This is a genomic window from Brachybacterium vulturis, from assembly GCF_043641765.1.
In the GTDB taxonomy this organism is placed as follows: Bacteria; Actinomycetota; Actinomycetes; order Actinomycetales; family Dermabacteraceae; genus Brachybacterium; species Brachybacterium vulturis_A.
Genome location: NZ_JBHZRO010000007.1, coordinates 113,922 through 194,808 on the forward strand (window position 1 = coordinate 113,922; position 80,887 = coordinate 194,808).

Sequence of the window (80,887 nt, forward strand, 5' to 3'; positions counted from 1 at the left end):
CGCAGTGGTGGGAGATCGGCATCTTCGCCGCCACCCAGGAGGGCCTGGACCTGCCGGACCTGATGATGCACTACGGTTCGGTGCCCTTCGACATGCACACCCGACGCCAGGGCTACCCCACCTCACCGGAGTCCTTCGCGCTCACCCCGAACGTCACCCACGCCCGCTCGCGCGGCACGGTGCGGCTGCGCACGATCGACTATCGCGACAAGCCGAAGGTCGACCCGCGCTACTTCACCGACGAGGAGGGTCATGACATGGCCGTGGCCGTCGCCGGTATCCGCAGGGCCCGCGAGATCGTCTCCCAGCCCGGCATGGACGCCTACCGCGGCCGGGAGCTGTTCCCGGGCGAGGCCGTGCAGTCCGATGAGGAGATCGCCGACTACGTCGCCGCCACCCACAACACCGTCTACCACCCCGCCGGCACCTGCCGGATGGGCGCGATCGACGATGACATGTCGCCGCTGGACCCGCAGCTGCGGGTCAAGGGCGTCACGGGCCTGCGCGTGGTCGACGGTTCGGTGATGCCGCAGCTGGTCGCGGTGAACCCCAACCTCACCACCATGCTGATCGGCGAGCGGGCCGCGGACCTGATCCGCGGCGAGCACAGTTGACCGCCGCCTTACGCGCGGGCCCTGCGGCGTGTTCGCCGCAGGGACCGCTGTGATCTGATGCGAGCGCGACGTCAGAGATGAAGGACGAAGATCTCGTCACGGACGATCCGGCTCCCGGGATGCCGTGGCGAGGCGGCGGAGGGGATTCGAGCACGCGTCAGTGAGTACCGGTCAGGATGAGCTCCACCGCCGCGTGCGGCGCGTCCCATTGCGGGAAGTGTCCGCACCGGGGGAACCAGTGCAGCGTCGCATCGGGGAACGCCGCAACAGCCCGATGGGCCTGCCGCGGAACGGTGACGAGGTCTCGACGTCCCCAACCGATGGTGACGCGACCGGGGACCGTCCCGGGCGGAGCTCCCTGCTGCGTGGGCCCCTTCGTGAGCGCGTCCATCGTCGCATCCGTCGCAGCAGCATCGGCCAACCCGAGCAGGTCGGGCAGCACAGTCTGCTGCGTCAGCGACCACGGGTGGGCCGAGAACTGCGCGAGCAGCGCGGTTCGACTGACGCGATTGCCCAACAGCGCCGGCAGGACACCTCGCACAGCACGGACCAGGACGATCGAGGGCCGAAGCGTATAGCTGAAGACGGCCAGCTCGCGCTCGCTCCAGAAACCACCAGGGTCCAGCGCCACGGTGTCACCACCGACGCCGCGTCTGGCGAGCTCGAGCACGATCCGCCCACCCAACGACTGCCCGGCAGTGGCAACGCCGTCCAGGCCCTGCTCGCCGATGAATTGTGCGACCGAGTCGGCGAGCGCGGCGATCGACACCTCGCCAGGCAGCGGCGCCGACTGGCCGAATCCGGGTAGGTCGACCGCGATCACCTCCCGGTGCGCGGCCAATGCGTCGATGATCGGGTCCCAGGAGCGCAGACCCGCCCCGAGGCCGTGCACCAGCAGTAGCGGGCTTCCGCCGCCTCTCCGGACATGGTGAAGGTTCATCACACCACTGTACGGCGGGGTTCGGCGCCGAACCGTCCCAGCGACCGATCCTCTACCGGACGTGCGGTCCTCGTGCAGGGGACGTCGGGCATCCGTGCGGTGGAGCTCGAAAACTGAAAACCGAGGCCATGGTGATCGGTGCCGGCGGGCCGATGGTGGAGGTGCGGGGCCGTCCTGCGTCTACCGGAGGCTCAGCGGGTCGTGTCGATGAAAAGCTTGCCGCGGGCCGATCCCTCCCGGCGTATCTCGAAGGCGGTCGGAGGCGGTGCCGATCACGGTCGCGCCCCGCTCACGCGCGAGCTGCGCGGCGAGGTAGCCGACGCCGCCGGAGGCGGCATGGATGAGCAGGGTGTCCGCGCCGGTCAGCGCCGGCGTCTCGAGGCTGCGCAGCGCCCTCAGGCCGGTCAGCGGCAGGCCCGCGGCGGAGTCGAATCCGACACCCTCCGAGATCGCGGCGACCGAGGTGGCGGGCAGCGCGACGTACTCGGCGAAGGGGCCGCCGTGGACGACGTCCTTGCGTCCGTAGGAGGCGCCGCGGTCACCGGGGGCGAACTCCGGGGCGTCCGGCCCGACGGTCGCGACCACGCCAGCGACGTCCCAGCCGGGGATCGCGGGGAAGACGGTGTCGATGAGGGCGTCCAGACCGCCGCTCATCAGCTTCCAGTCGACGGGGTTCGCGGAGGCCAGCGCCACCCGGATCAGGAGTGAGGGTCGGGCTGCAGCGACCGCAGAAACCTGGGAGTCCACTGTGGCCCGCATGTCCGTATCCGGGGATGGTGGCCGCTGCGCCCAGAGCTCGCGGACCTGTCCTGCCTCGACGTGCGAGCGCCGGTCGCTGCGCACCGTCTCCAGCATGCGGCGGTCGTGGGTGACCAGCAGCAGTGTGCCCTGGTAGCTCTCCAGCGCCTGCTCGAGCTGTTCGATGGCGGGCAGGTCGAGGTGGTTGGTGGGCTCGTCGAGCACCAGCAGGTTCACGTCGCGGGCCTGCAGCAGGGCGAGCCCGGCGCGGGTGCGCTCCCCCGGTGACAGCTCGGCGGCGGGGCGGTCCACGTGGTCCGCCCGCAGCGCGAACTTCGCCAGCAGCGTGCGCACCTCCGCCCCGCTCAGCGCGGGCAGCGGGGTCTCGATGACCTCGGCCAGCGGCGCAGCGCCGGTGAACAGCGAGCGGGCCTGGTCGATCTCGCCGATCCGCACGCTCGCCCCGAGGGCGGCCGAGCCCTCGTCGACCTCGCGGGCCCCCAGCAGGACCTGCAGCAGGGTCGATTTCCCGGCCCCGTTGGCGCCGGTGATCCCGATCCGATCCCCGGCATCGACCTGCACCGAGACCGGGCCCAGGGTGAAGCCGCCCTGGCGCACCACGGCGCCGGCGAGCATCGCCACCACCGAGCCGGAGCGAGGGGCGGCACCGATCGAGAACTGCAGCTGCCACTCCTTGCGGGGCTCGGCGACCACGTCGAGCCGTGCGATCCGGCTCTCCATCTGCCGCATCTTGCGCGCCTGCTTCTCGCTGGACTCGGACTGTGCGCGGCGGCGGATCTTGTCGTTGTCCGGGGCCTTCTTCATCGCGTTGCGCACGCCCTGGGTGGACCATTCGCGCTGGGTGCGGGCCCGGGAGACCAGATCGGCCCTGGTCGCGGCGAACTGGTCGTGCTGCTCGCGGGCGTGGCGACGCACGGTGGTGCGCTCCTCGAGGCAGGCCTCGTACCCGCCGCCGTAGAGGCGGTGGGAGTGCTGGGCGTGATCGAGCTCGAGCACCTCGGTGACGCAGCGGGCCAGGAACTCGCGGTCGTGGCTGACCAGCACCGCTCCCCCGCGCAGTGCCCGGACGAAGTCCTCCAGCCGCTGGAGCCCCTCGAGGTCGAGATCGTTGGTGGGCTCGTCCAGCAGCACCAGGTCGAAGCGGCTCAGAAAGGGCCCTCGGACCGATGCCGTCCCCTCCGTGCAGGACGCCGGGCCCCGCACCCCACGTACCTGGGACGCCGAACCGTTACATGGACAATGTGTCGAAATGTCCGATTCGTGCGGCATGCTGTACCTGTCCCCGCGACGACGACAGGCATGCCTCTCGAGTCGCCATGAGCCGCTGTCGCTCGGTCCCGTCCCCGTGGAAGGAAATGCATGCTCTTCACCCGCCCCATGGTCGAGGCTTTCGGCGACTGGCTGGAACGCGAACAGATCCATCACGCCCTCGTGCATGCCCGCCCGGACCTCGCGGGTCGGCTCGTGCTCGACGAGGAGCGACCGCTGCTGCGGATCCCGTTGACGGACGGCACCACCGTGCTCGTGGCGAAGACCGACGCGGAGCCCGGCGCCGGGTGGATGCTCGGGGTCCCCCACCCGCACTCCCCGACGCTGCACGAGACGGGCACCCTCGGCGAGCTGGTCCGGCGGGTGCTCGAGGTCCTGGATGTCCGCTCGCCCCGCGCCGCCGCGGCTCGCGCCGTCCCGTGAGCGAGCGGGCTGCGATCAGCCCAGCAGCGCCTGCCCGAACATGGTGTCCTTCGCCCCCACGCCGGGCAGCACCACGAACATCGCAGAGGCGACGTGGCGCAGGTACTCCTCGAGCGCATCGGTGGTGACCATCCGCTCCAGGATCGGGAAGAAGGACTCTCGCGGATCACGGACGTAGGCGATGAAGAACAGTCCGGCATCGATGCGCCCCAGCGAGTCGCTGCCCTCGGTGTAGTTGTAGCCGCGGCGCAGCATGCGGGCACCGTGGTTGCTGTGCGGGGAGACGATGCGGATGTGGGCGTCGCGCGCGATGGCCGGCCCGCCGTCCGCGGTGGCGGCGAAGTCCGGCTCGATGAACTCATCGGTCCCGGCGCTCGGGTCGGCGACCGACAGCGGCGCACCGAAGCGCTTGTCGCGCCCGATGATCTCGTGCTGCTCGATCAATCGCAGCCGGTCCCAGGTCTCGAGGTTCATCCGGATCTTGCGGATCATCATGTACGAGCCGCCGGCCAGGCGCTCCCCGCCGGAGTCCGCCCGGTCGATCCACACGTGGCGCCCCAGCTCCTCGGCGCCGTCCTCCTGCTTGAGATTGCTGGTGCCGTCCTTGTACCCGAACAGGTTCCGCGGGGTCTCCTGCGTCGTCGAGGTGGAGGAGGTGCGCCCGTATCCCATCTGCGTCCATCGCAGCGCCGCGGTGCCGACGGCGATCCGGGTGAGATTGCGGATCGCGTGCATGGCGACCTGCGCATCGTCGGCGCAGGCCTGGACGACCAGATCGCCGTCGGAGCGTTCGGCCTGCAGCGCTTCACCGGCGAAGCGCGGGACGCCTGCGGCCAGGGCCTCGGGCATGCGCTCCGCGATCCCGAAGCGGTCCGCTCCCTCGGCATCGACGAAGAAGGACCGTCCCACCCCGACGGTGATCGTCACGGACGAGGCGGGGTATCCCCAGGCCTCGCCGGTATCGCGCGGGACCGCCTGCAGGTCGGCGAGCGGGGTGCCGCCGACCAGATCGCCGGTGCTCATCTGCTCAGCGGCCACCAGCCACTGCTGCATGAGGCGGCGCACCTCGTCCAGATCCGTCGTGGTGACATCGAAGGCGGCGGTGAACAGGTAGTCCTGCGCAGGGGTGGTGATGCCCTGCTGGTGCTCGCCGCGCAGGGGGTGGGAGCGGTCCAGCGGGTCGGCCGCGGCGGCCTCCTCGGCGCCGGCCCGGGCGCCGGCGAATCCGCCGAGCATCCCGCCGGCGAGGATCCCGGCGCCCGCCGCGCCCAGCAGGCCGCGGCGACCCACCGAGCGCGGTGCCGGGCCCTGGCCGTCCGCTGGTGCCTGCGCGGTGCCCGGCTCGATGTCGGAGGTCTCGTGATCGTGTCGCCGGGTCATGACAGCACCACGGCAGGCACCTGCGCGAGCTGGTCGGCCAGCGCGGTCACCGCCACGGACAGGTCCCGCTGCGCGTCGGTGTAGTCGTTGTCGTCGGGCGCCTGTCCGGCATCCTCCTGGACCGTGGCGATCGTCGAGTAGTCCACGTAACGAGGGGTTCCGTCCTCCCACTCCCCGGCCTGGTGGATGGAGAGCTCCTCCTGCACCGCGGTGAAGGAGGCGGCGATCTCGCGGGCGAGGGCCGGATCCTCCTTCTCGACGATCTTCTGCACGTTGCCATAGGCGACGCGGGCGCCGTCCAGATTCGCCTGGAAGTCGTCGAGGTCGGTGTGAGAGAAGGTCTCCTCCTCGCCGACGATCTTCCCGGTGGCGACCTCTTCCATCAGGGCGCCGGCACCGAGGGTGACGTCCTCGAGGGTGACCTCGAACGGACCCGAGGCGGTGTCCTGTACTCCGGTGACCAGGTCGTAGAGGGTCTGGGTGTCCTCCACCAGCTGATCGGCGACCCGCTGCCGGCTCGCGTCATCGGGGAAGTCGAAGGCCTCGTCGTCGCTGAACAGATCGGCCTCGATGCGATGCCAGCCGGTCCACCCCGCCAGCAGCTCGGGATCGGTCACGGCGATGCCGGCCCCGGCGGAGAGGTCCTGGATCCGCAGGTCGAGGGCGGCGTCCAGATCGCCGGGCTCCTCGATGCCGAAGGCCTCGGCGGTCGGCTCGATCCGCTCGAAGTGGCGGCGAGCCAGCACGTACAGGTCCTGGGCCTGCTCGGTGTCGCCGGCGAGGTAGGCGGCGCGGAAGTCCTCGGTCGCGGCCAGGAGCTGGCCGGCCTGGTCCTCGATGTACGCGGTGTAGTCCGTGATCGCCTCATCGCGCAGCTTCTGGATGTCCTCGTCGACCGCGAGGGCCTCACCCTCGGTGACCGTGAAGGGGGTGACCCCCACCAGCGCCCCGACCATGTTCGGTTTGCAGGCCGTGAAGTAGTCGCCCTGCTCGAGCCCGGTGGTCAGCTCGACGGTGCTGCCGGGGCCGATGTTCTCCTTCTCGGTGACGATGCGGAGCTTGTCAGAGGCCAGGATCTCGAACTCGTTGGGCACGGTGTCCTCGTTCGTGATGGAGAAGATGACCACGCCGGAGGGGGTCTGGGTGCCGGCGACCTCACAGCCGTCGTCGGTGACGGTGACGGCGACCGGTCCGGCGCCGGCCTGGGTGCCGGCCCCGTTCGCGCCGGAGGAGGGATTGTCGGTGCAGCCGGCGGCGGCCAGTGCGATCACGGCGGCGATCGCGAGCGGCCGGGTCACCGTGCGCATCAGGGAGGTGCGGGTCATGGTCGGACTCCGGAAAGGTATCGGGGGCACCCGAGGGCGCGGACTGAGGGGGACGTGATGGTCAGACGGCGGCGGTCGCGGGGACCGCGGCCTCGCGGACGGGACGCGGGGCGCCGGCCCGTACGCGGCGGACGAACAGGAAGGTCACCGGGACGGCGTACAGCAGCCAGGCGACCACCTGCAGGACGTTGGGTTGCACGTTGACCTGGAACATCGCCTGGCCGACGACGTACAGCCAGTACACCGGGGAGGTCGTCGCGGGCAGCAGGGCCGAGACATCCCAGGCGTAGGTGTACAGGCCCGGCAGCACGCCGGCCTCCTGGAAATCACCGATCCCGTAGGCGACGATCCCGGCGGCGATGAGGATCAGGAAACCACCGGTCCAGGTGAAGAAGCGACCCAGGTTCAGGTGCAGGGCGCCGCGATAGAGGAGGATGCCCAGCACGATCGCCAGGGCCAGCCCCACGAGGAGCCCGGCGGTGGTCGCGGCGACGGAGTTCTCGACCGAGGACTTCACCGTCGCCCACACGAACAGCGCCGTCTCCAGGCCCTCACGGCCGACGGCGGCGATCGCCACCAGGGCCACGCCCCACCCGGCGCCGTGCGCCAGGGCCCGGTTCAGCTCCCCCTCGAGGTTCTGCTTCTGCCCGCGCGCATGCGTGGACATCCAGAAGATCATCCCGGTGGTCAGTGCGACGGCCAGCAGGGCGAGCGAGCCGCCGAGGATCTCCTGCGCCTGGAACGTGAGGGTCTTCGGGCCCCAGGTGAGGACGGCGCCGAGCAGCAGCGGGAGCGCGGCCGCGGCGGCGACGCCGATCCACAGCTTCGGCAGCACATCACGGCGCTGCGACTTCACCAGGTAGGCCACGAGGATGCTCACCACGAGCGTCGCCTCGAGCCCCTCGCGCAGTGCGATCAGCAGATTCCGGAGGAACATCGGGTCTCCGGGGGTGGATGGCGTGGTCGTCCCGAGGATCCAGGGGATGCCGGGGGGCGTGACGACGAGTGCCGCGCAGCGATACTAAGGGTATCCTCAGCGATTTGTCGAACGATGGTGTTTCGTAAGTCGGCTCCTGCGGGGTGCTCTCGATCCCGCCGCCGCGGACGCGACCACCCTGGCCACCGCGTGCATCAGCGGGCTGTGCTGCCTGAGGGACGTCCGGCGGCGGGGCCTGAGCGGGCACGGCTCCCGTCTAGCCCGGATGAGGACTCGGGAGGTGTCACTGCGGCGACGCCCGCCTGCTCCCGCAGGAACGCGGCCGTGGCGACGGCGACCTCTTCCGGATGGGTGAAGGACACGGAGTGGCCGGCGCCGGGGATGCTCACCGGGCGGGCCTGCGGGAGGAGCTCGAGCAGCCAGTCGTGCACGGTCGTGAACAGTGGTCCGTTCTCCGCGCCCTCGAGGTAGAGGACGGGGCAGTCGATGCGCGCTGCTCGCGCGGGGTCGAGCGACCAGTCCAGCAGGGCGGGGATGTCATGGGCGAAGAAGGCGGAAGCATCCCGCTCGATCCGTCGGCTGATGCCGGGGATGACGCCATCGTACGCCGCACGCCAGTCCGGGCCGTCCATGCCGCCCAGGAAGGTCTCCAGCGCGGCGTCGACGCCTTCGGACTCGTAGATGTCCATGAGCTGCCGATTCACGGCCAGGAAGCGCTCGCTGCCCGGCGCGAGAGCCGGAGGGGGCTCGATGAGGACCAGGGACCTGACCCGTCCGGGATGGGCCAGGGCGAGTTCGAGCGCGAGGGCGACCGAGTAGCTGTCGCCGAGGACGTGCGCGCTCTTCGCCCCGAGGTCATCGAGTACCGTCGCGGCCTCGGCGGCCTCCCGGGCGAGAGAGCCGGGGCCCTGCGCGGGAGGGCTCGCACCGTAGCCGCGCCGATCGTAGGTCAGGAGCCGGAAGTGGTCGCCCAATACCGGCTGCCGTGACAGTGGCACCAGGTGTTGGGCGGACAGCGCGGTGCGGAGCAGCAGGAGGGGTTCCCCCGCTCCGTCGGACCAGACGTCGAGTGCGCCCGGGTCACGAGCCATCGGCGCTGCCGCGACGGTTGGTCTGCTGTTCGGGCTCGCCGGCGGCCTCGATCGCCGGTTCGTCCTCGGTGTCCAGCACCACGCCGCGGCGGATGGAGATGGTCACCGCCACCGCGATCGCGGCCACGGCCACCCCGGCGATCACGTAGCGCAGCGGGTTCGCGTCCCCGCTGAGCGCGCTCATCCCCACCACGGCGGGAGCGATCAGCACGGCCACCAGGTTCATCACCTTGATCAGCGGGTTGATCGAGGGACCGGCGGTGTCCTTGAACGGATCGCCGACGGTGTCGCCGATGATGGTGGCCTCATGGGCGGGGGAGCCCTTGCCGCCGTGGTGGCCGTCCTCCACGATCTTCTTGGCGTTGTCCCAGGCGCCACCGGAGTTCGCGAGCATGATCGCCATCAGCACCCCGGCGGAGATGGCGCCGGCGAGGTAGCCGGCCAGGGCCGGGGCGCCGAGCCCGAAGCCGACGGCGATGGGGGCGGCGACGGCGAGCAGGCCGGGGGTGGCGAGCTCCCGCAGCGAGTCGCGGGTGACGATGTCGACCACGCGCCCGTACTCCGGCTTCGCGGTGCCCTCCATGATCCCGGCGATCTCGCGGAACTGGCGACGCACCTCGTAGACGACGGCGCCGGCGGCGCGGCCGACGGCGCTGATCGCGAGCCCGGAGAACAGGAACACGACTGCGGCGCCGATGATCACGCCCACGAGAGTCTGCGGGGAGAAGACGACGGACTGGTCCAGGAAGGCCTGGTACCGGTCACCGAGCACCTCGCGGATGGCGTCGGTGTAGGAGCCGAACAGGGCGGTCGCGGCGAGCACGGCGGTCGCGATCGCGATGCCCTTGGTGATCGCCTTGGTGGTGTTGCCGACGGCGTCGAGCTCGGTGAGCACCTGGGCGCCCGCGCCGTCCACATCGCCGGACATCTCGGCGATGCCCTGGGCGTTGTCGGTGACCGGACCGAAGGTGTCCATCGCGACGATCACGCCGACGGTGGTCAGCAGGCCGCAGCCGGCCAGGGCGATGGCGAACAGCCCGGCGATCCCGGAGCCGCCCAGCAGGAAGGCGCCGAACACCGCCGCGGCGATCACCAGGGCGGTGAACACCGCGGATTCCAGGCCCAGCGAGAAGCCGGAGAGGACCACGGTCGCGGCGCCGGTGCGGGAGGTGCCGGCGACCTGGCGCACCGGCCGGTCCTCGGTGCTGGTGTAGTAGCCGGTGAGGTAGAGGATCAGCACGCCGAGGGCGATGCCGATCGCGACCGCGCCGGCGGCGATGATCCGGGGGTCGTCGACGGCGGCGGTCGAGTCCTCGATGCCGAGCTCGGCGAAGCTGCCGGGCAGATAGACGAACGCCGCGACGGTGCACAGCACGGCGGAAATCACGGCCGAGTACAGGAAGGAGCGCCGGATGGTGGTCAGGGCGCTCTGGCCGTCCCTGGGGGTGGTGAGATAGATGCCGATCAGGGCCGTGAGCACCCCGATCGCGGGGACGATCAGGGGGAACACCATCCCGGCCTCGCCGAAGGCGGCCCGGCCCAGGATGAGCGCAGCGACCAGGGTCACCGCGTAGGACTCGAAGAGGTCAGCGGCCATCCCGGCGCAGTCGCCCACGTTGTCGCCGACGTTGTCCGCGATGGTCGCGGCATTGCGGGGATCGTCCTCGGGGATGTTCTGCTCGACCTTGCCCACCAGGTCGGCGCCGACGTCGGCGGCCTTGGTGAAGATGCCGCCGCCGACGCGCATGAACATCGCCACCATCGCGGCGCCGAAGCCGAAGCCCTCCAGCACCAGTGCGGCGTCGCCGCCGAAGATCAGCACCACGATGCCGGCGCCGAGCAGGCCGAAACCGATCGTCGCCATCCCCACGCAGGCGCCGGTGCGCACGGCGATGAGCATCGCCGGATCCCGGCCCGCCTCGTGCGCCGCCGCGGCGACCCGCACGTTCGCCCGCACCGCGAGCCACATCCCGAGGTAGCCGATCAGGCCGGAGAAGGCGGCTCCGACCAGGAACGCGACCGACCGAGCTCCGCGCAGCAGCATCCCCTCGCCGCCGGTCGCGCCGTGGGTGGGCAGCAGCAGGAGCAGCAGGAAGGCGATGACGGCGAAGACGCCCAGGGTGCGCAGCTGTCGGCGCAGGTAGGCCGCGGCGCCCTCCTGGACGGCAGCGGCGACCTCGTTCATCGAGTCGGTACCCGTCTTGGCCCGCAGCACCTCGGTGCGGAATCTTAGCGCCATCGCGATCGCGATCAGGGAGATCACGACGATCACAGCGACCGTGGTGAGACTCGCCGCGGAGAGGGTGATGGCTTCCGGGGTCATGAGGGCCTCCGCACGTCGTCGTGGTTCTGGGTTCCTTCATCGGGCCGCGCTCGCCGCTGAGCGCGCCATCCTGATGCGGGCACCTTAGCCGTGATCGTTCCCCGGTCATACCCTTTCGGCGCAATCCAGGGGCGAGGGTCCTGGTCGCGGTGCCCCGAGGGCTCGTTGCAGCACCACGCCGGCGCGGTGGCCGTGCCGCCTGGCCCTGGTCTCTGCGCCGCCTGCGGCGTAGCGTGACCGCACCGAGCCCGTGGGTCCGGCCCCGGGACGACCCTCAGGAGGTCACCATGGCAGGCCACGTCTACAACGTCACCGAGATCGTCGGCACCTCACCGGAGAGCAGCGACGATGCGGTCAAGAACGCTCTCGCCCAGGCGGCCAAGACCCTGCGGAATCTGGACTGGTTCGAGGTCCAGTCCATCCGCGGCCACCTCGAGGACGGCTACGTCGCCGATTGGCAGGTGACGATCAAGATCGGCTTCCGCCACGACAGCTGAGACGTCGTGGCGGATCCGGGGCCGGCCGCGCGCCGCGTCGGCGCCGTTCAGGCGGCGACCGGGGCGGCGCCGCGGTCGCTCCGGTGCCGGCCGCGCCGGATGAGCTGCAGCACGATCACGGCTGCCGCCAGGACGATGCCCACCACCGAGATGACGATCCACGGATAGACCATCATCACGCCGCCGACGACCAGCAGCACCCGTTCGAGCTTCGTCGCATCCGTGAAGAAGTAGCCGGCCAGGCCGGCCGCGATCGCGACCATGCCCAGGATCACCGTCAGCAGGGCCGGGATCAGCTCGGCGACGGTGCCTGCGAGCAGCAGCGACGGCTCCAGGACGAACACGAACGGGATGAGGAAGCCGGCGATCGCCAGCCGCAGCGCGGTCACGCCGGTCCTCAGCGGATTGGAGCCCGCGATGCCGGAGCCGGCATAGGCGGCCAGGCAGACCGGCGGGGTGACGTCCGCGAGGATCCCGAAGAAGAACACGAACATGTGCGCAGCGATGACCGGCACCTCGAAGTTGTTGATCAGGATCGGCGCGGCGACGGTCGCGGTGACCACGTAGTTCGCGGTGGTCGGCAGGCCCATCCCGAGGATCAGGCAGACGATCATCGTCATCAGCAGCACCAGCAGGAAGTTGCCCTGGGCGATGTCGATGACGGCGCTGCCGAGCCGACCGCCCAGGCCGGTGCCGGTGACCGTCCCGGCCACGATGCCGGCGGTCGCACAGGCGGCGATCACGGGCAGCGCGGTGCGGGCGCCGGCCTCGAGGGTCTGCACGATCCCGGTGAACGAGAGCCGGGTGGACTTGCGCAGGAAGCTCAGGGCGAAGGCCACCCCCACCCCCCACAGCGCGGCACGCGCCGGCGAGAAGCCCGACAGCATCATGAACACGATGATCACCAGCGGGGCCAGCAGATCCAGCCGCGCCAGGATGCTCTTCCAGCCGGGCAGCTCCGCGGCGGGGATGCCCTGGATCCGCATGCGCTTCGCCTCGAAGTGCACGGAGACGAACGCCCCCAGGAAGTAGAGGGCCGCCGGGATGATCGCGATGACGATGATGTCGTTGTACGGGATCCCGGTGTACTCCGCCATGATGAAGGCGGCGGCGCCCATGATCGGCGGCATGAGCTGCCCGCCCGTGGAGGCGGTGGCCTCGGCGGCGCCCGCGAAGTGCGGTCGGAACCCGGCCTTCTTCATCAGCGGGATCGTGAAGGATCCCGAGGCGACGGTGTTCGCGACCGACGAGCCGGAGATCATGCCCTGCAGGCCGGAGGCCGCCACCGCGGCCTTCGCCGGACCACCGGTGAAGCGCCCGGTGAGGCGGAAGGCCAGGTCGTTGAAGAGCAGACCGATGTTGGTGCGGATCAGCACCACGGCGAACAGCAGGAACAGGAAGATGAAGGTGGAGGAGACCTGGATGGGCGTTCCGAAGATGCCGGCGCGGGAGGTGAAGAAGGTGCCGACCGCGAAGTCCTGCCAGGATTGGCCGACGATCACGGTCGAGTAGCCGATCGCCGTCAGGCCGATGATCACGATCGGCAGGCCCACGCAGCGCCGGGTCGCTTCGAGCGTGAGCACGATGCCCAGGCTGGCGACCACGTAGTCGAGGGTCTCGAACCCCATGATCTGGACGATATTGCTGGTCAGGTGCTGGTACCGCACCACGATGTACAGGTTGACCGCGAGCGCGACCAGGGACAGCACCACGTCCCACCAGGGGATCCCAGCCCTGCCGCCGCGACGCTCTGCCGACGTGCCCGCGGGGTACAGCAGGAAGATGATCGAGGTGGCGCCGGCGAGGTGGATCGCACCCTGGATCAGGGAGGGCCGAGAGCCGAAGATCCCGGTGTAGAGGTGGAACAGGGTGAGGGCGATCGAGAGACCTCCCACCCCCCAGGCCCACGGACCCAGCTTCGTGCGGACTCGGCTGGAGGCGTCGTGCTCGCGCAGCAGCTCCTGGGCTCTCGCCTCGGCCTCATGCTGCGCCTTCTCGTCCGCGTCGACCTCGAGAGAGGAGGCTCCGGGAGCGTTCTCGGGGTCCTCGGCGCTCATCTCAGAGCAGCCCCTCTTCCTCGTAGTACCTCTCCGCGCCGGGGTGCAGCGGGACCTCTCCCTGACCGGTCAGGGCGAAGTCGTGGGCGATCAGGTCGCCCTGCGGGAGGGTGATGGTGTCCGCGAACTCGAAGGTCGCCTTGGTGATCTCGTAGCCGACCTCGGGGCTGACCTGTGTGGTCGAGGCGAGCAGCGCCGCGGCGACCGAGAGGGTGGTGACCGGCTCCTGGAGGAACTCGTACGCCTCGGGCTTGATCGTGTAGACCTCGTAGAGGCTCTCGCTCGCGACCTCGTCGGCCTTGTCCTGCTCGAGCGAGACCAGCTTGACGTCGTTGGTCGCGGCGAGGTCGCCGAGCGAGCCGGTCGGAGTGCCGACCACGAACACCGAGGCATCGATGTTGTTGTCGCGCAGGAGATCGAGCGAGCTGGAGAAGTCCTGCTCGAACTTCTCGTAGTCGTCCTCGCCGATGCCGTAGGCGGTGAGGATCGCGTCGGAGACCGCACGGGTCCCGGAGCCGACGTCGCCGACGGCGATCCGCTTGCCCATGAGATCCGCCGGGGACTCGATCCCGTTGCCCTCGAGCGTGACGATGTGGGCGGCCTCGGGGTACAGGCCGGCGATCCAGCCGATGTTGTCGACCTGAGCGCCCTCGAACTCGCCCTCGCCCGTGACCGCCTTGTTGGCGGTGTCCGACTGGGCGATGCCCAGCTGCCATTCGCCCTGGAAGATCTTGCCGATGTTCTCCACCGAGGCGCCGGAGTCGGTGTAGGTGACCGTGATGCCGTCGATGTTGTCCTCGTAGATGGTCGCGTACTCGCCGCCGAGCGGGTAGTACACGCCACCGGTGCCACCGGTGCCGAAGGTGAGGTCGGTGACGAAGTCACCCTCGCCGCCTCCGCCTCCGCCGCCGCCGTTGCTGCCGCCGCCGTCATCACTGCAGGCGGCGAGCAGGCCGAGGGCCGCCAGGGGGCCCAGCGTCGCAAATGTCCGTCGTCCGATTCTCATTGTGCGCTCCTCTTCGTCGAGGTCGTCCAGACCACGCTCGTGCCGGTGCCCGTCGGCTCCCCCAAGGGGTCACTGCGGGCAGGATGGGCCCATCCCACCATATCCAGGGCGTGTGGCCACCACTTCTGGCGCCCGGCAAGGCAACGGTGCAGTAACGGTCCGCGCTGCACGACCTCCGCGACAGCCTCGGTGCTGTCGTGCGTCCCTCCCGGGCCCGTTCCCCGTGCCGGGACGAAGCACGCAGGAGAGGTCAGGCGGAGGTCGCCGCGACGTCGAGGGCTGCGGCATGTTCGCTGATCCGGTGTGCGAGAGCGAGGTCGCGAGAGGTGATCCCGCCGACGTCGTGGCTCGAGAGCGTCACGGTGACCTCGGGATAGGTGAGGGTGAGATCGGGGTGGTGGTTCGCCTCCTCGGCGGATGCTCCGATGCGGCCCACGAGATCAAGGCCGGTCGCGAAGTCACCGGTGGCGAAGCGCGCGGTGAGCGTCTCGCCGTCCTGGCGCCAGTCGGTGAGCGCGGCGTCGGCGATCTCGTCGGGGGTCAGGGTCTGCTTCGAGTCAGCCATGCCTCCATCGTGCCCGTGTCGGGGCCGCGCGGCTACCCCGTCACCAGAATGTCCCCGTCATCCCCGCGGTGCGCGTCCGCCGCTGTCGCGCATCGCGGTCGGCCACACTGGGGGCATGGACGATCTGCGGGTGACCCCCGGCCCTGGCGCGCCGCGCGGCCTGCGGGTGCCCGCCGCGGAGCTGTCCGAGCAGTTCTCCCATGCCTCCGGCCCCGGAGGCCAGGGAGTCAACACCACCGATTCGCGGGTCCAGCTGAGCCTGGACCTGGCCACCACCACGGCGCTGGACGAGGTGCAGCGCCCGCGCGCACTCGCCCACCTCTCCGGGAAGCTCGCCGGCACCGTCCTGACCGTCACCGCCGCCGAGCAGCGCTCCCAACGGCAGAACCGCCGCGCGGCGCGTGAGCGTCTCGCCGCCCTGCTGCGCGAGTCGGTCGCTCCCCCGGTGGTGCGTCACGCGACCCGTCCCAGCAAGGGCTCGAAGCGTCGGCGGCTGGAGGCGAAACGACGGCGGGCGGCGCTCAAACAGACGCGGCGCCCGCCCGGTTCCGAGTGATCCGCGCCGCTGATCCGCACCGGCCCGCGGATTCCGCGCCGTGGAGCACCGCCCGTCGCCTAGGTTGAGCGCATGCTCCGTCGCCTTCTCGCCCGCGCTTTCTGGGCCGTCGCCCCCTGGCAGCTCGTCACCGAGCCCGCTCCGCGTCGTCCCGCCGTGATCATCGGGGCCCCGCACACCTCGAACTGGGACTTCGTGATCATGCTGGCCATCGCCTGGAAGCTGCGGATTCCGATGCGCTGGCTCGGCAAGCACACCCTGTTCACCTCCTGGCGCGGTCCGCTGATGCGGGCGCTCGGCGGGATCCCGGTGGATCGCACGGCACCGCACCGGGTGGTCGAGGAGGTGGTGGCTCGGCTGCACGCCGGCGAGACGTTCGGTCTGGTGGTCACACCCGACGGCACACGCGGAGCGCACACCCACTGGAAGTCCGGCTTCTACCGCATCGCACAGGCCACCGGGATGCCGGTGGTGCTCGGCTACGTGGATCGCACCACCATGAGCACCGGCCTGGGACCGAGCATCGAGCTGAGCGGGGACATCGCTGCGGACATGAACCGCATCCGGGCGTACTACGCGGACAAGGCCGGCTTTCACCCGGGCCAGCGGGTCGAACCGCGCCTGCGCGAGGAGGGCGGGGACGCAGCAGCCGCCTGAGTCCGAGCCGGAGGGCCGTGTGTTCCTGCCGGTCATGGGCGGCGACGTCCCATAACGTGGTGCACGTGTCTCACCCCACAGCGCCCCGCCCGCAGCTCCGGCTCACCCGTCGAGGTCGCCTCGTCCGCTCCGGGCTGGTGCTGCTGCTGGCCATCCTGCTGATCCTCGCGCTGGCTCTCGTCCTCCGCACCCTCGGCGCTGAGGGCGAGTCCGTCAGCGCAGCCGCGTCGACCACACCGTCGGCGACGCCGAGCGACGGCGGCGGGGAGGGCCAGGACGGCAGCTCCGCAGCACGCCTCTCCCCCACCCCCGTGGCCGAGGCAGGCGATGCGGAGGAGGCCGCCGAGAGCGCGGAGATCGTCCGTTCCGGCACCGTCGGCGACGGCACCTGGACCGTCGCCGCCGCTGCCGCCGCCCCTGCCGAGAGCGGAGCAGAGAGCACAGTCCGCACCTACGCGCTGCGCGTCGAGGGCGGGACCGGGATCGGTGCCGATGAGGCGGCGGCCCGGATCGCTGAGGTCCTCGCGGATCCGCGTGGCTGGCAGGACCTCGAGGGGGTGACGTTCCAGCGGGTCGCGACGCTCGAGGACGCCGAGCTCACGATCTCGCTGGCCTCCCCGCCGACGGTCGACGAGCTGTGCCTCCCGGCGAGGACCGGGGGGCTGTGGAGCTGTCGCGTCGGGCCCGACGTGGTGCTGAACTCGGATCGCTGGCTGCACGCCACTCCCACCTATGACGAGCTGAGCGAGTACCGCGCCTACATGATCAATCACGAGGTGGGGCACTTCCTCGGGCACGGCCATGCGCGCTGCGGCGGTGCGGGAGAAGCGTCACCGGTGATGCTCCAGCAGTCCATCGACCTGCAGGGCTGCGTACCCAATGCCTGGCCTGCCGACGAACCGTCCCGCTGAGCACCGCGGGGCACCGCGTCGAGAGGGACGACGGCCCCGTCGGGAGGCCCCCAGGAGTTCGCGCGCACCGATCTCGGCTCCGGCTCCTCGGCCCGCTGTCGGGCGCGGAGGCCCCCGTCCACGGCGATGGCCGCGGTGACGCAGTCCGCGGAGGTGCCTCGCGGTCAGTGCCGGCGCAAGGCTTCTAGCTCGCGCCTGTCACGCTGGGTGGTGCTGACCAGATAGCCGCTGAGGATGACGGATCCGAGCGCCGCGAGAGCGATGAGCACCCAGATGCCCATGTCCGGATCGATCAGCTCGAGCACGAAGACGGCGACCACCGCGAGGACGAGGACGATCGCTTCGACGATCGCGAATCGGATGAAGAACCGGCTGCGCTGCGCCTGCTGTCGGCGGCGCAGCTCGGCCTCACCGGTCTGCATCGCCCCAGCGGTCTGTGCCGGGCTGCGGTCATGGACTTCGCTCATCAGGCCATCGTAGCCACGAGCAGGGGCCTGCGAGAGCCTGCGCGACCGTACCGTTCCGCGCACCGACGACCGCAAGGCCATCCGGGTCTCAGCGAAGCAGGCGCCGCAGGAGCCGATGGGCGCCGCGCCGGCCTGCACGCCTGCCCACGGCCCCCGGCCCGCGCTGTGCGGCCTGCACGTCTCCGCGGATGCGCCGCGCTCGGAGCAACCAGTTCAGCAAGGCGATCTCCTCAGGGTCGACACCGGGACGGTTCGGGTGCCGAGCGTAGCGGTGCCGCGTTGCGGGCGTGCCCTCGCCGACCGACCGATCGCTCTCCGGCGTCCCGGTCTGCTGAGATCGACGGCCGGTCGTCGCAACCGAGCACGGAGTGGATCAGGACGCTCCGCTGCATCCGGGATGCATACCGCGTGGCGTGGGTGCTGACGCCCTGGCAGGACGGCAGCATCCCACTGGAGCGGATGCTGGGCGGCAGGCACGGCCCCGGTCTGCTGCGCGCAGTCCTGCGGGATGGCGCAGGGGTTCCCCGCGGCTGTCTGTATCGGCCAGGCCTCGCACAGTCTCTGCACGGGCTTCCGACCGGCGCCCCCCTCACAGCCAGCCCGCCTCGCGAGCGGAGCGCAGCGCCTCGGCCCGGTTGCGGGCGCCGGTCTTCCCGATGGCGCTGGAGAGGTAGTTGCGCACCGTGCTCGGCGAGAGGTGGAGGGTGGCGGCGAGCTCGGTGATCGGCGCCCCGCCGTCCGCGGCGGCCAGCACTTCGCGCTCCCGGTCGGTGAGCGGGCTGGGCCCTGATCGCAGTGCCTGTGCCGCCAGGCTCGGATCGACGACGGTCTCCCCGGCCGCGATCGTGCGGATCGCGTCGGCGAGCTCCTCGACCGGGCGGTCCTTGACGAAGAAGCCGCGAGCGCCGGCGTCCATGGCGCGGCGCAGGTATCCGGGGCGGCCGAAGGTCGTGACGATGACGACCGCGGTCGCGAAGCGCACCGCCCGCACCTGCTCGAGCACGTCCAGGCCGCTGCGGCCGGGCAGCTCGATGTCCAGCAGAAGGACGTCCGGTCGACGGGCGGCGACGGCGGCGCCCACCTCGTCCCCGCGATCGACCTCGCCGATCACGCGCAGATCCGGTTCCAGCCCGAGCAGGCTCACCAGCGCCGACCGCATCATGGTCTGGTCCTCGGCGATCATCACGGTGATGATCCGCGCTGCCTTCTGCGCGTTCACGTCCCGCTCCGCATCCCTGTCACCGGCGCGCTCACGCCGAGCCGGAAGCCGCCTGCCTCGTGGTCGGCGGCCAGTACGCCGCCGAGCCTCTCCGCGCGCTCCCGCAGCCCGGCGAGACCGGAGCCCGTCGGGGCGGTGGCGCCCTCGGCGGTCGGGCCTGCGGGCCGACCGTCGTCGATGATCTCGAGGGTGGCGACGCCGCTGGCGAGCTCGACGCGGATCGTGCAGCTCCGCGCCGGGGAGTGACGCAGGATGTTCGTGACCCCCTCCCGCACGGTCCAGGCGAAGAGACGGTCGATCTGCGGCGGCAGCACGGTTCGCGTGCCGCGGACCTCCGTCCGCACGCCGCCGTCGCGCAGCGTGCTGCGCGCGGAGTCGAGCTCGTCGGCCAGCACCACTTCGCGGTAGCCGGCCACGGCCTCGCGCACCTCCTCCAGCGCGTTCCGGCCGATCTCCTCGATCCCGCGGGCATGCTCGGCGGTCGCGGCGGGATCGGTCGCCGCGAAGCGTCGCACCGCCTGCGCCTTCACCACGATCACCGAGAGGCTGTGGCCCAGCAGGTCGTGCAGGTCGCGGGAGAACCGCGCGCGTTCCTCGGCCACGGCGGAGCGGGCCAGGTGTTCCCGGGCCGCGGCGAGCTGCACCGTGGTCCGGCTCAGCCAGTCAATGAGGACGGCGCTGAACCCGGCCATGTACGTGATGACGGCGAAGACCAGCGCGTCCGCGAGACGTGCGCTGGTCAGTCCCGCGGCAACCGCGCCGCTGAGGGCGATCCCGCTGATCAGGCCCGGGGCGAGACGGCGATGCACCCCGACGGCCATGGTCAGGGCGAGCAGCGGGTAGAGGAAGACCTGGTGCTCGTCCCAGAGGAGCTGATAGGCGATCACCATCAGCACCGCGACGGCCACGAGCGCCTCCGTGAGCCTCCGCGCACCGGCCCGTCGGCCGATGATCGCGGTCGTGATGTGCACGGCACCGAGCAGGAGCACGGCCAGCAGCTGCAGCACGTCGAGACGCTGTGCGGCCGCGACGACCGGCACCAGCAGCAGCACCGGGGTCCACGCCACGGCATACCAGCGGCCGGACAGGCGGGCGACACGGGGCGGGGCGGGCGCCTCGCAGTCTCGGAGCGGTGCGGATCGGGCGACGGTGCTCATGGGGCCTCCGTGCTCACCGTACGCCCGCCGGTCGCTCGCGGCACGGCGCTGCGGCGGAGTCCCAGGATCAGCGTGCCGCCCATGAGCAGATGCATCAGCAGGAGCACCGACAGCACTCCCCCGGCTGCTCCGGCGAGGACGGGAGGGCCCAGGGACAGCAGAAGCACCACGACCGCGATCACGGTCCACCGGGCACGACCGCGCCGGGTGCGGGCCAGCAGCGCCAGCAGCAGCCACGCCGCGGCGCCGCCCACCGATGCGGCGAGGACGACCGCGCCCGGGCCGACCGTCCGACCGTCCGCGAGGTCGAGGGAGAGATCGCCGACGGGGACGGCGAGGGCCCACACCAGCAGCCCGGCGAGCGCGGCCGCAGCGAGGGTGCCGATGGCGACCGGCAGGCGGATCCGGAGGGCGGCGTCCGAGAACCGCGTCCGTGCGGGTGAGGTGGTCGGGGAGGTGGCGGGATGGTGCATGGTCTGCTCCTGGGGGTCGGCATCCCCACCGGCGGTGAGGGCTGTCTCCGACGCTAGGGAACCGCTGCCCTCACCGGCAGAGCCGGCTGTCCCCGGCCCCGCAGGACATCTGTCCTGCCACCATCCGTGCTCCGTAGCGCTCCCGACGCCCTCGCCCCGCCAGGCTCTGTGCCGAACCGTTCCATACCGGCTGCGGCCGGGCTGCCGGCTCAGGCTTCGAGCACGTACCTCAGCGTCTCCACCACCTGGTCGGTGGTCGTGCACCAGGCCTGGGCCGCGGCGTCGACCTCCTTGAGCGGATGGACGATGTCCTCGTCATGGAGGGTGATGTAAGGGGTGCCCAGCGCGGCGCAGTAGCCGGCATCGAAGGCGGCGTTCCACTGCTTGTACTTGTCCCCGAAGCGCACCACCACCAGGTCACTCTTCTCGATCAGGGTACGGGTGCGGATGGCATTGACCTTCGCGGACTGGTGATCGCGCCAGAACTTGCTGTCGTTCGCGCCGAGATGGTCGCCGGCGGCGTCGCTGGCGGGGTGGTCGGTCACCGGTGCGCTGAAGACCACGTCCAATCCGGCGGCCTCCGCGCCACGCTGGATCTCGTCACGCCACTCGGTATGGATCTCGCCGGAAAGATAGACGGAAAAACTCATGGTCAGGGCTCCTCACGCGGGTGCGAACGGATCTGCTGCTCTGTCGCACCATCCTAAACGTTCAGGCACGCGCCCAGGGGTCGGCCCGAGGGGATGGCGACCCTCCTGCCCGAACGGGGCCGAGCAGCCTGCCCGAGGGCTCTTCTGTAGGCTCACGTCGTGGAAAACGTCCTCAACATCTCCGCGTACCTGTTCACCCGGATCACCGATCGTGAGCAGCTGCGCCCGGTGCTGCGCGCACGGGCAGAGGCTGCGGGGCTGAAGGGCACGATCCTCCTCGCGGAGGAGGGCATCAACCTGTTCCTCGCGGGTGACGCCGACGCCGTGCGCGGGTACGTCGAGCAGCTGCGTGAGGACTCCCGCTTCGCCGCTCTGGCGACCACGGAGAGCTGGTCGGCCGAGCAGCCGTTCCGCAAGATGCTCGTCAAGCTCAAGCGCGAGATCATCCGCATGGACCACCCGGCGATCCGCCCTCTCGAGGACCGTGCGCCGGCGGTGGCGCCGCGCACCCTCAAGCGCTGGCTCGATCAGGGACACGACGATGACGGGCGGGACATCGTCATGCTCGATACCCGCAACGCGTTCGAGGTCGACTACGGCACCTTCGAGGGCGCGCTGGATTGGCGCATCACGCGGTTCACGCATTTTCCGGAGGCGGCCTCCGCTCATCGCGATGCCCTGGAGGGCAAGACCGTCGTGAGCTTCTGCACCGGTGGGATCCGCTGCGAGAAGGCGGCGATCTACCTGCGCGACGCAGGCATCGACGCGCTCCAGCTCGAGGGCGGCATCCTCGGCTACTTCGAGCAGATCGGCCAGGACCACTACGACGGGGAGTGCTTCGTCTTCGATGAGCGCGAGGCGCTCGCACCCGACCTCACGCCGCGAGCCATCACCACGGTGTAGCGCGCCACCGCGAGAGCAGGATGCCCGGAAAAGGTCACGGCGTACAGTCCATGACGGAGCTGCCCCTGGTTCCCCGATGATGGGAGGCCGGATGCCCGGCACCGCTCGACCGCCCGCTGCCACCCCCGAACATTCGTCGAACAACCCGGCATCGAGCCCTCATCTCCTCACCCTGGGACTGCTCGCCGGGTCGACGATGGAGAACGAACGACGACTTCCGCTGCATCCCCACCACCTGGACCGGATCGACGCCGACGTACGGGCGCGGATGATCGTCGAACGCGGCTACGGCGCCGATTTCCAGCTGGATCCCGGGTACATCGAATCACGGGTGGGGCGGGTCGCTGAGCGCGCCGAGGTGATCGCCTCGGCCGACGTCCTGCTGCTGCCGAAGCCTCAGGCGGCGGACGTCGCCGCGATCCCCGAGGGTCGCGTCCTGTGGGGATGGCCCCACTGCGTGCAGGACGCGCAGATGACGCAGACCGCGATCGACCGCCGGCTCACCCTCATCGCCTTCGAAGCCATGAACCACTGGACCCGGCGGGGAGACTTCAGCCTGCATGTGCTGCACAAGAACAACGAGCTCGCCGGCTACTGCTCCGTGCTGCATGCGCTGAGCCTCAGAGGATCCACGGGCGACTACGGGCCACGGCTCAGCGCCGTCGTCATCGGTTTCGGGGCGACGGCCCGAGGAGCGGTCACCGCTCTGCAGGCGCAGGGGATCCACGACATCCAGGTCCTCACCCAGCGTGGGGCCTCAGCCGTCGGCTCCCCGATCCACAGCGCGCACCTCACCCAGCTGAACACCGGCGACGGTCCCGTCCACCTCAGCACGGTGCTCACCGAGGACGGCGATGACCTGCTCCCGGACTTCTTGGCCTCGCACGACATCGTCGTCAACTGCACGCTCCAGGACGTGGCGGCGCCCCTCACCTACCTGCGGACCCAGGATCTGGAGAGGTTCCCCGCCGGACGGCTGATCATCGATGTCTCGTGCGACGAGGGGATGGGCTTCGAATGGGCCAGGCCCACGGAGTTCGAGGATCCGATGTTCACCGTCGGGCAGGGAGTGAACTACTACGCCGTGGACCACAGCCCGTCCTATCTGTGGAACTCGGCCACCTGGGAGATCAGCGAGGCCCTCCTGCCCTTCCTCCGCACGGTGATGGAAGGGCCGTCCGCCTGGACGGCCGATCAGACGATCGCCCGCGCGATCGAGATCAGCGACGGCGAGATCAGGAATCCGAGCATCCTGGCATTCCAAGGCCGCGCATCCGAGTACCCCCACCCGCGGTCCGCTGGGGTGTCCTGAGCCTCGCGCACAGGGGTGAGACCGGGCTGCATCTAAGTGCCTCCGCCCACGACTCGGGCACTACCGTGCCGTGACAGGATCGACGACATGAACACGACCCTCGAGCAGTGGGAAGCATCTGTCGCCGGCCTCTGGGAGTGCGCCGACTCGTACACCCGTGAGGGCGGGGTCGCCGCGATGCGCGAGCTGGCCGGTGCCTGCCCGGCGGCCGACGGCAGGGCCGCGTTCGAGCTCGCCGGCATGTACGACTCGATGGGTTTCGAGGCCGAGGCCGGCGCCGAGTACGAGCGCGCTCTCGAGCTCGGTCTCGACGAGTCCCGCCACGCCCAGCTCGCTGTCCAGTACGGTTCGACCCTGCGCAACCTCGGCCGTCTCGAGGAGTCGATCGCCGTCCTGCAGGCGGCGCCGACCCATGAGTCGACCGGCGCCGCGCCCCGCATCGTGCTGGCCCTCGCCCTCCACAGCGCCGGCCGCAAGGACGACGCGCTGCGAGTGGCGATCGAGGCGCAGCTCGAGGCGCTGCCCCGCTACCAGCGCTCGATGCGCAACTACGCAGCCGCGCTCACCGACCCTGCAGGGTCATGACCATTGCCGACCAACCGTGGGAGGCCTGGCTGATCATTCCGGAACGGGGCACGATCAAAGTCGGCCAGCAGACTCTTGACCCGGGGGCTTCGGGGGACCCGCTGACGCCGGGACCAATCTGATCGTCCCTGGCCTCCGAATACAGGACGGGCGCTTCACCACGATCGCCTGACGCGGCCAGCTCGCGCTGACGGCCTCCGCGCTCGCCGGTCGACGGCAGCCCGGCTGCGCCGTTCCCAGTCCTGAGGAGGTCGCTCATCATTCTTCCCGCCCCGAACCCCCGCAGGGCCGCGCACCCCGCACCGACCGCGGAACCGCTGCCGGGCTACCGCGCCGGCCGCCTCCACTCCGACCCCGACCATCTGACCGTGCTCTTCACCGACTTCGATGTCGCCGCCTACGGTCGCCAGGACCACGGGCGCATCCTCGTCGATGCCACGGCCGCCGCGGCGGAGGACCTGTCGGAGGAGACCCGTGCCGATCTCGCCTTCCTCTGCCGTCTGGACAGCGCCGGACTGTCCGAAGCGCGCGCTCTGCTGGCCACCTGGAGCGCGAACGAAGCCCGGATCACGGCCTTCGTGGCGACCTGGGCGTTCGCCCGTCATCAGCTCGGCCGCGCCCTGCGGGACCTGCTGGCCGCCACCGGGCCGCCGATCCGCCCGCCGCGTCGGCGCTCCATCGCCGCCCACGTCCGCAGCATGTACCTCGAGACGCTGATGCCGCTGCTCGCCCCCGTCTGGACGAATGTGGTCGGGGAGCCGGTGGTCGCCGGGCACATGGCGCGCCTGGCCGTCCAGGAATCCGCCTTGCAGGCCGCCTACCGCTCGGTGCTTCCCCGGCTGCACGGGGAATCCGCACGCATCGTCGAGGAGATCCTCCGACGCCGGGAGCACAGTGCCCGCTTCTTCCGGCTCGAAGCGGAAGCCCGCATCTCCCGCTCCCGGCGCGAAGCGGTCACCGCCCGCCGATATCTCGGCCGCAGCTGGGAGCCGCTGCGGGTGGTCGGGGTGGCCGATCCCGACGAATCCCGCGCCCGCTCCAGCCTCTTCCGCTCCCCCGAGGCCCGTGCGGACCTCGCCCGCGCCACGTCGATCCTGCACGACCTGCTCCCGGCTTCACGGCGCCGCCCCCGCACGACGCCGCACCGGATCCCTGGAAGGACCTCCCATGGCCTTTGATCTCGAACGCTTCACCGACACCTCCGAACCGCTGCAGTGGGACGACCTCGACCTGACGGTCTTCCGCGAGCAGCCGCTGGATCCGCAGACCCTGCGGACCGTCCGCTACATGTGCGACGTCGAATACCACACCACCTGCTTCCTGCGGGATCTGCTGGTCACGCCCTCCCACCGGGAGGAGGAATCGGCCGGGTTCATGACCACCTGGAATCGCGAGGAGTTCTGGCACGGGGAAGCACTGGCCGCTGTGCTGGCCGAGCACGGGATCGTCGTCGACTACGACGAGGTCAAGGCCAAGCGACTGGGGCTCGGGTGGCAGCTCGCGCTGTCGTCCATGAAGCAGTCCGGTCTGGCGAACCTGGTGGGCCAGGACTTCGTCGCCGTGCACATGACCTGGGGAGTGGCCAATGAGCTCTCCGCCACCGCCGGCTACCGGCGCCTCGCCGAGATGACGGACAGCCCCACGCTGGCCGCTCTGGTCACGCGGATCGCCCAGCAGGAGACACGGCACGTCGCCTTCTACACGACCCAGGCCCGGGCACGCCTGGAGACGTCGGAGAAGGCGCGCAAGCTCGTCCGCCTGCTGCTGAGCAGGGCGTGGCGCCCGGTGGGCTCCGGGATCATGGAGGAGGACGAGGTCCGGCACGTCTTCGGGCACCTCTTCGGCGGCCAGCAGCACGACGTCGACAAGCTCGATCAGCGCATGCAGCGGATCCCTGGCCTGGAGGGGCTCACGATCTTCGACCAGGCGTTCCACCGTCTGGCCATCGCCTGAGACCTGCACCAGGGTCGCCCTCTCCAGCGCCGAGCGATTCCTCCCCTGTCCGGCACGAGCGCCGAGCCGGCGCCGAGCTCGGCCGGGTCGTTAGGCTGGGGAGATGGCGACAGTACTCCTCGTGCGGCACGGCCGCACCACGGCCAATGCGACGGGACTGCTGGCAGGTAGGACCGCCGGCGTGAGCCTGGACCGGCTCGGACGGGACCAGGCGAGGCTGACCGGGGGCAGGATCGCGGGCGTGCCCGTGGTCGGGGTGGTCTCGAGCCCTCTGCAGCGCTGCACGGAGACGGCCCGAGCCATCGTCGATCGCCAGAGGGCCGCACCGCCCTCGTCGGTCGACCCCGACCTCACCGAATGCGATTACGGTCAGTGGCAGGGCCGCCGGCTCAGCGATCTCGCGACCGAGGAGCTGTGGCCGATGGTGCAGTCGCAACCGTCCGCTGTCGTCTTTCCCGGCGGCGAGTCCCTGGCGGGGATGCAGGCCAGGTCGGTGGCCGCGATCCGACGCCACGATGCCGCCGTCGAGGCCGAGCACGGACCGGGGGCGGTGTGGGTGGCGGTGAGCCACGGTGACATCATCAAGTCGATCCTGGCCGACGCGCTCGGCATGCACCTCGACCTGTTCCAGCGGCTCGAGGCGGGTCCCGCCTCCGTGTCGATCGTGAGCTATGGCGCGAGCCGCCCGCGGGTCTGGGCGACCAACACCGACTCCGGCGAGCTGTCCTGGCTCGCGAAAGCTGTCCACTCCGGCGATGCAGCGGTGGGCGGCGGTGCAGGAAATTCCGACGGGGACAGCCGGACGCCTAGGATCATCACATGACCGACGTGCCTGCACATGTTCATGAGTTCGACTGGCCGGATCGGGTCGTCATCGGGACGCTCGGGCGCCCCGGGGCCCGGACCTTCTACCTGCAGGCGCGCACCGGGGGACGGATCCTGAGCATCGCCCTGGAGAAGGAGCAGGCCGCGCTGCTCGCGCTGAAGATCGACGAGATCCTCGACCAGCTCATCGACGTCGAGGGCAACCGCTTCAGCGTCCCCACCAGCACTCCCGTCGAGCTCGTCGACAACGATCCGCTCGAGGCCGTCCAGGAGCAGTTCCGCGCCGGGACCCTCGGCATCGGCTGGGACCCCACCACGGCCCAGGTGATCATCGAGGCGCACCCCCTCCCCGCCGAGGACGACGACGCGCTCGAGGGGCTCGCTGCGGAGGACTCCGAGATGCTGCGGGTGCGGATGCCGGTCGGCACTGCTCGGGCGTTCACCCGGCGCACCCGGGAGATCGTGGACGCCGGGCGCCCCCTGTGCACGCTCTGCGGCCACCCCATGGATCCCGACGGCCATACCTGCATCATTCCCGAGGACTGATGACCGCGTCGGACCTGGCGACCGCCGAACTGACGCTCACCGGCCGCCTCACGACGGCGTCCAACGCGACGTTCCTGGGCAGCATCGGCGACGCGGCGGTCGTCTACAAGCCGGTGGCGGGCGAGGCCCCGCTCTGGGACTTCCCCGGCGGCAGCCTGGCCCGTCGGGAACTGGCCGCCTACCTGATCTCGCAGGCCCTCGACTGGAACGTCGTGCCGCGCACCTGGTTGCGCGCCGGCCCGCTGGGCGACGGGATGGTGCAGCTCTGGCAGGAGCCGGACCGCGCCCAGCGCGCCGTGGATCTGGTCGCGAGCGACCACCTGCCCGCGACGGGCTGGAGAAGCGTGCTCGAGGGACAGGACCAGAGCGGGCAGAGGATCACCCTGGTCCATGAGGACTCGCCGGCGCTGCGACGCATGGCGGTGTTCGATCTGCTCGTCAACAACGCCGATCGCAAGGGCGACCACATCCTCGCGATGGCCGACGGGCATCGGTACGGCGTCGACCATGGGCTCACCTTCCATCGCGACCCCAAGCTGCGCACGGTCCTCTGGGGGTGGATGGGGGATGCCCTGACCGCTGAGGAGTGCGAGGGCATCGACCGTGTCGGTGAAGGACTGGACGGCGAGCTGGGCCGACGCCTGCGGGACCTGCTCAGTGCCGACGAGGTCGCAGCACTCGCCGCACGCTGTGACGAGCTGCGTGCGGACGGGCAGTTCCCGGCCCCGAGCGGTGGGATGCCGGCGGTGCCGTGGCCTCTGTTCTGAGGGGTGCGGCATGCTCCGGCGATGCCGATGTCCCCGTGCGCTCAGATGTCGAGCCGGAACCTCACCACGTGCCCACACGGAGGGCGATCTGGTTCAGTAGTGGTAGCGGGCCTGCAGGATCACGAGGTCCTCGTCGTCCACGAGGTAGACCAGTCGGTGCTCGTCGGTGATGCGCCGCGACCACGCACCCTGCGCTCCGTACTTCAGCTGCTCGGGCTTGCCGATCCCGGAGAACGGTTCGCGGAGGCAGGCGTCGATCAGCGTGTTGATGCGCTTGAGGATCTTCCGGTCGGCGGTCTGCCAGTGCGTGTAGTCCTCCCACGCCGATCTGTCCCAGACCAGCCGCACTCAGACTTCCCCGCCTGCGCGATCGAGGTCATGGACCTCGGTCTTCCCAGCGCGGGCACGGTCGTAGGCATCGAGCAGTCGGCGGGCGTTGGCCGGCGAGCGGAACAGGTATGCGGTCTCCTGCCACGCGGCGTACTCGTCCGCCGGCATGAGGACTGCGTTGCCCTTACGGGAGACGATCTCGACGGCCTCATGGTCCTCATTCACCCGCTCTATGAGGGGGAACAGCGTCTTCCGCGCCTCGCTTGCACTGATGGACATGATGAGGACCTCCTCGTTCGGATCGATGGTACAACTATATGGTACCACTCGACACCAGCGGGTCGGCCAGTACGCGGCAATCACGTCATGCCGGGCACCTGAACTCCACCGAGGGACTGATGCGCGCAGCGGAGACAGCCTGACGTGGCCTGCTTGTGCACCAGTCCCGCCGAACCGGGACTGGATTCACACGTTGAAACGGAACTCGACCACGTTCCAGTACGTACAGCCATCTCATGGCCTGGGGGCACGGCCTCGATGAGTCAGACCAGCGCGAGCGTCTCCACGGACTGACCGGTGACCTCGGCGATGAGGTTGAAGTCCTTGTCAACGGCTAGGACCGTCAGCCCAGCCTTCTCCGCTGTCGCTGCGATGAGCAGATCCGGGATGGACGGAGCACGGTGCTCGCCACGGTCGGCAAGGAGCATCTGCACCTCGAAGGCGCGGTCCTCCATCGCGGGCGTGAGGTGCTCGATCGGCATGAGCGACAGCGGTGGCAGCCCGAACGCCTCACGACCTACGTCACCGGAGTGGGCGGAGAAGCCGAGTTCGAGCCGCGTCACCGTCGAAAGACGCATCAGCCCACGCTCGATACGCGAGTTCCACTCGGCAATGCTCGCCGCCTGGCCCGCCTGCATGCGCACGTATGCCGACTTGTCGACCAGCCAGCTCGTCACCGCCACGCGGCATCCATCACGTCAGGATCGGCGAGGTCTCCGAAGGCCGCCGCCGAGCGACTCCAGTCATCGGCAGCGACCGTCGCGGCAACCGGAGTCGAGGCGTCCTGTTCCAGTCGCCGACGCAGGAACTCGTTGCGCGATAGCCCTAGCGCCGCCGCCTCAGCATCGATGTGCTCGACTGCAGCCTCACTCAGTCCACGGATCAGCACGTTCGGCATCGTGACCACCTCCACCAAGATGATATCGCGATATCACCCGCGGAGTCGAGCGCCGCCCGGCTTGGTCGCGGCCTCACCGATCGAGGAGCACCGTGACGATGAGAGAGTGAACTGTGCTTGATCGACCCGAGATCGTCTGCATCTGAGGCTCCGCCCGGTTCGCTAGAGAGATGCGCGACGCAAACCGTGATCTCACCTTCGCAGGCATCATCGTCGTCGCAGCTGGCGAAGCGGGAGATGCCGCTGGCTCGATCTCGAGCGAGCAGAAGACGATGCTGGATATCCTCCACTTGCACAAGATCGACCTGGTCGATCGGGTGCTGGTGGTCAACCCCGGTGGGTACATCGGAGAGTCCACGGGCAAGGAGATCGCTTACGCCCGCACCAACGGCAAGCCGGTGTCGTTCACTGATCCTGTCTGACACACCTCGCGCCGCATGAGGGTCACAGTGCGCAGGGGCGCAACTAGACGTTAAACCGGAACTCCACCACGTTCCGGCACGAAGGACCCTTTGGAGCCCCACAGCTATCCGTCGCTCATCGGGAGTGGATCGAAGGACGGTGAAGGATCGGAGCTCAGCCTTCCGTAGGCGTCCACGTCGATCCGCCGCCCGCTCACGAGGAACTTCTCGCGCTCCGTTCCCTCTTTCACGAACCCTGCGCGCCTCGCCACCGCTCCGGACACGGGATTGTCCACCCGATGACCGAGTTCCAGTCGCTCCAGCCCACGTATGGTCAGTGCCCACTTCGCGATGGTGGCCGCAGCCGCAGCGGTCCATCCGCGTCCGCGGGCGGTATCCGTCATCCAGTACCAGAACCATCCGCTGCGATTCTCGTCGTCGACGCTCACGCACACCAGGCCGACCATCGCATCGTCGGCGACGATGGACCAGGCTTCGTGCGGCGAGTCCGGATCCACCAGCCGGCTCACATAGTGCTCCGCCTCGGCGAGTGTCGACACATCGCCCTGGCGCACCATGTCGGGGTCGGATCTGAAGGCAGCGAGAACGGCGGGAGCATCGGCACGACGAAGCCGGCGCAATGCCGGGGACGCAGCACTCACGCGACGCTCAACGGGATGATCTCGGCGATCTGTTCTCCCGCACGGTCCTCCGCGCGGTCCAGCTCGTAGTGACTCTGCAGGTTGATCCAGAACTCGGCCGAGGTACCGAAGTACTTCGCCAGCCGCAGCGCGGTGTCCGCCGTGATCCCCCGCTTGCCGTGCACGATCTCGTTGATCCGGCGTGGGGGCACTCCGATAGACACGGCGAGCTTGTTCTGGGTGATCCCGAATCCCTCGATGAAGTCCTCCATCAGGACTTCTCCGGGATGGATCGGGGCAATCTTGTCAGTGGTAGTCAACGATCTGCACCTCCTCCGGTCCGGCGTCGGTCCACACGAAGCAGATCCGCCACTGGTCGTTGATCCTGATGCTGTGCTGACCAGCCCGGTCACCCTTGAGGGCCTCGAGCCGGTTGCCGGGCGGAACCCGGAGGTCCTCGAGCACCTCCGCGGATCCCACCTGACGAAGCTTGCGCAGCGCGACGCGATGGATCCTCGGATCTATCGACCGCACGCGCTCACGACGCCACAGCCGTTCGGTCTCCTTGCTTCCGAACGATCTGATCACGAGACCATCGTATGACGATGACCGTCATTAACGCTAGACGTTAAACCGGAACTCCACCGAGTTCCGGTACATACCAACCTGTCGCTGTGCAGTAAGGGTGCAACTCCGGGGTACAGATCCACAGAGGGTCACCGGGGATCTCACTCAAGGCTGACACAGAGGGCTTACGCCGACTTCGACACGGTACTGATTATTGACAGCGAGCGAAGCTGTGCGCGTCGGCTCCGATCCGTGAGTGCGAGCGCACCAAAGGTTTAGTTCGAGAAACGGAACTCCACCCCATTCCGACACCGAACGATCTCTTCCGCCACTGTCGTTGTGCGGGCCAGCACTGATGAGCCGCGCCTTCGCTCACCGGCGGTCAGACAACGGTGTGAGCGGACTCGTCGCCCTCCGTTCGAGCGCACACCATGAGCAGGTTCCCGTCAGGATCCCGGAACTGGACGAAGGCCACGCTCCCGATGTCGACGACGTCCGAGGCGAGTTCGGCCCCGAGATCGCGCACATGCGCCACGACTGCGCCGAGGTCATCGGCCCACCAGAAGAAGCGTGGCGGACCGTCCGGCGTGAACGGCGCGTTCGCGTCCAGAGCAAGGCCGGGGCCCGGTTCCATCGGGACGTCGACGATCGTGTCGTCATGCGAAGGCAGGGACACCTCCGCACCGAGCAGCCTGCCGTACCAGTCGGCAGAGCGGTGGATGTCCCGCACCGGGATGAAGACTTGGCCGATCTCGCGGCGTATAGGAGTCGTCACCGCTCAATCGTATGGCAACGCGTCTCGCGGATCGGCTCGCAGGGCCGTCATCCAGCTGTCCACCGACACGAGCGGACCCGGGAGGACATGGACAAGGGCAGCAACGCGGTGACCAAACGCAGAGGAAGCGCATCACACCACGCGCAACCGGAGGTTATACGGCAAAACGAAATTCCACCGCATTCCGGTGCAGAGCAACCTCTGCACGTGCTTGGCTTCCCAGACCCCGACATGCAGTCGCGACGCAGCCCAGTCGCGAAGAACGATCCCCATCTCGGGCTCGAGCGAGCCGGTAGGACCTCCCGCCCGTGTTCGTAAGCTTCCAAGTGCGTAGAGATTGAAACAGCTCTCGATCGGTAGGTAGACTGACCTACCTACCGAAAGAGGGGGCGACATGAATCAAGGATCAGCGCGAGAGCGGTTGCTCGATGCTGCGGCGAGACGCTTCTACGAGGACGGCGTGCACGCGACAGGGATCGACACAATCACTTCTGAGGCCGGGGTCGCGAAGAAGAGCCTCTACAACAACTTCTCGTCCAAGGCAGAGCTCGTCAGTAGCTATATCGACGCCCGCCACGAGGAGTGGCTCGACCTGCATCGGGAGCGCTCTGCGAAAGCTTCGACAATCACGGAACGGGTCGTAGCAGTCTTCGACGCCTACATCGACCACGCGAACGACGCCTACGGCAAGGGCTTCCGAGGATGCGGGCTGCTCAACGCGGCCGCCGAGTTTCCGGCCGGACACCCCGCCCGCTCGTCCGTACGCGCGCACAAGGAACAGGTGGAGAAGATTCTCGCCGAGAACCTGGAATCCATGACCACCGAAGCCGAGGCACTGGAGCTGGCCGAGCACTTCAGCTTCCTCCTCGAAGGAGCCGTGGCACGGGGAGGCCTAGAGGGCACCCCGGAGCGTCTGGAGCACGCACGGGCCATCGCATTGCGGATGCTGGCGGCACTGTGAAGCGAGGCTCCCCCACCGGCATCTTCGCGGTGCTCACCGCCGCCTTCCTGTGGGGCACCACGGGGACTGCGGCGACGTTCGCACCGTCGGTCGGGCCGCTGGCCATGGGCGCGGCAGCGCTCGGCATCGGCGGCATCCTGCAGGCAGCCATCGCCGCTCCCTCGCTCCGCAGGGAACGTCCCGCACTGTCTTCGCAACGCGGGACAGTGCTCGCTGGAGCCGCAGCCGTGCTGATCTACCCGCTGGCCTTCTACAGCTCGATGCATCTGGCTGGCGTGGCGGTCGGCACTGTCGTGTCCCTCGGCTCTGCCCCGATCGCCTCGGGTCTTCTGGAACGGGTGATCGAGCGACGCAGGCTCAGTTGCTGGTGGATGCTCGCATCGGTTCTCGGCATCGCGGGCAGCTCAGTTCTGTGCGTTGCGAAGATGCACGACGCGCCGAGCGAGACGCTCCCCACGGTCGCCGGCGTCATCCTCGGCCTGGTTGCTGGCGCGACCTACGCCATGTACTCGTGGAGCGCTCACCGCCTCATGTACCGCGGCGTCGGGCGTGCGGCAGCGATGGGCGCTGTCTTCGGCCTGGGCGGCATTGCCCTGATGCCCATACTTCTGCTGACCGGCGCACCGCTCATCGCTTCCGCCCAGCCCATGATGGTCGGGCTCTACATGGCACTGGTCCCGATGTTCCTGGGCTATCTGCTCTTCGGGTACGGCCTCACGCGCGTCACTCCAAGCGCCGCGACGACGCTCACCCTCGCTGAACCCGCGATCGCCGCCCTCCTGGCCGTGGTCATCGTCGGTGAGCGCCTCCCCGCCATCGGATGGGCTGGGCTCGCGGGCATCTGCGCCTCGCTCCTGGTCCTCTCGCTCGCACCTGCGACACAGGCGCGTACCCCCGAGCCGTCGCGTTCGAGCGAGCTCCCGATAGGTCAGGAAGTCTGAATCAGTCAGCCCGAGATAGGCGTCGGGCAAGACCTGGAGATCCGCCCTAGTCCCGGGATCAAATCACCTAGTCCGGCCCAAAGAGTTCTGCGGAGAGGTTAAAGCGCAAATCTGAACTCCACCACGTTCCGGCACCTACAGCCATCTACCGCCAGAATCCGTGCAGCGCAAGGCGAGCCCGCTCAGGCGAGGCATCAGTCACACTCACGCGACCTCCAGCGGCGTGATCGCAGCGATCTGCTCCCCAGCGAGATCCTCCGCACGGTCGAGCTCGTAACGGCTCTGCAGGTTGATCCAGAACTCCGCCGAGGTGCCGAAGTACTTCGCGAGTCGCAGCGCGGTATCTGCGGTGATCCCCCGCTTGCCGTGCACGATCTCGTTGATCCGCCGCGGCGGCACCCCGATCGACACGGCGAGCTTGTTCTGCGTGATCCCAAGCCCTCGATGAAGTCCTCCATGAGGACCTCGCCCGGGTGGATCGGCTCGATCTTGTCAGTGGTAGTCAACGATCTCCACCTCCTCCGGTCCGGCGTCCGTCCACACGAAACAGATCCGCCACTGGTCTTTGATCCCGATGTGCGCTGACCGGCTCGATCACCATTCAGCGCCTCGAGCCGATTACCGGGTGGGACGCGAAGGTCATCGAGCACCGCCGCAGATCCCACCTGGCGTAGCTTGCGCAACGCGACTCGATGGATCCTCGGATCGATCGAGCGCACGCGCTCACGACGCCACAGCCGTTCGGTCTCCTTGCTATCGAACGATCTGATCACGCGACCGGGGTATACCGCGGGCCGTTAATAGCGCTAGACGTTAAACCTGAACTCGGCCGAGCCTCGCACGGACCAACCTCTGGAATTCGGCGACTGATGCACCCGACAGGCGGGGATCTCGTGGCACCGGGCTCTTCCTGGTTGACAGATCACACCACAAGCACGGTCACGGGTCCCTCATCAGGAGTCGGAGGCTCGAAGTGATCGAAGTACCTTGCGGCGGTCGCCGTATCCAGAGCGAAATCGTCGCTGTGTGAGCGTCTGCGCGAGGCCACACGCCGTAAACACGTCTCACGGTCAGTCGAAAGGTAGATCGTCTCAGGAACCACCCCGAACGGTTCCAGCACATGCCTCCATTCCTCCCTCATGGCACGCGACCAGAAGGAGAAGTCGAGCACGACCTCACGTCCATCTTCGACGAGATCCACGAGACGACGTCGGAGCTCGATCTCGATCTCGCGATGCGCATCATCTGTCAGCGGCATGTGTCGGATGCCCCTGCCCCAGGCCTCTTGATCGAACGAGAGCCGAACGAATCCGTCTGCCTCCATCCGACGAGCGACGGTCGACTTGCCTGACCCCGCCGGTCCGCACATGAAGACGACCCGAACCATGGGTATCAGTCTACGGACATACCCCTGGCCGACTTGTTCGACCGCACCGATGGCGTGTCCACGGGAAGCGGCTCGCGCCCGAAGACCAATCCGCGTCAGTACGAGCCTGCCCGAACCCGTCCAGGCGCGAGCGGCATGCTCAACTCGGACGCATGGAGGCAGTAATCCATCTCCCCGACGTCGATATCCACGACGCTCGCGCAGCCGTCTTCCCCGTGCGGATGGGAGTTCCGCTACACGTTGAAGCGGAACTCCACCACGTCGCCATCGCGCATCACGTACTCCTTGCCCTCGATGCGCACCTTGCCCTTGGCCTTGGCCTCGGCCATGGAGCCGGCCTCCATGAGCTGGTCGAAGGAGACGATCTCGGCCTTGATGAAGCCGCGCTCGAAGTCGGTGTGGATGACGCCGGCGGCCTGCGGGGCGGTCGCTCCCTTGGGGATGGTCCAGGCGCGGGATTCCTTGGGGCCGGCGGTGAGGTAGGTCTGCAGGCCCAGGGTGTCGAAGCCGACGCGGGCCAGCTGGGCCAGCCCGGAATCCTCCTGGCCGGTGGACTCGAGCATCTCGGCGGCCTCGTCCTCGTCGAGCTCGATCAGCTCGGACTCGAACTTCGCATCGAGGAAGATCGCCTCGGCCGGGGCGACCAGGTTCCGCAGCGCCTGCTGGGAGGCGGCGTCGGCGAGACCCTCCTCGTCGGTGTTGAAGACGTAGATGAAGGGCTTGGCGGTCATCAGCTGCAGCTCGCGCAGTGCGGCCACGTCGATGCCGGCGCCCTCGGCACCCTGGTAGAGCGTTTTGCCGGTCTCCAGCAGGGCCTTCGCCTTGAGGACGTTCGGCAGCACGGCGGAGTCGACCAGGCCGCGCTTGGTGTCCTTCTCCAGGCGCTGCATCGAGTTCTCGATGGTCTGGAGGTCGGCGAGGATCAGCTCGGTGGTGATGGTCTCCATGTCGTCGGAGGGAGAGACCGAGCCCTCCACGCGGGTCACGTCGGGATCGGCGAAGGCACGGGTGACCTGGCAGATCGCGTCGGCCTCACGGATGTTGGCGAGGAATTTGTTGCCCAGGCCCTCCCCTTCGCTGGCGCCCTTGACGATGCCGGCGATGTCCACGAAGGACACCGTCGCCGGCAGCAGCTTCTGGCTGCCGAACACGGTCGCGAGCTCGGCGAGCCGCGGGTCGGGCAGCGGGACCACTCCGACGTTGGGGTCGATCGTCGCGAACGGGTAGTTCGCAGCGAGGACCTCGGCGCGGGTCAGGGCGTTGAAGAGGGTGGACTTGCCGACGTTGGGCAGTCCCACGATTCCGATAGTAAGAGCCACGGGAGGTGATTCTACGGGGCACGACCGCAGCAGCGGGCGCCGAGGGGGTGAGCCTCTGGTCTCAACCCGTCACAGCGTCGGGGAGCTGCGGCTGGTCGGTCGCCGGCTGGCAGAAGAGTGGCAGCGGCAGGCACCCCAGCGATGAGCTCGAGATCCGCGCCTCCCGCACGATGACCAGCAGGCGGGCATCCTCCGGCGCCGCCGGCACCGTGCTGCGCGGGTCCTGGGCGGTGATCGCGCCGAGCGTCCTGGCGCTGGGGCCGTGATCGTGCAGGCAGGAGTCGAGGTCGTCGAGGTCCTCGACCACGAGCGCGGCCAGGTCGGTGCTCGACTGCGGCACGGGGACCCCGTCATCGGCCGGGATCCGAACATCCCCGGCCGGCGCGCACGATGACTCCGCCGCCGGGAGATACCCGGCATCTCCCTGCCAGGCCTGCTCCGCCTCCAGCAGGGAGACGGTCCGCTCGACCGCGTCCTGCTCATCCCCCGTCACCGCACGCACCTCGAGCTCACGCAGCGAGCAGTCGTTGCGGTGGTCCGCGACGAACCAGCCGCGATCGGAGGGCTCCACGGAGCAGGCGACGGTGCGCACGGTCCCCAGCGGCGCCCCGAACTCCGCATCGAGCACCTCGGCGTCCGCCGCGGCGAGCTGCGCGAACTCCTCGAGCATCAGCTCGTATCCCTGGTTCGCCTCACGCTGTGCGGTGCGCGGGAGCAGCACGTACACCCGCAGGAACATCAGGCCCCAGATCAGCAGCGCCACCAGCAGCAGGGCGAGCAGGACCTGCCCGATCCGTCGGCCGATCCGCCGGCGGCGATCTGACCTCTCGGGCCGCCGCTCCATCGAACCTGCTCCGTCCGGCCCGATCCCGTCGGCCCCCGCCCTGCCCTGCTCCCCCATCGGCCCCTCCTCCGCGTCGTGCCCCACAGGATGCCGCATCGCGGCCTACAGAACGCCCTCGGGGCGAGGGCGGGCGCGTCCTCCCTTCCCGTGTCTCACCCCCGTGATGTGCTGAACTCATGAGCGGTACTTCGATGCTTCTGCTGGGACTCGTGCTGGGTGCCGCCCTCGGGGCGATCCTGACCTGGCTGGTCATGCGCGAGCGCGCCCGCGGCCTCGAGCAGAGCCGACGCGCGGACGGCGACAGCGCCGGGCAGCTGCTGCGCCTGGCCGATGAGCGGCATGAGCGCGACGTGGCCCGGCGCGATGCCGCCGAGGAGGAGCGCGAGGCCGAGCTGCAGCGCACCCTCGCCCCGATCTCCTCGACGCTCGTCCATCTGGAGCGCTCCCTGGCCCGCTCGGACGCCGCCCGGGTGGAGGCCGAAGGGGCGCTGCGGGCGCACCTCGGCCAGCTCTCCCAGCGCGCCCAGTCACTCGAGTCCGGCACCAGCGCGCTCACCGCCGCACTGCGCGCCCCTACCGCCCGCGGCCGCTGGGGCGAGGTGCAGCTGCGACGGATCGTCGAGGCCGCCGGGATGCTCGAGCACGTCGACTTCAGCGAGCAGCTCTCCGGAACCCGGGCCGACGGGAATGCCGGACAGCGCCCGGATCTGGTCGTGCACCTGTCCGGGGATCGCCACGTGGTGCTCGATGCGAAAGCCCCGATGGACGCGTATCTCGACGCGACCGAGGAGACGGACCCGGAGCGTGCGGCGGCCCGTCGGAAGGCCCACGCCAAGGCGCTGCGCCATCACGTGGGCGTCATCTCCGCGAAGGCGTACTGGAAGGCCCTCGGGGACACCCCGGAGTTCACGGTGCTGTTCGTGCCCAGCGACGGGGTGCTGGCCGCGGCGCTGGAGACCGACCCGGACCTGCTCGAGGACGCCTTCGCCCGGGACGTGGTGATCGCCTCCCCTGCCACCCTGGTGGCGCTGCTGCGCACGGTCGCGCACACCTGGCGCACCGATGCCCTGAACCGTGATGCCCGCACTGTGCTGGAGGCGGGCCGGGAGCTGCATCACCGCCTGGGCACCTTCACCGGTCACCTGGGCAAGGTGGGCCGTTCGCTGGACTCCTCGGTCGCCGCGTTCAACGAGGCCGTCGGCTCCTTGCAGACCCGCGTGATGGTCACCGCGCGCCGCTTCGAGGAGCTGGGGCTCAGCGGCACCGCGCTGGACGAGGTCGAGCAGCTCACGCGCCGGGCGCGCACCCTCGAGGAGGCGGAGATCGCGAATCTCTCCGCCCCGCCTGTCGAGGGCTCTGAGAAGTCAGGCCGCGCGGATCGCGCCGGCTGAGCTGGGTCGGGGGCTCCCGTCCAGTGCGACGCGGCGACCAGGAGCACCAGGGCCGGCGGGCCGTCGTGGTCCTCGTCCGGCGCCGCGGCCCGGCTCAGGACTCCGCGGTGGCGGCCTGTCCGGTCGGCTTCGTGCGGCTGTCGACGGCGCCGCGGTTCTTCATCTCCTGGCGCAGCTCGCGCGGGAGGGAGAACATGAGGTCCTCGGTAGCGGTGCGCACGGGCTTCACGTCCCCGTAGCCGCGCTCGGCGAGAACGTTCAGCAGCTGCTGGACCAGCACGTCCGGGACCGAGGCACCGGAGGTCACGCCCACGGTCCCGACGCCCTCGAACCACTCGTCGCGCAGCTCCCGGATCGAGTCGATGCGGTGGGAGGCCCTGGCCCCGGCCTCCTTGGCGACCTCCATCAGACGCACGGAGTTCGAGGAGTTCGGCGAGCCCACCACCAGCACCAGATCCGCGTCCGGGGCGATCTTCTTGATCGCGACCTGACGGTTCTGGGTGGCATAGCAGATGTCGTCGCTGGGCGGGGACTGCAGCGTCGGGAAGCGCTCGCGGAGCTTGTCGACCGTCTCCATCGTCTCGTCGACGCTGAGCGTGGTCTGCGAGAGCCACACGACCCTCTCGGGGTCGCGGACGGTCACCGTGTCGACATCGTCCGGGGAGTTGACGACCTGCACGTGATCGGGGGCTTCGCCGGCAGTGCCCTCGACCTCCTCGTGGCCGGCGTGGCCCACCAGCAGGATGTCGTAGTCCTGGCGGGCGAAGCGCACCGCCTCCTTGTGGACCTTGGTGACCAGGGGACAGGTGGCGTCGATGGTGCGCAGGTGGCGCTCCTCGGCCATCTCGCGGACCTCCGGGGAGATGCCGTGGGCGGAGAAGATGACGAGCGCACCCTCGGGGATCTCGTCGACCTCCTCGACGAACACGGCACCCTTCTCCTGCAGGCGGTCCACGACGAATTTGTTGTGCACGATCTCGTGGCGCACGTAGATCGTCTCGTCGTAGTGCTCCAGAGCGCGTTCGACGGCGACGACGGCGCGATCGACACCTGCGCAGTAGCCGCGCGGCTCGGCGAGAAGGACGGTTCCGATGCTCACGTCCCCATCGTAGAAGCGGAAGCGCCCTGGTGACAGGCCGCTGGGGCACGACTCACCCTCCCTCCACAGGGCTGTCTCCTCCACAGCACCGCCCGGCGCCCGCGAGCTGTCGGGAGCTCGTGCCAGAGTGGACCCATGACGCAGACCTCCTCCGGCCCGGATGCGGGCGGTGCCGCGACGCCGCGGCCCGCCCCCGCCGCCACCGCCGCGCAGACCACGGCGGAGAATCCCTGGCCCCTGCGGCAGCTGTCGGTGAAGGTCGGGGAGTACGTGGCGCGGATGTCGCCGCTCTGGGTCGAGGGCGAGATCGTCCAGCTCAACCGGCGTCCCGGAGCCGGGCTGAGCTTCATGACCCTGCGCGACATCGACGTGGACATGTCCTTCTCGGTCCCCGTCCGCGAGCACGTGCTGCGTGCCCTGCCGGTCGAGCCGGTCCCGGGAGCGCGCGTGGTGGTCCATGCGAAGCCGACGTTCTGGACCAAGCGCGGCAGCCTCCAGCTCGAGGCCGACGACATCCGCCCGGTGGGCCTGGGCGAGCTGCTGGCGCGGCTCGAGCAGCTCAAGCGCGTGCTCTCCGCCGAAGGGCTGTTCGCCGCCTCCCGCAAGCAGCAGCTGCCCTTCCTCCCGCGCTCCGTCGGGCTGATCTGCGGGCGCGAATCCGCCGCGGAGCGCGACGTGGTCGTCAATGCCCGGCGGCGCTGGCCGGCGGTGCAGTTCGAGATCCGCGAGGTCGCGGTGCAGGGCACGAAGGCGGTGCGGGAGGTCTCCGCGGCGCTGCGGGAGCTGGACGGGCTCGACCACGTCGACGTCATCATCATCTCCCGCGGCGGGGGCTCCCTCGAGGACCTGCTCCCCTTCTCCGACGAGCAGCTCACCCGGCTGGTCGCGGGGGCGAGGACCCCGATCGTCTCCGCGATCGGCCACGAGGTCGACACCCCCCTGATCGACCTCGCCGCGGATGTGCGCGCCTCCACCCCCACCGATGCCGCCAAGCGCGTGGTCCCCGACATCGTCGCCGAGGTCGAGCAGCTGGAGCTGGGCCGCACCCGGCTGCGGGCCGCGATCCGGGCCCGGATCGCGCGGGAGCAGTCGGCGCTGGATGCGACGCGCTCCCGACCCGTGCTGGAGAACCCCTCCACGATCCTCGCCGGTCGGGCCGACGAGATCCGGTCGCGGATCGCCCTGGCACGCACCCTGATCGGGTCCCGCTTGGACCGCGCGGCCGACGAGGTCGACCATCTGGGCAGTCAGGTGCGCTCGCTCAGCCCGCTGGCGACCCTCGAGCGCGGCTACGCCGTGGTCCAGGACGCGGAGGGCTCGATCGTCCGCTCCCCCGAACAGCCGGAGATCGGCCAGCCGCTCTCGGTGCGGGTGGCCGGGGGCCGCTTCGGGGTGGAGCGCACCACGACCGACCCGTACTCCCCGCCCGCACAGCCCCCTGCTCCGCAGCAGCCGCACCGGCCCGCACAGACCGAGCGCCCCGCACAGTCCGAGACCACCGAGGAGTCCTGATGACCCCGCCCAGCAGCCCTGAGAACGACCTCACCGCCGTCGAGAGCACTGCCCACGACGCGCAGTCCGGCACCGTCACCCCTGCCGAGGGCGCGCAGCCGCTGCCCGCGGACATCGCCGAGCTCTCCTACGAGGCCGCCCGCGACCAGCTCGTCGAGGTGGTGCGGCGCCTGGAGTCCGGGCAGGGCGGGCTCGAGGATTCGATCGGGCAGTGGGAGCGCGGGGAGATGCTCGCCCGCCGCTGCCAGCAGTGGCTCGACGGTGCTCGGGAGCGGCTGGACGATGCGGTGGCAGCTCGCCGCTCTGCGGACTCCGGGGCGGAGTAGTCCGAATAGTCCGCCGCGGGAACCTCAGTCGAGCGAGGTGACCGCGGCGCCGGCGATCTGCTCGAGCGCTGCCCGGTCCGCGTTCCCGTGGACCACGAAGCCCCAGCCCGCGCCCTCGCAGGCGATGCCGCGCTCCGCGGTGCTCCGCTCGCCGCGCAGCAGGCTGCAGGTGGCGCCCGCGAGCTCGAGCTCCTCCTCGACGGTGCTGCCCGGGATCGCCGCCGAGAGCATCGGAGCTCCGAGCTCGGACTCCTCGACCAGCGTGACCAGCTGACCCTCCGGCGAGGTGTACTCGATAGTCCACTGCGGGTTCGCACCTGCGGTGTACCGGGCGGAGCGCTCGGTCCATCCCTCCCCCACGGCAGGCACCGTGACAGGGAAGGGCGCCACGTCCCGGGCGCGCTCCGCGCTCGCGGCCACGTCCAGCTCGGAGTTCGCCAACGGTTCCCGCTCGGGCTGGCTGCCCACGCCGAAGAAGGCGATACCGACCACGACCACCACCGCCATCGTCAGCAGCAGCGCCCACACCATATTGCGCAGGACGGTGTTCTTCTTCGACGGCAGCTCGTACGCGGACTTCGGCTGCGGCGCGGGCTCGTCACTCGGCGCACCGGGCTCGTCGGTCCGCACGGCCGGCGTCCGTTCCGGCACCTCGGGAGTCTCGTGGTCAGCATCGTGCATGCGCCCATTGTCCCCGCTCAGCCTCCGTGCCGCTCCCAGCCACCCGGGCCGCGCCGCGTCGACCGCGCGACACCGACCCCGGCACCCTGTTCGCCCCTTCTGCGGAAACCTGCGATGATCGAGCGGTGACCACGACATTCCTCATCGTCGGAGAAGCGCTCACGGACATCGTCGTCGACGTCGACGGCGCGCGTCGAGAGCACCCCGGCGGATCCCCCATGAACGTGGCCGTGGCGCTCAGCCGCCTCGGTCACGACACCCATCTGCTCACCCGCATCGGCGAGGACGCCCGGGGAGACGCCATCCGGGCACACCTGGAGGCCTCCGGAGTCCGCCTCACCCCGGGCAGCTCCGTCTCGGCACCGACGTCGACCGCGCTGGCCCGGCTCGATGCGCACGGCGCGGCGACCTACGAGTTCGACCTGGTCTGGGATCCGCAGCCCGTCGGCCTGCCCGAGCGGGTCGACGCCGTGCACACCTCCTCGATCGCCGCCGTGCTCGAGCCCGGTGCCGCGACGGTGCTCGACACCCTGCACCGCTATCGCGGGACCGCGACCATCAGCTACGACCCCAATGCGCGCCCCACCCTGATGGGTGCCCCGGAGCTGGTGCGCGCCCAGATCGAGGCGAGCATCGCGCTCAGCGACGTGGTGAAGGCCTCCGACGAGGACGTGGCCTGGCTGTACGGCACCGACGACGTGGAGGACGTCGTCGACTCCTGGCGCGAGCTGGGGCCGGCGCTGACCGTCCTGACCCGCGGCGACGAGGGGGCGGTCGGCTTCTCCCCGAGCGGCCGTGTGCAGGTCTCCCCCGTCATCGTCGACGCCGTCGACACCGTCGGCGCCGGGGACACGTTCTCCGCCGGGGTCCTCGATGCGCTGGCGGCGAAGGACCTGCTGGGGGCGGAGAAGCGCCCTGCCCTCGCCGCGCTGCCCAACGACGAGATCGCCGACGTGCTGCAGCGCGCCGCAGCCCTCGCCGCGATCACCGTCTCCCGGGCCGGCGCCAATCCGCCGTGGAGCCACGAGCTCACCTGATCCTGCTGCGGACGCGCCCGCTGGTCGGCAGTCCGCCCGCGCCGCTCCGCAGCCCTTGACTCCCCCATCCGTCCCCGGACACCCACCCACCGCACCACGACCTGAGGAGGCCGCTTCATGAACCAGTCCACGCCCGCCGCACAGCAGGACGGCTACCGCATCGAGCACGACACCATGGGTGAGATCCGGGTGCCCGCCTCGGCCCTGTACCGGGCACAGACCCAGCGTGCGGTGGAGAACTTCCCGATCTCCGGCCAGGGCCTGGAGCCCGCGCACATCCACGCCCTCGCCCAGGTGAAGAAGGCCGCCGCCCGCGCCAACCAGGAGCTCGGGGTGCTGGACGGGACCATCGCCGACGCGATCGTCGCCGCCGCCGATGCCGTGATCGCCGGTGAGCACGACGACCAGTTCCCGGTGGACACCTACCAGACCGGTTCCGGCACCAGCTCGAACATGAACATGAACGAGGTGCTCGCGACCCTCGCCACCAACGCCGGAGTGGACACCCACCCCAACGACCACGTCAACTGCTCGCAGTCCTCGAACGACGTGTTCCCCACCTCCGTGCACGTCGCGGTCACCCAGGGCGTCGTCGAGCAGCTGCTGCCCGCGCTCGCCCACCTCGCCGAGTCCCTGGAGACGAAGGCCGAGGCGTGGAAGGCCGTGGTGAAGTCCGGCCGCACCCACCTCATGGACGCCACCCCGGTCACCCTCGGCCAGGAGTTCGGCGGCTACGCGGCCTCGATCCGCTACGGCATCGAGCGCGTCGAGGCGGCACTGCCCCGCACCGCGGAGGTCCCGCAGGGCGGCACCGCTGTGGGCACCGGCATCAACACCCCGCTCGGCTTCCCCCAGAAGGTCATCGCGAACCTGGTCGAGCAGACCGACCTGCCGCTGACCGAGGCCCGCAACCACTTCGAGGCGCAGTCCAATCGTGACGGCCTGGTGGAGATGTCCGGTGCGCTGCGCACCATCGCCGTCTCGCTGACCAAGATCTGCAACGACGTGCGCTGGATGGGTTCCGGCCCGAACACGGGACTCGGCGAGATCTCGATCCCGGACCTGCAGCCGGGCTCCTCGATCATGCCCGGCAAGGTCAACCCCGTCATCCCCGAGGCCGTGCTGATGGTGTGCGCGAAGGTCATCGGCAACGACGCGGCGATCGCCTGGGGCGGCGCGCAGGGCTCCTTCGAGCTGAACGTGCAGATCCCGCTGATGGGCACCAGCCTGCTGGAATCGATCCGCCTGCTCGCCAACTCCTCCACCGTGCTGGCCGACAAGACCGTCGACGGCCTGGTCGCCAACGAGGAGAAGGCCCGCTTCTACGCCGAGGCCTCCCCCTCGATCGTCACCCCGCTGAACAAGCTGATCGGCTACGAGTCCGCGGCGAAGATCGCCAAGCACGCCGTCGCCGAGCGGGTCCCGGTGCGCGAGGCCGTGATCGCGCTGGGCTTCGTCGAGCGCGGCGAGCTCACCGAGGCGCAGCTGGACGAGGCGCTGGACGTGCTGTCGATGACGGCCCCGAAGGCCTGAGCGACCTGCTGAGGGGCGGGCAGGCCACGGCCTGACCGCAGGCACGACGGGGTGCCCACCATCCGGTGGGCATCCCGCGCGGCCGGGGCGTGGCCAGGGGGTAGCCGGGGCGCAGCCGGGCGCAGCCAGGGCGTCGCCGGCGGTCCGAGCGTGTCCGCCGGCGAGATGGATGCACCGGCCCCAGCGCACCCACTGTTCCGGGTGTATCGCCGGGCGCGGGTGCATCCACTGGCGCTTTGCCAGCATGCGGGGCCGAGGGAGCGGGACGCATGCTGGCATTCCGCCACCGGATGCAGCGCTCTCCGGTTGCCCGCCGCGTGACCTGGAGCGCGCCGCCAGGGTGCCGGCTCAGGGCGTAGGGATCCTGCTTGCCATGTCCTGCGCACTGCCTGCCCGCTCTCAGCTCCTCGCCCTCGTCGCCTTCGCGCAGGCGACGCCCTCCAACGATCTGGGCGCGGCAGCGCTGAGTATGCCTCCGCCTGCCCCCCTCAGGGGCGCGGCGCATCGAGATGATCCCCGCGACGGAGGATCGCGAGCAGCATCCTCGTCGTCTCCTCCCATCGCAGGAACACCTGCTCCCAGGAGAGCCTCGTGACCCTGTATCCGCGCGATGCGAGGTAGAGGTCCCTCGCACGGTCCGTGTCATAGCTGAGCGGATCGTCATGGAACTCGCGGCTGTCGCACTCGATCACCCAGCTCCTGCCCACCAGCAGATCCATTCGGCGCCGGCCGTCCGGGAACAGCACCTGGGACCGTACGGGGAAGTGCCGGGACTCCATCCACCAGCGCACGGTGGTCTCCGTCCCCGATCCCGCATCCCCTCGGATCCTGGAGAGCGGCCGCCGGATGCGCTGCGGCAACGCGGCGAGGATCCGCTCCGCTCTCCGCCGCGTGAGCAGCCGACGCTGCAGGCCGGACTCGAAGATCACGGCCGCCTTCTCCATGGGCAGGCAATGCGCGGCATGGGTCAGGACCAGGTCGAGATCGGGGACCGGGTCCTGGTCAGGCCAGGAGCGCAGCGCTGGACCGTGCAGGACGAGCTCCCCCTCCTCGTCCCCGACGACGACCTCCCCGGCTCGTCGCCGGACGGGGTGGAGTCGAACGTCCTGCATCTCCGCACCGGCACTCAGCATCCGGGGCCGGAAGACGTGAGTTCCGGTGTGCGGGGGCGTCCACAGACCATGCAGCGAGGCACCGTCCAGGCACGTGGGTCGCAGGCCGAGCTGCAGCATCCGGACGAGGCCCGGCGGGGCCGCCTCGGTGAGGTACCACGGCTGCTCGCTGCGCATCGAGCCGTTCCTCAGCCAGCGGCGGATCTCCGACTGGGAGACGCCGTCCTCACGCAGGCGTGCCCTGTGGCGTACCCCCTCGATCTCCATATCGGTGAGGCAACCACGGTTGCCTTCGCGACGTCGGCACGGCGCCGGCCCTGTGGACCGGCGCATGCTGTGGAGGAGAGGACGTCTCGCCGTACCAGGCGTTGCCGTGCCACTGCCGTGAACCGATCGCCCGGACTGGGCCGGACAGCGCACCCCTGAGGGGGCGGGGTGCATCCAGTGGCGCACAGCCAGCACACATCCCGATATACGGCCCCGCATGCTGGCACAGCGCCACCAGCTGCCGCAGCACGATCGAGAAGGCCCCGCATGCTGGCACAGCGCCGCCAGATGCCGCAGCACGATCGAGAAGGCCCCGCATGCTGGCACAGCGCCACCAGCTACCTCGGCACGATCGCCACGTGAGCCGCCACCGCCTCAGGGGATCGGCTCGTCGAGCACGTGGGTGACCAGCTCGGCGACCTTCGAGCGCTCGGAGCGCTGCAGCGTCATGTGGGCGAACAGGTCCTTCTCCTTGAGCGCCTCGACCACGGAGGCGATCCCGTCGTAGCGGCCGATGCGGAGGTTGTCGCGCTGGGCGACGTCGTGGGTGAGCACCACGCGGGAGTTCTGGCCGATGCGGGAGAGCATAGTCAGCAGCACGTTGCGCTCCAGGGACTGGGCCTCGTCCACGATCACGAAGGCGTCGTGGAGGGAACGGCCGCGAATGTGGGTCAGCGGGAGCACTTCCAGCATGCCGCGGGAGAGCACCTCATCGATGACGTTCTGGGAGACCATCGAGCCGAGGGTGTCGAACACGGCCTGCCCCCAGGGGCCCATCTTCTCGCCCTGGTCCCCGGGCAGGTAGCCGAGCTCCTGGCCACCCACGGCGAAGAGCGGGCGGAACACCATGATCCTGCGCTGGGTGCGGCGCTCGAGGACCGCCTCCAGCCCCGCGCACAGCGCCAGGGCGCTCTTGCCGGTGCCGGCGCGGCCGCCGAGCGAGACGATGCCGAGGGACTCGTCCTGCAGCAGGTCGATCGCGATGCGCTGCTCCGCGGAGCGGCCGGAGACGCCGAAGACGGTCTGGTCCCCCGGGACCAGCCGCACCTGCTTGTCCCGGGTGACCCGGCCCAGAGCGGAGCCGCGCGGGCTGGTGAGGGTGAGCCCGGTGTGCACGGGATGGTGGGCGACCTCGGGGACCTCGACGGTCTGGCCGTCGTAGAGAGCGCTCATGGTCTGCTCGTCCACCGAGGCCGTGACCATGCCGGTGTATCCGCGGTCGCGGGCGAGTTCGGCCCGGTACTCCTCGGCGTGCACGCCGGTGGCCGAGGCCTTGATGCGCATCGGCAGATCCTTCGACACCAGCACCACGTTCTTGCCCTCGAGCTGGAGGTTCTTTGCGACGGCGAGGATGCGGGTGTCGTTGTCGCCGAGCCGGAAGCCGTCCGGCAGGGAGGCGGTGCTCATATGGTTCAGCTCGACGTGCACGTGGCCGCCGTCCTTGCCGATCGGGAGCGGCTGGGAGAGGTTGCCGTGCAGCTCGCGCAGGTCATCGAGGATCCGCAGCGCCTGCCGGGCGAAGTAGCCGAGGTCCGGGTGGTGGCGCTTGGCCTCCAGCTCGGTGATGACCACGATCGGCAGCACGATGTCATGCTCGGCGAAGCGGTGCAGGGACAGCGGGTCGGACAGCAGCACCGAGGTGTCCACGACGTAGGTGATCACCCCCGTCTCGACGTCGGCGAGCAGCTGCCGGGCGGCACCGGGCAGCAGCGAGGGCACCACGGGGGCGCCATCAGGATTGGCAGCCCAGATCGCCTCCGGGCTCCGGGTGGGCGGGAGCGATGGGGTGCCGTCGTCGGCGGGCATCGTCTCGCGGGCAATGGTCGTCTCGTCCATGGGAGCCTCCCGGAATCGCGCGGATGCCTGGACCCTAGCCCGGTGGGCGCCCGCGATCGGGCGAGCCCCACCGGATGCGGGGCCGACGTTCACCCGATCGTCATCGGGAGTTCTGCCGGACTCCCGATGCCTCCAGTGTGCCACCGGTCACACGGGCCTCCGGGGAGGTGCGCGGGAGTGTCCTGGCGGAGGCGGGCGGTGCTGTGCGAACGCGGCTCCTGGCCGGGGAGCGTCGGCTGCTCAGGCGCCGAACCGCCGCTCGCGCAGACAGAAGTTCCGCAGGGCGCGCAGCAGGTCGATGCGGCGGAATCCGGGCCAGTAGGTCTCGCAGAACCAGTACTCGGAGTGCACGGACTGCCACAGCAGGAATCCCGAGAGGCGCTGCTCGCCCGAGGTGCGGATGATGAGGTCCGGATCGGGCTGCCCACGGGTGTAGAGATGCTCGGCGATGGAGTCGATGCTGACCGCCGCGGCGATGGATTCGCCGTCCAGGCCCTGTGCGGCCAGGTCCCGCACCAGCTCCTGCACGGCGTCGACGATCTCCTCACGCCCGCCGTAGCCGATCGCCACATTCACCGTGAGCTGGGACTCCGGGGAGATGCGCTGCTGCGCGCGGGAGATGTCCGCGCGCATCGCCTCCGGCAGCGCCTCGGCGTTCCCGGTCAGCCGCACGCAGTAGCCGGCCTCGATGATCCCCTCGATGGTGGTGCCGATGATCTCGTAGAGGGCGGTGAGCTCCTCGGGCGGTCGGCGCAGATTGTCGGTGGATAGCATCCAGACGGTGACCAGCGGGATGTCGAGGCCATCGCACCAGGAGAGGAATTCGAGGATCTTCGCGGCGCCGACGCGGTGACCGTGCTCGGTGGTCTCCCCCGCCTCCTTCGCCCAGCGGCGGTTGCCGTCCACGATCACGCCCAGATGCTGCGGGAGCTCGAAGCGCTCGAGCTCGCGGAGGAGGCGCCTCTCGTAGACGCGGTACAGAAGGCCGTCGTCGCCCATCGCGTCGTCCTTCCCCTCGTGATCATCGCGGCGGTCCTGCCCGCCACGGCTTCCGGACCGGCGCTCTCCGCCGGGTGCAGTGCGTCGCGACCGACCCCGTCGGACCGCTCACTCCATTATCGACGACCATGGCGCCGCCCCCGGACGTTCGACGGAAATCGACACCGGATCGGCACAGCATGCGCACCATGAACTTACGGGTCCGTAGGTTACGGTGGACCCATGAGTTCCGGACCCCACCGCGTCGCCGCCGAGCACCCCGGCCCGCGTCGCCCCGACCACGCCGGTCCCGGCAATCACGACGACGAGCTGCCCACCGCCGAGAACTTCCCCTTCGCCCCGCGCACGCTCACCCGCACCATGGCGCGGCGGGCCACCCAGCTCGGGCTGCAGCTGCCCAAGCCGCGCCTGCGCGGGATGCTGCATCTGGTCGCCTTCCCCGCCACCGTGGTGACCGGGCTGGTGCTGGTCGCCCTCGGCGACACCGTGCAGATCCGGCTGGCCTGCGCGGTGTTCGTGCTGACCGCCGGCATGCTGTTCGGCGTCAGCGCCGTCTATCATCGCGGCACCTGGTCCCCGCAGCGGGCGATCATGCTGCGCCGGTTCGACCACGCGAACATCTTCCTGATCATCGCCGGCACGTACACCCCGCTGGCCATCGCACTGCTGGCACCTCGCCACGCGCTCACCCTGTTGGCGATCGCCTGGGGCGGCGCCGCGATCGGCGTGTGCTTCCGGGTCTTCTGGACCGGGGCCCCGCGCTGGATCTACGTCCCCGCGTACGTCGCGCTGGGCTGGGTGGCGATCTTCTACATGCCCCAGCTGCAGGCCACGGGCGGCTGGGCCGTGGTCTGGCTGCTGGTGATCGGCGGCCTCGCCTACACCGCGGGCGCGGTCATGTACGCGCTGAAGCGACCCAATCCCTCACCCGCCTGGTTCGGCTTCCACGAGATCTTCCACGCCGGCACGTTGATCGGTTTCGGCTGCCACTTCGCGGCGGTCGCCGTCGCTGTGGCCTGAGCACGCGCGAACCGACACCGCTCCGACGATCAGCGCCGCTGGGCGTCCGTACTGCGCGGGCGTGAGCGCCGGGTGGACGTGCGGACCGGGCGGGCGTCAGCGCTGGTCGTCAGCGGACGGTGAGTCCTCGCCCGCGGGTGGGTCGTCGGCGTCCGCGCCATCGGTCCGCTCGCGCTCGGTGCCAGCGGCCCGCTCATGCTCGGTGCCGTCGGTCCGCTCGCGCTCCGCGGCATCCTCCCGTTGGCGCTCCTCGGCCGCCATCCGCTCCTGCACCCGCGCCCGGGCCTGCACCCGGCGCGTACGTCGGGTCATGTCGACCGCCAGCAGCACGACGGCGACGGCGAGCACGAACATCGCGAAGAATCCGGGCAGGCCCGGGGAGACGGAGACCGTGGTGAACTCCTCGCCGTCCGAGGGGCTCGGTGCGGCCAGCAGCTCGCCGAGGGCGAGGACGATCTCCGCGCCGCTCACGGCCGGGCCTCCACGTGCTCGTGGCGCAGACCGGCGAACAGGTCGTCCTCGGGCAGCTTCACGCCGAGGCGGGAGATGTGCAGCTCGTAGTCCTCGGTGCCCCAGGCCGCGGCCTCGGCCTCGTGGGGAATGCGGAAGAACGGCCCCTCGGGATCGACCTGGGTCGCGTGGGCGCGCAGCGCGTCATCCCGGATCGCCAAGAAATCGCGCACGTCGACGCGGGTGGTCAGCACGCGGTCCTTGGTCTCGTCGTAGTGCTGGAGCATCTGGTCCAGCATCTCGTTCGGGGTGCCCTCTGCGCGCAGGTGCCGGCTCACCGCTGCGAACCGCTGCCGGTGGAAGCCGTTGACGTAGTAGAGCTTCGCGATCGCCCAGGGCGCGCCGAGCTCGGGGGCGAAGGCGGGATCCGCGGCCAGATCGAAGGCGGCCAGGCTGATGCGGTTGACCTGGATGTGATCGGGGTGCGGATAGCCGCCGTTCTCGTCGTACGTGGTCATCACGTGGGGACGCAGCCGACGCACGGCCTCGACCAGCGGCCGGGCCGCCTCCTCGACGGGGAGCGTCGCGAAGCTGCCGGCCGGCAGCGGCGGCAGCGGGTCACCCTCGGGGAGCCCGGAATCGATGAAGCCCAGCCATTCGTGATCCACGCCGAGGATCTCCTGGGCCCGCTCCATCTCCCGGCGGCGGATCCCGGGCAGCGCTTCGGGAGTCATGGTCGGATCGTCGCGCAGGCGCGGGTTGAGCACGTCGCCACGCTCGCCGCCGGTGCAGGTGATGACCGTGACCTGGACACCCTCGCGCGCATAGCGCGCGGTCGACCCGGCGCCCTTGGACGATTCGTCGTCGGGGTGCGCGTGGACGGCCACCATCCGCAGAGGTTCATCGGGGGTGGGCAGCTGGACGGTCACGGGACTCCTCGGAGACGGCGGGAGGGGACGGATCCCACGCGGGGCTGGTGCATGCGTCGCGCGCGACAGCGGTCACGGCGCACCAGCGTCAGATCCTACGCCACCGGCACCTGTCGGCGTCTGGGAGGCGGCGGGGCCGCGACCGCACAGGGCACCGGGGCCGGCCACCGACTCGGAGGACGTTCTCGGCCCCGATCTGGGAGACTGGCCCCATGAACGATGCCACTGATCGTCACGCGGACCGCTACGGGGGGCCGCTCGTGGACCGTCGCACGGCCCGCGTGCTCCTCGCACTCGCCGCGGCGGCGTTCCTGGCGGTCGTGGTCTACGTCGGGCTGCAGGTCTCGCAGAGCCCGGTCCGCTCCGAGGTCCTCGCCTACGACCATCTCGCCGACGACGTGATCGCCGTCGACTACCAGGTGACGATGGCCCCCGGCACCGCGGCGACGTGCACGATCCAGGCGCTGAACAAGGGACGGGCCCAGGTCGGCTTCGTCGAGACGGAGATCCCTGCGCAGGAGACCCGTCGCAGCGCGCACCACATCGAGATCTCCACCCAGGGCGACGCCGTCTCCGCGGAGATCATCGGCTGCACGACCCGCTGAGGCCGCCGGGCCACCGCTCCTAACGGCACCGTCGTGGACCTCTCGCCTGCGACGCCGACCGTTCTGTCGGCCGGTCGCCCCGGATTACTCGATCCGCGAAATCGTCCTCGCGTCCCCAGGGAAGGGTGAAGGCCGGTGTAAAGTACTGCGGAACCGGCATCTCGCCGATCATCATCACCCGCACACGGGGCGCATGAGGACATGTGCCCCGTGATTCGCGTATTGGGGGCTCCTCGCTCCCCTGCGCACTACTGAGGACGACAGGAGTGAACCCATGAGCAGCCAGCCGAATGGCGCCTGGCTCACCCAGGACGCGTACGACCGCCTGGCCAAGGAGCTCGCAGAGCTCGAGGGCCCGGGACGCACCGAGATCGCCGAGCGCATCGCCGCGGCTCGCGACGAAGGGGACCTCAAGGAGAACGGCGGCTATCACGCCGCCCGTGAGGAGCAGGGAAAGATGGAGGCCCGCATCTCGGACCTCCAGCGACTCCTGAAGAACGCCGTGGTCGGCGAGGCGCCGAAGGACGACGGCATCGTCGAGCCCGGCATGGTCGTGGTCATCTCGATGGCCGGCAAGGAGCGCACCTTCCTGCTGGGCAACCGCGAGATCGCCGACGGCGACGACACCCTCGAGGTGTACTCCTCGGAGTCGCCGCTGGGAAGCTCGATCCACGGCTCCAAGGTCGGGGACTCCGTCGACTACACGGCCCCGAACGGGAAGTCCTTCCCGATCGAGATCCTCCAGGCCTCGCCCTACAAGGTCTGAGCCACCGCTGCCCGCACCCGCAGTGCGCGCAGGAAAAAGGCCCCCGCGACCGGCTGCTGCCGGAGCGGGGGCCTTCTCGTCGTGCGGGGTGTCCGGCGACTCAGGCACCGCCCGTGCGCGGAGCGTCGTCCTGACCCGGCTCACCGCCGTGCCCCGGGAGGCCGTCCTGCCCCGGGAGGCGGTCCTGGCCGGGGGTACCACCGTCCAGCGGTGCAGCAGGCGACGCCGCCGCCTCGTCCTTGCGCGCGGGATCCTCGCGCGCGGGAACAGCGGTCTGCGGCGGGGCGCTGTCTGCGCGCGGCGCCTCGGCCGCTGCCACCTGCCGCCCACCCGAGGGGCGCAGGGAGGGCAGACCCGGCAGCATCAGCCGCTTCCGCTCCTCGGTGGCGCGCGCCGCAGGATGCGGCCTGCGGCGGGTCAGCGCGGCGAAGTGCTCGGCGCCGACACGATCGCGCCCGAGGTCCGGGCTCGGGTCCCGCCCCACCACGTACAGCAGCGTCGCGTTGACGAAGGCCAGCACCGGGATGGCGAACAGCGCCCCGGCGATCCCGGCGATCATCGCGCCGCCTGCGACACCGAGGAACACCGCCAGCGGATGCAGCTCGACGGCCTTGCCCATCAGGAAGGGCTGCAGGATGTTGCTTTCCAGCTGCTGCACGACCAGCACGATCGCGAGCATGATCAGCGCACCGATCCAGTTGTTCAGCACCAGCACCAGCAGCACGGCGATCGCGCCCGAGGCGATCGCACCCACCAGCGGCACGAAGGAGAACAGGAACACCAGCAGCCAGATCGGCACCGCGTAGGAGCCGAGTCCCAGCGCCACCATGCCGATCGCGATGCCGAAGGCGTCCACGGCCGCCACCAGGATCTGGGTGCGCATATATGCCGACAGCGCCTTCCAGCCGCGGCGGAAGGCCTCATGGGTGGGGACCCGTGCCGCCGGCGGCAGCAGACCCACCACCCAGCGCCAGATCCCTGCCCCGCCCGAGAGCAGGAAGAACAGGGTGAACAGCGCCACCACGATGCCGGTGGCGACGTTGCCGAGCACCGCCGCGGTGCTCACCGCACCGCTGACCAGCTCACCGGAGTACTGCTGGAGCTGCTGGAGCCCCTCGTCGATCGCCGAATTGATCATCGGCGTGTCGATCTGGAAGGTCGAGGTCGCCCACTCGACCAGGCCCTGGAATCCCCTGACCGCCTTCTCCTGGATGTCGGCGAACTGCGCGAACAGCTGGCGCCCGGCCAGGGTGAACATCCCCGAGATCACCAGCAGCAGACCCAGCAGTGCGACCCCGGCGGCCGCCCCTCGGCCCAGGAAGGTGTAACGGGTCAGCACCTTGACCACCGGGGTCATCAGCGCGGCGAGCAGGATCGCTATCACCACCGGGATGACGATGGTGGTGATCTGCAGCAGGCCCCAGAGGATCAGAGCCGAGGCGGCGACGACGACGATCAGTCGCCAGGACCAGGCCGCGGCCCGACGGATGCCGAGCGGGATCTCCTCGACCTCGGGGGCAAGGCTCTGTGCCCGCGGGGCAGGGCGCAGCTTCGACATGGGGCTCCTTCCGTGAGCCAGGCGGCTCAACGGGCATACTAACCGCGCTCTGCTGAGCGCAGTGCACACCGGAACGCCCTGGACGCGACGAAGGTCGACCCCTCTCCCACCGAGCGGCGGACCCCTCGCGGCCCGCGCGAGAACTAGCGTGAGCTCATGCACAGCCACCATCCGACGTCCACCGCGGAACCCACCGCCCCCGAGACCGCCGACGCCGCGGACGCCCCCCAGCGGGACGTCCCGCCGCAGCCCGTCTCCGGGCCGGCCGCACCGGTGGCCGCCGAGAGCGCCGTCCCGGACCGCACCGCCCTGTCCCTGCGCGGGATGCGCAAGTCCTTCGACCGGACCGAGGTGGTCCACGGGATCTCCCTGGACGTCCCCCGCGGCTCCTTCTACGGGATCGTCGGTCCCAACGGCGCGGGCAAGACCACCACCCTGTCGATGGCGACCGGCCTGCTGCGGCCCGACGGCGGCACCGCCCACGTGCTCGGGCACGACATGTGGGCCGAGCCCCATGAGGCCAAGGCCCGCCTCGGCGTCCTCGCCGACGGCCTGCGCACCTTCGACCGGCTCACCGGGCGCGAGCTGCTCACCTATATGGGGCTGGTGCGCGGCATGGAGCCGGCCGTGGTCGAGGAGCGCATGGAGTCGCTGCTGTCGGCCCTGGACCTCGCCGGCGAGGACGGCAAGCTGGTGGTCGACTACTCCGCCGGCATGACGAAGAAGATCCTGCTCGCTAGCGCCCTGCTGCATGCGCCACGGCTGCTGGTCCTGGACGAGCCGCTGGAGGCGGTCGACCCGGTCTCCGCCCAGGTGATCCGGAAGATCCTCACCGCCTATGTGGACGGTGGCGGCACCGTGGTGCTCTCCAGCCATGTGATGGAGCTGGTCGAGGGGCTGTGCAGCCACGTCGCCATCATCGCCGACGGCGAGCTGCTGGCCGCCGGCACGCTCGACGAGGTCCGCCGGGGCGACAGCCTGGTGCAGACCTTCATCGATCTCGTCGGCGGCGGCGACGTCGCGGAGGGGAGCCTGTCGTGGTTGGAGTCCTGAGCAGTGAGCACACCGCGACCGCGGCGGCGCAGAGCGTCTCCCACGGCGAGATCTCGCAGCGATCCCTCATCCGCCTGCAGCTGGGGCTGAAATGGACGCTGTGGAAGCGGTCCTATCGCAAGAACGTCGGCAAGCTCATCGGCACCCTCGTCGGGGTGCTCTACTCCCTCGGCGGGATGGCGGGCCTGGTGACCCTGTTCCTGGGCACCACCCTGTGGGCCGGGGAGGGCGAGACCTTCCCGCTGATCGTGCGCGGCCTGGGCGCCCTGACCGTGCTGGCGTGGTTCCTGATCCCGGTGCTCGCCTTCGGCATCGACGACACCCTGGATCCGCGGGCCTTCGCACTCTTCCCGCGCACCGCCAAGGAGCTGCAGCCGGGAATGTTCGCCGCGGCGGGGCTGAGCCTGCCGAGCCTGTTCACCCTGCTCGCCGTCGCCATCGCCACCGGCTTCGAGCTGCTGTGGCTGATCCTGTTCGGCCAGGGCGCGCTCTGGATCGCGCTGGCCGCCCTGGTGCTGATACCCGCGAACCTCGCCGCCTTCGCCCTGTGCCTGCTGCTGCCGCGAGCCTGGTTCGCCCACTCGGCGAGCCGCGCCTCCTCCCGCAGCGGCCGCGAGGTGGGCGGGATCCTCGGCTTCCTGCTGCTGTTCGCGGCCATCTACTCCTTCTCCCTCGGCGCGCAGAAGGTCGACGACCTCGACCTGACGCTGCTGCGCGAGTGGCTGCCGCGGATCGTCGAGATCCTGGCCTGGACCCCGGTGGGGGCGCTGTTCGCGGTCCCGATGGATCTGGCCGAGGGGCGCGTGCTGAGCGCGGTGCTGCGCGCCGCGATCGGGGCGGTGACGATCGCACTGGTGTGGCTGTGGTGGCGCCGATCGATCGAGGTCTCCCTCACCTCCGCGCTGACCGGCGACGCCTCCTCGGGCGATGCCAAGGTCTCGCCGCTGGTGCCCCGGTTCGTGCGCCCCGGCCCGTTCGGGGCCGTGATGGGCAAGTCGCTGCGCTACTGGCGGCGGGACACCCGCTACCTCGCGGCGCTGGGCATCTACCCGGTGGTCATCGTGTTCTTCGCGGCGATGGGGCTGATGCTCCCGGAGTCCCGCGGGATGATGCTGGGGCTGGCGATCTTCATGTGCGGCATGAGCGGGATCAGCCTGGCCAACGAGATCGGTTTCGACGGCCCCTCGGGCTGGGTCAACCTGGTCACCGGCATGCCCGCCCGGGCGAACCTGCTGGGTCGCATCGCCGCCCAGGCCGTGCTCATGGTTCCGGGCGTGGTGGTGGCGATGATCGTGCTCCCGCTTCTGTACGGCAGGACGGACCTGATCCCGCTGGCGGTCATGGGCGCACTGGGCGCGATGATCTGCGGCTGGGGCATCTCGATGGTGGTCAGCGTACTGCTGCCCTACCCGAGCTCTCCCCCGGGCACCAACCCGATGAAGGACAAGTCCGCCTCTAGCTCCAACGCGATGCTCGCGATGGCCGTGGCGATGGTCGGCGTCTTCGTGCCGCTGCTGCCCGCGATCGGTGTGGGCATCTGGGGCGCGGTCGTGGGCAGCCTGGCGCTGACCCTGGTCGCCGGGGCGCTCGCGCTGGTGGGCGGCGCGGTCATGTTCCTGCTGGGGCTGCGGATCGCGGCCACGCGGCTGGACGCCCGCTACCCGGACGTGTTCCAGAAGGTGCGCCACCACCTCTGACGGACACTGTCCGCGTGAGAACCGACGGGGCCTCAGGCCGAGGGGCCTCCCTCCGCCCCCAGGTCGCGCCGCATCACCAGCGCGTCGATGCGGCGGCCGCGGATCCGGTAGTAGCCGCGACGGCGGTCGATCTCCCGGTACCCGGCGGCGGTGTAGACGGCGCGCGCCCGGGCGTTGTCCTCGCGGACCTCGAGCAGCATCCGCTCGGCGCCGCCGTCCCGCGCCTGCTGCTCGCACCAGGCCAGCAGGGCGCGGCCGATCCCCCGGCCCTCCTCGCGAGTGCCGATCGTGTGCAGGTCCGCGAGGTCGCCGGCGAGCATGATCCCCGCGTAGCCGAGCAGTGCGCCATCGGCCCTCTCCCCCTGGACGGCGACCACGTAGCGGCGGTCGGGGTGGGCGATCTCCTCGGCGAGCTGGAAGGCGTTCCAGGCCTCGTCGGGGAACAGCTCGAGCTCGGCGATCGCGATCTGCTCCACGTCCTCAAGAGTCGCCGGGCGCAGCGCCCAGGCGGTGTCCTCCTCGCCAGCGCCGTTCATCTCAGCGGCCCAGGGCGCTCTTGCGCGCGGTGGGCCTGGCGGCATCGGGCTCGCGCAGATACATCGGCTCCGTGCTGCTGAGATCCTCGCCCCGGCCGCGCAGCGCGGCGGCGGCCAGGATCAGGTGCCCGGCATCGACGTGGACCAGGTCCATGGTCGCCGGCAGCAGCTCGGGGTAGATCCCGGTCCCGGAGCCGACCAGCACGTCGCAGGCGATGAGCTCGCCGGCCACCTCGGCGGGGGTGTGCACCGCGGGCTCCGCGGTCCGGGTGATCTCGCCGGAACTCTCGCGCCGGTAGCGGGCGTGGTAGACCTCGCGGCGCCGGGCGTCCAGGGCGACGCCGACGGTGACCGACCGCTCCTGTGCGGGACCGAGCGCGGCGAGCGCCTGGTGGGCGAGGGCGTCCAGGGAGCTGAGCCCGTGCAGGGGCACCCCGAGCACGGCGGCGATCGAGCGTGCGGAGACCAGTCCCACCCGCAGCCCGGTGAAGGGACCGGGGCCGCGGCCCACGACGACCCCGGTGAGGTCGCCGCGCTCGACGCCCGCGGCCCGCAGGGTCCCCTCGATCAGGTCCAGCAGCACCTCGTCGTGGTGACGGGAGCGCTCGTCGGAGCGGACCTGCAGGATCTCGGGGGCGGGCCCGGTGAGCTCGCCGCGGGCGACCGCGGTGCTCACCGCCCCGGAGGTGTCGATCCCCAGCAGCATCAGCGGTTCTCCTCGGCGGGTCGGGTGGTCGGGGTCGCAGCTCGGGGATCCGTGGTCCCCTCCGCCGCGCCGACGGGGGCCAGTGCGTCCTTCAGCTGCCCGATCGCCCGCTCGTCCCAGCGGGGACCGCTGGGGAGCAGGTGCAGAGTGCGCGGCTCATCAGGGTCCTCGGGATCCTCGACCCGGTCGGGTCGGTCCAGCACCACCAGCAGAAAGGAGTCGGCGAGATGCTCGACCCGGTCGCGTCCCCATTCCACGACGGTCACGGCGCGGTCGAGATCGGCCTCCAGGTCGAGGTCGTCGATCTCGCCCTCCCCACCGAGGCGGTAGGCGTCGACGTGGACCAGATCGGGCCCGTCGGCGAGATGGGGGTGGACCCGTTCGATGACGAAGGTCGGGGAGGCGACAGGGCCGCGCACCCCGAGCCCGGCGCCGAGCCCCTGGGTGAAGGTGGTCTTGCCCGCCCCGAGCGGACCGTCCAGCACCAGCAGGTCCCCGGGCCGCAGCACCGCGGCCAGGGCCTCGGCCACGGCGCGGGTGCCCTCGGCGTCACCGGTGCGCACGGTCAGGGAGCGCATCAGCGGACCTCGCGGGTGACGCGGCCGGAGACGGAGGTGAGGACCTCGTAGGAGATGGTCCCGGCGGCCTTCGCCCAGTCCTCCGCGGTCGCGGCCGCGGGACCGTTCGGGTCACCACCGGCATCGCCGAAGACGAACACCTGGTCACCGGCGCGGGCATCGGAGTCCGGGCCCAGGTCGATGACGATCTGGTCCATGCTGATGCGGCCCACCTGGGGGGCTCGATGGTCGCCGCTCTCGGTGCGGACCACCAGGTCCACCTGGTCGCTGCCGGTGCGGTGGAGGCCGTCGGCGTAGCCGATCGGCACCAGGCCCAGACGGGTGGCGCGGTCCGTGCGGCGGATCCGGCCGTAGCCGATGCTGTGCCCCTCACCCACCTCCTTGACCAGGGCGAGGCGGCTGGTGAGGGTCATCGCCGGGCGCAGCGGCACCTCGGCGGGGACCGGCGGGCAGCCGTACAGCGCGATCCCGACCCGCACCAGGTCGCGGTGGAGATCAGGACGGGTGAGGGTCGCGGCGGAGTTCGCGATGTGCTGCAGCGGGATCGGCCCCACCTCGTCGGCGAGCGCAGCGCTGGCCGAGTCGAACAGCTCCGCCTGCTGGTCGGTCGCCGGATCCTGCGGGTCATCAGCGCTGGTCAGGTGGGTCCAGGCGCCGGCGACCTGGATGAAGTCGTCCTCCCGCATGGCGGCGCCGAGCTCGCGGATCTGCCAGGGCAGCACGCCGTTGCGGCCCATGCCGGTGTCGATCTTCAGGTGCACGCGGGCGCGGCGGTCGGCCTCGCGGGCGGCCTCGGAGACCAGGGCGAGCATCTCCGGGGAGCCGACGGAGACGTCGACCCCGGAGCCCAGCACCTCGGGCAGCACGAGCTTCGCGGTGTGCGGCTCGAACAGCCAGGTGAGGATCTGGGCGTCGAGGTCGGCGCGGGCCAGGGCCAGGGCGCTGGCGGGATGGGCGACGCCGAGCCAGGTGGCGCCCCCTTCGATCGCGGCGCGGGCGGCGGTGAGCATGCCGTGGCCGTAGCCGTCGGCCTTGACCACGGCCATCAGCGCGGTCTGCTCCTCGAGCAGGGTGCCCATGGCGCGGGTGTTCTCGGTGATCGCCGACGGGTCGATCACGGCCCGGTTGGGCACGTGCCGAGGGTCCTCGGCAGGGATCGGGATGGTCATCGAGCTCCTCGGTTCACGTTCGGGCGCCCGCCAGGATAGTCCCGATCGCCTCCGGCAGGTGCACGGCGACGTCGAGGGCGAGCAGCGGCTGTCGACCGCCCTGGGAGGCGAGGCGGCCCGCGCGGCCGTGGAGGATCGCGGCCAGGGCGGCGGCATCGGGTCCGGGGAGTCCGGCGGCGAGCAGGGTGCCGAGCACTCCGGCGAGCACGTCCCCGGTGCCGGCGGTGGCCAGCTGCGCCGTCGCATCGTCCTGGGCGCGCAGCGGGCCGCCGTCGCCCGGGGCGATCAGGGTCACGGCGCCCTTGAGCAGCACGGTCGCGCCGGTGGCGCGGGCGAGCGCGGGGGCGAGCTCCGCGCCGGGCAGCTCCGGGTCGACCCCGAGCCGCTTCGCGAGGCGCTCGGCCTCTCCGCGGTGCGGGGTCAGCACCACGTCCGGGCCGAAGCGATGCGCGCTGGTGAGCACCGACAGCGCGCCGGCGTCGAGGACGCCGCAATTGAGCCGGCCGGTCATCGCCTGCAGAGCGTCGACGCCGGCGACCGCGCGGGGATCGTCGGCCGCGAGCCCGGGGCCGACGACCAGCGCGTCGGTGCGGCCGACGGCGGCGAGGTCGACCGCGTCCGGACCGCCGTTGGCCCGTTCGACGCGGTGCCCGACCACCTCGGGCCGCTCCCGCAGCACCAGATCCAGCACCTGGTGGGGCGCCAGGCAGCGGACCATCCCGGCGCCGCTGCGGGCGGCTCCGGAGACGGCGAGGACCGCGGCGCCGGGGAACTGCTCACTGCCGGCGGCGAGGGCGACCACCCCGCGGGTGTACTTGCTGGCGTCCCGGTCGGGGCGCGGGAACAGTGCCCGCACGTCGGAGTCCTCGAGGCGGAGCACGGCAGAGGTGGCGGGCAGGTGCGGGGACAGGCCGATGTCCACCAGCTGCACGGCCCCGCTGCGTTCGGTGCCGCCGGGCAGCAGCAGGCAGGCCTTCAGCACGCCGAAGGTGATCGTCTCGCTCGCGGCCAGGGCCTCGGGAGCGGCCTGCCCGGTGGTGGCGTCAACGAAGCTGGGCAGATCCACGGCGATCACCGGGACGCCGCTGTCCCGCACCACGGCCAGCAGCGGGGCCAGGGCCGCGGGCACCTCCGGACGGCCGCCGATGCCGAGCATCGCATCGAGCACCAGGGCGGTGGTGGCCAGTCGCTCCTCGAGCATCGTCGGGGTGGTGTCGGCGAGTGCGGTGATCGTGCCACCGGCCTCGCGCAGGGCGGCGGCGCCCTCCTCGTGGAGGCGGTCGGCGGTGGCGATCGCGTCGGCGGCGATGCCCTCGCGGCGCAGGAGCGCTGCGGCGTGCAGCCCGTCGCCGCCGTTCGCGCCGGCGCCGGCGAGGACCAGCACGCCCCCCTCCCGGCCGCGCAGCTCCTCCGACGCGGCGGAGCGCAGGCGGTCGGTGACGTGCTCGGCCAGTGCTCGCGCGGCACGGAGCATCAGCGGCTGGCCCGCGTCGAGCAGGGGCGCCTCGGCCTCGCGGACGGCCTGGGCGGAGTAGGCGCGGATCATCGGGCCGGATCCTTCGGTGATGCCGTGCCGCGTTCGGCGACGACGATCGCGGTCGCGACGTCCCCGTCGTGCGAGAGGGACAGGTGCAGGTGGACCACACCCTGCTGCTCGGCGGCGCGCAGGGTGGCGCCGCGCAGGCGCAGGTAGGGGCGGCGCACGTGGGTGCGCTCGACGGTGACGTCCTGCCAGGAGAAGTCCCCGGGAGCGCCGAGGGCCTTGCCGACCGCCTCCTTGGCGGCGACCCGGGCGGCGCGGGACGCGGCGGAGAGGCTGCGCTCGCTGGGCGTGAGCAGCCGGTCCAGCAGGGCCGGGGTCCGCTCCAGCATGGCGGTCAGTCGGGCGATCTCGACGACGTCGATGCCGACGCCCACCACGGTGCCGTCGTCCCGGGGCGCGAACGCCCGACCCCCGAAGCTGTCATCGGGGCCGGGCGTCGGCGTCGCGGTGGGAGAAGTGCTCACCTGGGCAGTATCACACCCCGGCCGGGGCAGGGGTGAAGGGGCGAGGTCACTCGACGGTGACGGACTTGGCGAGGTTGCGGGGCTGGTCCACGTCCAGGCCCTTCGCGGTGGCGAGCTCGCAGGAGAAGATCTGCAGCGGGATCACCGTCAGCAGCGCCGCGAAGAGGGTGCGGGTGGCGGGCACCCGGATCACCTCATCGGCGAAGGGCAGCACCGCGTCATCGCCCTCCTCGGCGATCACCAGGGTGCGGGCGCCGCGGGCGCGCACCTCCTGGATGTTGGAGACCACCTTGGAGTGCAGGGAGTGGCGGCCGTTCGGGGAGGGGACGATGACGAACACCGGCTGCCCCTCCTCGACCAGGGCGATCGGGCCGTGCTTGAGCTCACCGGCGGCGAAGCCCTCGGCGTGGATGTAGGCGATCTCCTTGAGCTTGAGGGCGCCCTCCATCGCGGTCGGGTAGCCGACGTGGCGGCCCAGGAACAGCACACTGGTGGCGTCCTGCATGTCGCGGGCGAGCTGCTCGACCTGTGCGGAGCTGTCGAGGACCTGCTGGATCTGGTCCGGGATCTGCTCGAGGTCGGCCATCAGCGCGGCGATCTCGTCGGGGTAGAGGTTGCCGCGCACCTGGGCGAGGAACAGGCCCAGCAGGTAGCAGGCCGCGATCTGGCCCAGGTACGCCTTGGTGGAGGCGACCGCGATCTCGGGGCCCACATGCAGGTACAGCGCCGCATCGGCCTCGCGCGGGATGGTGGAGCCGCGGGTGTTGCACAGCGCGATGACCTTCGCGCCCTGCTCGCGGGCATGGCGCACCGCCATCAGGGTGTCCATCGTCTCGCCGGACTGGGAGATCGCGACGACCAGGGTCTTCTCGGTGACGACGGGATCGCGGTAGCGGAACTCGTGGGCGAGCTCGACCTCGGTGGGGATGCGGCACCAGTGCTCGATCGCGTACTTCGCGACCGCCCCGGCGTTGGCGGCGGTGCCGCAGGCGACCACCACGATCTTGTCGATGCTGCGCAGCACCGAGGGGTCGATGTCCATCTCGTCCAGCCGCAGCGCCCCGTCCTCGAGACGGCCGCGCAGGGTGTCCGCGACGGCGCTGGCCTGTTCGTGGATCTCCTTGGCCATGAAGGAGTCGAAGCCGCCCTTCTGCGCCGCCACGGCATCCCACTCGATGGTGAAGCGCTTCGCATCGGTGACCTCGGTGCCCTCGAAGTCGATGATCGCGACGGAGTTCGCGGTGACGGTGACCACCTGGTCCTGGCCGATCTCGAGGGCCTCCTTGGTGGAGTCCACGAAGGCCGCGACATCGGAGCCGAGGAAGTTCTCGCCCGCGCCGAGACCCACCACCAGCGGGGAGTTGCGGCGGGCGGCGACGACCGTGTCCGGTGCGCCCTTGTGCACGGCCAGCAGGGTGAAGGCGCCCTCGAGGGAGGCGGCGGCGCGCCGCATCGCCTCGGTGAGGTCCCCGGTCTGCTCCATCTCGCGGGCCACCAGATGGGCGGCGGCCTCGGAGTCGGTCTCGGAGAGGAAGGAGAACCCGTCCTGCTCGAGCTCGGCGCGCAGGCTCGCGAAGTTCTCGATGATGCCGTTGTGCACGACGGCGAGCTCGCCCTCGCGCCCGCCGAGATGAGGGTGGGCGTTGACATCGGTGGGGCCGCCGTGGGTGGCCCAGCGGGTATGGGCGATGGAGACCTGGCCGCTGGTCCCGGCAGCACCCTCGAGCACCTCGCGCAGATTGGCGAGCTTGCCGGCGCGCTTGGTCACGCGCACGTCGTCGCCGTCGATCACGGCGACGCCCGCGGAGTCGTAGCCGCGGTACTCGAGGCGGGCGAGGCCCTGGAGGGCGACGTCCACGGGACGGGAGGAGAGGTTCTCGGCCCGGGGGCCTGCATATCCGACGATTCCACACATGGGGCTCACGCTAACGATCAGCGCGGCGACGAGAGGCACTCGCGCCGGATCGGCGCGAGGCCTTCCTCACCTCCGGGCCGTGCGGCGCGCACCCCTGGCCGCCGACACCTCGGAGCGATCAGAAATGAGCATCCGAGGCTGCACGGGGATGACCGCTGCCGGGCCGGGAGCGGGCCCCGGCGCGACGTCCTGATCGCGCTTCGCGAGTGTGTGCACGGTGCGGCCCCGGATGCTGGGACAATCAGCGCCATGAAGTCCGCGTCGACGTCGAGCACCGTCACCCCGTTCGAGGAGATCTCCCGGGAGGACTGGGCGCGTCTGTCGCTGCAGACCCCGCTGCCGCTGTCCGAGGAGGACGTGACCCGGCTGCGCGGGCTCGGCGACCGGGTGGACCTCAGCGAGGTCGATGCCGTGTACCGGCCGATCTCGCGCCTGCTGAACATCCAGGTCGCCGCCGCGCAAGCGCTGCGCCGCGCGCGCGAGAGCTTCCTGGACCAGCACCAGCACCGCACCCCGTACATCATCGGGGTGGCCGGTTCGGTGGCGGTCGGCAAGTCCACCACCGCCCGCCTGCTGCGCGAGCTGATGGCGCGCTGGCCGGAGACACCGCAGGTGCAGCTGGTGACCACCGACGGCTTCCTCTACCCCAACGCGGTGCTCGAATCCCGCGGTCTCCTGCAGCGCAAGGGCTTCCCCGAGAGCTACGACCGGCGCCGCCTGCTGCGCTTCGTGGCGGATGTGAAGGCCGGGCAGGAGCGCGTCTCGGCGCCCGTCTACTCGCACCTGACCTACGACATCCTCGAGGACGAGCGGGTGGTCGTCGAGCGCCCGGACGTGCTGATCGTGGAGGGGCTGAACGTGCTGCAGCCGGCCCGGCCGCGCCGCGACGGCCGGCTGGGGATGGCCGTCTCGGACTTCTTCGACTTCTCCGTCTACGTCGATGCGCGCCTCGAGGACGTCCAGCGCTGGTACGTGAACCGCTTCCTCCAGCTGCGGCAGACGGCGTTCTCCAACCCCCGCTCCTACTTCCGCCGCTACGCGGACCTCACCGACCAGGAGGCCAAGGAGACGGCACTGGGGATCTGGCGCTCGATCAACGGCCCGAACCTCACCGAGAACGTCGTCCCCACCCGCGGCCGCGCCGACCTGGTGCTGCGCAAGGACGGCCGGCACCGGGTGCACTCGGTGCTGCTGCGGAAGGTGTGAGCGGGGCGGTCACTGCCGGGTACTGCCCGGCACAGCGCCAAAGAAATTTACGTGGAGGACCGATGCCGAGCTCGGCATCGGTCCTCCACGTACAAAACTCGCTTCAGGTGAGCGGCGAGGCGTCACCGCGCTCCCGGAGCGCCCAGCCTCAGAGCCCCACGCGCTCCCGGACGATGACGGCGAGACGCTCGGCCAGCTCGGACGCCTGCTCGTCGGTGGGGGCCTCGACCATCACGCGCACCACCGGCTCGGTGCCCGAGGGGCGCAGCAGCACGCGGCCGGTCTCCCCCAGCTCGGCCTCGGCGGCGGCGATCGCGTCGGCGACCCCGCGGTCGATGGTGGCCTTGGCCTTGTCGATGTCCTTGACGTTGAGCAGCGCCTGCGGGAGGCGGGTCATGACATTCGCCAATTCGCGGGCGGGGCGGCCGGTCTCGGCCATCCGCTGCAGCAGGTGCAGGGCGGTGAGCTCGCCGTCGCCGGTGGTGGCGTGCTCGGCGATGATCACGTGGCCGGACTGCTCGCCTCCGATGGAGTAGCCGCCGAGGTTCATCTCCTCGAGCACGTAGCGGTCGCCCACGCCGGTCTGAGCCAGGACGATCCCGTGCTGCTTCATGGCGAGCTTCAGGCCGAGGTTGCTCATGACGGTCACCACCAGGGTGTCGTCGTAGAGCTGACCGCGCTCCTTGAGGTCCAGGGCGAGGATCGCCATGATCTGGTCTCCGTCGATGATCTCGCCGTCGGCGGCGACCGCGAGGCAGCGGTCCGCGTCGCCATCGAAGGCGACGCCGATGTCCGCGCCGTGCTCGAGCACCGCGGCCTGCAGCGGGCCGAGGTGGGTGGACCCCACACCGTCGTTGATCAGGCCGCCGTCGCTGAGGTCCCCGATCACGTGCACCCTCGCGCCGGCGCGGCGCAGCGCCTCGGGCCCGGTGAGGTGGGAGGCACCGTTGGCGCAGTCGGCGACCACGGTGAGCCCCTCGAGCGAACGATCCACGGTGGAGACCAGGTGCTCGACGTAGGCCTCGACCGCGCCCTGAAAGCGGCTGATGGTGCCCACGTCGGTGCCCTGGGGGCGGTCCCACTGCTCGCCGAGACGGGCCTCGATGGCGTCCTCGACCTCGTCGGGCAGCTTGGTGCCGCCGCGGGCGAAGAACTTGATGCCGTTGTCCGGGGCGGGGTTGTGGGAGGCGGAGATCATCACGCCCAGATCCGCGCCGGTGGACTGCACCAGATACGCCAGCCCCGGGGTGGGCAGCACCTCGGCATCGAGCACGTCGATCCCGGCGGCGGCGAGCCCCGCGCACACCGCGGCGGAGAGGAAATCGCCGGAGGGACGGGTGTCGCGGGCGACGATCGCGCGGGGCCGGGTGCCGCCGAAGGCGCCCAGCGTGCCGAGCACATGGGCCGCGCCCACGCTCAGCTCGACCGCGAGCTCCGCGGTGATGTCGCCGTTCGCGCGTCCGCGCACTCCGTCGGTGCCGAAGAGTCGTGCCACAGGGTTCTCCTCATGAGGATCGGTGTCTGGGGGCCGACGGGCAGCTGCTGCGCGGCAGCGCCGCGCGGCCTCCGCGCCGGTGTCCGCTGTGAGACTACCCGCTGAGGGCCTGCCCGCCGCTCCCGTTCCTCGTCACGGCGGCGGGCCGGGGGCTACGTTGGAGGGATGCCCGATCCCGTCCTGCTCCCTCGACTGCTGCCCTCCGCGATCAGCCATCACGTGGGCGATCGCACCGCGAGCCGCGGCCTCGGCGCCGCCCGGGCGGGCCGGGTCAGCGATGTCACCTGGGACCCGGCCACCTCGGTCGTGTCGGCGGGGGTCGCCGACGAGGACGGCGCCGTCCACCGCGCCGAGGTGGAGCTGGCCGAGTACGAGGACGACTCCGTCTCCCGCCGCTTCCACGCCCCGGGGCCCGGTGGGCTGTGGCGCCCGCGCCGCTCGGGCTGCGACTGCCTCGTCGGGGAGTCGTGCGTGCACGTCGCGGCGACCCTGTACCGGGTCAACGACCTGGGCACCCAGGCGATGCAGGAGAGCCCGCCCGCCGAATGGCGCAGCGTGCTGCGGCCGCTGCTGAACTCGTCGGTCACCACCGGCGCCACCGGCAGCGAGGGACCGTCGGCCTCGGGCCTCCCGCGACCGCTCGCACTGCGCTTCGACCTCGAGGCGGGCACCTCCGGGACCGGCACCTCCCGCCACCACCGGGAGACCGCGACCGCCGCGCACCTGGGTTCCGGCGCGGAGCTGTGGCTGGGGATGCGACCCCTGACCCGGGGACGCAAGGGCACCTGGATCAAGGGCGACCTGTCCTGGCGCAGCTTCGAATACCGGCTGGCCGGGCGGGAGTACGATCCGGCCCACGGAGAGGCCCTGACCCGCCTCTTCGCGGCGGCCTCGGTCGAGCGCTCCTACTCCAGCGGCGCGATCGAGCACCTCTGGCTGAACTCCATCACCTCGCCGCTGCTGTGGCAGTCCCTCGAGCACGCCCGCGCCGCCGGGGTGGAGTTCCTGCCCGGCGCCGGTCTCGCCGCGATCGAGCTGGTGGGCGGTGGAGAGGTGGGCCTGGACCTGCAGACCCGCGGTCCTTCCCAGGAGCTGCAGGTCACCCCGCGCATCAGCATCGGTGGCCGGCCGGTGGCGCAGGGAAGGCTGCTGGGCGCCTCCGGGGTGCTGGACGTCGAGGAGCTCGCCGAGGAGCAGCTCCTGGCCCGCCTCGCCCCGCTCAGCGCTGCCGTGCCCCGGGCGCTGCGCACCCTGCTGCACCGCCGACAGCCGCTGGTGGTGCCGCCCGCGGACCGCGAGATCTTCCTCGAGATCGCCTACCCGCAGCTGCGCGCCCTGACCACGATCACCAGTGACGACGGCAGCGTCGAGCTGCCCGCGGCGCGCCGACCTACCCTGCACCTGAGCGCCGGCTACGCCTCCGGGGACCGTCTCTCCCTGCGCTGGTCCTGGCGCTACCACGAGCCGGACCGGCAGCTGCCGATGGACCAGCGCCACGGCGCCCACCGCGACCTCGCCCATGAGGAGGCCGTGATCGCCGAGGCGATGAGTCTGTGGCCGCACTCCCCCACCGACACGCCCGAGCTGCTCAGCGGCACCGACACCGCCCGCTTCACCGAGCACGTGCTCGACGATCTCGCCGCGCTGGATCATGTCGAGGTGGAGGTGACCGGCACCCGCCACGCCTACCGGGAGCTGGACGGCGATCCGCGCGTGCGCATCACCCAGCAGGCCTCGCCGGGGAAGAACGACTGGTTCGACCTCGGCTTCGAGATCACCATCGAGGGCCGGCAGATCCCGTTCCCGAGCCTGTTCGTGGCCCTCGCCCGGGGCCGTTCGACGCTGCTGATGCCGGACCGCACCTACTTCTCGCTGGACCATCCGGCCTTCGATGCGCTGCGGGACCTGATCCGCGAGGGCGAGGCGCTCGCGGAGTGGGAGCCCGAGCAGCAGCAGATCTCCCGCTTCCAGGTGGACATGTGGGACGACCTGCAGGAAGCCGCCGACGAGACGGTCGCGTCCCAGGAGTGGAGCCGCACCGCGCTGTCCCTGCGCTCGCTCCAGCAGACCCCCGCTCCTCCGCTGCCCCGCTCCGTGCAGGCCGAGCTCCGGACCTATCAGCACGAGGGCTTCACCTGGCTCGCCTTCCTGTTCACGCACCGGCTCGGCGGGGTGCTGGCCGATGACATGGGCCTGGGCAAGACCGTCCAGACTCTCGCCCTGATCGCCCGTGCCCGCGAGCAGGCCCCCGAGGACCCGCCGTTCCTGGTGGTCGCCCCGGCCTCGGTGCTGCCGGTGTGGCGGCGCGAGGCGGAGCGCTTCACCCCGGGGCTCACGGTGCGGGTGCTAGACCGCACCACCGCCTCCCGCGGCACGGATCTGGCCGCGGCGATGGTCGGCGCGGATGTGGTGGTCACCAGCTACTCGGTGCTGCGGATCGACGAGGAGGACTTCGCCGGCGCGCCCTTCCAGGGCTTCGTGCTCGACGAGGCGCAGTTCGTGAAGAACCGCCGCTCCCGCACCCACCGGGCGGCGAAGGGTGTGCGCGCGGGCTTCCGCCTGGCGATCACGGGCACCCCGATGGAGAACTCGCTGGATGACCTGTGGGCGATCTTCGACCTGGTCGCCCCGGGCCTGCTGGGCACCGCGCTCGGGTTCCGCAAGCGATACACGCTGCCGATCGAGACCGGTGATCATCCCGGGCGGATGGAGCTGCTGCGCCGCCGGGTGCGGCCCTTCCTGCTGCGCCGCACCAAGGAGCTGGTCGCCGCGGAGCTGCCGGAGAAGCGCGAGCAGGTGCTCACGGTGACCCTCTCGCCGGAGCATCGCGCGGTCTACGACACGGTGCTGCAGCGGGAGCGGAAGAAGGTGCTGGGTCTGATCGACACCGATCTGGACCGCAGCCGCTTCATCGTGTTCCGCTCCCTGACCCTGCTGCGGATGCTGGCGCTGGATCCGTCGCTGGTGGACGCCGAGGAGTACGCCGATGTGCCCAGCTCGAAGCTGGAGGCGCTGTTCGACCGGCTCCAGGAGGTGATCGGCGACGGGCACCGGGTGCTGCTGTTCAGCCAGTTCACCTCCTACCTCGATCGGGTCGCGGCCGAGCTGGAGCGGCGCGAGGTGCGCTACGCGCACCTGGATGGCTCCACCCGGGATCGTGACGCGGCGGTGACCGGCTTCCGCGAGGGCGACGCCCCGGTGTTCCTGATCTCGCTGAAGGCGGGCGGTTTCGGCCTCACCCTCACCGAGGCGGACTACGTCTTCCTGCTGGACCCGTGGTGGAACCCCGCCGCGGAGAACCAGGCCGTGGACCGCGCCCACCGCATCGGCCAGGAGCGCCAGGTGATGGTGTATCGGATGATCGCCGAAGACACCATCGAGGAGAAGGTGCTCGCACTGCAGCGCCGCAAGGCCGAGCTGTTCGACGCCCTCACGGACGGCGGCGAGGCGTTCCGCTCCGCGGTGACGGCAGAGGACCTGAAGGAGCTGCTCAGCTGAGCTGAGCGGGCGGCCGGCAGCCGGGGTTACGGACGACGACACCCCAACTCATCCCGCCCGTTCCGCCGATACCGCCCAAGGGTGAAGGGGGCAGAGGCATCGACCCGCGCCTCGGGCTGGCCCCCCGGCTGGTCAGGCTCTCCACACCGCGCGCCCCGCACCGTACCGCCCGACGTCCTGCGCCAGGGTGCGGCCGTCCAGGGTGAGCGGCGGCGGGACGGCCTGGAGCACCCCGGCCTCGGACGACACACGCCGTCGCGGCACCCCGAGTGCCGCCAGCTCCCCCGTCGGCGCCGGCAGATCCAGCAAGGTTCGTGCCGCCCCGAGCAGATTCGCCCGCACCGTGACCGCACGCCCCCGGGCGAGCGCTTCGAGGGCGTGCGCGGCCATCAGGTGGCCGGTGGCGTGATCGAGGGCCTGCACCGGAAGCGCACCCGGGCGCTCCTCGGTGCCGCAGTGCGCCGCGATCCCCGTGGCGGCCTGCACGATCGAGTCGAAGCCTGCGCGCCGCCCCCACGGGCCGTGCTCTCCCCAGGCGGAGAGCGAGAGGATCACTGCCTGCGGAGCGAGCTGCTCGAGGTCCGTGATCCCGAATCCGAGGCGTTCGAGAGCCCCGGGACGGTAGCCGTCCAGGATCACGTCCGCCTCCCCGCCCAGGGCGCGCACCCGGTCCGCCTCCTCACGCCGCCGCAGGTCCAGCACCGTCGAGCGCTTGCCCATCCCGGTGGAGAGATGCTGGTCGAGGATCTCGGGCCGGTGCGGCGGATCGATGCGCAGCACGTCCGCGCCCAGGCAGGCGAGCAGCTGGGTGCAGGTCGGCCCCGCGATCACCCGGGTTAGATCCAGCACGCGCACACCGGCCAGCGGCAGCGGCCCGCATTCTGTGTCCCCACCTGCGTGCCCGACGGCGCTCAGCGCCGATCGCTCACCACGATCTTCGACTCGCGACCAGGGCTCCTCCGCGGTGGCCACCGCGTGCGGATGCCGGCGCCACTGCTCCTCGGTCCGCACGGCGACGGCGATCCCGCCGGCAGCGGAGATGCGCGCCTCGACCTCCGCCGCGTCGAGCCGTCCGATCTCGCGCTCGAGTCCTGACCGGTCATCCACGCCCAGCACCTCGCGGAGCGCCGAGGCGTGATGGGGGTAGTTCCCGTGCAGGCGCACCCAGCCGTCACGCGCCGCGACGAACCCGGAGAACTCACCCCACGGCTGCGGGGAGCGCCCATCGATGCGCAAGTGATCGATCGCGGCGAATGACGCGGAGATCAGCTCCGGGGTGGTGTCGAGGTCCAGGTCGAGCCCCCGAGCGGCAGCGATCTCCGCGGCGGCGTCCCGGGCTCGCTGCACGGAGCTCCACGCCAGCTGTTCGACGTCGAGCGGACCCGTCCACCAACGGCGGGGCCTGACGTGCTCTCCCGGATCGGACCCCGCGCAATGAGCGTCGCCGGCCCGGGCCCCTTCGCTGCGTGGAGAGCTCACGTCAACTTCTCCACCCGCTGCGCCCAATAGCCGGGAAGTCGCTTCTCGTGCGCGTACGCGACGATCACGATCTCGCTGGCCATCACGTAATAGATCACCAGATAGGGGAAGCCACGCACCCTCTTCTTCCGTACCACCGGCAGCCGATCCTCGATCCCGAACGGTGGCCAGGCATCGGGCGCTGCCGCAATGCTGCGCCGTGCGTGGAGAGTGGCGTCGAGCAGTTCCTGGCCGGTGGCCGGATCGTCGTACCAGAGGGCTCCTGCGCGCAGCTCATCGCGCGCCTCGGGGTGCTCCCGCTGAGTGAACCTCACCGGTGCTTCGAGGCGAGCTCCGCCGAGAGCATCCGGTACGTCTCCTCCGCATCGACCAGCTCCACCTCTCCTGCGAGCACGGTGTCGACCCGATGGCCGACCTCCCCGCGCCATGCAGCCTCGACCTCGACCGTCTCGTGGCGGGAGTCCTGATCCACGCTGAGCCGGAGCATGCGGGCGGCGGCCAGGCGCTCCTCCGGGGTGAGTGAGTAGCCGGCCTCTACGTACTGCGTCAGCTTCGCGGACATATCTCGATCCTACGACGGCGGCCCGACGCCTGCCACTGGCTCCGCCCGCACCATGCGCCCGGATCGAACCGGTCGTGGCACAGAGGCAAGCCCCCGCACGCAACGATGCCCTCGACCCGGAGGTCGAGGGCATCGCGTGTACTGCGTGGGCGGTGCGGAGCAGTGCCCCGCAGCCGATCAGCGCTTGGAGTACTGAGGCGCCTTGCGGGCCTTCTTCAGACCGGCCTTCTTGCGCTCGATGATGCGATCATCGCGGCGCAGGAAGCCTGCCTTCTTGAGGGTCGCGCGGTTGGTCTCCTCGTCGATCTGGTTCAGCGCGCGGGCCACACCGAGGCGCACGGCCCCGGCCTGACCCGACGGGCCGCCGCCGTGGACGCGGACGATCACGTCGAAGCGGCCCTGGAGGTCGAGAGCCGTGAACGGATCGTTGATCTCCTGCTGGTGCAGCTTGTTCGGGAAGAAGTCCTCGAGGCTGCGGTCGTTCAGGGTCCACTGGCCGGAGCCGGGGATCAGGCGCACGCGAGCGATCGCGCGCTTGCGACGACCGGTGCCGTAGCCCGGTGCGATCGCGGACTGGCCGGCGCCGACGGCGGCTTCGCCGGTCGACTCGGTGGTGAAGTTCGAGGGGGCCGACTCTTCGGTCACGTCCTCGAGAACCTCGGTCGTTTCGGGGGTGGTCTCAGTCACGGTTCTCCTTGGTTCTTCCGTGCGGCAGGGCGGAGTGGCGGGGCACCCGCTTACTGCGCCACCTGATCGATGGTGAACGGAACGGGCTGCTGAGCGGCGTGCGGGTGCTCGGAGCCCGAGTAGATCTTCAGCTTCTTGATCTGCTGATCAGCGAGCTTGTTCTTGGGGAGCATGCCGCGGATGGCCTTCTCCACTGCGCGCTCGGGGTTCTTCTCGAGCAGCTCGGAGTAGGGGGTGCCGCGGAGGCCGCCGGGGTAGCCGGAGTGGCGGTAGGCGAGCTTCGCCTCCCGCTTGTTTCCGGTCAGCGCGACCTTGTCAGCGTTGATGATGATCACGAAGTCGCCTGCATCCACATGGGGTGCGAAGACCGGCTTGTGCTTTCCCCGCAGGAGCTGGGCAGCCTGGGAAGCGAGCCGGCCGAGGACGACATCGTTTGCGTCAATGACGTACCAGGAACGCTCGACATCGCCGGGCTTCGGGCTGAACGTACGCACTCGTGCCTTCTTCTCTCGTCGTGGTGCCCGGGCGGCGGGACGCCGACCAGGCACGGTTCGATGGACCGTGGGCACGCTTCCTTCGGGTAAAAGCATGGCCCCTGTGGTTGGACCCGGACCGTTCCGCTCACGACGCGACGACGGTCCTGGATGTGGGTGAGATCCCCAATCGCGCCGGACGATGAAGAACGGCAGCGGAGTCGGGCACACATCGAGGCACAACGACCGCCCATCCTACGGGGCCCCCGAGTGGAGCGTCAACGCGGAGCGGCAGTTGGCGATGTGATCTGCGCCCGGTCCGGTCCCGCTCCGTGACCGGGCTCAATCGGTCTCCGCGGACTCCGACGGGTCCAGCGACAGCGGCTGGCGCAGGGTGCGGGTGCGCGCGGCCCAGGCGGCGAGCTCCTCGTCCGGCGGATAGGCGACGTGGTCCAGGGTGAGGCCCTGCGGCGGGCACAGCGGCGCGGAGCCGGCGCCGTCCCGGGTCGGGGAGACCCGGGTGCGGGCGGCGAGCACCTGCGCGGGCCAGTCCTCGTCCCGTCGGCCCTCTCCGACCCCGATCAACGCGCCCACCAGGGAGCGGACCATGTGGTGGCAGAAGGCATCGGCGACGACGGTCGCGACGATCAGGCCCTCGTCGGCCCGGCCCTCCCCGGGACGCTCCCAGCGCAGCTCCCGCAGCTCACGGATCGTGGTCGCCCCCGCCCGCGGCTTGCAGAAGGAGAGGAAGTCGTGCTCGCCCACCAGCGCGGCGGACGCCCTCGACATCGCGGCGACGTTCAAGGGCCGACGGTGGCGCAGCACGTCCCGGCGCAGCGGATCGTGGGCGGCGGGGCCGTCGGAGATCCGGTAGCGGTAGCGGCGCCACAGCGCACCGAAGCGGGCATCGAAGTCCTCCGTGACCTCGCGGGCCACGTGGACGACCACGTCCCCCGGCAGCACCCCGGCGAGCCGGGTCACGAGCGCCTCGGCGGGACTGCGGTCGGAGCGTCCGGGAAGGGTGGCGAGCACGGTGTCGGGCAGGTCCAGATGGCAGACCTGCCCGCGCGCGTGCACCCCGGTATCGGTGCGACCGGCGACCGTGACCCGGGCGGGGACCCGGGCGATCCTGCCCAGCGCCTTCTCCAGCTCGCCCTGGACGGTGCGCTGACCGGGCTGGGCGGCCCAGCCGTGGAAGTCGGTGCCGTCGTAGGAGAGGTCCAGTCGCAGGCGGGTCGTGACGCGGTCGCCGGCAGCGGGTGCCGGTGCGGGCGCGGACACGTGCGGGAGGTCGACGGGCATGGGAGCGATCGTAACGGCGCGGGAGCGGAACGTCCCGTCGACCACCGAGGCGAGCCCGCCTGCCCCTCCTCCGGCTCCGCATTCTCCGCAGTGCGGGCAGGTATTCGGCGCCGGGGGCCTGCTGGGTACGCTGAGCCGCGTGAAGATCCTCGTCATCGGCTCCGGAGGTCGCGAACACGCGATCATCCGGCGTCTCGCCGCAGACCATCCCGCCCCTGAGCTGCACGCCGCGCCCGGCAATCCCGGCATCGCGCAGCTCGCGACCTGCCACGAGGTCGCCACCAACGATCTCGACGCCCAGGTGCGCCTGGCCCGCGAGCTGCAGCCCGATCTGGTGGTGATCGGCCCCGAAGCACCGCTGGTGGCCGGTGCCGCCGACCGTCTGCGGGAGGCCGGTCTGACGGTGTTCGGCCCGTCCGCCGCCGCCGCGGTGCTCGAGGGCTCGAAGTCCTGGGCGAAGGAGATCATGGCCGCGGCCGGGGTCCCCACCGCCGCCTCGGTCACCGTCACCGGGCTCGCGCAGCTCGAGGCCGGACTGGACCGGGTCAACCCCCTGGGCGATGTGCCCTTCGTGGTCAAGGCCGACGGGCTCGCCGCCGGCAAGGGCGTAGTGGTCACCGAGGACCGTGCGGCCGCGATCGTCCATGCCGAGGCGGTGCTGACTGCCGGCGGCCAGGTGGTGCTCGAGGAGTACCTGAACGGTCCCGAGGTCTCCCTGTTCTGCGTCAGCGACGGCACCCGCGTGGTCCCGCTGGCCCCCGCGCAGGACTTCAAGCGCGCGCTGGACGAGGACGAGGGCCCCAACACCGGCGGGATGGGCGCCTACTCCCCGCTCCCCTGGGCGCCGGCGGGCCTGACCGACGAGGTGCTGGAGACGGTCGCCCGCCCGACGATCGCGGAGCTCGCCGCCCGCGGCATCCCCTTCGTGGGGGTTCTGTACTGCGGGCTGGCGCTCACCTCGCGCGGGCTGCGGGTGGTGGAGTTCAACGCCCGCTTCGGCGACCCCGAGACCCAGGTGGTCCTCGAGCGGCTCACCTCCCCCTTCGCCCCGCTGCTGCTGGCCGCCGCCCGCGGCGAACTCGCCGAGGAGACGGAGCTGAGCTGGAGCGAGGACGCCGCGGTGACCGTGGTCCTCGCCTGCGCCGGCTACCCCGCCGCCACCCGCTCCGGGGACCCGATCACCGGGATCGAGGCCTGCGAGGACCTCGGCGCACATGTCATCCACGCCGGCACCGCCGCCGCGGACGGCGCGCTGGTCAGCGCCGGCGGCCGGGTGCTGTCGGTGGTCGCCACCGGCGCCGACCTCGAGCAGGCCCGCTCCCGGGCGCTCGCGGCGACCGAGGAGATCGTCCTCGAGGGCAGCCACCACCGCACCGATATCGCCCGCCGCGCCGCAGCTGCTGCGCACACCGCCCCCGCGGCGTCGGAGGAGACCGCATGAGCACCAGCACCGCACCGCTGATCGAGGCCCCGCAGCTGGAGGGCTGGGACCACATCGTCTCCGGCAAGGTCCGTGAGCTGTACGTCCCCGCCGGGGTGGAGCCCTCGGCCGCCGAGGAGGTGCTGGTGGTCGCGACCGACCGCATCAGCGCCTACGACCACTCCCTCCAGCCCGGCATCCCCGACAAGGGCCGGCTGCTCACCGGGATCAGCCTGTTCTGGTTCGCACAGCTGGCGGAGATCGTCCCCCATCATGTGCTCTCCGGGACCGACGTCCCCGGCGCCGTGGCCGGTCGTGCGGTGCGCTGCCGCGGCCTGGACATGGTGGAGCTGGAGTGCATCGCCCGCGGCCATCTGACCGGCTCGGGCCTGGCCGACTACCGTGCCGGCAGCTCGGTGGGCGGTCACGTGCTGCCGAGCGGGCTGGCCGAGGCCTCCCGCCTGGAGCCTGCGATCTTCACGCCCTCGACGAAGGCCGCGCCCGGGGAGCATGACGAGAACATCACCGTCGCCCAGGCCCGGGAGCTGCTGGGCGAGGATCTGACCGAGCAGCTGGAGTCCCTCACCCTGGCGGTGTTCGAGCGGGCCCGGCGGATCGCCGACGAGCGGGGCATCATCCTCGCCGACACCAAGCTCGAGTTCGGCCACTCCCGGATCGACGGCACCCTGATGCTCGGCGACGAGGTGCTCACCCCGGATTCCAGCCGGTTCTGGTCCGCGGACACCTTCACCCCGGGCCGCACCCCTCCCAGCCTGGACAAGCAGTTCGTGCGGGACTGGCTGACCTCCCCGGCCTCCGGCTGGTCCAAGGGCTCCACCGACGCCCCGCCGGCGCTGCCGGCCGAGGTGGTCGCCCAGACCCGGCAGCGATACGTCGAGGCGTACGAGCGCCTCACCGGCCAGGAGTTCTGAGCCGGGCCGGAGCGCCGCCGGGCGGGGCCCGGCCCGGCAGCGGGCGGCGGCCCACCGGGATCTGCGGCGGGAGCGGTGGTGGGTGCGGAGGCGTCGACAGGAGCGGGGATCACGGTCCGTGCCTTTCCAGACGGGCACGGGCGCGCGGCGACATTCGCTCGGCGGAGCTCCCTGCGCCGGCATGATCCGGATCAGGTTCTACGGTCGGAGTTCGAGAACTCCCTCTCAGCCCGGCCTACCGGACTCCCGTGCACGCGGCCGCCCTCACCGCAGCGGTCCTTCCCGTGCACGGCGTCCAGGCGATGGACCCTCCCGTAACCGGCTCGGCTCACGAAGGGTCCTCGATGAGCGGCACGAAGAGATAGGCCCCGTGGACGGTCTCCTCCAGCGTGTCGCCGCGGCGGGTGATCCGTCGCATCTGCTGGGCGACGGGGATGACCAGGATCCCGTCCTCGCCCAGTTGCGCGGGCAGCGTGGGCGGCAGGCGGCCGGCTCCGGCGGAGACGAGGATGCGGTCGAAGGGCGCGTCCTCGGGGGCGCCGAGCACCCCGGGCCGGGCGGCCCGGATCCTCGCCCGGCCCTCGGGCACGGTCTCGGCGAGCGCGGTGCGGGCCGGGTCCAGGAGCCGCTGCTGCCGCTCGATCCCCAGCACCTCCCCCTCGGGGCCGACGAGATGGGCGAGCAGGGCGGTGGTCCATCCGGAGCCGGCTCCGAGGTCGAGCACCCGGTGCCCCTCGCGCACATCGAGCAGGCGGAGCATGGTCTCCACGGTGGTGGGCTGCGAGTTGGTCTGCCCCTCGCCGATCGGCAGCGGGGCGTCCTCCCCCGCCCGATGGCGGAGCGGGGCGGGGAGGAAACGTGCCCGCGGCACCGCCCGCATCGCCCGGGCGACCCGGTCGGCGGGCCTCGGCCTGCCCGGCAGCTCCTGCATCTCGCCGGCCTCCTGATCTGCTCGCCGCGGCGTGCTCAGTCCGCGCCGATCTCGATGACCCCGTCGGTCGGCCAGTCGCGCACCTCGGTGCCCTCGGGGGCGAGGTTCGTGGCCTGGCGCAGGAAGATCGGGCGGCCCGCGTCGCTCGCGATCGCCTCGTGCACAGGCAGCGCGAGCACCGGGCCGACGGCGCGCAGGAAGTCGATGGTCTCGCCGATCTTCGACCAGGGGGCGACCACCGCGAAGGCGAGCACGTCGATGCCGCGGAACTGCGGGACCGGTTCGAGCGAGTCGCCGGTGATGCCGAGACGGGGACCGTCCCCGGCGGAGAGCACCAGGCCCGAGTTGCCCACCCGGGGGAGGTCCGGATGGATGACTGCGTGGCTGCCGCCGACGGCCTCGATGCGCACCGCCTGCTCGCCCGGTGCCGCGGGCAGCTCGTGCACATCCCCGGCGGCGAGGGCCAGCAGGCGCTGCGCCGGGACCGCGGCGGCATCGCCCGCGGGCTCGGCGAGCAGCGCGGCCGTCTCCGGCTCGGCGAGCACCTCGGCGTCCCCGGCCCGGTCCAGCACCTCCTGGAGCAACGCCCGGTCGAGGTGATCGGGATGCTCGTGCGTGATCAGCACCGCGTCCAGGCCCGACAGCAGCTCAGCATCCAGGCCGCGCACGGCCTCGGCGCTGAAGCCGCCGGGATCCACGAGCAGGCGCCGCCCGGCGATCTCCACGAGCAGGCACGAATGGACGAGGTGGCGGATCTTCATCGGGTCCTCCGGGGTGCGAGGTCAGGTGTGCCTCGAACATATCGCCGCGGACGGCTCCTGCCCAGGGGCGGACTGGGCTGAGTCGTCGAGTCGTCGCCGCGCGGTCGCCTTCCGGCCCGGAGGCGGATCCCACCGTGGCCAGCCCGCCGCCGCTCGGCTCCGGCTCGGTACCATGTGGGGGTCGGGCCCGTCCCGTCGGCCGCCCCGTGCGCCGACCGCGCCCGCCCCTGCATCCCGCACCCGCCCGGACCGCGTCCCGCGGCCGTCGTCCCCCAGGAGAGCACCCATGCCACGTGTCGTGGTCCACGTCATGCCCAAGCCGGAGATCCTCGACCCGCAGGGCAAGGCGGTCGCCGCCGCGCTCCCCCGTCTGGGCTTCGAGGGCATCGCCTCGGTGCGCCAGGGCAAGCGATTCGAGCTCGAGGTCGAGGGCGAGGTCACCGAGCAGGTGCTCGCCTCCCTGCGCGAGGCTGCGGAGACCCTGCTGTCCAACCCCGTCATCGAGGACGTCGTCTCGATCGACGTCGAGGACGCGGCCGAGGGGAAGGCACGGGCCTGATGCGCATCGGTGTGGTGACCTTCCCGGGCACGCTGGATGACCGGGACGCGCTGCGCGCGGTGCGGATCGCCGGCGGAGAAGCGGTCGCGCTGTGGCACGGCGAGGATGATCTGCAGGGCGTCGAGGCCGTGGTGCTGCCCGGCGGCTTCTCCTACGGCGACTACCTGCGCGCCGGCGCCATCAGCGGTTTCGCCCCGGTGATGGAGAAGGTGGTCGACGCCGCGGCGGGCGGGATGCCGGTGCTCGGCATCTGCAACGGCTTCCAGATCCTGTGCGAGACGCACCTGCTGCCCGGCGCGATGATCAAGAACGCCCATCGTGCGTTCCTCTGCCGCGACCAGCCCCTCACGGTGGAGAACAACCGCACCGCCTGGACCGCCGGATACGAGGCGGGTCAGGTGATCCGGATCCCGCTGAAGAACCAGGACGGCCAGTACGTCGCCGATGAGCGCACGCTCGCCGAGCTCGAGGGCGAGGGCCGGGTGGTGTTCCGCTACGCCGCCGGCGCCACGCACGGCCCCGCCGGTTTCGAGGCGAACCCCAACGGGTCGCGCCATGACATCGCCGGGATCACCAACGCCGCGGGCAACGTGGTGGGCCTGATGCCGCATCCCGAGCACGCGGTCGAGGTCGGTTTCGGTCCGGACCAGCCCGGGGAAGGCACCCGCTCGGGCACCGACGGTCTGGGGATGTTCGCCTCGGTGCTGCGCAGCCTGGTCAGCTGACCACCGCGGCCGCACCGCGGCACAGCCGCACACCCGCACAACCGCGCAACCGCACAACCGCACAACCGCACAACCGCACAACCGCACAACCGCACAGCCGGGATCGTCAGGATCCGAACCAGCTCCGGGCTGGGCATGGTTCGGATCCTGACATCCTCGGCGGGGGCCACGGCGCGTGCCCGGCGCACGGGCCGGGTCAGCGCACCGCGCTGAGCACGGTGAAGCGGCGGTCGCGGGCGCGCTGCTGCACGGTGCCGACGCGGGCCTCGAGCTCGGCGCGGTAGCGGAGGTGGGAGTTGTGGACGAACCACAGCTGCCCTCCTGGGCGCAGCACCCGGGCCGCGGAGTCCAGCAGGCCGTGCACGAGGGTCGCGTCCACGACCGTGCCGTCGTGGAAGGGCGGGTTCAGCAGCACCAGGTCGGCACTGTCGTCGGCCTCCTGCGACAGGGACTCGTCCCAGCTCACGCGCACCCCGTCCCGGGACAGCGGGGCCTGACCCTTGTTCGTGGACACGCTGATTCCAGCATTTGCTGGGGAAGCGAGATCATGAACCATGGCCAGGAA

General features: G+C 70.9%; 85 protein-coding genes, 3 pseudogenes and 1 riboswitch (1 of these 89 running past the window's edge). Of the genes and pseudogenes, 34 read left to right on the plus strand and 54 right to left on the minus strand.

Annotated elements, in window-relative coordinates; genetic code table 11:
* A protein-coding gene (locus ACHUEU_RS07335; RefSeq protein WP_394215263.1) for a GMC family oxidoreductase crosses the window boundary here: on the plus strand, positions 1–614 show its final stretch. The gene continues 976 nt to the left of window position 1, outside the view; the window shows 614 of its 1,590 coding nt (coding positions 977–1,590); its start codon lies beyond the left edge, outside the window; it ends in the stop codon at positions 612–614.
* 157 nt (positions 615–771) lie between these two features.
* On the opposite strand, the gene ACHUEU_RS07340 is transcribed toward ACHUEU_RS07335, so the two are convergent.
* From ACHUEU_RS07340 to ACHUEU_RS07350, 3 genes and pseudogenes are all read right to left on the minus strand, one after another.
* Positions 772–1,554: an alpha/beta fold hydrolase gene (locus ACHUEU_RS07340; protein WP_394215264.1), complete on the minus strand. Its 783-nt coding sequence runs from the start codon at positions 1,552–1,554 to the stop codon at positions 772–774.
* 180 nt (positions 1,555–1,734) lie between these two features.
* Entirely contained in the window at positions 1,735–2,313 is a 579-nt protein-coding gene (locus ACHUEU_RS07345; protein WP_394215353.1) for an alcohol dehydrogenase catalytic domain-containing protein, read from the minus strand.
* Between the two features lie 33 nt (positions 2,314–2,346).
* Positions 2,347–3,465: pseudogene (locus tag ACHUEU_RS07350) on the minus strand (ATP-binding cassette domain-containing protein); the annotation flags it as partial.
* Positions 3,466–3,672: 207 nt separating this feature from the next.
* Here ACHUEU_RS07350 and ACHUEU_RS07355 point away from each other — a divergent pair.
* Positions 3,673–4,005, plus strand: a complete 333-nt coding sequence (locus ACHUEU_RS07355) for a hypothetical protein (RefSeq protein WP_394215265.1) — start codon at positions 3,673–3,675, stop codon at positions 4,003–4,005.
* 15 nt (positions 4,006–4,020) lie between these two features.
* Here the strand turns inward: ACHUEU_RS07355 and ACHUEU_RS07360 are convergent, their stop codons facing one another.
* From ACHUEU_RS07360 to ACHUEU_RS07380, 5 genes are all read right to left on the minus strand, one after another.
* Positions 4,021–5,385, minus strand: a complete 1,365-nt coding sequence (locus ACHUEU_RS07360; RefSeq protein WP_394215266.1) for a Dyp-type peroxidase — start codon at positions 5,383–5,385, stop codon at positions 4,021–4,023.
* Entirely contained in the window at positions 5,382–6,710 is a 1,329-nt protein-coding gene (gene efeO, locus ACHUEU_RS07365) for an iron uptake system protein EfeO (protein ID WP_394215267.1), read from the minus strand. The genes ACHUEU_RS07360 and efeO overlap by 4 nt, the downstream gene beginning before the upstream one ends.
* A gap of 61 nt (positions 6,711–6,771) precedes the next feature.
* The gene (gene efeU, locus ACHUEU_RS07370) at positions 6,772–7,647 is read right to left on the minus strand and encodes an iron uptake transporter permease EfeU (protein WP_394215268.1); all 876 of its coding nucleotides are present in this window, start codon (positions 7,645–7,647) and stop codon (positions 6,772–6,774) included.
* 194 nt (positions 7,648–7,841) lie between these two features.
* Positions 7,842–8,738 carry an alpha/beta fold hydrolase gene (locus ACHUEU_RS07375; RefSeq protein ID WP_394215270.1) on the minus strand — a complete coding sequence of 299 codons (897 nt, stop codon included), beginning with the start codon at positions 8,736–8,738 and terminating at the stop codon, positions 7,842–7,844.
* Positions 8,728–11,061 carry a sodium-translocating pyrophosphatase gene (locus ACHUEU_RS07380; protein ID WP_394215271.1) on the minus strand — a complete coding sequence of 778 codons (2,334 nt, stop codon included), beginning with the start codon at positions 11,059–11,061 and terminating at the stop codon, positions 8,728–8,730. Before ACHUEU_RS07380 ends, ACHUEU_RS07375 begins: the two co-directional genes overlap by 11 nt.
* Before the next feature lie 287 nt (positions 11,062–11,348).
* Here ACHUEU_RS07380 and ACHUEU_RS07385 point away from each other — a divergent pair, with 287 nt between their 5' ends.
* Positions 11,349–11,558: a dodecin gene (locus ACHUEU_RS07385; protein WP_394215273.1), complete on the plus strand. Its 210-nt coding sequence runs from the start codon at positions 11,349–11,351 to the stop codon at positions 11,556–11,558.
* 47 nt (positions 11,559–11,605) lie between these two features.
* Here the strand turns inward: ACHUEU_RS07385 and ACHUEU_RS07390 are convergent, their stop codons facing one another.
* The 3 genes from ACHUEU_RS07390 to ACHUEU_RS07400 form a co-directional block, all read right to left on the minus strand.
* On the minus strand, positions 11,606–13,615 hold the full coding sequence (locus ACHUEU_RS07390; RefSeq protein WP_394215274.1) for a TRAP transporter permease: 2,010 nt from the start codon (positions 13,613–13,615) through the stop codon (positions 11,606–11,608).
* Between the two features lies 1 nt (position 13,616).
* On the minus strand, positions 13,617–14,621 hold the full coding sequence (locus tag ACHUEU_RS07395) for a TAXI family TRAP transporter solute-binding subunit (protein WP_394215276.1): 1,005 nt from the start codon (positions 14,619–14,621) through the stop codon (positions 13,617–13,619).
* Between the two features lie 250 nt (positions 14,622–14,871).
* Positions 14,872–15,186 carry a 4a-hydroxytetrahydrobiopterin dehydratase gene (locus ACHUEU_RS07400; RefSeq protein ID WP_394215277.1) on the minus strand — a complete coding sequence of 105 codons (315 nt, stop codon included), beginning with the start codon at positions 15,184–15,186 and terminating at the stop codon, positions 14,872–14,874.
* Positions 15,187–15,301: 115 nt separating this feature from the next.
* Here ACHUEU_RS07400 and arfB point away from each other — a divergent pair, with 115 nt between their 5' ends.
* From arfB to ACHUEU_RS07415, 3 genes are all read left to right on the plus strand, one after another.
* Complete coding sequence (gene arfB / locus ACHUEU_RS07405) at positions 15,302–15,742, plus strand: alternative ribosome rescue aminoacyl-tRNA hydrolase ArfB (protein ID WP_394215278.1); 441 nt, start codon at positions 15,302–15,304, stop codon at positions 15,740–15,742.
* 72 nt (positions 15,743–15,814) lie between these two features.
* Positions 15,815–16,399, plus strand: a complete 585-nt coding sequence (locus tag ACHUEU_RS07410; RefSeq protein ID WP_394215279.1) for a 1-acyl-sn-glycerol-3-phosphate acyltransferase — start codon at positions 15,815–15,817, stop codon at positions 16,397–16,399.
* Positions 16,400–16,464: 65 nt separating this feature from the next.
* A complete protein-coding gene (locus ACHUEU_RS07415) occupies positions 16,465–17,310 on the plus strand; it encodes a DUF3152 domain-containing protein (RefSeq protein ID WP_394215280.1) in 846 nt (281 codons plus the stop codon).
* A gap of 164 nt (positions 17,311–17,474) precedes the next feature.
* Here the strand turns inward: ACHUEU_RS07415 and ACHUEU_RS07420 are convergent, their stop codons facing one another.
* The 5 genes from ACHUEU_RS07420 to ACHUEU_RS07440 all read right to left on the minus strand — a co-directional run bounded on the left by ACHUEU_RS07420 (position 17,475) and on the right by ACHUEU_RS07440 (position 21,276).
* Positions 17,475–17,777, minus strand: coding sequence for a hypothetical protein (locus tag ACHUEU_RS07420; RefSeq protein ID WP_394215281.1), 303 nt, complete (start codon positions 17,775–17,777; stop codon positions 17,475–17,477).
* Positions 17,778–18,366: 589 nt separating this feature from the next.
* Complete coding sequence (locus ACHUEU_RS07425; RefSeq protein WP_394215354.1) at positions 18,367–18,972, minus strand: response regulator; 606 nt, start codon at positions 18,970–18,972, stop codon at positions 18,367–18,369.
* A gap of 20 nt (positions 18,973–18,992) precedes the next feature.
* A complete protein-coding gene (locus tag ACHUEU_RS07430) occupies positions 18,993–20,153 on the minus strand; it encodes a sensor histidine kinase (protein WP_394215282.1) in 1,161 nt (386 codons plus the stop codon).
* On the minus strand, positions 20,150–20,626 hold the full coding sequence (locus ACHUEU_RS07435; RefSeq protein ID WP_394215283.1) for a DUF6069 family protein: 477 nt from the start codon (positions 20,624–20,626) through the stop codon (positions 20,150–20,152). The genes ACHUEU_RS07430 and ACHUEU_RS07435 overlap by 4 nt, the downstream gene beginning before the upstream one ends.
* A 209-nt stretch (positions 20,627–20,835) precedes the next feature.
* Positions 20,836–21,276 (minus strand): YtoQ family protein, encoded by a 441-nt coding sequence (locus ACHUEU_RS07440; protein ID WP_394215284.1) that lies wholly within the window; start codon positions 21,274–21,276, stop codon positions 20,836–20,838.
* 159 nt (positions 21,277–21,435) lie between these two features.
* On the opposite strand from ACHUEU_RS07440, the gene ACHUEU_RS07445 reads away from it, so the two are divergent.
* The 9 genes from ACHUEU_RS07445 to ACHUEU_RS07485 all read left to right on the plus strand — a co-directional run bounded on the left by ACHUEU_RS07445 (position 21,436) and on the right by ACHUEU_RS07485 (position 28,167).
* Positions 21,436–22,179 (plus strand): sulfurtransferase, encoded by a 744-nt coding sequence (locus tag ACHUEU_RS07445; RefSeq protein WP_394215285.1) that lies wholly within the window; start codon positions 21,436–21,438, stop codon positions 22,177–22,179.
* 91 nt (positions 22,180–22,270) lie between these two features.
* On the plus strand, positions 22,271–23,491 hold the full coding sequence (locus tag ACHUEU_RS07450; RefSeq protein ID WP_394215286.1) for a N(5)-(carboxyethyl)ornithine synthase: 1,221 nt from the start codon (positions 22,271–22,273) through the stop codon (positions 23,489–23,491).
* 87 nt (positions 23,492–23,578) lie between these two features.
* A complete protein-coding gene (locus tag ACHUEU_RS07455) occupies positions 23,579–24,076 on the plus strand; it encodes a tetratricopeptide repeat protein (RefSeq protein ID WP_394215287.1) in 498 nt (165 codons plus the stop codon).
* On the plus strand, positions 24,073–24,198 hold the full coding sequence (locus ACHUEU_RS07460; RefSeq protein WP_394215288.1) for a hypothetical protein: 126 nt from the start codon (positions 24,073–24,075) through the stop codon (positions 24,196–24,198). Before ACHUEU_RS07455 ends, ACHUEU_RS07460 begins: the two co-directional genes overlap by 4 nt.
* Before the next feature lie 246 nt (positions 24,199–24,444).
* On the plus strand, positions 24,445–25,254 hold the full coding sequence (locus ACHUEU_RS07465) for a hypothetical protein (protein WP_394215289.1): 810 nt from the start codon (positions 24,445–24,447) through the stop codon (positions 25,252–25,254).
* Entirely contained in the window at positions 25,244–26,029 is a 786-nt protein-coding gene (locus tag ACHUEU_RS07470; RefSeq protein ID WP_394215290.1) for a ferritin-like domain-containing protein, read from the plus strand. Before ACHUEU_RS07465 ends, ACHUEU_RS07470 begins: the two co-directional genes overlap by 11 nt.
* 103 nt (positions 26,030–26,132) lie before the next feature.
* Positions 26,133–26,852 (plus strand): MSMEG_4193 family putative phosphomutase, encoded by a 720-nt coding sequence (locus ACHUEU_RS07475; protein ID WP_394215291.1) that lies wholly within the window; start codon positions 26,133–26,135, stop codon positions 26,850–26,852.
* Positions 26,849–27,400, plus strand: a complete 552-nt coding sequence (locus tag ACHUEU_RS07480) for a DUF3090 domain-containing protein (protein WP_394215292.1) — start codon at positions 26,849–26,851, stop codon at positions 27,398–27,400. Before ACHUEU_RS07475 ends, ACHUEU_RS07480 begins: the two co-directional genes overlap by 4 nt.
* Entirely contained in the window at positions 27,400–28,167 is a 768-nt protein-coding gene (locus ACHUEU_RS07485; protein ID WP_394215293.1) for an SCO1664 family protein, read from the plus strand. The genes ACHUEU_RS07480 and ACHUEU_RS07485 overlap by 1 nt, the downstream gene beginning before the upstream one ends.
* 93 nt (positions 28,168–28,260) lie before the next feature.
* Here ACHUEU_RS07485 and ACHUEU_RS07490 read toward each other — a convergent pair whose 3' ends face one another.
* From ACHUEU_RS07490 to vapB, 4 genes are all read right to left on the minus strand, one after another.
* Complete coding sequence (locus ACHUEU_RS07490; RefSeq protein ID WP_394215294.1) at positions 28,261–28,515, minus strand: Txe/YoeB family addiction module toxin; 255 nt, start codon at positions 28,513–28,515, stop codon at positions 28,261–28,263.
* Complete coding sequence (locus tag ACHUEU_RS07495; RefSeq protein ID WP_394215295.1) at positions 28,516–28,776, minus strand: type II toxin-antitoxin system Phd/YefM family antitoxin; 261 nt, start codon at positions 28,774–28,776, stop codon at positions 28,516–28,518.
* Between the two features lie 263 nt (positions 28,777–29,039).
* On the minus strand, positions 29,040–29,459 hold the full coding sequence (locus ACHUEU_RS07500) for a PIN domain nuclease (protein ID WP_394215296.1): 420 nt from the start codon (positions 29,457–29,459) through the stop codon (positions 29,040–29,042).
* Positions 29,450–29,674 carry a type II toxin-antitoxin system VapB family antitoxin gene (vapB, locus tag ACHUEU_RS07505; protein ID WP_394215298.1) on the minus strand — a complete coding sequence of 75 codons (225 nt, stop codon included), beginning with the start codon at positions 29,672–29,674 and terminating at the stop codon, positions 29,450–29,452. Before vapB ends, ACHUEU_RS07500 begins: the two co-directional genes overlap by 10 nt.
* A gap of 170 nt (positions 29,675–29,844) precedes the next feature.
* On the opposite strand from vapB, the gene ACHUEU_RS07510 reads away from it, so the two are divergent.
* Entirely contained in the window at positions 29,845–30,096 is a 252-nt protein-coding gene (locus ACHUEU_RS07510) for a hypothetical protein (protein WP_394215299.1), read from the plus strand.
* A 104-nt stretch (positions 30,097–30,200) separates the two neighbouring features.
* Here the strand turns inward: ACHUEU_RS07510 and ACHUEU_RS07515 are convergent, their stop codons facing one another.
* The 4 genes from ACHUEU_RS07515 to ACHUEU_RS07530 all read right to left on the minus strand — a co-directional run bounded on the left by ACHUEU_RS07515 (position 30,201) and on the right by ACHUEU_RS07530 (position 32,058).
* Positions 30,201–30,737 (minus strand): GNAT family N-acetyltransferase, encoded by a 537-nt coding sequence (locus ACHUEU_RS07515; protein ID WP_394215300.1) that lies wholly within the window; start codon positions 30,735–30,737, stop codon positions 30,201–30,203.
* Positions 30,734–31,036 (minus strand): HigA family addiction module antitoxin, encoded by a 303-nt coding sequence (locus tag ACHUEU_RS07520; protein WP_394215301.1) that lies wholly within the window; start codon positions 31,034–31,036, stop codon positions 30,734–30,736. The genes ACHUEU_RS07515 and ACHUEU_RS07520 overlap by 4 nt, the downstream gene beginning before the upstream one ends.
* Positions 31,023–31,304, minus strand: a complete 282-nt coding sequence (locus tag ACHUEU_RS07525; RefSeq protein ID WP_394215302.1) for a type II toxin-antitoxin system RelE/ParE family toxin — start codon at positions 31,302–31,304, stop codon at positions 31,023–31,025. Before ACHUEU_RS07525 ends, ACHUEU_RS07520 begins: the two co-directional genes overlap by 14 nt.
* Positions 31,305–31,665: 361 nt before the next feature.
* The gene (locus ACHUEU_RS07530) at positions 31,666–32,058 is read right to left on the minus strand and encodes a VOC family protein (RefSeq protein ID WP_099195594.1); all 393 of its coding nucleotides are present in this window, start codon (positions 32,056–32,058) and stop codon (positions 31,666–31,668) included.
* A 394-nt stretch (positions 32,059–32,452) separates the two neighbouring features.
* Between ACHUEU_RS07530 and ACHUEU_RS07535 the strand changes: the two genes are divergently transcribed.
* Both ACHUEU_RS07535 and ACHUEU_RS07540 read left to right on the plus strand, forming a co-directional pair.
* On the plus strand, positions 32,453–33,019 hold the full coding sequence (locus ACHUEU_RS07535; RefSeq protein WP_394215303.1) for a TetR/AcrR family transcriptional regulator: 567 nt from the start codon (positions 32,453–32,455) through the stop codon (positions 33,017–33,019).
* Positions 33,016–33,960: a DMT family transporter gene (locus ACHUEU_RS07540; protein ID WP_394215304.1), complete on the plus strand. Its 945-nt coding sequence runs from the start codon at positions 33,016–33,018 to the stop codon at positions 33,958–33,960. The genes ACHUEU_RS07535 and ACHUEU_RS07540 overlap by 4 nt, the downstream gene beginning before the upstream one ends.
* 204 nt (positions 33,961–34,164) lie before the next feature.
* Here the strand turns inward: ACHUEU_RS07540 and ACHUEU_RS07545 are convergent.
* The 5 genes and pseudogenes from ACHUEU_RS07545 to ACHUEU_RS07565 form a co-directional block, all read right to left on the minus strand.
* A pseudogene (locus ACHUEU_RS07545) lies at positions 34,165–34,466 on the minus strand (HigA family addiction module antitoxin).
* Positions 34,453–34,733 (minus strand): annotated as a pseudogene (locus tag ACHUEU_RS07550) (type II toxin-antitoxin system RelE/ParE family toxin). The pseudogenes ACHUEU_RS07545 and ACHUEU_RS07550 overlap by 14 nt, the downstream one beginning before the upstream one ends.
* A gap of 149 nt (positions 34,734–34,882) precedes the next feature.
* Complete coding sequence (locus ACHUEU_RS07555) at positions 34,883–35,347, minus strand: P-loop nucleotide/nucleoside kinase family protein (protein ID WP_394215305.1); 465 nt, start codon at positions 35,345–35,347, stop codon at positions 34,883–34,885.
* A gap of 233 nt (positions 35,348–35,580) precedes the next feature.
* Positions 35,581–36,666 (minus strand): redox-regulated ATPase YchF, encoded by a 1,086-nt coding sequence (gene ychF, locus ACHUEU_RS07560; RefSeq protein WP_394215306.1) that lies wholly within the window; start codon positions 36,664–36,666, stop codon positions 35,581–35,583.
* Between the two features lie 61 nt (positions 36,667–36,727).
* Positions 36,728–37,510 (minus strand): hypothetical protein, encoded by a 783-nt coding sequence (locus ACHUEU_RS07565; protein WP_394215307.1) that lies wholly within the window; start codon positions 37,508–37,510, stop codon positions 36,728–36,730.
* A 176-nt stretch (positions 37,511–37,686) separates the two neighbouring features.
* Between ACHUEU_RS07565 and ACHUEU_RS07570 the strand changes: the two genes are divergently transcribed.
* The gene (locus ACHUEU_RS07570) at positions 37,687–38,901 is read left to right on the plus strand and encodes a DNA recombination protein RmuC (RefSeq protein ID WP_394215308.1); all 1,215 of its coding nucleotides are present in this window, start codon (positions 37,687–37,689) and stop codon (positions 38,899–38,901) included.
* Positions 38,902–38,995: 94 nt separating this feature from the next.
* On the opposite strand, the gene ACHUEU_RS07575 is transcribed toward ACHUEU_RS07570, so the two are convergent.
* The gene (locus ACHUEU_RS07575) at positions 38,996–40,000 is read right to left on the minus strand and encodes a 4-hydroxy-3-methylbut-2-enyl diphosphate reductase (protein WP_394215309.1); all 1,005 of its coding nucleotides are present in this window, start codon (positions 39,998–40,000) and stop codon (positions 38,996–38,998) included.
* 135 nt (positions 40,001–40,135) lie between these two features.
* Between ACHUEU_RS07575 and xseA the strand changes: the two genes are divergently transcribed.
* A complete protein-coding gene (gene xseA / locus ACHUEU_RS07580) occupies positions 40,136–41,512 on the plus strand; it encodes an exodeoxyribonuclease VII large subunit (protein ID WP_394215310.1) in 1,377 nt (458 codons plus the stop codon).
* On the plus strand, positions 41,512–41,838 hold the full coding sequence (locus tag ACHUEU_RS07585) for an exodeoxyribonuclease VII small subunit (RefSeq protein ID WP_394215311.1): 327 nt from the start codon (positions 41,512–41,514) through the stop codon (positions 41,836–41,838). Before xseA ends, ACHUEU_RS07585 begins: the two co-directional genes overlap by 1 nt.
* A 24-nt stretch (positions 41,839–41,862) precedes the next feature.
* Here ACHUEU_RS07585 and ACHUEU_RS07590 read toward each other — a convergent pair whose 3' ends face one another.
* Positions 41,863–42,519: a DUF4245 family protein gene (locus tag ACHUEU_RS07590; protein ID WP_394215312.1), complete on the minus strand. Its 657-nt coding sequence runs from the start codon at positions 42,517–42,519 to the stop codon at positions 41,863–41,865.
* A gap of 125 nt (positions 42,520–42,644) precedes the next feature.
* On the opposite strand from ACHUEU_RS07590, the gene ACHUEU_RS07595 reads away from it, so the two are divergent.
* Both ACHUEU_RS07595 and ACHUEU_RS07600 read left to right on the plus strand, forming a co-directional pair.
* Complete coding sequence (locus ACHUEU_RS07595) at positions 42,645–43,556, plus strand: carbohydrate kinase family protein (protein WP_394215313.1); 912 nt, start codon at positions 42,645–42,647, stop codon at positions 43,554–43,556.
* A gap of 117 nt (positions 43,557–43,673) precedes the next feature.
* Complete coding sequence (locus tag ACHUEU_RS07600) at positions 43,674–45,089, plus strand: class II fumarate hydratase (protein ID WP_394215314.1); 1,416 nt, start codon at positions 43,674–43,676, stop codon at positions 45,087–45,089.
* 488 nt (positions 45,090–45,577) lie between these two features.
* On the opposite strand, the gene ACHUEU_RS07605 is transcribed toward ACHUEU_RS07600, so the two are convergent.
* From ACHUEU_RS07605 to uppS, 3 genes are all read right to left on the minus strand, one after another.
* Positions 45,578–46,468, minus strand: a complete 891-nt coding sequence (locus ACHUEU_RS07605) for a hypothetical protein (RefSeq protein WP_394215315.1) — start codon at positions 46,466–46,468, stop codon at positions 45,578–45,580.
* Positions 46,469–46,843: 375 nt separating this feature from the next.
* Positions 46,844–48,304, minus strand: coding sequence for a PhoH family protein (locus ACHUEU_RS07610; RefSeq protein WP_394215316.1), 1,461 nt, complete (start codon positions 48,302–48,304; stop codon positions 46,844–46,846).
* Positions 48,305–48,544: 240 nt separating this feature from the next.
* Positions 48,545–49,303, minus strand: coding sequence for a polyprenyl diphosphate synthase (uppS, locus tag ACHUEU_RS07615; RefSeq protein ID WP_394215317.1), 759 nt, complete (start codon positions 49,301–49,303; stop codon positions 48,545–48,547).
* Between the two features lie 222 nt (positions 49,304–49,525).
* Between uppS and trhA the strand changes: the two genes are divergently transcribed.
* On the plus strand, positions 49,526–50,323 hold the full coding sequence (gene trhA / locus ACHUEU_RS07620) for a PAQR family membrane homeostasis protein TrhA (RefSeq protein WP_394215318.1): 798 nt from the start codon (positions 49,526–49,528) through the stop codon (positions 50,321–50,323).
* 96 nt (positions 50,324–50,419) lie between these two features.
* Here the strand turns inward: trhA and ACHUEU_RS07625 are convergent, their stop codons facing one another.
* Both ACHUEU_RS07625 and mca read right to left on the minus strand, forming a co-directional pair.
* The gene (locus ACHUEU_RS07625; protein ID WP_394215319.1) at positions 50,420–50,794 is read right to left on the minus strand and encodes a hypothetical protein; all 375 of its coding nucleotides are present in this window, start codon (positions 50,792–50,794) and stop codon (positions 50,420–50,422) included.
* A complete protein-coding gene (mca, locus tag ACHUEU_RS07630) occupies positions 50,791–51,702 on the minus strand; it encodes a mycothiol conjugate amidase Mca (RefSeq protein WP_394215320.1) in 912 nt (303 codons plus the stop codon). Before mca ends, ACHUEU_RS07625 begins: the two co-directional genes overlap by 4 nt.
* A 212-nt stretch (positions 51,703–51,914) precedes the next feature.
* Here mca and ACHUEU_RS07635 point away from each other — a divergent pair, with 212 nt between their 5' ends.
* Both ACHUEU_RS07635 and greA read left to right on the plus strand, forming a co-directional pair.
* Positions 51,915–52,307: a DUF4307 domain-containing protein gene (locus tag ACHUEU_RS07635; RefSeq protein ID WP_394215321.1), complete on the plus strand. Its 393-nt coding sequence runs from the start codon at positions 51,915–51,917 to the stop codon at positions 52,305–52,307.
* Between the two features lie 274 nt (positions 52,308–52,581).
* Positions 52,582–53,073: a transcription elongation factor GreA gene (gene greA, locus ACHUEU_RS07640; RefSeq protein ID WP_096802470.1), complete on the plus strand. Its 492-nt coding sequence runs from the start codon at positions 52,582–52,584 to the stop codon at positions 53,071–53,073.
* Between the two features lie 100 nt (positions 53,074–53,173).
* On the opposite strand, the gene ACHUEU_RS07645 is transcribed toward greA, so the two are convergent.
* The gene (locus ACHUEU_RS07645; RefSeq protein ID WP_394215322.1) at positions 53,174–54,631 is read right to left on the minus strand and encodes an AI-2E family transporter; all 1,458 of its coding nucleotides are present in this window, start codon (positions 54,629–54,631) and stop codon (positions 53,174–53,176) included.
* A gap of 156 nt (positions 54,632–54,787) precedes the next feature.
* On the opposite strand from ACHUEU_RS07645, the gene ACHUEU_RS07650 reads away from it, so the two are divergent.
* Together ACHUEU_RS07650 and ACHUEU_RS07655 are read left to right on the plus strand one after the other, a co-directional pair.
* Positions 54,788–55,684: an ABC transporter ATP-binding protein gene (locus ACHUEU_RS07650; RefSeq protein ID WP_394215323.1), complete on the plus strand. Its 897-nt coding sequence runs from the start codon at positions 54,788–54,790 to the stop codon at positions 55,682–55,684.
* A complete protein-coding gene (locus ACHUEU_RS07655; RefSeq protein WP_394215324.1) occupies positions 55,669–57,381 on the plus strand; it encodes a hypothetical protein in 1,713 nt (570 codons plus the stop codon). The genes ACHUEU_RS07650 and ACHUEU_RS07655 overlap by 16 nt, the downstream gene beginning before the upstream one ends.
* A 32-nt stretch (positions 57,382–57,413) precedes the next feature.
* On the opposite strand, the gene ACHUEU_RS07660 is transcribed toward ACHUEU_RS07655, so the two are convergent.
* From ACHUEU_RS07660 to glmS, 7 genes are read right to left on the minus strand one after another with little or no spacing between them, the layout of a single operon-like run.
* The gene (locus ACHUEU_RS07660; RefSeq protein ID WP_394215326.1) at positions 57,414–57,917 is read right to left on the minus strand and encodes a GNAT family N-acetyltransferase; all 504 of its coding nucleotides are present in this window, start codon (positions 57,915–57,917) and stop codon (positions 57,414–57,416) included.
* Between the two features lies 1 nt (position 57,918).
* Positions 57,919–58,623, minus strand: a complete 705-nt coding sequence (tsaB, locus tag ACHUEU_RS07665) for a tRNA (adenosine(37)-N6)-threonylcarbamoyltransferase complex dimerization subunit type 1 TsaB (protein ID WP_394215327.1) — start codon at positions 58,621–58,623, stop codon at positions 57,919–57,921.
* Positions 58,623–59,201: a tRNA (adenosine(37)-N6)-threonylcarbamoyltransferase complex ATPase subunit type 1 TsaE gene (tsaE, locus tag ACHUEU_RS07670; protein WP_394215328.1), complete on the minus strand. Its 579-nt coding sequence runs from the start codon at positions 59,199–59,201 to the stop codon at positions 58,623–58,625. The genes tsaB and tsaE overlap by 1 nt, the downstream gene beginning before the upstream one ends.
* Positions 59,201–60,370 carry an alanine racemase gene (gene alr / locus ACHUEU_RS07675; protein WP_394215330.1) on the minus strand — a complete coding sequence of 390 codons (1,170 nt, stop codon included), beginning with the start codon at positions 60,368–60,370 and terminating at the stop codon, positions 59,201–59,203. Before alr ends, tsaE begins: the two co-directional genes overlap by 1 nt.
* Before the next feature lie 13 nt (positions 60,371–60,383).
* Positions 60,384–61,916: an NAD(P)H-hydrate dehydratase gene (locus ACHUEU_RS07680; RefSeq protein ID WP_394215331.1), complete on the minus strand. Its 1,533-nt coding sequence runs from the start codon at positions 61,914–61,916 to the stop codon at positions 60,384–60,386.
* Positions 61,913–62,377 carry a holo-ACP synthase gene (locus ACHUEU_RS07685; protein ID WP_394215332.1) on the minus strand — a complete coding sequence of 155 codons (465 nt, stop codon included), beginning with the start codon at positions 62,375–62,377 and terminating at the stop codon, positions 61,913–61,915. Before ACHUEU_RS07685 ends, ACHUEU_RS07680 begins: the two co-directional genes overlap by 4 nt.
* A gap of 46 nt (positions 62,378–62,423) precedes the next feature.
* Positions 62,424–64,292 (minus strand): glutamine--fructose-6-phosphate transaminase (isomerizing), encoded by a 1,869-nt coding sequence (glmS, locus tag ACHUEU_RS07690; RefSeq protein ID WP_394215333.1) that lies wholly within the window; start codon positions 64,290–64,292, stop codon positions 62,424–62,426.
* Positions 64,293–64,541: 249 nt separating this feature from the next.
* On the opposite strand from glmS, the gene coaA reads away from it, so the two are divergent.
* Positions 64,542–65,498 carry a type I pantothenate kinase gene (gene coaA, locus ACHUEU_RS07695; protein WP_394215334.1) on the plus strand — a complete coding sequence of 319 codons (957 nt, stop codon included), beginning with the start codon at positions 64,542–64,544 and terminating at the stop codon, positions 65,496–65,498.
* 148 nt (positions 65,499–65,646) lie between these two features.
* Here coaA and glmM read toward each other — a convergent pair whose 3' ends face one another.
* Positions 65,647–66,993, minus strand: coding sequence for a phosphoglucosamine mutase (gene glmM, locus ACHUEU_RS07700; protein ID WP_394215335.1), 1,347 nt, complete (start codon positions 66,991–66,993; stop codon positions 65,647–65,649).
* Positions 66,994–67,158: 165 nt separating this feature from the next.
* Between glmM and ACHUEU_RS07705 the strand changes: the two genes are divergently transcribed.
* Positions 67,159–70,491 carry a DEAD/DEAH box helicase gene (locus ACHUEU_RS07705; protein WP_394215336.1) on the plus strand — a complete coding sequence of 1,111 codons (3,333 nt, stop codon included), beginning with the start codon at positions 67,159–67,161 and terminating at the stop codon, positions 70,489–70,491.
* A gap of 132 nt (positions 70,492–70,623) precedes the next feature.
* On the opposite strand, the gene ACHUEU_RS07710 is transcribed toward ACHUEU_RS07705, so the two are convergent.
* The 6 genes from ACHUEU_RS07710 to truA form a co-directional block, all read right to left on the minus strand.
* A complete protein-coding gene (locus tag ACHUEU_RS07710) occupies positions 70,624–71,838 on the minus strand; it encodes a CoA transferase (RefSeq protein WP_394215337.1) in 1,215 nt (404 codons plus the stop codon).
* A gap of 128 nt (positions 71,839–71,966) precedes the next feature.
* Complete coding sequence (locus ACHUEU_RS07715; RefSeq protein WP_394215338.1) at positions 71,967–72,284, minus strand: hypothetical protein; 318 nt, start codon at positions 72,282–72,284, stop codon at positions 71,967–71,969.
* A complete protein-coding gene (locus tag ACHUEU_RS07720; RefSeq protein WP_394215339.1) occupies positions 72,281–72,532 on the minus strand; it encodes an addiction module protein in 252 nt (83 codons plus the stop codon). Before ACHUEU_RS07720 ends, ACHUEU_RS07715 begins: the two co-directional genes overlap by 4 nt.
* Before the next feature lie 177 nt (positions 72,533–72,709).
* Positions 72,710–73,219 carry a 30S ribosomal protein S9 gene (gene rpsI / locus ACHUEU_RS07725; protein ID WP_394215340.1) on the minus strand — a complete coding sequence of 170 codons (510 nt, stop codon included), beginning with the start codon at positions 73,217–73,219 and terminating at the stop codon, positions 72,710–72,712.
* 50 nt (positions 73,220–73,269) lie between these two features.
* Positions 73,270–73,713, minus strand: a complete 444-nt coding sequence (gene rplM, locus ACHUEU_RS07730) for a 50S ribosomal protein L13 (RefSeq protein WP_394215341.1) — start codon at positions 73,711–73,713, stop codon at positions 73,270–73,272.
* A gap of 321 nt (positions 73,714–74,034) precedes the next feature.
* The gene (gene truA, locus ACHUEU_RS07735; protein WP_394215342.1) at positions 74,035–74,994 is read right to left on the minus strand and encodes a tRNA pseudouridine(38-40) synthase TruA; all 960 of its coding nucleotides are present in this window, start codon (positions 74,992–74,994) and stop codon (positions 74,035–74,037) included.
* Between the two features lie 139 nt (positions 74,995–75,133).
* Here truA and purD point away from each other — a divergent pair, with 139 nt between their 5' ends.
* Complete coding sequence (gene purD, locus ACHUEU_RS07740; protein WP_394215344.1) at positions 75,134–76,435, plus strand: phosphoribosylamine--glycine ligase; 1,302 nt, start codon at positions 75,134–75,136, stop codon at positions 76,433–76,435.
* Complete coding sequence (locus ACHUEU_RS07745; RefSeq protein ID WP_394215345.1) at positions 76,432–77,346, plus strand: phosphoribosylaminoimidazolesuccinocarboxamide synthase; 915 nt, start codon at positions 76,432–76,434, stop codon at positions 77,344–77,346. The genes purD and ACHUEU_RS07745 overlap by 4 nt, the downstream gene beginning before the upstream one ends.
* 151 nt (positions 77,347–77,497) lie before the next feature.
* Positions 77,498–77,606, minus strand: a riboswitch (TPP riboswitch).
* 68 nt (positions 77,607–77,674) lie between these two features.
* Here the strand turns inward: ACHUEU_RS07745 and ACHUEU_RS07750 are convergent.
* Positions 77,675–78,277, minus strand: coding sequence for a protein-L-isoaspartate O-methyltransferase family protein (locus ACHUEU_RS07750; protein ID WP_394215346.1), 603 nt, complete (start codon positions 78,275–78,277; stop codon positions 77,675–77,677).
* Between the two features lie 35 nt (positions 78,278–78,312).
* The gene (locus tag ACHUEU_RS07755) at positions 78,313–79,038 is read right to left on the minus strand and encodes an MBL fold metallo-hydrolase (RefSeq protein ID WP_394215347.1); all 726 of its coding nucleotides are present in this window, start codon (positions 79,036–79,038) and stop codon (positions 78,313–78,315) included.
* A gap of 286 nt (positions 79,039–79,324) precedes the next feature.
* On the opposite strand from ACHUEU_RS07755, the gene purS reads away from it, so the two are divergent.
* Positions 79,325–79,597 (plus strand): phosphoribosylformylglycinamidine synthase subunit PurS, encoded by a 273-nt coding sequence (purS, locus tag ACHUEU_RS07760; RefSeq protein WP_394215348.1) that lies wholly within the window; start codon positions 79,325–79,327, stop codon positions 79,595–79,597.
* The gene (gene purQ / locus ACHUEU_RS07765) at positions 79,597–80,322 is read left to right on the plus strand and encodes a phosphoribosylformylglycinamidine synthase subunit PurQ (protein WP_394215349.1); all 726 of its coding nucleotides are present in this window, start codon (positions 79,597–79,599) and stop codon (positions 80,320–80,322) included. Before purS ends, purQ begins: the two co-directional genes overlap by 1 nt.
* Positions 80,323–80,518: 196 nt before the next feature.
* On the opposite strand, the gene ACHUEU_RS07770 is transcribed toward purQ, so the two are convergent.
* The gene (locus ACHUEU_RS07770; protein WP_394215350.1) at positions 80,519–80,836 is read right to left on the minus strand and encodes a class I SAM-dependent methyltransferase; all 318 of its coding nucleotides are present in this window, start codon (positions 80,834–80,836) and stop codon (positions 80,519–80,521) included.
* Between the last annotated feature and the right edge of the window lie 51 nt (positions 80,837–80,887).

Excerpts from the sequence above, each read along its gene's own strand:
- ACHUEU_RS07340 (WP_394215264.1), bottom strand. The coding sequence starts at position 1,554 with ATGAACCTTCACCATGTCCGGAGAGGCGGCGGAAGCCCGCTACTGCTG.
- ACHUEU_RS07345 (WP_394215353.1), bottom strand. The coding sequence starts at position 2,313 with ATGCGGGCCACAGTGGACTCCCAGGTTTCTGCGGTCGCTGCAGCCCGA.
- ACHUEU_RS07355 (WP_394215265.1), top strand. The coding sequence starts at position 3,673 with ATGCTCTTCACCCGCCCCATGGTCGAGGCTTTCGGCGACTGGCTGGAA.
- ACHUEU_RS07360 (WP_394215266.1), bottom strand. The coding sequence starts at position 5,385 with ATGACCCGGCGACACGATCACGAGACCTCCGACATCGAGCCGGGCACC.
- efeO (WP_394215267.1), bottom strand. The coding sequence starts at position 6,710 with ATGACCCGCACCTCCCTGATGCGCACGGTGACCCGGCCGCTCGCGATC.
- efeU (WP_394215268.1), bottom strand. The coding sequence starts at position 7,647 with ATGTTCCTCCGGAATCTGCTGATCGCACTGCGCGAGGGGCTCGAGGCG.
- ACHUEU_RS07375 (WP_394215270.1), bottom strand. The coding sequence starts at position 8,738 with ATGGCTCGTGACCCGGGCGCACTCGACGTCTGGTCCGACGGAGCGGGG.
- ACHUEU_RS07380 (WP_394215271.1), bottom strand. The coding sequence starts at position 11,061 with ATGACCCCGGAAGCCATCACCCTCTCCGCGGCGAGTCTCACCACGGTC.
- ACHUEU_RS07385 (WP_394215273.1), top strand. The coding sequence starts at position 11,349 with ATGGCAGGCCACGTCTACAACGTCACCGAGATCGTCGGCACCTCACCG.
- ACHUEU_RS07390 (WP_394215274.1), bottom strand. The coding sequence starts at position 13,615 with ATGAGCGCCGAGGACCCCGAGAACGCTCCCGGAGCCTCCTCTCTCGAG.
- ACHUEU_RS07395 (WP_394215276.1), bottom strand. The coding sequence starts at position 14,621 with ATGAGAATCGGACGACGGACATTTGCGACGCTGGGCCCCCTGGCGGCC.
- ACHUEU_RS07400 (WP_394215277.1), bottom strand. The coding sequence starts at position 15,186 with ATGGCTGACTCGAAGCAGACCCTGACCCCCGACGAGATCGCCGACGCC.
- arfB (WP_394215278.1), top strand. The coding sequence starts at position 15,302 with ATGGACGATCTGCGGGTGACCCCCGGCCCTGGCGCGCCGCGCGGCCTG.
- ACHUEU_RS07410 (WP_394215279.1), top strand. The coding sequence starts at position 15,815 with ATGCTCCGTCGCCTTCTCGCCCGCGCTTTCTGGGCCGTCGCCCCCTGG.
- ACHUEU_RS07420 (WP_394215281.1), bottom strand. The coding sequence starts at position 17,777 with ATGAGCGAAGTCCATGACCGCAGCCCGGCACAGACCGCTGGGGCGATG.
- ACHUEU_RS07430 (WP_394215282.1), bottom strand. The coding sequence starts at position 20,153 with ATGAGCACCGTCGCCCGATCCGCACCGCTCCGAGACTGCGAGGCGCCC.
- ACHUEU_RS07435 (WP_394215283.1), bottom strand. The coding sequence starts at position 20,626 with ATGCACCATCCCGCCACCTCCCCGACCACCTCACCCGCACGGACGCGG.
- ACHUEU_RS07440 (WP_394215284.1), bottom strand. The coding sequence starts at position 21,276 with ATGAGTTTTTCCGTCTATCTTTCCGGCGAGATCCATACCGAGTGGCGT.
- ACHUEU_RS07450 (WP_394215286.1), top strand. The coding sequence starts at position 22,271 with ATGCCCGGCACCGCTCGACCGCCCGCTGCCACCCCCGAACATTCGTCG.
- ACHUEU_RS07455 (WP_394215287.1), top strand. The coding sequence starts at position 23,579 with ATGAACACGACCCTCGAGCAGTGGGAAGCATCTGTCGCCGGCCTCTGG.
- ACHUEU_RS07460 (WP_394215288.1), top strand. The coding sequence starts at position 24,073 with ATGACCATTGCCGACCAACCGTGGGAGGCCTGGCTGATCATTCCGGAA.
- ACHUEU_RS07470 (WP_394215290.1), top strand. The coding sequence starts at position 25,244 with ATGGCCTTTGATCTCGAACGCTTCACCGACACCTCCGAACCGCTGCAG.
- ACHUEU_RS07475 (WP_394215291.1), top strand. The coding sequence starts at position 26,133 with ATGGCGACAGTACTCCTCGTGCGGCACGGCCGCACCACGGCCAATGCG.
- ACHUEU_RS07480 (WP_394215292.1), top strand. The coding sequence starts at position 26,849 with ATGACCGACGTGCCTGCACATGTTCATGAGTTCGACTGGCCGGATCGG.
- ACHUEU_RS07485 (WP_394215293.1), top strand. The coding sequence starts at position 27,400 with ATGACCGCGTCGGACCTGGCGACCGCCGAACTGACGCTCACCGGCCGC.
- ACHUEU_RS07495 (WP_394215295.1), bottom strand. The coding sequence starts at position 28,776 with ATGTCCATCAGTGCAAGCGAGGCGCGGAAGACGCTGTTCCCCCTCATA.
- vapB (WP_394215298.1), bottom strand. The coding sequence starts at position 29,674 with ATGCCGAACGTGCTGATCCGTGGACTGAGTGAGGCTGCAGTCGAGCAC.
- ACHUEU_RS07510 (WP_394215299.1), top strand. The coding sequence starts at position 29,845 with ATGCGCGACGCAAACCGTGATCTCACCTTCGCAGGCATCATCGTCGTC.
- ACHUEU_RS07535 (WP_394215303.1), top strand. The coding sequence starts at position 32,453 with ATGAATCAAGGATCAGCGCGAGAGCGGTTGCTCGATGCTGCGGCGAGA.
- ACHUEU_RS07555 (WP_394215305.1), bottom strand. The coding sequence starts at position 35,347 with ATGGTTCGGGTCGTCTTCATGTGCGGACCGGCGGGGTCAGGCAAGTCG.
- ACHUEU_RS07565 (WP_394215307.1), bottom strand. The coding sequence starts at position 37,510 with ATGGAGCGGCGGCCCGAGAGGTCAGATCGCCGCCGGCGGATCGGCCGA.
- ACHUEU_RS07570 (WP_394215308.1), top strand. The coding sequence starts at position 37,687 with ATGAGCGGTACTTCGATGCTTCTGCTGGGACTCGTGCTGGGTGCCGCC.
- xseA (WP_394215310.1), top strand. The coding sequence starts at position 40,136 with ATGACGCAGACCTCCTCCGGCCCGGATGCGGGCGGTGCCGCGACGCCG.
- ACHUEU_RS07585 (WP_394215311.1), top strand. The coding sequence starts at position 41,512 with ATGACCCCGCCCAGCAGCCCTGAGAACGACCTCACCGCCGTCGAGAGC.
- ACHUEU_RS07590 (WP_394215312.1), bottom strand. The coding sequence starts at position 42,519 with ATGCACGATGCTGACCACGAGACTCCCGAGGTGCCGGAACGGACGCCG.
- ACHUEU_RS07600 (WP_394215314.1), top strand. The coding sequence starts at position 43,674 with ATGAACCAGTCCACGCCCGCCGCACAGCAGGACGGCTACCGCATCGAG.
- ACHUEU_RS07605 (WP_394215315.1), bottom strand. The coding sequence starts at position 46,468 with ATGGAGATCGAGGGGGTACGCCACAGGGCACGCCTGCGTGAGGACGGC.
- ACHUEU_RS07610 (WP_394215316.1), bottom strand. The coding sequence starts at position 48,304 with ATGGACGAGACGACCATTGCCCGCGAGACGATGCCCGCCGACGACGGC.
- uppS (WP_394215317.1), bottom strand. The coding sequence starts at position 49,303 with ATGGGCGACGACGGCCTTCTGTACCGCGTCTACGAGAGGCGCCTCCTC.
- trhA (WP_394215318.1), top strand. The coding sequence starts at position 49,526 with ATGAGTTCCGGACCCCACCGCGTCGCCGCCGAGCACCCCGGCCCGCGT.
- ACHUEU_RS07635 (WP_394215321.1), top strand. The coding sequence starts at position 51,915 with ATGAACGATGCCACTGATCGTCACGCGGACCGCTACGGGGGGCCGCTC.
- greA (WP_096802470.1), top strand. The coding sequence starts at position 52,582 with ATGAGCAGCCAGCCGAATGGCGCCTGGCTCACCCAGGACGCGTACGAC.
- ACHUEU_RS07645 (WP_394215322.1), bottom strand. The coding sequence starts at position 54,631 with ATGTCGAAGCTGCGCCCTGCCCCGCGGGCACAGAGCCTTGCCCCCGAG.
- ACHUEU_RS07650 (WP_394215323.1), top strand. The coding sequence starts at position 54,788 with ATGCACAGCCACCATCCGACGTCCACCGCGGAACCCACCGCCCCCGAG.
- ACHUEU_RS07660 (WP_394215326.1), bottom strand. The coding sequence starts at position 57,917 with ATGAACGGCGCTGGCGAGGAGGACACCGCCTGGGCGCTGCGCCCGGCG.
- tsaB (WP_394215327.1), bottom strand. The coding sequence starts at position 58,623 with ATGCTGCTGGGGATCGACACCTCCGGGGCGGTGAGCACCGCGGTCGCC.
- tsaE (WP_394215328.1), bottom strand. The coding sequence starts at position 59,201 with ATGCGCTCCCTGACCGTGCGCACCGGTGACGCCGAGGGCACCCGCGCC.
- alr (WP_394215330.1), bottom strand. The coding sequence starts at position 60,370 with ATGACCATCCCGATCCCTGCCGAGGACCCTCGGCACGTGCCCAACCGG.
- ACHUEU_RS07680 (WP_394215331.1), bottom strand. The coding sequence starts at position 61,916 with ATGATCCGCGCCTACTCCGCCCAGGCCGTCCGCGAGGCCGAGGCGCCC.
- glmS (WP_394215333.1), bottom strand. The coding sequence starts at position 64,292 with ATGTGTGGAATCGTCGGATATGCAGGCCCCCGGGCCGAGAACCTCTCC.
- coaA (WP_394215334.1), top strand. The coding sequence starts at position 64,542 with ATGAAGTCCGCGTCGACGTCGAGCACCGTCACCCCGTTCGAGGAGATC.
- ACHUEU_RS07705 (WP_394215336.1), top strand. The coding sequence starts at position 67,159 with ATGCCCGATCCCGTCCTGCTCCCTCGACTGCTGCCCTCCGCGATCAGC.
- ACHUEU_RS07720 (WP_394215339.1), bottom strand. The coding sequence starts at position 72,532 with ATGTCCGCGAAGCTGACGCAGTACGTAGAGGCCGGCTACTCACTCACC.
- truA (WP_394215342.1), bottom strand. The coding sequence starts at position 74,994 with ATGCCCGTCGACCTCCCGCACGTGTCCGCGCCCGCACCGGCACCCGCT.
- ACHUEU_RS07745 (WP_394215345.1), top strand. The coding sequence starts at position 76,432 with ATGAGCACCAGCACCGCACCGCTGATCGAGGCCCCGCAGCTGGAGGGC.
- ACHUEU_RS07750 (WP_394215346.1), bottom strand. The coding sequence starts at position 78,277 with ATGCAGGAGCTGCCGGGCAGGCCGAGGCCCGCCGACCGGGTCGCCCGG.
- ACHUEU_RS07755 (WP_394215347.1), bottom strand. The coding sequence starts at position 79,038 with ATGAAGATCCGCCACCTCGTCCATTCGTGCCTGCTCGTGGAGATCGCC.
- purS (WP_394215348.1), top strand. The coding sequence starts at position 79,325 with ATGCCACGTGTCGTGGTCCACGTCATGCCCAAGCCGGAGATCCTCGAC.
- purQ (WP_394215349.1), top strand. The coding sequence starts at position 79,597 with ATGCGCATCGGTGTGGTGACCTTCCCGGGCACGCTGGATGACCGGGAC.